This window comes from Variovorax sp. P1_G12 (assembly GCF_056405555.1).
In genome coordinates, this window is record NZ_JBFUBW010000019.1 from 55,038 (window position 1) to 138,448 (window position 83,411).

Annotated in this window: 75 protein-coding genes and 3 pseudogenes (1 of these 78 only partly in view); 49 read left to right on the forward strand and 29 right to left on the reverse strand. The window is 67.6% G+C overall.

Annotated features, from left to right (window positions below):
- Positions 1–224 carry the final stretch of a DUF4136 domain-containing protein gene (locus AC1D2O_RS21605; protein WP_478093521.1) on the forward strand. Its footprint begins 313 nt before the window's first position, so 224 of the gene's 537 nt are visible here — the last part of the coding sequence; its start codon lies beyond the left edge, outside the window; the stop codon is at positions 222–224.
- A gap of 117 nt (positions 225–341) precedes the next feature.
- On the opposite strand, the gene AC1D2O_RS21610 is transcribed toward AC1D2O_RS21605, so the two are convergent.
- The 3 genes from AC1D2O_RS21610 to AC1D2O_RS21620 are packed head-to-tail and all read right to left on the reverse strand — an operon-like array spanning position 342 to position 3,993.
- Positions 342–2,165: an IlvD/Edd family dehydratase gene (locus AC1D2O_RS21610; protein WP_478157880.1), complete on the reverse strand. Its 1,824-nt coding sequence runs from the start codon at positions 2,163–2,165 to the stop codon at positions 342–344.
- Positions 2,165–3,181: a D-erythronate dehydrogenase gene (denD, locus tag AC1D2O_RS21615; protein WP_478157881.1), complete on the reverse strand. Its 1,017-nt coding sequence runs from the start codon at positions 3,179–3,181 to the stop codon at positions 2,165–2,167. Before denD ends, AC1D2O_RS21610 begins: the two co-directional genes overlap by 1 nt.
- Positions 3,182–3,192: 11 nt before the next feature.
- Entirely contained in the window at positions 3,193–3,993 is an 801-nt protein-coding gene (locus AC1D2O_RS21620; protein ID WP_478157882.1) for a FadR/GntR family transcriptional regulator, read from the reverse strand.
- A 174-nt stretch (positions 3,994–4,167) separates the two neighbouring features.
- On the opposite strand from AC1D2O_RS21620, the gene AC1D2O_RS21625 reads away from it, so the two are divergent.
- The 6 genes from AC1D2O_RS21625 (at position 4,168) to AC1D2O_RS21650 (ending at position 10,247) form a co-directional block, all read left to right on the forward strand.
- On the forward strand, positions 4,168–5,241 hold the full coding sequence (locus tag AC1D2O_RS21625) for an ABC transporter ATP-binding protein (protein ID WP_478093706.1): 1,074 nt from the start codon (positions 4,168–4,170) through the stop codon (positions 5,239–5,241).
- A 93-nt stretch (positions 5,242–5,334) separates the two neighbouring features.
- Positions 5,335–6,663 carry an ABC transporter substrate-binding protein gene (locus AC1D2O_RS21630; RefSeq protein ID WP_478093704.1) on the forward strand — a complete coding sequence of 443 codons (1,329 nt, stop codon included), beginning with the start codon at positions 5,335–5,337 and terminating at the stop codon, positions 6,661–6,663.
- A gap of 139 nt (positions 6,664–6,802) precedes the next feature.
- A complete protein-coding gene (locus tag AC1D2O_RS21635; protein ID WP_478093702.1) occupies positions 6,803–7,696 on the forward strand; it encodes a carbohydrate ABC transporter permease in 894 nt (297 codons plus the stop codon).
- Between the two features lie 115 nt (positions 7,697–7,811).
- Positions 7,812–8,687: a carbohydrate ABC transporter permease gene (locus AC1D2O_RS21640; RefSeq protein ID WP_478157883.1), complete on the forward strand. Its 876-nt coding sequence runs from the start codon at positions 7,812–7,814 to the stop codon at positions 8,685–8,687.
- 181 nt (positions 8,688–8,868) lie between these two features.
- Positions 8,869–9,771, forward strand: coding sequence for an alpha/beta fold hydrolase (locus AC1D2O_RS21645; protein ID WP_478088985.1), 903 nt, complete (start codon positions 8,869–8,871; stop codon positions 9,769–9,771).
- A 113-nt stretch (positions 9,772–9,884) separates the two neighbouring features.
- A complete protein-coding gene (locus AC1D2O_RS21650; protein ID WP_478088984.1) occupies positions 9,885–10,247 on the forward strand; it encodes an SPW repeat protein in 363 nt (120 codons plus the stop codon).
- A 53-nt stretch (positions 10,248–10,300) separates the two neighbouring features.
- On the opposite strand, the gene AC1D2O_RS21655 is transcribed toward AC1D2O_RS21650, so the two are convergent.
- From AC1D2O_RS21655 to AC1D2O_RS21695, 9 genes are all read right to left on the reverse strand, one after another.
- On the reverse strand, positions 10,301–16,264 hold the full coding sequence (locus AC1D2O_RS21655; protein ID WP_478157884.1) for a CHAT domain-containing protein: 5,964 nt from the start codon (positions 16,262–16,264) through the stop codon (positions 10,301–10,303).
- Positions 16,265–16,273: 9 nt separating this feature from the next.
- Positions 16,274–17,116 carry a caspase family protein gene (locus AC1D2O_RS21660; protein ID WP_478088982.1) on the reverse strand — a complete coding sequence of 281 codons (843 nt, stop codon included), beginning with the start codon at positions 17,114–17,116 and terminating at the stop codon, positions 16,274–16,276.
- 94 nt (positions 17,117–17,210) lie between these two features.
- The gene (locus tag AC1D2O_RS21665) at positions 17,211–17,624 is read right to left on the reverse strand and encodes an acyl-CoA thioesterase (RefSeq protein ID WP_478088981.1); all 414 of its coding nucleotides are present in this window, start codon (positions 17,622–17,624) and stop codon (positions 17,211–17,213) included.
- Between the two features lie 144 nt (positions 17,625–17,768).
- A complete protein-coding gene (locus AC1D2O_RS21670; protein ID WP_478088980.1) occupies positions 17,769–19,070 on the reverse strand; it encodes a TRAP transporter large permease in 1,302 nt (433 codons plus the stop codon).
- Complete coding sequence (locus AC1D2O_RS21675; RefSeq protein ID WP_478157885.1) at positions 19,067–19,570, reverse strand: TRAP transporter small permease; 504 nt, start codon at positions 19,568–19,570, stop codon at positions 19,067–19,069. The genes AC1D2O_RS21670 and AC1D2O_RS21675 overlap by 4 nt, the downstream gene beginning before the upstream one ends.
- A 148-nt stretch (positions 19,571–19,718) precedes the next feature.
- Entirely contained in the window at positions 19,719–20,747 is a 1,029-nt protein-coding gene (locus AC1D2O_RS21680) for a TRAP transporter substrate-binding protein (protein ID WP_478088978.1), read from the reverse strand.
- A 174-nt stretch (positions 20,748–20,921) separates the two neighbouring features.
- Positions 20,922–21,845, reverse strand: coding sequence for a tripartite tricarboxylate transporter substrate binding protein (locus AC1D2O_RS21685; RefSeq protein ID WP_478088977.1), 924 nt, complete (start codon positions 21,843–21,845; stop codon positions 20,922–20,924).
- Positions 21,846–21,906: 61 nt separating this feature from the next.
- Positions 21,907–23,526 carry an indolepyruvate oxidoreductase subunit beta family protein gene (locus tag AC1D2O_RS21690; protein ID WP_478088976.1) on the reverse strand — a complete coding sequence of 540 codons (1,620 nt, stop codon included), beginning with the start codon at positions 23,524–23,526 and terminating at the stop codon, positions 21,907–21,909.
- 5 nt (positions 23,527–23,531) lie between these two features.
- Positions 23,532–25,685, reverse strand: a complete 2,154-nt coding sequence (locus AC1D2O_RS21695) for a thiamine pyrophosphate-dependent enzyme (RefSeq protein ID WP_478088975.1) — start codon at positions 25,683–25,685, stop codon at positions 23,532–23,534.
- Positions 25,686–25,889: 204 nt separating this feature from the next.
- Here AC1D2O_RS21695 and AC1D2O_RS21700 point away from each other — a divergent pair, with 204 nt between their 5' ends.
- Positions 25,890–26,801 (forward strand): LysR family transcriptional regulator, encoded by a 912-nt coding sequence (locus tag AC1D2O_RS21700; RefSeq protein WP_478157886.1) that lies wholly within the window; start codon positions 25,890–25,892, stop codon positions 26,799–26,801.
- A 121-nt stretch (positions 26,802–26,922) separates the two neighbouring features.
- Here the strand turns inward: AC1D2O_RS21700 and AC1D2O_RS21705 are convergent, their stop codons facing one another.
- The 5 genes and pseudogenes from AC1D2O_RS21705 to AC1D2O_RS21725 all read right to left on the reverse strand — a co-directional run.
- Positions 26,923–27,495 carry a hypothetical protein gene (locus AC1D2O_RS21705; RefSeq protein WP_477650687.1) on the reverse strand — a complete coding sequence of 191 codons (573 nt, stop codon included), beginning with the start codon at positions 27,493–27,495 and terminating at the stop codon, positions 26,923–26,925.
- A gap of 23 nt (positions 27,496–27,518) precedes the next feature.
- A complete protein-coding gene (locus tag AC1D2O_RS21710) occupies positions 27,519–28,907 on the reverse strand; it encodes a tetratricopeptide repeat protein (protein ID WP_478157887.1) in 1,389 nt (462 codons plus the stop codon).
- Between the two features lie 182 nt (positions 28,908–29,089).
- Positions 29,090–29,566, reverse strand: a complete 477-nt coding sequence (locus AC1D2O_RS21715; protein WP_477650741.1) for a GFA family protein — start codon at positions 29,564–29,566, stop codon at positions 29,090–29,092.
- 266 nt (positions 29,567–29,832) lie between these two features.
- Positions 29,833–30,339 carry a GNAT family N-acetyltransferase gene (locus tag AC1D2O_RS21720; protein ID WP_477650742.1) on the reverse strand — a complete coding sequence of 169 codons (507 nt, stop codon included), beginning with the start codon at positions 30,337–30,339 and terminating at the stop codon, positions 29,833–29,835.
- 134 nt (positions 30,340–30,473) lie between these two features.
- Positions 30,474–30,617 (reverse strand): annotated as a pseudogene (locus AC1D2O_RS21725) (VOC family protein); the annotation flags it as partial.
- 134 nt (positions 30,618–30,751) lie between these two features.
- Here AC1D2O_RS21725 and AC1D2O_RS21730 point away from each other — a divergent pair.
- Together AC1D2O_RS21730 and AC1D2O_RS21735 are read left to right on the forward strand one after the other, a co-directional pair.
- A complete protein-coding gene (locus tag AC1D2O_RS21730; protein WP_478157888.1) occupies positions 30,752–31,393 on the forward strand; it encodes a hypothetical protein in 642 nt (213 codons plus the stop codon).
- Positions 31,394–31,564: 171 nt separating this feature from the next.
- Positions 31,565–31,747 carry a DUF3606 domain-containing protein gene (locus AC1D2O_RS21735; protein ID WP_477650243.1) on the forward strand — a complete coding sequence of 61 codons (183 nt, stop codon included), beginning with the start codon at positions 31,565–31,567 and terminating at the stop codon, positions 31,745–31,747.
- 164 nt (positions 31,748–31,911) lie between these two features.
- Here the strand turns inward: AC1D2O_RS21735 and AC1D2O_RS21740 are convergent, their stop codons facing one another.
- Positions 31,912–32,361, reverse strand: a complete 450-nt coding sequence (locus tag AC1D2O_RS21740) for a hypothetical protein (RefSeq protein WP_478157889.1) — start codon at positions 32,359–32,361, stop codon at positions 31,912–31,914.
- 707 nt (positions 32,362–33,068) lie between these two features.
- On the opposite strand from AC1D2O_RS21740, the gene AC1D2O_RS21745 reads away from it, so the two are divergent.
- From AC1D2O_RS21745 to AC1D2O_RS21755, 3 genes are all read left to right on the forward strand, one after another.
- Entirely contained in the window at positions 33,069–33,323 is a 255-nt protein-coding gene (locus AC1D2O_RS21745) for a ParD-like family protein (RefSeq protein WP_477650245.1), read from the forward strand.
- Complete coding sequence (gene map, locus AC1D2O_RS21750; RefSeq protein ID WP_478157890.1) at positions 33,323–34,114, forward strand: type I methionyl aminopeptidase; 792 nt, start codon at positions 33,323–33,325, stop codon at positions 34,112–34,114. Before AC1D2O_RS21745 ends, map begins: the two co-directional genes overlap by 1 nt.
- Positions 34,115–34,281: 167 nt before the next feature.
- On the forward strand, positions 34,282–35,523 hold the full coding sequence (locus tag AC1D2O_RS21755) for a D-alanyl-D-alanine carboxypeptidase family protein (protein ID WP_477650247.1): 1,242 nt from the start codon (positions 34,282–34,284) through the stop codon (positions 35,521–35,523).
- 80 nt (positions 35,524–35,603) lie between these two features.
- On the opposite strand, the pseudogene AC1D2O_RS21760 reads toward AC1D2O_RS21755, so the two are convergent.
- Positions 35,604–35,711: pseudogene (locus AC1D2O_RS21760) on the reverse strand (hypothetical protein); the annotation flags it as partial.
- Between AC1D2O_RS21760 and AC1D2O_RS21765 the strand changes: the two are divergent.
- Positions 35,700–36,125: a gamma-glutamylcyclotransferase family protein gene (locus AC1D2O_RS21765; protein WP_478157908.1), complete on the forward strand. Its 426-nt coding sequence runs from the start codon at positions 35,700–35,702 to the stop codon at positions 36,123–36,125. The pseudogene AC1D2O_RS21760 and the gene AC1D2O_RS21765 sit on opposite strands and share 12 nt — an antisense overlap.
- A 71-nt stretch (positions 36,126–36,196) precedes the next feature.
- Here AC1D2O_RS21765 and AC1D2O_RS21770 read toward each other — a convergent pair whose 3' ends face one another.
- On the reverse strand, positions 36,197–36,451 hold the full coding sequence (locus AC1D2O_RS21770; protein ID WP_477650248.1) for a sterol desaturase family protein: 255 nt from the start codon (positions 36,449–36,451) through the stop codon (positions 36,197–36,199).
- Between the two features lie 29 nt (positions 36,452–36,480).
- Here AC1D2O_RS21770 and AC1D2O_RS21775 point away from each other — a divergent pair.
- A pseudogene (locus AC1D2O_RS21775) lies at positions 36,481–36,617 on the forward strand (LysR family transcriptional regulator); the annotation flags it as partial.
- Between the two features lie 30 nt (positions 36,618–36,647).
- Here AC1D2O_RS21775 and AC1D2O_RS21780 read toward each other — a convergent pair.
- Positions 36,648–37,016, reverse strand: coding sequence for a hypothetical protein (locus AC1D2O_RS21780; protein WP_478157891.1), 369 nt, complete (start codon positions 37,014–37,016; stop codon positions 36,648–36,650).
- A gap of 248 nt (positions 37,017–37,264) precedes the next feature.
- Here AC1D2O_RS21780 and xdhA point away from each other — a divergent pair, with 248 nt between their 5' ends.
- From xdhA to AC1D2O_RS21830, 10 genes are all read left to right on the forward strand, one after another.
- Complete coding sequence (xdhA, locus tag AC1D2O_RS21785) at positions 37,265–38,848, forward strand: xanthine dehydrogenase small subunit (protein ID WP_478093199.1); 1,584 nt, start codon at positions 37,265–37,267, stop codon at positions 38,846–38,848.
- A 1-nt stretch (position 38,849) separates the two neighbouring features.
- Complete coding sequence (gene xdhB / locus AC1D2O_RS21790) at positions 38,850–41,276, forward strand: xanthine dehydrogenase molybdopterin binding subunit (RefSeq protein WP_478093197.1); 2,427 nt, start codon at positions 38,850–38,852, stop codon at positions 41,274–41,276.
- Positions 41,277–41,341: 65 nt separating this feature from the next.
- Complete coding sequence (locus AC1D2O_RS21795; protein WP_478157892.1) at positions 41,342–42,295, forward strand: LysR family transcriptional regulator; 954 nt, start codon at positions 41,342–41,344, stop codon at positions 42,293–42,295.
- Positions 42,296–42,378: 83 nt separating this feature from the next.
- Positions 42,379–43,743: an NCS2 family permease gene (locus AC1D2O_RS21800; RefSeq protein ID WP_478092135.1), complete on the forward strand. Its 1,365-nt coding sequence runs from the start codon at positions 42,379–42,381 to the stop codon at positions 43,741–43,743.
- Positions 43,744–43,785: 42 nt separating this feature from the next.
- Entirely contained in the window at positions 43,786–45,327 is a 1,542-nt protein-coding gene (locus tag AC1D2O_RS21805) for an ABC transporter ATP-binding protein (RefSeq protein WP_478092136.1), read from the forward strand.
- Positions 45,320–46,474 carry an ABC transporter permease gene (locus AC1D2O_RS21810; RefSeq protein ID WP_478092138.1) on the forward strand — a complete coding sequence of 385 codons (1,155 nt, stop codon included), beginning with the start codon at positions 45,320–45,322 and terminating at the stop codon, positions 46,472–46,474. The genes AC1D2O_RS21805 and AC1D2O_RS21810 overlap by 8 nt, the downstream gene beginning before the upstream one ends.
- 88 nt (positions 46,475–46,562) lie before the next feature.
- Positions 46,563–47,483, forward strand: coding sequence for an ABC transporter permease (locus tag AC1D2O_RS21815; protein WP_478157893.1), 921 nt, complete (start codon positions 46,563–46,565; stop codon positions 47,481–47,483).
- Positions 47,484–47,534: 51 nt separating this feature from the next.
- Positions 47,535–48,704 (forward strand): BMP family ABC transporter substrate-binding protein, encoded by a 1,170-nt coding sequence (locus tag AC1D2O_RS21820; RefSeq protein WP_478092142.1) that lies wholly within the window; start codon positions 47,535–47,537, stop codon positions 48,702–48,704.
- Positions 48,705–48,773: 69 nt separating this feature from the next.
- The gene (locus tag AC1D2O_RS21825) at positions 48,774–49,775 is read left to right on the forward strand and encodes an aromatic ring-hydroxylating dioxygenase subunit alpha (protein WP_478157894.1); all 1,002 of its coding nucleotides are present in this window, start codon (positions 48,774–48,776) and stop codon (positions 49,773–49,775) included.
- Positions 49,775–50,827 carry an adenosine deaminase gene (locus AC1D2O_RS21830; RefSeq protein WP_478157895.1) on the forward strand — a complete coding sequence of 351 codons (1,053 nt, stop codon included), beginning with the start codon at positions 49,775–49,777 and terminating at the stop codon, positions 50,825–50,827. The genes AC1D2O_RS21825 and AC1D2O_RS21830 overlap by 1 nt, the downstream gene beginning before the upstream one ends.
- An 18-nt stretch (positions 50,828–50,845) precedes the next feature.
- Here AC1D2O_RS21830 and AC1D2O_RS21835 read toward each other — a convergent pair whose 3' ends face one another.
- Positions 50,846–52,198: a threonine/serine exporter family protein gene (locus tag AC1D2O_RS21835; protein ID WP_478093352.1), complete on the reverse strand. Its 1,353-nt coding sequence runs from the start codon at positions 52,196–52,198 to the stop codon at positions 50,846–50,848.
- 169 nt (positions 52,199–52,367) lie between these two features.
- Here AC1D2O_RS21835 and AC1D2O_RS21840 point away from each other — a divergent pair, with 169 nt between their 5' ends.
- Positions 52,368–53,462: a BMP family ABC transporter substrate-binding protein gene (locus AC1D2O_RS21840; protein ID WP_478093353.1), complete on the forward strand. Its 1,095-nt coding sequence runs from the start codon at positions 52,368–52,370 to the stop codon at positions 53,460–53,462.
- Positions 53,463–53,502: 40 nt separating this feature from the next.
- Here the strand turns inward: AC1D2O_RS21840 and AC1D2O_RS21845 are convergent, their stop codons facing one another.
- Complete coding sequence (locus AC1D2O_RS21845; RefSeq protein WP_478093355.1) at positions 53,503–54,384, reverse strand: LysR family transcriptional regulator; 882 nt, start codon at positions 54,382–54,384, stop codon at positions 53,503–53,505.
- 100 nt (positions 54,385–54,484) lie between these two features.
- Here AC1D2O_RS21845 and AC1D2O_RS21850 point away from each other — a divergent pair, with 100 nt between their 5' ends.
- Positions 54,485–55,087 carry a short chain dehydrogenase gene (locus AC1D2O_RS21850; protein ID WP_478157896.1) on the forward strand — a complete coding sequence of 201 codons (603 nt, stop codon included), beginning with the start codon at positions 54,485–54,487 and terminating at the stop codon, positions 55,085–55,087.
- A 12-nt stretch (positions 55,088–55,099) separates the two neighbouring features.
- Here the strand turns inward: AC1D2O_RS21850 and AC1D2O_RS21855 are convergent, their stop codons facing one another.
- Positions 55,100–55,762, reverse strand: coding sequence for an acyltransferase (locus AC1D2O_RS21855; protein ID WP_478157897.1), 663 nt, complete (start codon positions 55,760–55,762; stop codon positions 55,100–55,102).
- Complete coding sequence (locus AC1D2O_RS21860) at positions 55,759–56,904, reverse strand: glycosyltransferase family 4 protein (protein WP_478093058.1); 1,146 nt, start codon at positions 56,902–56,904, stop codon at positions 55,759–55,761. The genes AC1D2O_RS21855 and AC1D2O_RS21860 overlap by 4 nt, the downstream gene beginning before the upstream one ends.
- A gap of 183 nt (positions 56,905–57,087) precedes the next feature.
- Between AC1D2O_RS21860 and guaD the strand changes: the two genes are divergently transcribed.
- The 4 genes from guaD (at position 57,088) to AC1D2O_RS21880 (ending at position 61,499) form a co-directional block, all read left to right on the forward strand.
- Entirely contained in the window at positions 57,088–58,377 is a 1,290-nt protein-coding gene (gene guaD / locus AC1D2O_RS21865; protein WP_478093060.1) for a guanine deaminase, read from the forward strand.
- A 55-nt stretch (positions 58,378–58,432) separates the two neighbouring features.
- Positions 58,433–58,999, forward strand: a complete 567-nt coding sequence (gene dcd / locus AC1D2O_RS21870) for a dCTP deaminase (RefSeq protein ID WP_286371529.1) — start codon at positions 58,433–58,435, stop codon at positions 58,997–58,999.
- Between the two features lie 67 nt (positions 59,000–59,066).
- Positions 59,067–59,942 carry a KPN_02809 family neutral zinc metallopeptidase gene (ypfJ, locus tag AC1D2O_RS21875; RefSeq protein WP_478093062.1) on the forward strand — a complete coding sequence of 292 codons (876 nt, stop codon included), beginning with the start codon at positions 59,067–59,069 and terminating at the stop codon, positions 59,940–59,942.
- Between the two features lie 90 nt (positions 59,943–60,032).
- Complete coding sequence (locus AC1D2O_RS21880; RefSeq protein ID WP_478157898.1) at positions 60,033–61,499, forward strand: DEAD/DEAH box helicase; 1,467 nt, start codon at positions 60,033–60,035, stop codon at positions 61,497–61,499.
- 8 nt (positions 61,500–61,507) lie between these two features.
- On the opposite strand, the gene AC1D2O_RS21885 is transcribed toward AC1D2O_RS21880, so the two are convergent.
- Positions 61,508–62,350 carry a symmetrical bis(5'-nucleosyl)-tetraphosphatase gene (locus AC1D2O_RS21885; RefSeq protein WP_478090038.1) on the reverse strand — a complete coding sequence of 281 codons (843 nt, stop codon included), beginning with the start codon at positions 62,348–62,350 and terminating at the stop codon, positions 61,508–61,510.
- A 23-nt stretch (positions 62,351–62,373) separates the two neighbouring features.
- Here AC1D2O_RS21885 and AC1D2O_RS21890 point away from each other — a divergent pair, with 23 nt between their 5' ends.
- The 3 genes from AC1D2O_RS21890 to AC1D2O_RS21900 all read left to right on the forward strand — a co-directional run bounded on the left by AC1D2O_RS21890 (position 62,374) and on the right by AC1D2O_RS21900 (position 66,345).
- Positions 62,374–63,687 carry a hemolysin family protein gene (locus AC1D2O_RS21890; protein WP_478090037.1) on the forward strand — a complete coding sequence of 438 codons (1,314 nt, stop codon included), beginning with the start codon at positions 62,374–62,376 and terminating at the stop codon, positions 63,685–63,687.
- Between the two features lie 100 nt (positions 63,688–63,787).
- Positions 63,788–65,167, forward strand: a complete 1,380-nt coding sequence (gene yjjJ, locus AC1D2O_RS21895) for a type II toxin-antitoxin system HipA family toxin YjjJ (RefSeq protein ID WP_478090036.1) — start codon at positions 63,788–63,790, stop codon at positions 65,165–65,167.
- Between the two features lie 44 nt (positions 65,168–65,211).
- Entirely contained in the window at positions 65,212–66,345 is a 1,134-nt protein-coding gene (locus AC1D2O_RS21900; RefSeq protein ID WP_478090035.1) for a zinc-binding dehydrogenase, read from the forward strand.
- A gap of 56 nt (positions 66,346–66,401) precedes the next feature.
- Here AC1D2O_RS21900 and AC1D2O_RS21905 read toward each other — a convergent pair whose 3' ends face one another.
- The 3 genes from AC1D2O_RS21905 to flgA all read right to left on the reverse strand — a co-directional run bounded on the left by AC1D2O_RS21905 (position 66,402) and on the right by flgA (position 68,216).
- Positions 66,402–66,857: a flagella synthesis protein FlgN gene (locus AC1D2O_RS21905; RefSeq protein ID WP_478157899.1), complete on the reverse strand. Its 456-nt coding sequence runs from the start codon at positions 66,855–66,857 to the stop codon at positions 66,402–66,404.
- Positions 66,854–67,132, reverse strand: a complete 279-nt coding sequence (gene flgM, locus AC1D2O_RS21910) for a flagellar biosynthesis anti-sigma factor FlgM (protein WP_478090033.1) — start codon at positions 67,130–67,132, stop codon at positions 66,854–66,856. Before flgM ends, AC1D2O_RS21905 begins: the two co-directional genes overlap by 4 nt.
- 379 nt (positions 67,133–67,511) lie before the next feature.
- Positions 67,512–68,216 carry a flagellar basal body P-ring formation chaperone FlgA gene (flgA, locus tag AC1D2O_RS21915; RefSeq protein ID WP_478157900.1) on the reverse strand — a complete coding sequence of 235 codons (705 nt, stop codon included), beginning with the start codon at positions 68,214–68,216 and terminating at the stop codon, positions 67,512–67,514.
- 212 nt (positions 68,217–68,428) lie between these two features.
- On the opposite strand from flgA, the gene flgB reads away from it, so the two are divergent.
- From flgB to AC1D2O_RS21990, 15 genes are all read left to right on the forward strand, one after another.
- Positions 68,429–68,836: a flagellar basal body rod protein FlgB gene (gene flgB, locus AC1D2O_RS21920; RefSeq protein ID WP_478090031.1), complete on the forward strand. Its 408-nt coding sequence runs from the start codon at positions 68,429–68,431 to the stop codon at positions 68,834–68,836.
- 38 nt (positions 68,837–68,874) lie between these two features.
- Positions 68,875–69,270: a flagellar basal body rod protein FlgC gene (gene flgC, locus AC1D2O_RS21925; RefSeq protein ID WP_478090040.1), complete on the forward strand. Its 396-nt coding sequence runs from the start codon at positions 68,875–68,877 to the stop codon at positions 69,268–69,270.
- Between the two features lie 21 nt (positions 69,271–69,291).
- Positions 69,292–69,978, forward strand: a complete 687-nt coding sequence (locus AC1D2O_RS21930) for a flagellar hook assembly protein FlgD (protein ID WP_478090030.1) — start codon at positions 69,292–69,294, stop codon at positions 69,976–69,978.
- 79 nt (positions 69,979–70,057) lie between these two features.
- The gene (gene flgE / locus AC1D2O_RS21935; RefSeq protein ID WP_478090029.1) at positions 70,058–71,272 is read left to right on the forward strand and encodes a flagellar hook protein FlgE; all 1,215 of its coding nucleotides are present in this window, start codon (positions 70,058–70,060) and stop codon (positions 71,270–71,272) included.
- Positions 71,273–71,318: 46 nt separating this feature from the next.
- Positions 71,319–72,062 carry a flagellar basal body rod protein FlgF gene (locus AC1D2O_RS21940; protein ID WP_478090028.1) on the forward strand — a complete coding sequence of 248 codons (744 nt, stop codon included), beginning with the start codon at positions 71,319–71,321 and terminating at the stop codon, positions 72,060–72,062.
- Positions 72,063–72,090: 28 nt separating this feature from the next.
- On the forward strand, positions 72,091–72,873 hold the full coding sequence (gene flgG / locus AC1D2O_RS21945; RefSeq protein WP_478090027.1) for a flagellar basal-body rod protein FlgG: 783 nt from the start codon (positions 72,091–72,093) through the stop codon (positions 72,871–72,873).
- Between the two features lie 95 nt (positions 72,874–72,968).
- A complete protein-coding gene (locus AC1D2O_RS21950) occupies positions 72,969–73,640 on the forward strand; it encodes a flagellar basal body L-ring protein FlgH (protein ID WP_478090026.1) in 672 nt (223 codons plus the stop codon).
- A 2-nt stretch (positions 73,641–73,642) separates the two neighbouring features.
- Complete coding sequence (locus AC1D2O_RS21955) at positions 73,643–74,839, forward strand: flagellar basal body P-ring protein FlgI (RefSeq protein ID WP_478157901.1); 1,197 nt, start codon at positions 73,643–73,645, stop codon at positions 74,837–74,839.
- An 8-nt stretch (positions 74,840–74,847) separates the two neighbouring features.
- A complete protein-coding gene (gene flgJ / locus AC1D2O_RS21960) occupies positions 74,848–75,840 on the forward strand; it encodes a flagellar assembly peptidoglycan hydrolase FlgJ (protein ID WP_478094677.1) in 993 nt (330 codons plus the stop codon).
- A 65-nt stretch (positions 75,841–75,905) separates the two neighbouring features.
- Entirely contained in the window at positions 75,906–76,430 is a 525-nt protein-coding gene (locus AC1D2O_RS21965; protein ID WP_478157902.1) for a chemotaxis protein CheW, read from the forward strand.
- 55 nt (positions 76,431–76,485) lie between these two features.
- On the forward strand, positions 76,486–78,189 hold the full coding sequence (locus tag AC1D2O_RS21970; RefSeq protein ID WP_478157903.1) for a methyl-accepting chemotaxis protein: 1,704 nt from the start codon (positions 76,486–76,488) through the stop codon (positions 78,187–78,189).
- A gap of 55 nt (positions 78,190–78,244) precedes the next feature.
- Positions 78,245–79,843, forward strand: coding sequence for a methyl-accepting chemotaxis protein (locus AC1D2O_RS21975; protein WP_478157904.1), 1,599 nt, complete (start codon positions 78,245–78,247; stop codon positions 79,841–79,843).
- A 165-nt stretch (positions 79,844–80,008) separates the two neighbouring features.
- Positions 80,009–81,652, forward strand: coding sequence for a methyl-accepting chemotaxis protein (locus tag AC1D2O_RS21980; protein WP_478157905.1), 1,644 nt, complete (start codon positions 80,009–80,011; stop codon positions 81,650–81,652).
- A complete protein-coding gene (locus tag AC1D2O_RS21985; RefSeq protein ID WP_478157906.1) occupies positions 81,649–82,164 on the forward strand; it encodes a chemotaxis protein CheW in 516 nt (171 codons plus the stop codon). The genes AC1D2O_RS21980 and AC1D2O_RS21985 overlap by 4 nt, the downstream gene beginning before the upstream one ends.
- 32 nt (positions 82,165–82,196) lie before the next feature.
- Positions 82,197–83,411, forward strand: a 1,215-nt coding sequence (locus tag AC1D2O_RS21990; protein ID WP_478157907.1) for a methyl-accepting chemotaxis protein, incomplete at its 3' end; no start/stop codon positions are given.

Consider the following 83,411-nt stretch of genomic DNA (forward strand, 5'->3'; position numbering starts at 1 on the left):
GGGGCGGATTCGGTCCGCCGACGCCGAACAGCCCGATGCCGGCCGAGACCTTCGAGGTCGGCACGCTGGTGGTCGACATGGTCAACGCGCAGACCAAGCGCTCGGCCTGGCGCGGCACCGCGAGCGGCACGCTGCACGATGATCCCGCGAAGATGAACGCCTTGCTGCAGACCGCGCTCGACAAGATGTTCGCCGGCTTCCCCCCCGGCCCCTCCTCGAAGTAGTCGACGCGGCCCGCGTTTCCATTCCAGGAATACCGCGGAACCGGCTTTGCCGGGCCGCTGGTATTGCCCCCTCGAAGGGGGTGGGCGGCTACACGAAGTGAGCCAACCTGGGGGTGGTCAATGGTTATCTCTGGGGATGCCGAAGGTCGCGTGGATCTTCTGGTATTTCACGGCCGGCTTGAGCACCATGCCTTCCGAGAGCTCGTCGACGATGCCGCGCTGAATCTCCTGCCACGGCGTCTGGCTCGCCGGGAACTTGTAGCCGCCGGCGGCGGCCAGCGCGGCGCGTCGCTTGTCGAGCTCCTCGTCGGACACCAGCATGTTCGCGGTGCGCTTCTTGAGGTCGATGCGCACGCGGTCGCCGGTCTTCACCAGCGCCAGCCCGCCGCCGGTCGCGGCCTCGGGCGAGGCGTTGAGGATCGAGGGCGAGCCCGAGGTGCCGGACTGGCGGCCGTCGCCGACGCAGGGCAGGGCGGTGATGCCCCTCTTGAGCAGGTACGAAGGCGCGCGCATGTTGACCACTTCGGCCGCGCCGGGATAGCCGACCGGGCCGACGCCGCGCATGAACAGCACGCTGTGCGGGCCGATCTTCGTCTTCGGATCGTCGATCCGGTGGTGGTAGTCCTCGGGGCCGTCGAAGACCACGGCGGTGCCCTCGAAGGCCATCGGGTCCTTCGGGTCCTCGAGGTAGCGGGTGTGGAATTCGGGCGTGATCACGCTGGTCTTCATGATCGCGGAGTCGAACAGGTTGCCCTTGAGGTTCAGGAAGCCGGCGTTCTTCTTCATCGGCTTGGCGTAGGGCCAGATCACCTTGCGGTCGCTCGTGAACTGGCCTTCGCAGTTCTCGATCAGCGTCTTGCCGTTGGCCGTGAGGGCCGGCTTGATCTTGCCCTTGGCGATCAGCTCGGCGACCACCGCGGGCACGCCGCCGGCGCGGTAGTAGTCCTCGCCAAGGTACTCGCCGGCCGGCTGCAGGTTGACGATCAGCGGAATCTTGTAGCCGTGCTTTTCCCAGTCGTCGGGTGTGAGTTCGACGCCGATGTGGCGCGCGATCGCGATCAGGTGCACCGGTGAGTTGGTCGAACCGCCGAGCGCGGAGTTGACCACGATCGCGTTCTCGAAGGCTTCGCGCGTGAGGATGTCGGAGGGCTTCAGGTTCTCGCGCACCATCTCGACGATGCGCTTGCCCGTGAGGTAGGCCATTTCCTGGCGGTCGCGGTAGGGCGCCGGAATCGCGGCGCTGCCCGGCAGCGTCATGCCCAGCGCCTCGGCCAGCGAGTTCATCGTGGAGGCCGTGCCCATCGTGTTGCAGTGGCCGGTCGACGGCGCCGAGGAGGCGACCAGCTTCAGGAATTCCTGGTAGCCGATCTCGCCTGCGGCCATCATCTCGCGCGCGCGCCAGACGATCGTTCCCGAGCCCGTGCGTTCGCCCTTGTGCCAGCCGTTGAGCATCGGCCCCGAGTTGAGCGCGATGGCCGGGATGTCGACCGTGGCGGCCGCCATCAGCTGGGCCGGGGTGGTCTTGTCGCAGCCCGTGGTCAGCACCACGCCGTCGATCGGGTAGCCGTACAGCACCTCGACCAGCGAGAGGTATTGCAGGTTGCGGTCGAGCGCCGCGGTGGGGCGCTTGCAGGTCTCCTGGATCGGGTGGATCGGGAACTCGAAGGCGATGCCGCCGGCGTCGCGGATGCCCTCGCGCACCCGCTCGGCGAGCACCAGGTGATGGCGGTTGCACGGCGCGATGTCCGAGCCGGTCTGCGCGATGCCGATGATCGGCCGGCCCGACTGCAGCTCGTCGAAGCCGAGGCCGAAGTTCATGGTGCGCTCGAGGTAGAGCGCGGTCATGTCGGCGTTGGCCGGGTTGTCGAACCAGGCCTGCGAGCGCAGCGTGAGAGCCGGCTTGGCTGCGGTCCGGGATTTCTTCTTGGCGGCTGGTTTCATCAGGTCATTCCCTTCAAGGTCTGGTCTGCGTTGGGCAGTGCTGCGCAATCGTCGATGTATTGCCGGACGATATCGGCGAAATTCTCGTGCGGCAGCAGGCCGAGCCGTGCGGCCCGTGCCGCCGAGGCACCGCTGGGCCAGTTGGCGACGATGCCGGCGATGCGCTCGTCGCGTTCGAAGCGCACCAGGGCGCGCACCTTCGGGCCGGCCACCTCTTCGAGCGCGTCGAGCATGTCGGCCACGCGGACGTTGAGGCCCGGCAGGTTGAGCGCGGTGCGGCCGCAGAAGGCCTCGCGCGTGGCCTCGTAGACCGCGATCAGGCCGTCGACGGTGCGCGACGGCGACGACACCGGGTGCGACACCTCGGGTGAGACCGGGCAGATCGATTCGACGCCGGCCAGCGGTTCGCGGATGATTCCGCTGAAGAAGGACGACGCGGCGCCGTTGGGCCGGCCGGGACGCACGGTGACGGTCATGAGCCGGGCCGCGCGGCCGTCGACGTAGCCCTTGCGCGTGTAGTCGGCGACCAGGTGCTCGCAGATCAGCTTCTGCGTGCCGTAGGACGTCTGCGGCGCCGGCAGCGTGTCGTCGGCCACAAGCGCGGCCAGCGGCACGGCGGGGTCGGGTCCGAAGACCGCGACCGAACTCGAGAACACCAGCCGCGCGACCTTGCCGCCGCCGTTCACATGGGCCCGCAGTGCATCGAGCAACGCCCGCGTGCTGTCGAGGTTCGATCGCAGGCCGAGGTCGAAGTCGAGCTCGCATTCGCCCGACACGGCCGAGGCCAGATGGAAGATGCCGTCGAAGGCTTCTTCGCGCAGCGCTTCGGTCTGGGCCAGCAGCGGCCCGGTGCGGGCCTCGACCCGCGCATCGGCCAGCAGGTCGGCCGGTGGCGGCGCGATGTCGGTCAGCACCATGCGCTCGATGCGCTGGCCGGCCAGCGTGCCGCGAGCGAGCAGGGTGCGTGCGAGGCGCGCGCCGACGAAGCCCCCGCCGCCGGTGATCATCAGTTTCATTGCGTTCTCCTTCAGTGCTTTGCTTTTCGGGTGGGTGCGGAGGCCCCGGCGCGCGCCGCCCGGACGGCGGCCTGGCGGCGCCGGCCGTCGATGACGCCGCCCTCGACCAGCCGCTGCTCTCCGCGGATCAGGTGTTCATTGGCATGCAGCCGCGCCGCCACCGGGTCGTGGGCTGCGATGGCATCGAAGATGGCGCGGTGCTCGCCCTGTACCGCGGTCATGAAGTCGGCCCTCCGGGCTTCGTTGCCGCGCGTGATGCGCATGCCTTCGCGCAGGTACTGCTCGAGGAAGCCGAGCAGCAGGCGGAACTGCGGGTTGCCGGTCGACTCGCCGATGACGCGATGGAAGGCCAGGTCCTCGGCGACGCCGTCGCGGCCCTCGGCCACTGCGGCGTCGATGGCCTTGAGGGCGCGGCGCAGCGCCGCGATCTGGCTGCGCGTGGCGCGTTCGGCGGCCAGCGCGGCGATCTCGCCTTCGAGCACGCGCCGCACCTCGACCACGTGGACCACCGACTGCACCGAGGTCAGCACGGCCGGGTCGAAGGCCAGCGCCATGTTGACCGGCCGCGGCGCGACGAACACGCCCGAGCCCTGGCGCGACTGCACCAGGGCCCTGGACTTGAGCTGGTGAACCGCCTCCCGCACCACGGTGCGCGAGACGCCGTGCGCCGAGGCCAGCTGCTGCTCGGTCGGCAGCCGGTCGCCCACTTGCAGCGTGCCGCCCTCGATCTGCGCGCCCAGCAGCGCCGCCAACCGGTCCGACAGCCGGTCGACGACCAGCGGCTGGGGTTGGGGGGAGGAGGCGTTCCGCACGACGGAGGAGGAGAAAAAGGCAGTTATCAGGTCATCATACAAATATTGCGCGGGTTAATGCCTAACGGTTTGCCCTGATGCGCAGCCGGGTCGCGATGCCAATACTCCGCGCTTGCGGCCTGGAGAGCCCTCCATGGCCCGGCGTCGATTTGCGACCTTTCAGGACTTCAGTGCATGGCCAGTGTCACGATCCAGTCAGTCAAGAAGAACTTCGGTGAAGTCGCCATCCTGCATGGGGTGGACATCGACATCCAGGACGGCTCGTTCACGGTGCTGGTGGGGCCTTCGGGCTGCGGCAAGTCGACGCTGCTGCGCATGATCGCCGGGCTCGAGGAGATCAACGGCGGCGAGATCCGCATCGGTGACAAGCGGGTCAACGACCTGCCGCCGAAGGAGCGCGACATCGCGATGGTGTTCCAGAACTACGCGCTCTACCCGCACATGACGGTGCGCGAGAACATGGCTTTCGCACTGGCGCTGGCGAAGATGGGCAAGCCGGCCATCGAGGCCAAGGTCCAGCGCGCGGCCGAGATCCTGGCGCTGGCGCCGTTGCTCGACCGCTATCCGCGCCAGCTCTCGGGCGGCCAGCGGCAGCGGGTCGCGATGGGGCGTGCCATCGTGCGCGATCCGCAGGTGTTCCTGTTCGATGAGCCGCTGTCGAACCTCGATGCCAAGCTGCGGGTGGCGATGCGCGGCGAGATCAAGGAACTGCATCAGCGCCTGAAGACCACCTCGATCTACGTCACGCACGACCAGATCGAGGCCATGACTATGGGCGACAAGATCGTCGTCATGCGCGACGGCCGGATCGAGCAGACCGGCAGCCCGCTCGAGCTCTACGACCATCCGGCCAACCAGTTCGTGGCCGGCTTCATCGGCTCGCCGGCGATGAACTTCCTGCCCGGCACCCTGCACCGCAGCGGCGGCACGGCCCGGGTCGAGCTGGCCGACGGCACGCAGCTCGATGCGCCGCTGGCGGCCGGCGGCGCCGATGGCCAGCGGGTCGTCTACGGCACCCGGCCCGAGCACCTGACGCTGGCCGACCAGGGCGGCATTCCCGCCCGGGTGGCGGTGATGGAGCCGACCGGCATGGACACCTTCGTCGCCTGCCGCCACGAAGGGGCCGAGCTCTCCGCAGTGTTCCGCGAGCGTCACGACTTTGCGCCCGGCACCACCATCCACCTGCAACCCGATCTTCAACGCGCGCATCTCTTCGACGCCGGCACCGGCCAACGGCTGGTCTCATGAGAACTTGCGGGACAGACCAAGAAACTGCGAAGCAGTTTTTGCTCTGTCCTCAACTGACTAGAAATTTCGGCCGTTCAACCACAGGAGACATGAATGAGTGATTTCAATCGCCGCAAGATTCTGAAAAGCTCGGCCGGCATCGCAGCCGCCGCCTCGCTCGGCGTCGGCACCGCGATCTTCTCGCCGCTGGCGAACGCGCAGTCGATCACCTTCAAGCCCGAGAAGGGCGCCAAGCTGCGGGTGCTGCGCTGGAGCCGCTTCGTGCAGGGCGACATCGACGCCTACATGGCCAACGTCAAGCGGTTCAGCGAGGCCACCGGCATCGAGGTGCGGGTCGACAACGAGGGCTGGGAGGACGTGCGGCCCAAGGCGGCGGTGGCGGCCAACACCGGCGCCGGCCCGGACATCATCCTGTCGACCAACGACGACGCCAACCTGTACCCGGAAAAACTGCTCGACGTCACCGATCTGGCGGAATACCTCGGCAAGAAATACGGCGGCTGGTACCCGGCCGGCGAGACCTTCATGCGGCCCGACGGCAAGCGCTGGATCGGCCTGCCGCTGGGCGCGGCCGGCTCGCTGATGGTCTATCGCGAGAGCATGCTCAAGGCCGCCGGCTTCGCCGCCTTCCCGAAGACCACCGACGACTTCCTCAAGCTCTACAAGGCGCTGAAGGAGAAGGGCACCCCGGGCGGCATGGCCCTTGGCAACGCCACCGGCGACAGCACCTGGACCAACTGGCTGGTCTGGACCTTCGGCGGCAAGCTGGTCGACAAGAACAACAAGGTGGTCCTCGACAGCCCCGAGACGATCAAGGCGCTGGAGTACGCCAAGGAGCTGTATGCCAACTTCATCCCGGGCACGCTGTCGTGGCTCGACCCGAACAACAACAAGGCCTTCCTCGACGGCCAGATCAGCGTCACCAACAACGGCATCTCGATCTACTACGCGGCCAAGAACTCGCCCGATCCGAAGGTCAAGGAAATGGCCGCCGACATCAACCATGCGGTGTTCCCGATCGGTCCGGTCGGCGTGTCGACCGAGTCGCATCTGTTCTTCAACCAGATGATCATGAAGTACACCAAGTACCCGCAGGCCTCCAAGGAGTTCCTGCGCTTCATGATGGAGCGGCCGCAGTTCGACGACTGGCTGCAGGGTGCCGGCGGCTACGTCGCGCAGCCGCTGCGGGCCTACGAGGCGAATTCGATCTGGACCTCCGATCCCAAGAACACGCCGTACCGCGATTCGGTCAAGAACCTGCGTCCGGCCGGCTACGACGGCAAGCTGGGCTATGCGTCGGCCGGGGCGGCGGCTGACTTCATCATTCCCAACATGGTGGCCGAGGCGGCGAGCGGATCGAAGACGCCCAAGGAAGCCGCCGAGCGCGCGCAGAAACGCGCTGAGCGCTATTACAAGGTATGAATCCGGCTCACCCCCAGGTTGGCTTACTGCGTGTAGCCGCCCACCCCCTCGCCGGGGGCAACACCAGCGGCCCGGCAAAGCCGGTTCCGCGGTGTTCCTGGAAGGGAGCCATTCAGAAACCAGCAGGGCGACGCTCGCTATGACCCTTCTCGCCAGGCTGCAGAACAGCCGCAACGCCCTCGGCTTCATGTTCATGTTGCCGGCGGCGGTGCTGCTGCTGCTGTTCCTGACCTATCCGCTGGGCCTGGGCACCTGGCTCGGCTTCACCGATGCCAAGGTCGGGCGGCCGGGCGTATGGATCGGGCTCGAGAACTACATCTTCCTCTGGGGCGATGCGGTCACGCGGCTGGCCCTGTTCAATACGCTCTTCTACACGGTGGTGGCGAGCGTGTTCAAGTTCCTGCTCGGCCTGTGGCTGGCGGTGCTGCTGAACAAGAACATCCGCCTGAAGACCTTCTTCCGCGCGGTGATCCTGCTGCCCTACATCGTGCCGACGGCGCTGTCGGCGATCGCCTTCTGGTGGATCTACGACTCGCAGTTCTCGATCATCAGCTGGGGGCTCATGAAGCTGGGGCTGATCGACCACTACATCGACTTCCTCGGCGACCCGTGGAATGCCCGGTTCGCGGTGATCGCGGCCAACGTGTGGCGCGGCGTGCCCTTCGTCGCGATCACGCTGCTGGCCGGCCTGCAGACCATCTCGCCTTCGTACTACGAGGCTTCGGCGATCGACGGCGCGACCCCGTGGCAGCAGTTCCGCCACGTCACGCTGCCGCTGCTGACCCCGATCATCGCGGTCGTGATGACCTTCTCGGTGCTGTTCACCTTCACCGACTTCCAGCTGATCTACGTGATCACGCGCGGCGGGCCGCTCAATGCGACGCACCTGATGGCGACGCTGTCGTTCCAGCGCGCGATCTCGGGCGGTGCGCTCGGCGAGGGCGCGGCGATCGCGATCGCGATGGTGCCCTTCCTGCTGGGCTGCATCATGTTCAGCTACTTCGGACTGCAAAGACGGGCGTGGCAGAAATGAACTCGCCCCCAGGTTGGCTCACTTCGTGTAGCCGCCCACCCCCTTCCGGGGGCCATACCAGCGGCCCGGCAAAGCCGGTTCCGCGGTATTTCCCGCAAAGACACAAGGAGACGCCATGAGCAGGGCCGGTCAGATCGATGTCGTCGGCATGAGCTACCTCGACACCGTGCCGCGCAAGGCGGTCACGGTGTACCTGCCGCTGGTGGTGTTCCTGATCGTGCTGCTGTTTCCGTTCTACTGGATGGCGATCACGGCGGTGAAGCCCGAAGTCGAGCTGCTGTCGCGCGAGGGCAATCCGTTCTGGGTCATCGCGCCGACGCTCGGACACTTCCACAAGCTGCTGTTCGAGACCGCCTATCCGCAGTGGCTGTGGAACACGGTGCTGGTGTCGGTGGTGTCCACCTTCGGTTCGCTGGTGGTGTCGGTGCTGGCCGCCTATGCGATCGAGCGGCTGCGCTTCAAGGGCTCGCGCCAGACCGGACTGGCGATCTTCCTGGCCTACCTGGTGCCGCCGTCGATCCTCTTCATTCCGCTGGCCAACGTGGTCTTCAATCTCGGGCTCTTCGACACCCGCTGGGCCCTGGTGCTGACCTACCCGACCTTCCTGATCCCGTTCTGCACCTGGCTCTTGATGGGCTACTTCCGCTCGATCCCGGCCGAGCTCGAGGAGTGCGCGCTGATCGACGGCGCCAGCCGCTGGCAGATCCTGGTCAAGATCGTGCTGCCGCTGGCGGTGCCGGGCCTGATCTCTGCCGGCATCTTCGCCTTCACGCTGTCGTGGAACGAGTTCATCTACGCGCTGACCTTCGTCTCCTCGTCGGAGATCAAGACGCTGCCGGTCGGCGTCGTGACCGAGCTGGTGCAGGGGGACGTCTACCAGTGGGGGCCGCTGATGGCCGGCGCGCTGCTGGGGTCGCTGCCGGTGGCCTTCATCTACTCGTTCTTCGTCGAGTACTACGTCTCGGGGCTGACCGGGTCGGTCAAGGAGTGAGGCCGGCCGGCCGCGCCGCGGCTGGCGTCGGTTCTACCCGCATGCGGGGGCGATGCCTTCCACCAAACGGCGGAGCGGCGGCCGGGTCGCCGCGGGCGCGGCCGTACGAAAGGCATAGGGGCGCTGGTCATCGACGCGGCGGCGAACGATACTCGCGATCCGCCGACTTCGAATGCACGCCATGACCGCAGACAGTCTCCGCGACCCGTCCTCCGATCCAGGACCACCGGCCGCCGTGCCCGAGGTGGCCATCCCGGGCTTCGAGGCCCGTGATGCCGAGGTCAACGGCACGCGCATTCATTACCGCATCGGCGGCAAGGGACCGGCCGTCGTGCTGCTGCATGGCTATGCCGAGACCAGCCACATGTGGAATCCGCTGATGCCGCTGCTCGTCCGCGACCACACCGTGATCGTGGCGGACCTGCGCGGCGCGGGCCGGTCGTCGAAGCCCGAGGGCGGCTACGACAAGAAGAACATGGCGGTGGACATCCACGAAGTCGTGAAGTCGCTGGGCATCGAGCGAGCGAGCGTCGTGGGCCACGACATCGGCCTGATGGTGGCCTACGCCTACGCGGCGCAGTTCCCCGACCAGACCGAGCGGGTGGTGCTGATGGATGCCTTCCTGCCTGGCATCGGGAGCTGGAAAGACGTCTGGCTGCTGCGCGACCTGTGGCACTTCCATTTCCACGGCGAAACGCCGCTGGCGCTGGTCAAGGGCCGCGAGCGCATCTACTTCGAGCATTTCTGGAACGACTTCGCGGCCGATCGCGCGCGCTCCCTGTCCGAGGCCGACCGGCAGTTCTACGCCGCGGCCTATGCGCAGCCGGGCGGCATGCGCGCGGGCTTCGAGTACTTCAAGAACTTCGAGCGCGACGCCGACGACTTCGCTCGGCTGGCGGCGACGCCGCTGCCCATGCCGATGCTGGTGCTGTCGGGCGAGAAGGCCGGCGGCAGCTTCCTGATCGAGCAGGGCCGGCTGGTCGCCGGCAACGTCCAGGGCGTGGTGGTGAAGGGCGCGGGCCACTGGCTCATGGAAGAGGCGCCGGACCAGGTGATTCCGGCGCTGCTCGAATTCCTTGCCTGACGGACGAAGTGGCGCGCGGGATTCACCGGCGCGGAACATGACGCTTGTTACGTGATCCAACAACATGCCGCCTGGCGCGCTGGTGCGCGTTTTCCCGCGGCAGGAGGTGTGTCATGAAGCAACTGAAACATTGGCAGGATGTGGTCAATGCCCTGCTGGGCGTCTGGGTCGTTCTTTCGCCATGGGCTTTGGGCTTCCAGGACACGAGGACAGCCATGGTCAACGCCTGCGTCGTCGGCGTGGCGCTGGTGGCGGCCGCCCTCGGCGCGATGCTGGTGCCGCGCGCATGGGAAGAGTGGACCGAGTGCGCGCTGGGTGCCTGGCTGGTGATCTCGCCCTGGGTGCTGAGCTTCGATGCGTTGCGCAATCCGATGCTCGCCGCGGTGTTCAGCGGCCTGGTGATCGTGGTGCTGGCACTCTGGACGCTGTGGACCGACAAGGACTACAGCGCCGGGTGGCACGGCGCGGCGCATTGAGCTGCCCCCTCGGGGGCAGCGGCCCCATGAACTGAGGGAGCATCGGGGCTCTCTCAGTCCGGCAACGCCGCCTTCGGCCGGTCGCGGCGCGCGTCGCGGCCCGGCCGCAGCTGGCTGACGAGCGCCACCAGGCCATCGGCCATGCGCCGGTAGCCTTCGCCCGCGCCCATCAGGAAGCGGGCGTCGAAGAGCGTCGACAGCATCTCCAGGTGGTCGACCGTCCGGTCGAGATGGCGGACCTTCGGGCCCAGGTTCTCCAGCGCCGCCCGGTAGGCCTGGCGCACGTCGTTCAGCGCCGCCTCGCCGGCGGTGTCCGGCGCCGCGAAGCTGCCGTCGCGCAGCCGTTCGACCAGCACCGCCTCCGGGCTCATGACCACGTCCCAGGGATCGCCGCTCGCGGCACAGAGACGCGACACGGCCTGGCCGCATTGCCGGGCCAGGGCCACGCCGGCCGACATCTCATCGGCCTCGTCCCAGCCGTCGAGCGCCACTCGCAGCGCCAGGCCGTCCAGGGCGTCGCAGGGCCTGAAGCCGTCGTCGCCCGCCACCCCCTGGGCCCGCGCGTAGGCCTGCAGGCCGGCGCCGGCCGCCTCGGCCATGGCATCCCGCCACTGGGCTCGCTGGGCCGTGCTGGCGTCGAGGCGCAGCAGCCGCTGCGCGAACACCACGGCCCGGCGCTGGTGGGCGCCGGCCAGCAGGGCGCAGCGGTCGGCGTTGAGGGTCGCCGCCGGGCCGGAGTGCAAGAGGCCCGCGTTCGACACCAGCTTGTCCAGCGACAGCAGCCGTTCGATGCCGTGTTCGATCAGCGACAGGCCCTCGGGGCCGGACCGCGGGCTGCGCGCCTTGCCGCCTTGCCGATCGGCGCGGATCCGGTGGATGTCCTGCTCGGCGCGCGCCGCACCGAGCTCGATCTCGACCGCGGCCAGCTGCTCGATGTCGCGGATCGGCACCCGGCCCTGCGAGTCGACCGACTGGATCGCGGCCAGCAGCGCCTGCTGCGCCTGCTCGAGGCAGCCGAGGTCGCGCCAGGTGGCGCCGAGCGCGGACTGCAGCGCCGGCAGCCGCAGCCAGGCCGGCGGGCAGCGCTTGTCGCGCGCCTCCTCGATGGCCCTGATGCGTGCCTGCCGGTCGCTCTCGAGCGCGTGGTCGGGCCGGCGCGAGGCCTCCACCCGCGCGCGGGCCAGCTCGTCGAGCATCTCGTCGAGCGAGACGAAGGCGCTGCCGTCCTTCGACGCGCCGGCGGCGCCGTCGGCGTCGGTCTCGGCCCGCCAGAGCGGGTCGCCGTAGGCCTGGAAGGCACCCCAGGTCACGTTGTCGGGCCGGGCGGCCCAGAGCGCCTGCCGTGCCTCGAAGACGGCATCGCCGAAGGGCCGCCGGTCCTGCAGCAGGGCCTGGTAGAAGACCTCGCCGAACTGCTGCGCCAGCTGGTCGTCGACTGCCCAGCCGGCCACCACGACGCAGCGCACGCCGATGTCCATCAGCTCGCGCGCCACGCTGGCGGCCAGCTTGTTGCCGTCGCGCACCGTGGGTCCGGCCGGAGCGCCGGCGTCGATCTGCCCGAGGTGGCAGCAGTTGAGGAACACCAGCTCCGGCACCAATTCCATCGCCGCGATCTCGGCCGCGGTGATCAGCAGGCCGCCCGAAAGCACCACGCCGCTGCGGCGCAGGCCGTCGGCGTGCAGCTGGTCGAAGACGCCGTGCGCCGACACGTGCAGGATCCGGTAGGGCTTGCGGTAGAGCTTGGCCAGCACGTCGGCGGCCAGGTTGTAGTCGCCGATCGCGCGGCTGACGTCGTAGCCCATGGTGGCGAACAGGGCGGCGATCGCGCCCGCCTCGACTTCGGCACCGGCGAGCGCGTCCGGGTCCCTGTGCTCGGGATTGGCCGGGTCGGGAAAGGCGGCGCCGAAGCCCTGCACCGAGGGGTTGCCGATCACATAGGCGTTGTGCGCCAGGCTCTGGCGCACGTCGCGCCGGAAGGCGGTCGAGGAGAGTTGCCGCACCACCGGCGTGCACAGCGCCAGCGGCAGCAGCGGGCCGTCGCCCTGCGCCTCGGGCGTGAACAGCGGGTCGGTCAGCATCAGCTCCCACGGCAGGTTCGCGGTGGCGCCGTCGACCACCAGCACGATGCGCTGCAACTGGCGCGCGGCGTCCTTGAACGCCGGCGGCACGATCAGCTGGAACAGCATGCGGCCGAAGTCGGAGTTCCAGCGGGTCTGGCTGATCTGCTGGCGCACCAGGGTCTCGACCAGGTTCGGCTGGCGCTGCTGCACCACGGTCTCGGCCCGCGCCCGCTGGCCGACGTAGAGAAAGCGCAGCCGGTTGGCGAGCCGGGTCGCGCCCTCGGGCCGCGCGCCGCCGGGCGGGTCGTCGGCGTCGGTCACGATCAGCCGCGGCCAGTAGCTGGCGCCGCGGATGTCGAACAGGCGCTGGCGCAGTCCGATGCCCTGCACCAGCTCGGCGCTGCAGGCGAGCAGCGTGTCCTTGGCGGCGGCCGTGGCCGCGAGCCGCGGCGCCAGCTGCCGCAGTTCGTAGACCGCGGTGATCGCGGTGTCCAGGTAGAGCTCGACGATGTCGAGCCGCGCCACGCGCACCGACAGCCCGGTGGTCCGCTTGAACTTCTCGTTGGCATCGATGACGCCGCGCACCAGCGCCTCGACCGAGGCCGCGATCGTCAGGTTGGCCGAGGAGTTGTAGCCCAGCAGCAGCGTCGCCAGCGGGACCTCGCGGTCCTCGCGGCCCATCACGTCGACCACCTGCAGCAGATAGCGCAGCACGCCCGCGCGCACCGCGAGCATCAGCGAGTCCTGGCTCAGGCTGCCCTCGTAGCGGCCGAGGCCGGTGACCACCGCGCCGGTGAGCACGCCGCGCCGGCGGTCCAGCGCGCTCGGCGCGCGCAGCACCACGGCGGCGGTGCCCAGCGGCCCGGCGTAGAGGTCGAGTGCCTTGCGCTGGGCCAGCTGGCCGTCCATCAGCTCGGTGTCGATCAGGGCCTCGGTGCCGGCCATCGAGTCGTTCTCGTAGTGGCCGACCAGGATCGGGCAGGCCAGGAAGCGCAGGTCCATGGCCTTCAGGCGAACCTCGAGCCGCAGCCTGGCGCGCGGCGTCATGTCGCTGCCGGGCGTGCCGCCGACCACCGCCGCCGCCAAGTGGATGTCGTCGATCGCGTTCGGAGGCCCCGGGTCGTAGCTGCGAGGGCGTTCGGGGCCGGCTGCGCGCGTGGCCGGCGGATGGCGATCGAGCCGGGCCGTGGCGCCGCCGACCAGCAGCTCTCCGAGGGCCGCGAAGGTGTCGGCGGTCGACAGCAGGTCGCCATGCACCGCGGGCAGGTAGTAGAAGCTGCCGATGTTGCCGATGCGTCCCGAATCCCAGGTCACGGTGCCGTCGCCGCGCGCGGTCGACACCATGCGCAGGCGCTGGCTGCCGCCGCGGTCCTCGAGCCGCAGGCCGCAGGGCGTGTCGGGCGCGATGCCGAAGACGTAGATGGCCTTGGCCTGGTAGTCGGCGGGCAGGCTCGGCACGGCGCCGGCGCCGGCCTTGGCGTCTTCGGTCCACAGCCAGCCGGCCGAGGCCAGCGTGTCGGCATCGGGCTGGCCGCAGCGCCGGTCGCCGAACCAGAGATCGGTGTTGAGGGCCTTGAGCTTCTTCCAGGCCTCGGCGTCCCAGTACTGCTGCGCCTCGCCGCCCTCTGGCTGGCCCTGGAAGGTGTCGACGAAGCCTGGGCTCGGCAGCAGCTGCAGCGCGCCGCGGAAGCCGGCCACGATGTCCAGCACGTCCTGCATGTCGTGGCGGAAGTCGAGCCGCGCCAGCGCGCGCAGCGCATTGCCTTTGCCCAGCAGGTTCTCGACCATCGAATGCGATCCCTGGTGCGGCGTGCCGGCCATCACCAGGCGCGCGCCGTCGCGCCGCATCAGGGCGTCCATGACGTCGCGGCGGCGATAGATGCAGGCCCGTACCACCAGCCCGCCCATGCTGTGCGCGAGCAGGCGCACCGGCTGCGCGGTCTGCTTCAGCAGCAGCTCGAGGAAGGCGCCGAGCCGTTCGCCCAGCACATCGAGGGGCTGGCGCCAGTCGTAGGGAAAGGGCAGCACCCGATGGCTGTCCGCCAGGTGCTCGCAGATGTCGCCATAGGTCCTGCCGAATAGCTCGCCGGCCGTGACCCGCTCGGCGCCGAAGGCGATGCTCCGCAGCGCGCCGGCGGCCAGCGAGAGCGGATCGAGCCAGACCCGCTTGCCGTCGGCATCGAGGCAGGTGCCCATGATGCCCGGCAGCATCACCACCACCGGTCGGTCCGCGACGGCGATGCCGCGCGACTTGCCGATGCCTGCCGCATCGAGGCTGCTGAAGCCGGCCGGGATCGCCCGGAAGGCGTCGAGCGTTTCGGGCTGGTCTTCCACCAGCCAGTCGCGCAGCGCGCTGCGGGTCTCGAGGTTGCTGAAGTAGTTGAAGTGCGAGACGTCGGCGGCGCGGTCGAACAGCACCCGGGCCCGGGTTTTCGCGGCCACGCCGGCCAGCATGGCGGCGGTGTCGACCACCAGATCGTTGTCGGTGTTCTCGAACAGCAGGAAGTCGGTCAGCAGCACGCCCATGCGCATCAGCAGGTTGCCGCCCTGGATGTCGCCGGCGACCAGCGCCATGCGGATGCCCGGCTGCACCGCGGCGTCGCGCAGCAGCGCGGCCATCGGCGAGTCGGGCAGCATCGCCTCGAGGCCCGGCACCAGGTGCGGGTTGGTGCGGTTCTTCGCGATCTCGATCACCACCCGCTTGAATGCGGAGTACAGCGGGTTGCCGAAGAAGCAGGGCACGCGGCCGATCAGCGTCAGCAGGCCCGACAGGAAGACGTCGAAGTTGCCGCTCGCGAGCCGGGTGCCCTGCGCCGGGCTGGCAACGCGCACATAGCGCTCGACCACCAGCGACTTGTCGCGCAGCAGGGCGAACAGCGCGCGCAACTGGTCGCGATGCTCGGCATGCGCGCGGTCCAGCTCCTTGCGCACCGCGGTCTCGCGGCCCTGGGCGTCGCCGACGCCCGGGAAGGCGAAGCTGTAGCTGTCGATGTGCCGGTCGATGTCTTGCAGGCACAGCAGGTCGCCGACCAGGCCGCCGCGCGAATGGGTCACCAGGCTGACGCGGGCGCCGCGCGGCAGGGCGGCGGCGAGTTGCAGCGCGTTCTCGATCGGGCTCTCCGACAGCGTGCGGTGCTCGAAGCCGTAGATGCCGCCGGGGAATCGGCTCTCGAGCCGGGCCCAGAGCCCGCGATCGCTGCGCTGCAGGTCGCCGAAGCTGCCCAGCGTGCTGGACCCGGTGCCGTGGATGAAGACCAGCGCCGGTCGGGGTGTGCCGTCGGCATCGACCATCCGCGCGGTGTCGTCCGCGACACCGCCTTCGAGCGTGCCGCCGCCGTCCTCCCAGCGGTAGAGATGCCCGGCCGGGCGCGCGAGCCGCTCCTCGATCGCCCACATCAGGGCCTTGGTGCCCAGCCAGCTGACGCCGAGGCCGTCGAGGCCCGCGAGCTTGTCCTTGCCTTTGGCGGGCATGAGATCGGCCAGCCGGGCCTGCGCCGCGTCGATCAACGGGTCCCGGCCCACGGCCAGCGCGATCACCTGGCTGACCAGGCTGCCGGCGATGCCGGTGTACACGCCGCGCTCCAGCATCGCGCCCTCGGCGTTCAGGCGGTCGAAGAGGATGCGGCCTGCGGCATCGACCAGGTCCGGCCGGTTGCGCAGCAGTGCCGCCTTCAGGCCCGCGGGGCTGGTGATGAGCGTGCCGCCGTCGGCCAGCTCGATCACCAGCACCTGGCCGGCATCGGCTTCGAACTCGGCGCTGGCGCCTTCGGGCAGGCCGCGCACCCCGCCGGCGAGGTCGATGCCGGCCTTGGCTTCGAGCAGGCCCGGCGGCAGGAAGGGATCGGGTGTGCGGTCGGCGCCGACGGTGCGAATCGCGGTGGTCGATCGCAGCAGGGAGGGGACTTCGGGCTTGTCGCTCCTGCGTCCGGTGATCTGCAGCACGATCGCTTCGGCCATGGCGTTGCCTCAGCTGAAGATCGCGCGTCCCGTGGATTCGCTGCTGCCCTGGATCTGCGGCTTCTGCGGATAGCGCGTGGAGGGGAGGTCGTCCGCCAGCGCCTTGTGCCACTGGGCATAGCTGGCGCCCGCGGGCAGCGTGTGCAGCGCCTTCAATGCGTAGAAGGTGAAGGCGCCGTTCGGGCGATTCTGGAAGCTGGCGTCGTAGCTGAAGTGGCCTTCGCCTTCCTCGCAGCCGGCCAGCAGCACGTCGCCGACGTCGTCTTCCGGTTCCGTCGCGAAGGCCGAGGAGGCGCCGTGCCTGCCCTTCTTCGGCACCGCCGCGCCCTGCGGCCCCGCGGTGGCCAGGCGCGCCTCGGGCATCCAGGCGCGCATCGGCATGAAGCGCGGCATCCGGCCGGCCTCCTGGTCGCTGCTGTCCGGCGGCGCCCGGTTCACGGTGCCCGAGTGGCAGCTGTCGGAGATCAGCACCAGGCGAACGCCGTCTTGGCGGCTCTTGAAGATGGCATGGATCTCGTCGTCGGTCAGCGCGGCGCCGATAGCCCGGATGTCGTGCGGACACAGGGCCTCATCGAGGCCGTCGGCCTCTTCGCCGTCGGTGTCGTACTGGTAGGTGCCGTGGCCCGAATAGGTGATGACCACGACGTCGTCGCCGGCGGCCTGTCCGATCACGCGCCGGAATCCCGCGATCATGCCGGCCTTGGTGGCCTGCTCGTCGAGCAGCTTGCTGACGCTGAAGCCGCGTGCCGACAGTTCGGCGGCCCAGTCGTTGGCATCGTTGACGCAGCCCGCCAGTTCCATGTCGGTGCCGGGATAGTTGTTGATGCCGATGCACAGGGCGAGCTTGGTCATGCGCAATCTCCGGTCGTCTCCAGGCATTGGACACGCCGCGGCGGCGCAAATCGTCCGCCAAACGAGGTATGGCGCACGTTAGCCCCTGGCTTGTCTACTCGCAGAGCCGCCGGATCTCGGGCGGGATCGGCACCGCACGGATGCCTCCGCCCTCGCGCTTCGCCGCGAAGATGCGCACCTCCTCGCATTCGAGGATCAGGTCCTCGCCACGTGTCACCCGGTAGGCCTGCACGAAGCTCTTGTCGCGCCACTCGGGAATCGAGACCGCGATCTGCAAGGTGTCGCCGTAGCTCGCGCTCTTGACGAAGCGCGTGTGCGTGTCGACCAGGGGCGTGCCGATGACACCGAGGGTCTTGGTGGTCTCTTCCCAGCGCGGCACGCCGCGCTCGGCGAAGAAGTGGCGCGAGGCGGCGTCGATCCAGCGGAAGAAATTCGGAAACCAGACGATGCCGGCGGGGTCGCAGTCGCCGAATTCGACGCGGACGGAATAGTTGACTTCAATGTTCATATCAATGACTGTGCATGTCTGCGGCCGGCGCAGCCGGGCCCGTTGGTGAAACACCGCGGAACCGGCTGTGCCGGGCCGCTGGTGTTGCCCCCGGCAGGGGGTGGGCGGCTACACGAAGTGAGCCAACCTGGGGGCGAGCTCATCTCACCCCATTTTCGTTGGGAGCCACAGGGCGATGATCGGGAACGCGATCAGGATCACCAGGCGCAGGATGTCGGTCAGGATGAAAGGCAGCACGCCCTTGAAGATGGTCGTGAAGCTCACGTCCTTCACCACGCTCTTGATGACGAAGACGTTCATGCCCACCGGCGGATGGATCAGCCCGAGCTCGACCGTCATCACGATGATGACCCCGAACCAGATCGGGTCGAAGCCCAGGTGCACGATCACCGGAAAGATGATCGGCACCGTGAGGATGATCATCGCCATGGCGTCCATCAGGCAGCCGAGCACCAGGTACATCAGCATGATCAGCGCCAGCACGCCGTAGCGGCCGATGCCCAGGCTGGTGAGGAACTCGGTGAGCTTCTGCGGGCTCTGCGTGATGGTCAGGAAATAGCCGAACAGCAGCGCGCCGATCAGCACGGTGAAGACCGCCGCGGCGGTGCGCGTGGCCGACAGCAGCGCCTCGCGGATCTTCGGGCCGTCGAGCTTGCGCCGCAGCAGGCCGAGGATGAAGGCGCCGCTGGCGCCCACGCCGCCGGCCTCGGTGGGGGTGAAGAAGCCGCCGTAGAGGCCGCCGATGACGAAGACGAACAGCACCAGCGGCGCCCAGACGTTCTTGAGATCGGCCAGGCGCTCGTTCCAGGGCTTGAGTTCGCCGCCGGGCAGCCAGTCGGGGCGCACGCGCACGATGATCGCGATCGTCAGCACGTACATCACCATCGCGAGGATGCCGGGGATGATGCCGGCCATGAAGAGCTTGCCGATGTCCTGCTGCGTCAGGATGGCGTAGACCGCGAGCACGGTCGACGGCGGCAGGATCGCTCCCAGCGTGCCGCCGGCCGCGATCACGCCGGTCGAGAACGACTGCGGGTAGTTGAAGCGCCGCATCTCCGGATAGGCCACGGCCGAGAAGGTCGCGGCGGTGGCGACCGAAGAGCCGCAGATGGCCGCGAAGCCGCCGCAGGCCAGCACGGTGGCCACGCCCAGGCCGCCCCGCAGGTGGCCGATCATCGAGTTGGCGGCCTTGAACAGTTCGCGGCTGACGCCCGACACCGAGACCAGTGCGCCCATCAGCATGAACATCGGGATCACGCCGAAGGTGTAGTCGGTGACGGTGCGCATCGAGGTCTGGCCGACCAGCTTGAGCGCCGGGCCGGGGCCGACGATCCAGGCGTAGCCGGTGACGCCGACCAGGCCCATCGCCATGCCGACCGGCACGCGCAGGAGCATCAATGCGAAAAGAACAACAAAGCCAAGAACCGCGATCGCATCCGTGCTCATTCGTCGGCTTTCATTTCAGGCTTCGTCTCTTCGAGCAGTTCGGGATGGAAGATCAGCCGGTAGGTGCGGATCGCGATCAGCAACACCGCCGACACATCGCCCATCCAGGCCACCGCGTAGAAGGGCCAGGTCGGGATGTTCATGTCGTAGGTCAGCACGTTGTCGACGTAGGTCGCGCGCACCTTGTCGAACAGCGTGGCGGTCTGTACAGCGACCACGAACAGCAGCACCAGCGTGGCGAAGACGTCGATCCAGCGCTTCATGCGCGGGCCGGCGGCGGTCCACACCAAGTCGACCGTGATGTGGCCGCCGCGGTAGCTGGTGGCGGCAATGCCCCAGAAGATCAGGATGCCCAGCAGCATCCGGCCGAAGTCGTAGGAATCAGGAATGGAGGTGTTGAAGAACTTGCGCAGCACCACCGCGAGGAAGATGTTGAGCGCGACGATCCCCACGAACATGGCGGCCAGCCATTCGATGGAGTTGATCATCTTGTTGCTCATTGCTCCCCCCCAGGTTGGCTCACTTCGTGTAGCCGCCCACCCCCTGCCGGGGGCAACACCAGCGGCCCGGCGAAGCCGGTTCCGCGGTGTTCCACCGACATGCCGGGCTTCGCCGGCCATGGGGCAACGGTTGCCAGACGCTGAGGCATCAGAGCGCCGACTTGTTCTTCGTCAGGCTGGCCTTCAGCGAATCCATTACCGCCTTCGGGTCCTGCCCCACCTTCTTCACGCCCTCGGCCCACTGCGCCTCGCCGGGCGCCGTGGCCTTGCGCCAGGCGTCCAGCTGCTCGGGCGTGAGCTTGTAGATCTCGTGGCCGGACTGGCCGGCGATCTTGGCGCGGCCTGCGAACTCGAAGTCGGCCCACGGCGCGGCGACCTTCTCGGCCCATTCGCTGGTGCAGTGGTCGTCGATCACCTTCTTCTGCGCCGCCGACATGCTGTCGTACTTGCCCTGGTTCATGGCCCAGACGAAGGGCGTGACGTAGAGCGGCACGTCCATGTGGTAGCTCACCACCTTGTCGATGCCGAACAGGCCGATCGAGCCCCACGGGAAAGTGATCGCGTCGGCCACGCCGCGCTCCAGCATGTCGCGCGATTCGGGGGCCGAGGCCTGCACGTTGGTGCCGCCCAGCGAAGTCACCATCTGGCCGATGGTGCTGGTCGCGGGACGGATCTTCATGCCCTTGATGTCGGTGGGCAGCAGGATCTTCTTGCGCGCATGGAAGGTGCCCGGGTCGTGCACGAAGGCAAAGCAGAACTTCACGTCCTTCATTTCCCTGGCCGCGTAGGGGCGGTACCAGCCGTCGATCGCGGCCGAGCCGCCCTTGCCGTCGGCGAACAGGAAGGGCAGCGAGGCGCCCGCCATGATCGGGAAGCGGCCCGGCTGGTAGCCCGGATTGACGTAGGCGAAGTCGGCGATGCCGTCGCGCGCCATGTCGTAGTGGTCGAAGGCCTTGCCGAGCTGCTCGGAGGGGAACAGCGTCGCCGTGATGGTGCCGTTGGACGCCTTCTTGATGTCGTCCGCCCAGGCCTGCAGCGAAGGGTTCAGCGGATGCTGCGCCGGCACCCAGCTCGACATCTTGAGATTGACCGGCTTGTCCTGCGCCAGCGCCGGCAGGGACGAAAGTGCCAGCACGGCGGCGAGCACGGCGAGGGGCTGGATGCGCGAGTTCTTCATGAAGGTCTCCTGGCTTGATCGGTGGGCGTGGCGCGAAGGCAACCGGTTATGTTTTATAAGAACAGTGGGGGTGCGGCTATCCGCGTTTACCTTGGGGCGGATGCGTCAGTCCGCCTGGATATCGCGGTCCTTGATGAGCTGGCCGAAGACGACGGTCTCCTTGCGCGCGACGGCCTAGAAGGCCTCGGCCGTCATCGGCGTCGCCTCGCCGCCCACTTCTCGGAATCGATTGCGCAGGCCTTCGTTGGCGAGTGCCTTGTTGACGGCCTCGTTGAGCCGCTGGCGCACCTCCGGCGGCGTGGCGGCGGGTGCGAACAGGCCGAACCAGGTGTCGTAGTCCATGTTCTTGTAGCCGCGCTCGGCCAGCGTGGGCACCTCGGGGAAAAGCGGTGAACGCTGGCCGCTGGCGACCGCCAGCATCTTGAGCTTGCCGGCACGCACGTTGGCGAACGAGATGCCCGGATCGAAGAAGAAGTCGATCTGGCTCGCCAGCAGGTCCTGCAGCGCCGGCGCGGCGCCGCGATAGGGAACGTGTACCGCGTAGAGGCCGGCGCTCTGCTTGAACAGCTCGCCCACCAGGTGCGGCGTGCTGCCCGAGCCGGCGGAGCCGAAGGACAGCTTGCCGGGGTTGGCCTTGGCATAACGCACGAACGAATCCACATCGCTGACCGGCAGTCCCGGACGGGTCGTGAGGAACAGTTGGATGCGGCCGGTGGCGGCGACCGGCGCGAGGTCCTTCACGGGATCGAAGGGCATCTTGCGGAACAGGAACGGATTCACCGACTCGATGCCGGTGCTCGTCAGGGCCAGCGTATAGCCGTCGGCGGGCGACTTGGCGACCGCATCGGCCGCCACGTTGCCGTTGGCGCCCGCGCGGCTCTCGACGACGACCGGCTGGCCGAGCGTTTCGGACATCAGCGGTGCCACCGACCGCGCCATGATGTCGGCCACGCCGCCAGGCGGAAAGCCGACCAGGATCTTGACGGGCCGGGTCGGCCAGGCCTGCGCGAGCGCGGCCGCAGGGGCGGCGAGCGCGAGGGCAAGGAGGGCGCAGGCAGGCAGCAGGCGTCGTCGGAAGCGGGGTGTGTGGTCGTGCATGGGAAGTCTCTTCTTTCTTGATTCCTGGAAGGACGCCGCTTCATGCGGCGTCCGCGCGAGTTCAGGTGCGAGGGCTGGCGGTGGATGGCGGCGGCCGCTTCATCCAGCGGATCGGCTGTGCCTTGACGGGGCGCGGCGGCGCACCGTGGCGCACCAGCGCGGCATCGAGCGCATGGCCTCCCTCGTCGGCCAGCGCGGCCTCGCGCGCCGCGGCGATCGCCGTGGCGCGCGCTGAGGGCGAGCCATCGGGCAGCGGTGCCGTCGCCAGGTGGTCGATCACGTGCAGCAGGTTGTTCTTGCCGCGCTCGTTGGTGCTGCCGTAACCCTTGATGAGGCGGCCGCAGAGCGCGATCTCGTGGCCCAGGCGCCAGTCGGTGCGGGTGCCGGCGACCACGGCATCGAGCCAGCGGCCGATCAGCGCCTGCTCCTCGGCGAAGCGGTTGCCGCGCTTGCGCAGCCAGCGCAGCGAGGCCAGCAGGCGCAGCGCGGCCATGCCGAACACCGAATGGCTGCCGACCTTGAGCGGCATCGCCCAGGGCGTCTTGCGGCGCCGGTCCCAGGCGGTCACGCGATGGGCCAGCGAGGCCGGCAGCAGTGCCGCGAACTCGGGCGCACCGGGCTTGAAGTGGTCGTAGACCTTGACGATGTCGCCTTCCGTGGCCTTGACCTCGCCGCGCACGCGCTGCGCCCGGCTGGCGCGGCTCTTGAGCTCGGCCACGCGCACGATGTCGTCGAAGGCCATCCACAGCGCGAGCCAGCGTGCCATCTCGCGCGTGACCGCGAAGCCGTGGGCGCCCGCCGGGTCGGCCGCGCGCTCGGCGGCCAGCACCTGGGCCAGGCGCTGCACGTAGAGCGCGGCGTAGCCGGCGTCCTGGTAGTCGAGCACGCGCGCATGGCCGAGCGCGAGCAGGTCGTGCACCGGCGCGGGAAACTGCGCCGCCACGGCCGGCGGCAGCGGCTGTGGCCGCGCGTCGTCGTTGGCCGTCGTGGCCAACAGGCGCGAGACCAGGGCGGCCTGTTCGCGCGGCGTGTTCACGGTGTCGAAGGCCTTCGCGAAGCCACGCAGGCTGGCGGCGGCCATCCGGCTCGGCTCCTGCGCCGCGTCGCCGCCGCGCACCGCGCGCTCGTAGGCCGTGCGCGGAAAGGGGAACAGTGCGCTGCTCGCGATCGCGCCGAGCATCACGGCGCTGACCACCGTGCCGGCCTCGCGCGCCGTCGCGCCCATGTCGAACACGTGGTGCTCGCGGCTGAACGCCTTCACCACATCGAGCAGGCGAGCGGCGTCCGCGCGGCCGTCGCCGGGCTGCATGCGCTCGGCGGTGGTCAGGGTGCGGGCGGAGGAGGTGATGACGACGGTGCGCTCGGGCGTGCTCATGCCGTTGCCGATCTGGCGCGTGGTCTCGAGCAGCTCGGAGGACACGAGGGCGTCCAGCGCGCCCGGCACCGGGCTCAGGCTGAACACGGGTTGGCGGCCGCCGAGTTCGGCCAGCGGCACCGGGAAGACCTCGACGTAGTAGGTGGTGGCGCCGGTGCGCTGCGCGACCCCGGGGATCGAGGTGCTCTGCGCCGCATAGCCGGCGTTGCGGGCGGTGTCGACCAGCCATTCGGTCAGCACGCCGCCGCCTTCGCCGCCGAGCGCGCAGATCAGCAGGGTGATGGGGCGTTGTTGGTTCGTGTTCATCGTCGTCATGCCGGTTGCAATGCGCGCACGATGGCCCCGCGCAGGCCATGCAGCAGGCGTTCGTGCCGCTTCGGGTTCTGCACCACCTCGGCGCGGTAGAAGCTCGGGCACAGCGTGGCGGCATGCGCGTTGGCGCCGCACAGGCCGCAGCCGACGCAGCCGTCGATCACGACCGCCACCGGGTCGACCTTGAGCGGATCGGGGTTGTCCTTGATCGTCAGCGTCGGGCAGCCCGACAGCCGGATGCAGGCATGGTCGCCGTTGCAGACATCCTCGTCGACGCCGTACTTCACGCGCACCACGCGCTCGCCCCGCTTCAGCAGGCCGGCGATCCAGGGCTTGATGCGGCGTTGCCGCTCGAGCTGGCATTCGCCCTCGGCGATGATCACCTTGAGTCCGTTGAAGTCGCTCGTGAAGGCGTCGTTGAGCGTCTTGCGCATCTTGTCGACGTCGTAGGTGTGGACCGTGCGCAGCCATTGCACGCCCAGGCCCTTCAGCGTGGCTTCGATGGTCTGGTTCTTGTCGACCAGGCTCTGCTGCTTGTCGACCGCACGCTCCTTCATGTCCTCGTCGGGCGTCGAGATGATGTCCTGCGTGCCGGTGGCCGAGGTGTAGCCGTTCTTGAAGATCAGCAGCACCGCGTCGTCGCCGTTGAAGAGCGCGCTCTGCACACCGGTGAGCAAGCCGTTGTGCCAGAAGCCGCCGTCGCCCATGATCGACAACGCGCGCCGCTGCATCATCGGCGACACGCCGGCGCGGCTGGCCAGGCTCATGCCGTAGCCGAGGATCGAGTGCCCCATCGAGAAGGGCTCGAAGGTGCCGAAGGCATGGCAGCCGATGTCGGCCGCGATGTGCACCGGGCCGCTGTCCTGCTGCGCCAGCTTGAGCGCCGCGAACACCGGCCGCTCGGGGCAGCCGATGCAGAAGCTCGGCGGGCGGCTGGGCAGCGGGGCGTCGAGCTTCGTCGCCACGGCGGCGCGGCGGTCGTTGTTGCCGGCCAGCCATGACCTGGCCGAGTCGTGCGCATGGTCGGGCAGGTAGCGCTGCGCGAACTGGGCGAGGCCGCTGGCCAGCACCTCGACGCCGTATTCGCCCGCGGCCGGCAGCATGTCGCAGCCGTGCAGCGGCGTCTGGATGTCGCGCCGGCGCAGCAGGGTCGCGATCTCCTGTTCGATGTACTCGGGTTGCCCTTCTTCCACCACCAGCACCGCGCGTTTGCCGATGCAGAAATCCGCGACCTCGTCGGGCACCAGCGGATAGGCGACGTTGAGCACCAGCAGCGGGATGTCGGTGGCACCGAAGGCGTCGGCCAGGCCGAGCTGCTGCAGGCTGCGCACGAGGGCGTTGTAGAGGCCGCCCTGCACCACGATGCCGAGGTCGGCGTGGGTGCCAGGGATCAGCTCGTTGAGCTTGTGTTCCGCGATGTAGCGGCGGGCGGCCGGTAGCCGCTCCTCGCCCTTGAGCTTCTCGTGCCGGAAGGTGACCGGCGGGTGCGCGAGCCGCATGTAGTCGAAGCCGGCCGGCTCCTCGATCAGCGCCCGGGTCGAGACCGGCGGCGGCAGGTTGTCCTTGCATTCGAAGCTGCCGCGCACGTGGCAGGTGCGGATGCGCAGCTCCATCATGCAGGGCATGTTGGAGGTCTCCGAGAGCCGGAAGCCGTGCTCGACCATGTTCACCATCACCCCGAGGTCGGGCCGCGGGTCGAGCAGGCACATGCTGGACTTGAGCGCGTAGGCGTGCGTGCGCTCCTGGATCACCGAGGCGCCTTCGCCGTAGTCCTCGCCGACCACGATCAGCACGCCGCCCTTGACGCCCGGCGACGACAGGTTGGACAGCGCGTCGGCCGCCACGTTGGTGCCGACGATCGACTTCCAGGTCACGGCGCCGCGCAGCGGATAGTGGATCGAGGCGCCGAGCATCGCCGCCGCCGATGCCTCGTTGGAGCAGGCCTCGACGTGCACGCCGAGCTCGTCCATGTAGGGCTTGGCCTGCACCATGACGTCGAGCAGGTGCGAGACCGGCGCGCCCTGGTAGCCGCCGACGTAGGCCACGCCGGACTGCAGCAGCCCCTTGGTGATCGCGAGGATGCCCTCGCCGTGAAAGGTGTCGCCGGCGCCGAGGCGCAGCGCCTCGATTTCCTTGCTGAATGAGACTTCCAAGAGACGGGTTCCTATTTGCCGGGGGGCGGGGTGATGGCGCCGGGAAAGCGCGCGATGTAGTAGGCGAGGGTGTCGAGGTCGGCGACGGGAATGCCGCTCAGCGCGGCGCCCATGGCTTGCGTCCTTCTTGTGGGGTGGCCCGGGGCCGCCCGAAGTGTGCGGGCGCGTAGCTCCGGCTTCAATAAAATAATCGAACTAAGTAACATGAATGCCATGCATATCGATGCCATCGACCTGAACCTGCTGCGGCTGTTCGACGCGGTCTACCGGGCGCGCAGCGTGAGCCGGGCGGCCGAGTCGCTGGGCCTCACGCAGCCTGCCGCCAGCCACGGCCTGGGCCGGCTGCGCCTGCTGCTGAAAGACGCGCTGTTCACGCGGGCGCCGGGGGGCGTTGCGCCGACGCCGCGCGCCGACCGGCTGGCGGCCGCGGTGCAGTCGGCACTCGGCACGCTGGAGGAAGCGCTCAACGAGCCCGATCGCTTCGAGCCGGCCGCCTCGCGCAAGGTTTTCCGCATCCACATGAGCGACATCGGGGAGGGGCGCTTCCTGCCGCCGCTGATGGCGCGGCTGGGCGACATCGCGCCTGGCGTTCGGCTCGAGACGCAGCCGCTGCAGCCGGCGGACATTGCGCCTGCGCTCGACAACGGCCGCATCGACTTCGCCTTCGGATTCCTGCCGAAGGTCGGCGACACCCAGCGCGCGGCGCTGCTGAAGGATCGGTACATCGTGTTGCTGCGCAAGGGCCATCCGTTCACGCGCGGGCGGCGCAACAGCCAGGCGCTGCTGGAGGCGCTGCAGACCCTCGAGTACGTTGCCGTGCGCACGCATGCCGAGACGCTGCGCATCCTGCAGTTGATGAATCTCGAAGACCGCGTGCGCCTCACGGCGGAGCATTTCATGGTGCTGCCGGCCATCGTGCGGGCGACCGACCTCGCGGTCGTGATGCCGCGCAACATCGCGCGCGGCTTCGCGCAAGAGGGGGGCTACACGCTCGTCGAGCCGGCCTTTCCGCTGCGCGACTTCACCGTGTCGCTGCACTGGAGCAAGCGTTTCGAGGCGGACCCGGCGAACCGGTGGCTGCGGCAGGTGATCCGGGAGTTGTTCGAGGAGCGGTGAGGGGGCCGGGCGGTCACAGCTTCGGTTCGGCCGGCTTGGCGAAAAAGGGGGTGGATTGCCCCAGCCGTGGCTGTCGCATGCGGCGACTTATCGAATTTCGGTGCCGGTTGTGATTCGATGGTCACTGTCGATTGCTATCCGTTGGCACCACCTCGAATTCAAACGCCAGTGGCTGCCAGTCTTCTACCCACACGATCATCGAGTGAGGACCCATCGGATCGCCCGGCGCAGTGACCATTGCTCCATAGATGAAGCCGTCGAGCACGTTGAGCGTCAGGTCGTAGGAAAGAGAGCGGCCGTCTCCTGAACTACCCGCACGGTCCCGAAGAAAAATTTTCCTGGAGGCCTCGGGCCCGGTGATGCGTGCGAGCACTCGTACTTTTCCGCTTTCCTTGTTCATGCGAATAGCGAAACCATAGAGCAGATTGCTCGCCAAAGGCACGACATGAGTCTGTTCGAAACGCAATGGAATGCCCTCGCTGTCCTTGGGCAACTTGCGAAAAACCCCAAATGTTGCCTCTGTCGGGCACGTGCTGTCCTGCACCGGGGCCAAGGCACAAGCCTGCAGCACCGGCGCATTCGCCGCGTCGACTGCCGAGGCGGAAGCAGGCACTTGTGAGACTTGCGCCAACGACGCAGTCGCGGCAATGCAGGACCCGACGCACAACGCAATAGCAGTTCGAAAGTTCTTCATTGCTCGCAGTAAGTTGTAAATTGCTAGTCTTTGGCATTCTGACGAGCCAGAGTATCAATAATCTTCACCATTGATTCGAAGGTTGCCTCTTGCGCGGCTCGAGCAGCTTCAAATCGTTTCGGGTCTGGCACCCAGCCGCCTTCGGAGATCGGCCCAGCCCTCTTTTGCACTTTTGCATATGCGCCGCCTATTGGGAAAAAGAACTCCAGCTGGTAAAACAGCCAGCCTCGGTCTTCTGGGTATTTCTGCGCGAAATGGGCCATCTGTTGTTGCCCTGCAATATTTGCCGCCAATTCGCCTTCGTCATCGCTTTTATTTCTGTAGAATCTCGCGATGGTGCGATGAGCCTCTACCAGGCGCATCTGCCATTGGATATTTGTCGGATCCAATTCGGTCAGTCTGGTTCTTATTTTAAGTGCGTCACGGTAATAACCCAATTCGCGGCCCTCGTCCTCCATATGGGCCGCATCCATGTATGCCGTCGCCAAATCGCTCTGCCACTGGGCGTTCGATGGGTCTAGTTTCGCTAGATCCTCATGGAGCCCTCGACCATCGGTGTAGGCGGCGCGTGCGGCATTGATTTTACCCAAAGGAATAAGCTGTGCCCCAATCTCATCGAACGTCATAGCCAACTCGCGCGTCCATAGCGTGTTCGTCTCGTCTTCTTCAAATAGCCTTTTGCGTATTGCCAGTTCTTCGTGATACTCCGTTGGAAGTCTGCCGTCCATGGACTGCACTGCAGCGCCAATTTTTCCATATATCGTGGCAAGATCGCGCTGCCAATCAATGTTGGTCGGATCTCGTTTTGCAAGGCGTCGATGTATGTCAAGTGCGGGTTGATAGTACGCCCTGATTTTTTCCTTCCCGACGTGACCAGGCTTGGTTTTGCTTAAATTGAGCGCCAGCGCTCGTTGCCACTCATCGTTGTCGGGATCAGATTCCACGAGACGCCGATGCATAATCCGCGCGGCTTCGTAGTAGCGCCTTGCGGCATCACGAAACTTCCAGAGATGTGACTCACTATCTCTCATGGACGTTTTTTCGAAGGCATCGACAGCTGCCATCAAGCGGCTGGTATGAGGATGCGCCTTTGAATTATTCCGAGCCAGCTCGCGAGCATCTTGATAACCCGCGTCGTAAGGATAGTTTTGGCGGGACTGCAGGATGTTCAAGTCTCCCATCTTGTCAAGTGCCACTGCCAGCGCATGCAGCGCTTGGTTGCTGCGAGGAAGCTGCCCCGCGGCCGCTTCAGCCATTGTTAATTCAGCGCCTGTGCTCGCGAACGCTTCTTTGACCTGGAGGGCTTGAATATCTCCGAGATTGCTGGTTTGAGCACCTGCCACCTTTCCTGCGCAGAGAAAGCCAATTTGCATTAAGACGATGAAGAAGCGCTTTAATTTAATTTTTCTCATTTTTATTTGGCGGGCACGCAGATGAAAAGGGCAGTTAGGTCACAAATGGCTTTGACCGGCTGAAGCCGGTTCGCCATCGTATTAGACAAGAGCGCTGGAAGCCATCAGAAAGGGGCAAAGATGCGCCGAACGAAGCCTGCGGGCGGCGCAGCCAGTCGCAAGTCGTCCTGTCGCCGGAAGGGTCAGGTTTCGCCACGCGGAGGTGAAGTGACTCGAGCCTCACGCCACAAGCGAACAAGCTCGGCGGGATCGGGTGAGGTTTCATAGCGTGCGACACCTTCTGGGAAAACAAACCAGGGGAGAGCGCTGCGTACGAACTGGTGGGCAATGGGTGTGAAGTCTTTGGCCAGCTGTAGCGTGCCTGGCCGGAGAATCGCTAGCTTTGGCCGATTGACAGGCTCAGACCACAGGCGAACTTCACAAGCCGGACACACCTTGTTCTTTCGTTCTCGCCCGTCACCGGCGACTGATGAAACCAATAGAGGCGTGCCTTCCAGCAATTCAAGTGATTCGCGATAGACCCACATGGAAAGAAGCAGTGCACCTCCTGAGCGGCGCTGGCAGTCCGTGCAATGGCAAGCATAGAACGTGAGTGGCTCGGCGGTCAGTTGGAACTTGATCTGGCCGCACAGACAGCTGCCTAGGTAAGGTGGCGACATGGCGACCCGGTCTATGTGTGAAACCAAGTCGTTCTATGCGGCGCGCCGACGCCGCGTATCACGCCTCTCGCCTGGGGAACAGGCTCGCATGCGGCTGGACCAAGCCCTTGATGCATCTGCGTTTTCCCTCCATGGGCATTCAGCCGATGACGCCAGTGGCAGTGACGCGAAAACCGGCGCTCCTTGGGCGTGCGGCACCGCTTGGCCATGAGGCGCGACTCTGTCACAAGCCGCGTTCCGGGTCGGCCATGGCCGACTGTAGCCGGTCACGGCCCGGAAGGCTTCAAGGAAAACGGAGGGCCCTTTGACCCACTTGCCGGTCGGACCGCATTCTTGCGCATGAAAACACTGTACTTGTCTTCCACGTATTGGCCGAACGGGCCACACCGTTCGTAACCGCAGCTAGCGTAAAGCGCTATTGCCTCAGGTTGGAGATTGCCGGTTTCGAGCACAAACTCCGGACAGCCGTAGCCTCTTGCCTGCTCTTCTAGAAAGCCGAGAAGAGCCCTTGCGATACCATTGCCTCGCCGGTGTGGGCTCGTGTAAAAGCGCTTCAACTCACCATAGGCAGTTTCGAGAACGATGGCACCGCAAGCAACAGCTTGACCGTCATCATCTCGTGCAACAGCAAAAACCACGTTCGATTTTTCGAGCATGGCGATATCGATTCCATGATGGCTGTCGGCAGGATAGAGGGGCTTTTGGAAGGCATCCAAATTCTCGATGAGTTGCAGCACTTCGGGTTGCCTCGGAGGCTCGAGAGAAATTTTCATGAGTCTTGCTCATGCACCCCAGGGGGCGCCAGGCTTTTTCGATGCCGAAACCACGTATCTGTCCAAATGGGGCGATAGATGGAGGTCTGCCGCTCTTGGCTGGATTCTGTGGTCCAAGCGAGGCTGCGACGACCTCATGCACCGTCGACCATCGGGGCATGACAGGCGACGCACAGTTTGTTCCCGTCCGGGTCGCGAAAGTACGCGCCGTAGTAGTTGTCATGGTATTGGGGGCGCAGGCTTGGCGGGCCCTCACAGGTGCCGCCATTCTCCAACGCAATTTGGTATGACGATCGGACGGCCTCCCTGGAGGCCGCGGCGCGCTTCATGTTAAAACCAAAACCGACCTCCCTGTGTTCGCATGCGGCAAGGGACAGTGGTCATGACGTAGTAGAAGTTGTCCCCAGCCAGAATGAGTGCCGCAGATTTCCTCCTCGCTCCAGAAGTCCAGAAGTTGCTGAAGGTCGTTTTCGCAGCGCCGAMCCGTAGGTTTTCCGTCGCAGAGCTCGCCAAGAAGGCCAAGTTGGATGCAGACGATGTTGAGCGGACACAGGAGCATCTCATCAAGAGCGGCATCCTGACCAGGCACAAGTCGGAGGCCGACGAACCTGGGACGGTCGAGGCGAACATGTCGTTCGTTTTCTACAACGAGCTTCGGTCTATCGCTCTCAAGTCGTTCGCTGCCGCGGAACCCCTCCGTACGATGCTGCGTTCAAAGTTCAAGGATTCTGTTCTGCGTGCCTACATCCTCGGAGAAGGCAAGGAGGCCACGATTGAACTGCTTGTGGTGCACGGCCAGCAGGTCCCTGATGAAGTGGCAATGTCTGCGGCTTGCCGGAAGGTCTCGGCAGCTATTGGCCGGCACCTCCAGGTCCACGTCATTTCCAGCAAGCGTCACGCCGCCCTCGCCATGGGCGACGACCTTGGCCGGAAGCTGGCTGCTCCCACTGCGTTCGAAATCATTGCAGAAGGTGAAACCAAGGCGAGGCGTGGCGTTGAGCGCGGAGGCTTCCTGCAGAGTGCCAAAGAGAAGCTGGTGGCCCTGGCCAGGTAGCAACGGTCTCACGGGGCGGCGTTCGCGCCAGCGACCCGAACGGGCCCGGAGTGGAAGTTCGTGACGTCTGAAAGCCGGCGCTCAGGCGGGTGGATCTCGCGCTCTGCGCCGCCTTGCAGATCGGTTCGCTCAAGCCTATAAAGGTCCGTCAACATTGCCTGAGGAGGCTGTATGCCTGATGACCTGAGCAATTTCCAGCCACTGGATCCAGGTCGGATCCTTGAGGAAGATTCCCTAGAGTTGCAGTACTGGTGCAAGGAGCTTCGATGCACTGAGGCGAAGCTGCGGGATACCATTTCCAAGGTCGGCAATCACGTGGCCGCGGTGCGCGAACATCTCGCGTCGCGCGATTGATGTTGCCGACGGAACCAGCCGGGCTGGCACGCCATAGGAGGGTGGCGCTGTTGACTTGTGCCGACGTTCAGCGCCATGAGGACCTGATGAGAGGATTCCGACTCGCCGGATGAGATGCAGCCCTCCCGTCAAGCATGAGGAGTGCATTCCTTTGGGCGCGTCAATCAGAATCGGCGGTTGTAGGAAAACATCAGGCCGGCCGTGCCCAGCAACGAGACCTGCAGCGCGTCCTTGGGCGTCAATCGGTATCCGAGGGCCGGCACGACGATAGGCGAGTACCCATTGTGATTGAACGGAACCTTGTCTTCGTAGGGTTCCACATAGCCGTACATGAGGCCGCCCACCAGCTTGGCATAGAGTCTCGGCACATCGAACAGGTTGTTCCACACATAGCCGACATAGACGGTGCCCGACTTCTGCCCAAAGGAATTGCTGAAATAGGCGCCGCCCCACAACCAGCCGTCGGCGCGCTGGTGCTCCAGTCCGATCAGCCATACAGGCTTGTGCTTCGGGTCGCTGCTGAAGTGGTACGCATAGGGCGAAAGAGTGAGTTCCCATGCGGAATCGGTCGGGGTCGGGTTCGCTTCTTCTGCGCGGATGGCCTGCGAGTCCAACAGGCCTAGGAGGCAAATTGCAAGGCTCGCTGCGCGAGCGGTCGGTGAACATGTCATCAGAATCTTTTCGTTGAGTGTTGTTCTCGGGACACGATGGCAGCCGGTCAAGTACGAAGAGGTATACCTGCACGCCTAGGACTCGGTGGGCCACGTACGTCCGGCGTCCTCACTCGTCGCTGGACGAGCGCACACCCGAGGAGTTCTACTTCGCCGCGCTGCCGGCGATCCGACAGGCCGCATGAGCGGTGAATCCGAGTCGCCCACCGCGTCGGTCGTGCGTTCATCGCAAAGTGCCGCCCGCCCGCCGCCGTGGACAACTCTCGCGCCGATGTCAAACCCGCAGGGCTCCACTTATCGAAGCCGGTTCGGGGTTCAGACAACCGGGGCCATCTCTCTACGGATTGTTGACGCATCTGAAGTTGGCGTGCACGCGCTTCGGTGTGGTTCAGGTGGCGTTGTTGCGAGGGCGCCGCGAACGGCTCGCGATGACACGTCGAAATTGCTTCCAAGATGAGCTCCGGTAAGAGGATGGAGACCCAGTCTGCGCCGGCGACGGGCATGACGGGTCGCACTGGCCTCCCTTCTTCGGGTAGGGGCCAAAGCGGACTTCAGGGCCTCGTCGTGCCCATCCCATCGGACAACGCCAGGACATACGAAACATATACATTTCATATATACTTCGTTTACGTTTTGTATAGAGGTCACTGATGGGTATCGTAAAGATTTCGGACCTGATGCACGAGAACTTGCGAGTGGCGGGGAACGCCCTTAGCAGGTCTATCAATGCACAGGCAGAGCATTGGATGCGAGTCGGCATGATGACCGAGATGCACCCGGAGCTGGACCACCGAGAAATTTGCCAACTGTTGATACGGGCTGAACTCGCGGGGGGCCTGGACATCGCCGGGGCTGTCACAGCCCAACGTGGCAAGCCGCGCGCATCTTCCACTGGAAAACACTAGTGGCTCGCGGCACTTCCATCAAGTCCGCCGAGGACATCAGGATGGCGCGGCGGGCCGGCGGGCTTGCCGCAGAGGTTCTCAGCATGGTCGAGCCCTACGTGGTGCCGGGGGTGAGCACGGAGACGCTCGACCGAATCTGCCACGACCACATCGTGAATATCCAGGGCGCCATTCCAGCCAACGTGGGGTATCTCGGGTATCCGAAGACCATCCTCACCTCCGTCAACCAGGTGGTTTGTCACGGCATCCCCTCGTCCGACAAGATTCTGAAGAAGGGCGACATCATCAACATCGATGTCGCCGTCATCAAGGATGGCTGGTTCGGCGACACCAGCCGCATGTACTTCGTCGGAACCCCCAGTGTGGTGGCTCGGCGCCTGGTGGAGACGACGTACGAAGCCATGCGGGCTGGAATCCGGCAGGTCAAGCCTGGAGCGACTCTCGGCGATATTGGCCACGCCATTCAGTCGGTCGCTCACCGGGAACACTTCAGCGTGGTGCGCGAATACTGCGGGCACGGGATTGGTCAGGTCTACCACGAAGAACTGCAGGTGCTGCACTACGGGCGGCGCGGGGAAGGGCTCAAGTTGGAACCAGGGATGGTTTTCACCATCGAGCCGATGCTCAACGCAGGCAAACGCGAAACCAGGCAACTGGCCGACGGGTGGACAGTCGTGACAAAGGACAGGTCTCTGTCCGCCCAGTGGGAACACATGGTTGCTGTGACACCCGAGGGATATGAAGTGCTGACGGCTTGGCCAGGAGGAACAGGTGCCTACTCGCCGATTTGACGCCCGGCTCGAGCGAGGCTTGGCCTTGGACAACTGCATCGATGCGGACGGGTAGCTGATGGTTTCAGGCCTTGGATTGAACTTGCACTGCGATCTTCGATCCTCTATGCACGAAACGAAAATCGACGCTTGATCCGCCACAATCTCCGTTCTTCCCCTGAGCACCCATGAAACCCAAGACTTTCTCCATCCTCCCGGTCGTCCTCGCAATCGCTGCAGGCGCCCTGGTTCCCAGTTCGATGTCCTTCGCAGCCTCCCACGCCGCCAAGCGTGCAACCCATGCGAAGCCCGCGGCCGCGGCGCCTGCCCCGGCGCCAGTCGCTGGACAGACCGCTGTCGCCGGCGGCGCGCCAGCCATCCCCGCCAAGGCATGGCTGCTGATGGACTTCGACTCCGGCGAGGTGCTCGCCTCGGCCAACCCCGACGAACCGCTGCCGCCAGCCTCGCTGACCAAGATGATGACCAGTTTCCTGGTCGAACAGGCCCTCCGCTCAGGCAAGCTCAAGAAAGACGACCTTGTGACGGTCAGTCAGAACGCCTGGTGCCGTGGCTCGAGCACCGAGTCATGCATGTACCTGCCGCTGAACAGCCAGGCCACGGTGATCGACATCCTGCGCGGCATCATCATCCAGTCGGGCAACGACGCGTCCAAGGCGATCGCCGAGCATATGGCCGGCTCCGAAGAGGGCTTCGCCAAGCTCATGAATGCCGAAGCCCAGCGCCTCGGGATGACGCACACGCATTTCATGAACGCGACGGGCCTGCCCGACCCGGAGCACAAGGCATCCGCGCGCGACCTCGCGATCCTGGCGCGTGCGATCATCCGCGACAGCGCCGACTACTACCCGATCTACGCGGAACGCGAGTTCAAGTACAACAATATCAAGCAGGGAAATCGCAATGCCCTGCTCTACACCGATCCCACGGTTGACGGACTGAAGACCGGGCACACCCAGGACGCGGGCTACTGCCTCGTCACTTCGTCCAAGCGCAACGGGATGCGCCTCATCACGGTGATCCTCAACACCAACAGCGCGCAGGCGCGTGCCGACGAGACGCGCACGCTGCTCGGGTGGGGCTTCAGCAACTTCGAGAAGGCCACCCCCATTCAGCCGAACACGGTCGTGACGAAGGCCAAGGTCAGCTTTGGCAAGGTCGACACGGTCGACGCGGCTCTGGGCTCGCCATGGACGGTGACGGTGCCGCGCGGCCAGCAAGTGAGCACCAATGTGCAGATCAAGCCGGACCTGCAGGCGCCGGTGGCCAAGGGTGCGGTGATCGGCAAGGTGATCGCGGAATCCAACGGCAAGCCGGTGGGAGAAACGCCGCTGATCGCGCAGGCCGATGTGGAACGCGCGGGGTTCATGCTGCGCACATGGCAGCACGCGGCCAAGTTGTTTGGCAAATGAACGACGGCAACTGGATGCTTTGACCTGAGCATCGTTGCTGGACCATTTGGCCAAGCAATGCTGTGTCCCGCGCCCGCGTACGCCAGGTGCTCCACGCGGTGGCGGAAGCCCTGCTGCTTGAAGCGCTCTACAGCGAACTCCGTCAGTTCGGTCGATGGCCAAAGTTCGGAGCCTGTTTGAGTTGCCACCTCGTATTCGTCTTCGGTACCCTCAAGGCTGGATTCCCCAACAGCGATGTGAATTCAGGTGTCCGCGTCCCTGGCACCTTCGTCACCGAGGACCGCTACCCCTTTTATCTCGTCGGTGAGCGCCATTCCCCTTGGGTTCTCAATCACCCGGGACAAGGGCTTCAGGTGGCAGGTCAGCTATTCGAAGTGACCGACGCGGGTCTTGAAAAGATGGATGCTCTGGAGCGTGTCGGCGAACCCGCTGGCTACGAGCGTGTTCGCATCAGGGTGCGGGAGGCCGGCTTGACCTCGACCCGCACTGTCGAGGCGTTCGTGTACTTGAAGGATCCGACGCTGTTTTGCCTTAGTGAAGCTCGCGTCGGGCCTCTCGGCGAATACACGACGGCCCATGCTGCCCTCTACCTGAAAAGGTGAAGAGGACGCGGATGTTTGCTGTTGATCGCGTTCAATGTTGACGCATGCATCCTGCGTAGGCAAGCCGTTGCCTAAAGGCCAATGGTCAGCTTCGCGATGGGCACCTTTTCACCGATGCCAAACCTCAGCGTGTCGGGAGGCATGTCTTTCGGGCTGGTGAAAGTTCGGAACATCCTGTCCCATATCGAGAGCAACACGCCGAAGTTGCTTCCATGGTGCGATGGGTTGTCGCTGTGGTGGATGTGATGGCTTTGCGGTGTGACCAGAATCCAGTCGACGCCGCGATCCGGTCTCTGGGCAAGGCCGTCAAGGCTCTCAAGGTGCAAGACGCCCGTTGAAGGAGTCTCACGATGGAGGCGGGGCGGCTCACGTCGAGCCGGCCCTTCCTCTGCGCGACTTCACCGTGTCGCTGCACTGGAGCAAGCGTTTCGAGGCGACCCGGCGAACCGGCTGCTGCGGCAGGCGATCAAGGATCTGTTCACCGAGCGCTGAAAAAGCGGCACGCGTCCGCGTGCGACCGGCCTACTGCGAGACCTGCAGCCACCCGGTCGGGCAGGCCTGGACATCGGGGAAGAACCCCTCCGGGTTCTGGCAGTACAGGTAGACGGGCCACGTGCCCGCGTAGCCGACCGCGTTCACCGTCACGGGAAATGGCACGCCGACGAACACGAAACCGCGCCTGGCAACGAACGCGTGCCGCGCGGGAAATGCGCCGAATCCACCGAATCCATGGAACGGGTGGAGTCCAGGATTGCCGTGGAAGCCTCCACCGTGATGCTGAAAACCTCCGCCATGGCCGTTGCCACCCTGCATTCCGTTGAAGGCGAGGCTGGGGGTGGGGGCGCCGGACACGGCGGCGATCAGGAAGGCCAAAGCCAGCAGTTTCTTCATGAAGAACTCCAGCAGTGAGGGGTGGCCTGGTTGGACCCTGGGTTCACGGGCGGAGTTCGCTGTTCGCCGGGCCTTCGCAGCGCCACAATGAGGCCCGGCCCCAAGGGTTTTCCCGGGCGTCACATACCGGCGCCCACATAAGAGATATGGCGGCGACCGTATGCATGCAGCGCCGCAAAGCACTAACTTCCAGTTGGCCCGATTCTTGATCGTTCCAGAGCGTTGACTAAGACACCCACGAGACCCGCATGACCCCGAGCACCCAACCCATCCGCTTCTTCCACCGCGGCCGGATCGTCGACGTCGGCGGCGTGCATCCGACCCGCTCGGTGCTCGACTGGCTGCGCGAGGATGCCCGCTGCACCGGCACCAAGGAAGGCTGCAACGAGGGCGATTGCGGTGCCTGCACCGTGGTCATCGGCGAGCTGGCCCAGCCCGGCGACAAAGAGGCGGTGGGCGGCCTGCGGCTGCAGACGGTCAACGCCTGCATCCAGTTCCTGCCGACGCTGCACGGCAAGGCGCTGTTCACGGTCGAGGACCTGAAGGCGCAGTGCAGCCACGGCAGGGATCCGGCCCAGCACGACAAGCATCCGGTGCAGCGCCTGCACCCCGTGCAACAGGCGATGGTCGACTGCCATGGCTCGCAGTGCGGCTTCTGCACCCCCGGCTTCGTGATGTCGCTGTGGTCGACCTACGAGCATCACCAGGAAGGCGGCAGCCGGCCGACCCGCCAGCAACTGGCCGACGAGCTGTCGGGCAACCTGTGCCGCTGCACCGGCTACCGGCCGATCCTCGATGCCGGCCAGCGCATGTTCGACCTGCCCGGCGTGCGGCTCGACACCGCGCCCGTGGTCGAGGCCCTGTCCACCCTGAAGCGCGACAGCACCTTCGACTACGCCGCGCCCCTGGGCCAGCGGCTGGACCATTTCCACGCACCGACCACGCTGGCCGAACTCGCCGCCCTGCGCGAAGCCAAGCCGGGCGCGCAGTTGCTCGCCGGTTCGACCGACGTCGGCCTGTGGGTCAACAAGCAGTTCCGCGATCTCGGCGACATCATCTCGGTGGGCGACGTGGCCGAACTGAAGGTGGTCGAGGAGCGCGCAGACGCCCTCTACATCGGTGCCGGCGCCTCGCTCGAGAGCGCCTTCCGCGCGCTGGCGCAGCGCGCGCCGAGCCTGACCGACGTCTGGCTTCGCTTCGCCTCGCCCCCCATCCGCAATGCGGGAACCATGGGCGGCAACGTCGCCAACGGCTCGCCGATCGGCGATTCGCCGCCGGTGCTGATGGCGCTGGATGCCGAAATCGAGCTGCGCCGCGGCGAGCATGTGCGCCGCATGCCGCTGACGGATTTCTACGTCGACTACATGAAGAACCGGCTCGAGCCCGGCGAGTTCGTGCAGGGGATGTCGGTGCCTCTCGCGGCGCTCCGGCGGCAGGTCAGGGCCTACAAGATCAGCAAGCGCTTCGACTGCGACATCTCGGCCTTGTGCGGCGGCTTCTCGATCGCGCTCGATGGCGATGTGGTCAAGGAAGTGCGCCTCGCCTTCGGCGGCATGGCCGCCACGGTCAAGCGCGCCGCGCGGGCCGAGGCCGCGCTGACGGGCAAGCCCTGGACCCAGGCCAGCGTCAACGCCGCGAAGCTCGCGCTGGCGCAGGACTTCAAGCCGCTGACCGACATGCGGGCCAGCGCCGACTACCGCCTGCAGGTGGCGCAGAACCTGCTGCAGCGCCTGTGGCTGGAAACGCGCACCACCGACCCGCTGCCGGTGGAAGCCACCAGCGTCTGGAGCGTGATGCCCCATGCCGCCCTCGACGCCGTGCAAGGAGCCTGACATGAACAAACCCCTCGACCCCAGCCTGCTCCAGCCCGCGGAAGCCTTCGCGGACTACCTCACGAACGCGGCCGCCCGCATCGACGAGCGCGCCGAGGCCAAGGCGCACGGCGACGGTGCGCGCGTGGGCATCAGCCGTCCGCACGAGTCGGCGCAGCTGCACGTGGCCGGCGAGGCGACCTACATCGACGACATCCCGGAACTCGCGGGCACGCTGCACTGCGCGCTGGGCCTCTCGCCCGCAGCCCACGGCCGCCTGAAGGACATGAAGCTCGACGCCATCCGTGCGATGCCGGGCGTGGTGGCGGTGCTCACGGCGGCCGACATTCCGGGCAGCAACGACTGCGGCTCGATCGTCCATGACGACCCGATCCTCTGCAGCGGCGACATCCGCTACCTGGGCCAGCCGGTGTTCGCGGTGATCGCCGAGACGCGCGACGCCGCACGCCGCGCCGCGGCCCGCGCCGGCGACGCGCTCGAGATCGACGCCGAGCCGCCGGTGCTGACGCCGCAGGACGCGCACGCCAGGGGCCAGTACGTGGTGCCGCCGATGCACCTGGTGCGCAGCACGAACGAGGGCGGCGCGCAGGCCGCGATCGCGAAGGCGCCGCACCGGCTCAAGGCCGAGCTCGACGTCGGCGGCCAGGAGCAGTTCTACCTCGAAGGCCAGATCAGCTACGCGATCCCGAAGGAGGGCGGCACGATGCACGTGTACTGCTCGACCCAGCATCCGAGCGAGATGCAGCACCTGGTCGCGCACGCGCTGCACCTGCACGCCAACGAGGTTCAGGTCGAGTGCCGGCGCATGGGCGGCGGCTTCGGCGGCAAGGAGTCGCAGTCGGCGCTGTTCGCCTGCGTGGCGGCGGTGGCGGCCAACAAGCTCAGGCGTCCGGTCAAGCTGCGGCTGGACCGCGACGACGACTTCATGATCACCGGCCGGCGCCACTGCTTCTGGTACGAGTACGAGGTCGGCTACGACGACGAGGGCCGCATCCTCGGCGCCGAGATCACGATGGTGTCGCGCGCCGGCCACTCGGCCGACCTGTCGGGCCCGGTGATGACCCGCGCGCTGTGCCACTTCGACAACGCCTACTGGCTGCCCGACGTCGCGATGCACGGCTACTCGGGCAAGACCAACACCCAGAGCAACACCGCCTTTCGCGGCTTCGGCGGCCCGCAGGGCGCGATCGCGATCGAGAACATCCTCGACAGCGTGGCGCGCGAACTGGGCCGCGACCCGCTCGACGTGCGGCGCATCAATTTCTACGGCAAGGGCGAGCGCGACGTCACGCCCTACGGCCAGCGGGTCAGCGACAACATCATTCACGAGCTTGTGGCCGATCTCGAAGCCACCAGCGGCTACCGCGCACGGCGCGAGGAGATCGCGGCCTTCAATGCGAAGAGCCCGGTGCTCAAGCGCGGCATCGCGCTGGCGCCGCTCAAGTTCGGCATCTCGTTCAACGTCAAGCACTTCAACCAGGCCGGCGCGCTGGTCCATGTCTACACCGACGGCTCGATCCTCGTGAACCACGGCGGCACCGAGATGGGTCAGGGCCTCAACACCAAGGTGGCACAGGTGGTCGCGCACGAACTCGGCGTCAGCTTCGAGAGCGTGCGGGTCACGGCGACCGACACGCAGAAGGTCGCCAACACCTCGGCGACCGCCGCGTCGACCGGCGCCGACCTCAACGGCAAGGCCGCGCAGGACGCGGCACGCCAGATCCGCGAGCGGCTGGCCGCCTGCGCCGCGGCGCGCCACGGCGGCGAGGCCGGCGCGGTGCGTTTCGCCAACGACAAGGTCGAAGTCAACGGCCGCACGCTGCCCTTCGCCACGGTGATCGGCGAGGCCTACCTCGACCGCGTGCAGCTCTGGTCCGACGGCTTCTATGCGACGCCGGGCCTCTCCTGGGACAAGGACCGGATGTTCGGCCGCCCGTTCTACTACTTCGCCTACGGCGCGGCGGTGAGCGAGGTGATCGTCGACACGCTGACCGGCGAATGGAAGCTGCTGCGCGCCGACATCCTGCACGACGCCGGCAAGTCGCTGAATCCGGCCGTCGACATCGGCCAGGTCGAGGGCGCCTTCATCCAGGGCATGGGCTGGCTCACGACCGAGGAACTGGTCTGGCACCCGAAGACCGGCCTCCTGACCACCCATGCGCCCAGCACCTACAAGATCCCGACCGCCAACGACTGCCCGCCGGTGTTCAACGTGCGGCTGTTCGAAGGCCAGAACTTCGAGGACTCGATCCACCGCAGCAAGGCGGTCGGCGAGCCGCCGCTCCTGCTGCCGTTCTCGGTCTTCTTCGCGATCCGCGACGCGGTGTCGGCGGTGGGCGGCCACCGGGCCGATCCGCCGCTGCGCGCGCCGGCCACCAGCGAGGCGATCCTGAAGGCGATCACCGCGGTGCAGCAGGCCGCCGCCTGAGGGCCTTTCCATGTGAATGCAGCGCTGTATAACTGCCCGCACATTCCAGACCACGGCGGGCAGACATGAGAGACCAAGCGCTTCTCGACAAGATCGATCTTCATCTCATCCGGGTTCTACACACCGTGCTGACCGACCGCAGCGTCTCGCGTGCCGCCATCCGATTGGGGATGTACCAGCCCGCCGTCTCCGCCGCCCTCAAACGGCTGCGCGAGCTCTCGGGCGACCCGCTGCTGGTGCGCTCGGGCTCGGGCATGGTGCCGACCGATGCCGGACTGCGCATGATCGAGCCCGCTGCGGCGATCCTGCGCTCGGCCGAGGTGCTGTTCAGCGACGCCCGCGGCTTCGATCCGCAGACCGCGGCCACCACCTTCCGCATCGCCGCCAGCGACTACATGGACCCGCTGTTCCTGCCGATGCTGGTGGCGCAGATCAAGAGCCAGGCGCCGCTGTGCCACATCGAGATCCATCCGCTGTCGTCCGACTCGGACTATCACTCGCACCTGTCGCTCGGGCAGGTCGACCTGGTGATCGGCAACTGGCTCAAGCCGCCGGAGGACCTGCACATGGCGCGCCTGTTCGGCGACGACATCGTTTCGATGGTCAACAAGGACCATCCGGCGGTGCGCCGCGGCTGGGACCTGGAGAGCTGGCTCGCGGCCGAGCACATCGCGCCGACGCCCACGCACCCGGGGGCGCGCGGGATCATCGACCAGATGCTCGACGAGATGGGGCGGCAGCGCAACATCATGGCGCGCTGCGCCCATTTCGGGCTGATTCCGGACATGGTGGCCTCGAGCCTGCTGGTGCTCACCACCGGGCGCCAGTACTGCGAGCGTTTCCTCGACCGGCTGCCGGTCGCGATCCTCGACTGCCCGGTGCCGCTGCCGCGCCTCATGTACTACCAACTGTGGCACGAGCGCACCCATTCGTCGAGCTCGGCGCGCTGGCTGCGCGAGCGCACCAAGGCGGTGGCGGCCTCGCTGCGCCCGCCGCCCGCCGCGACCGGACCCGAATAGACCGATTCGTTTGTCGCGCCGGCGTCGCGACCCCTGCAGAAAAAACGCCACGGACCCCAAGAAATGAGACGGAGACACAAGCGATGAACCGGACAGAACAAGCGCTCGACCTCGAGCAGCACGCCAGCGCGCCGCAGCCTTCCGCGGCCGGCTGGGCCGAGCGGATATTCAAGCTCAGGGAGCACAACACCACGGTGCGAACCGAACTGGTGGCGGGCCTCACGACCTTCCTGACGATGGCCTACATCATCTTCGTCAACCCGTCGATCCTCGGCGACGCCGGGATGCCGAAGGATGCGGTGTTCGTCGCCACCTGCCTGATCGCCGCCCTGGGCACGGGCATCATGGCGCTGTACGCCAACTACCCGATCGCGCTGGCGCCGGGCATGGGGCTCAATGCCTATTTCGCCTATGTGGTGGTGCTGCAGATGGGCTTCACCTGGCAGGCGGCGCTGGGGGCGGTGTTCGTCTCGGGCTGCCTGTTCCTGCTGGTCACGGTGTTCAAGCTGCGCGAGCTGATCATCCGCGGCATCCCGCATTCGATCCGGGTGGCCATCACCGTCGGCATCGGCCTCTTCCTGGCGATCATCGCGCTCAAGAGCGCGGGCATCGTGGCGCCGTCCAAGGCGACCTACGTCACGCTCGGCGACCTGCACACGCCCGAGGTGGTGCTGGCGACCCTGGGCTTCTTCCTGATCGTGGTGCTCGACCGGCTCAAGGTGCCGGGGGCGATCCTGATCGGTATCATCGCCGTCACCGTGGCCTCGTTCTTCTTCGCCGGCAACGTCTTCCACGGCATCTTCGCGGCGCCACCCTCGATCGCGCCGACCTTCCTGCAGCTCGACATCAAGGCGGCGCTGTCGGGCGGCATCCTCAACGTGATCCTGGTGTTCTTCCTGGTCGAACTGTTCGACGCCACCGGCACGCTGATGGGCGTGGCGCGGCGCGCCGGCCTGCTGGTGCCGGCCAAGATGGACCGCCTCAACAAGGCGCTGCTGGCCGACAGCGGCGCGATCTTCGCGGGTTCGCTGCTCGGCACCTCCAGCACCACCGCCTATGTGGAGAGCGCGGCCGGCGTGCAGGCCGGCGGCCGCACCGGCCTCACGGCGCTGACGGTGGCGGTGCTGTTCCTGGCCGCGCTGGTGATTTCGCCCCTGGCCGGCGCGGTGCCGGCCTATGCGACGGCGCCGGCGCTGTTCTTCGTGGCCTGTTTGATGCTTAGGGAATTGACCGAACTCGACTGGGACGACACGACCGAGGTGGTTCCGGCGGCCGTCACGGCGCTGACCATGCCCTTCACCTATTCCATCGCCAATGGCCTGGCGTTCGGCTTCATCACCTATGCGGTGCTCAAGCTGTTCACCGGCCAGGCCACGAAAGTCCACTGGATGGTCTGGCTGATCGGCGGCGTGTTCCTGTTCAAGTTCATCTATATCGGCGGACACTGACGACAATGCGTCGCTAAAACCCAAAAAAAGCCAGGCACAGGCATGACAATCCACAGACTCCAGCTCGCGCACATCACGAAGCGCTATCCCGCGGTGGTCGCCAACAGCGACGTCTCGCTGACGGTGGCGCCCGGCGAAACCCACGCGGTCCTCGGCGAGAACGGCGCCGGCAAGTCCACGCTCATGAAGATCATCTACGGCTCGGTGAAGCCCGATGAAGGCAGCGTGATGTTCAACGGCCAGCCGGTCAACGTGCGCAACCCACAGGAGGCGAGGGCGCTGGGCATCAGCATGGTGTTCCAGCATTTCAGCCTGTTCGACACCCTGACCGTGGCCGAGAACGTCTGGCTCGGCCTGGACAAGAGCCTGGCGCTGGCCGAGGTGGCGCGCCGCGTCCAGGGCAAGGCCGCCGAGTACGGCCTGGACATCGACCCCTCGCGGCCGGTCCATACGTTGTCGGTCGGCGAAATGCAGCGGGTCGAGATCATCCGCGCGCTGCTGACGAACCCCAAGCTCCTGATCCTCGACGAGCCGACCTCGGTGCTGACGCCCCAGGCGGTGCAGAAGCTGTTCGTGGTGCTCAAGAAGCTGGCTTCCGAGGGCTGCAGCATCCTCTACATCAGCCACAAGCTGCACGAGATCCGCGAGCTGTGCACCGCCTGCACGGTGCTGCGCGGCGGCAAGGTCACGGGCGTGTGCAACCCGCAGAACGAATCGAACGAGTCGCTGTCGCGGCTGATGATCGGCGCCGAGCCGCCGCCCCTGCAGCACCGGCCGGTGCATGCGGGCGCGGTGGCGCTGCAAGTCAAGGCCCTGAGCCTGGCGCGCGAGGACCAGTTCGGCGTCGATCTCGACGGCATCTCGCTCGACGTCCGGGCCGGCGAGGTGGTGGGCATCGCGGGCGTCTCGGGCAACGGCCAGAAGGAGCTGCTCTATGCGCTCTCGGGCGAGGACACGCGGGCCGAGGCCCGCATGATCGAGGTCTTCGGCCAGCCGGCGGCGCACTTCCGGCCGCGCCGCCGGCGGGCGCTGGGCCTGCATTTCGTGCCCGAGGAAAGGCTGGGCCGCGGCGCCGTGCCGACCCTGGCCCTGGCGCAGAACATGCTGCTGACGCGCAGCAACGCGGTGGGCCGCGGCGGCTGGATCCGCACCCGCGCGCTGCAGCAGCACGCCAGCGACATCATCAAGCGCTTCAACGTCAAGGCCGGCGGGCCGGGCGCGGCGGCGCGCTCGCTGTCGGGCGGCAACCTGCAGAAGTTCATCGTCGGCCGAGAGATCGATGCCAATCCGAAGATCTTCATCGTCTCGCAGCCGACCTGGGGCGTGGACGTTGGCGCCGCGGCGCTGATCCGCGGCGAGATCCTGGCGCTGCGCGACGCCGGTTGCGCGGTGCTGGTGGTCAGCGAGGAGCTCGACGAACTGTTCGAGATCAGCGACCGGCTCTACGTGATCGCCAAGGGGCGGCTTTCGCCCTCGATCGACCGCGCCGCCGCCACGGTGCCGCAGATCGGCGAGTGGATGAGCGGTCTCTGGGACAAGTCGCAGCACGCCGCCTCGGCGGCGACGGAGGTGGCCCATGCTTAAGCTCGAACCCCGCCCGCAGCTGTCGCGCTTCTGGAGCTACGGCTCGCCGATCCTGGCGCTGCTGATCACGGTGCTGATCGGCATGGTGCTGTTCGCCCTGCTCGGCAAGGACCCGGTCAAGGGTCTCGCCGTGTTCTTCTGGGAGCCGATCAAGAGCGGCTATGCGCTGGGCGAGCTGATGGTCAAGGCGACGCCGCTCTTGATCATCGCGCTCGGCCTCGCGGTCTGCTTCCGCTCCAACGTCTGGAACATCGGCGCCGAAGGGCAGTTCGTGTTCGGCGCTCTCGCGGCCGGCGGGGTCGCCTTGCTGGCCGACAAATCCACCGGCGGCTGGATCGTGGGCCCGATCCTGGTCGCGGGCATCCTGGGCGGCATGTTCTGGGCCGCCATCGTGGCCTTCCTGCGCGACAAGTTCAATGCCAACGAGATCCTCGTGAGCCTGATGCTGGTCTACGTCGCGGTGCTGCTGCTGGGCTACATGGTCTACGGGCCGTGGAAGGACCCGCAGGGCTACAACTTCCCGCAGACCAAGACCTTCGAGGCGGTGACGCAGATCCCGCGGCTCATGAAGGGCTCGCGCGTGAGCATCGGACTCTTGATCGCGCTGGCCGGCTCGGCGGCGCTGTGGGTCTTCCTGTTCCGCACCCGTGCCGGCTTCGCGCAGCAGGTCGGCGGGCTGGCGCCGGCGGCCGCGCGCTATGCGGGCTTCTCGGCCCGGCGCGCGGTCTGGATCGCGCTGCTGACCTCGGGCGGCGCGGCCGGCCTCGCGGGTGCGCTCGAAGTGGCGGGCCCGATCGGCCAGCTCACGCCCTACGTGCCGGCGGGCTACGGCTTCGCCGCCATCATCGTGGCCTTCGTTGGCCGGTTGCACCCGGTCGGCATGATCTTCTCGGCGATCCTCATGAGCATGTTCTACATCGGCGGCGAACTCGCCCAGTCTCGGCTCGGGCTGCCGAAATCGCTCACCGGCGTGTTCCAGGGCCTCTTGCTGTTCACGCTGCTGGCCTGCGACACGCTGATCGCGTACCGCATCAGCCGCAAGTCGGCGCCCAAGGCCATCGCCGCGACGGCGGGCGGCACCGGGTCGCTGCAGGCCAGCACGCCCCTGACCGCACCTGTTGCCCGCCCCACGGAAGGAGCCGCATGACCATGAACCCCCACGCTCATCACTTCGTGTATTCGCTGCCCCCCGAGGGGGCGCATGCCTCCCTAGGGGCGGCCCGTCGGGAGGCATGATGGACAGCTACGCACTCTTGCTGGGCTCCACGCTCAGCGCCGGCACCGTGCTCGCGATCGCCGCGCTGGGCCTGCTGATCAACGAAAAGGCCGGCATCGTGAACCTCGGCGCCGAGGGCATCATGCTGTGCGCCGCGATCGCCGGCTTCGCCACCGTGGTGGTCACGCGCAGCACCTGGCTCGGCTTCCTGGCCGGCATGGCGGCCGGGGCGCTGCTGTCGGCCTTCTTCGGCGTGCTGGTGATCTGGCTCAACACCAACCAGTACGCCACCGGGCTGGCGCTGAGCCTGTTCGGCGTCGGCTTCTCGGCCTTCGCGGGCATCAATTTCGTGCAGGCCAAGCTGCCCGAGAGCGTGTCGTACGCGCTGCCGGTGCTGGGCGACATCCCGCTGGTCGGGCCGGCCCTGTTCCGCCATCACCCGCTCGTGTACTTCGCGGTGCTGCTGACGATCGGGCTGATCTGGTTCCTCTATCGCACCCGCGCCGGCCTGGTGCTGCGCTCGGTCGGCGAGTCGCCGGAATCCTCGCATGCGCTGGGCTACCCGGTGCGCCGCATCCGCTTCCTGGCGGTGATCGCCGGCGGTGCGCTGTGCGGGCTGGCGGGCGCCTACCTGTCGACGGTCTACACGCCGCTCTGGGTCGAGGGCATGGTCGCCGGCCGGGGCTGGATCGCGCTGGCGCTGACCACCTTCGCGACCTGGCGGCCGGTGCGGGTGCTGCTCGGCGCCTACCTGTTCGGCGGTGTCTCGATGCTGGGCTTCCACCTGCAGAGCACGGGCGTCAACATTCCGAGCCAGTTCCTCAGCATGCTGACCTACATCGCGCCGATCGTGGTGCTGGCGCTGATCTCGCGCAACCCGGGCTTCATCCGCGTCAACATGCCGGCCTCCATAGGAAAACCGTTCTACCCCGGCTCATAATCACGTTTCGTTTTGTTTCTCCGTCAACCTGTCCTTCGAGGATGTCAAACAATGAATGATCTGAACAAGCGTTCCCTGCTCAAGCTGGCCGCCGTCACGGCGGTCGCTTCGGCCGCCCTCATCGGCTGCGGCAAGAAGGAAGAAGCAGCCGCGCCGGCCGCCGCACCCGCGGCCCCGGCGCCGAGCGCTGCGGCACCCGCGCCGGCGGCACCGCTGAACATCGCTTTCGCCTACGTCGGCCCGGTCGGCGACGGCGGCTGGTCGTTCGCGCACGACAACGCGCGCAAGGCGGTCGAGAAGGAATTCGGCGACAAGATCAAGACCACCTTCGTCGAGAGCGTGCCCGAGAGCGCCGACGCCGAACGCGTGTTCCGCGACATGGTCAGCCAGGGCAACAAGCTGATCTTCGGCACCACCTTCGGCTACATGGAGCCGATGCTGAAGGTCGCGGCGGACAACAAGGAAGTCAAGTTCGAGCATGCCACCGGCTACAAGACGGCCGAGAACATGCGCACCTACGACAGCCGCACCTACGAGGGCGCCTACATGGCCGGCGTCATCGCGGGCTCGATGACCAAGAGCAACACGCTGGGCGTGGTCGGCTCGGTGCCGATCCCCGAGGTGCTGCGCAACATCAACAGCTTCACGCTGGGCGCGCAGTCGGTCAACCCGAAGGTCACGACCAAGGTGGTGTGGGTCAACGAATGGTTCAGCCCGCCGAAGGAAACCGAAGCCGCCACCGCGCTGATCAACGGCGGCGCCGACGTACTGTTCCAGAACACCGATTCGCCGGCCGTGCTCAAGACCGCGCAGGAAAAGGGCAAGCGCGCCTTCGGCTGGGATTCCGACATGACCGCCTACGGCCCCAAGGCCCACCTGGGCTCGGCCGTGATCAACTGGGCACCGTACTACACCAAGGCGGTGCAGGAGATGCTCGACGGCAAGTGGGTCACCGGCCAGACCTGGTGGGGCGTGAAGGAAGGCGCGATCGACCTGGTGTCGATCGCCGAGGACGTGCCGGCCGAGACCAAGGCCAAGATCGAGGAAGTCAAGAAGGGCCTGAAGGACGGCAGCTTCTCGATCTGGAAGGGCCCGATCGTCGACCAGGACGGCAAGGAAGTGGTGGCCGCCGGTGCGGTGGCCGACGACAAGTTCCTGAGTGGCGTCAACTTCTACGTCAAGGGCGTCGAAGGCAAGGTGCCGGGCGGCGAAAAGAAGTAATCGAAGGCCCCGGATTCCGGTGCGAAGGGTTGTCCTTGGGGCAACCCTTTTTTCGTTTGAGGTTCCACGATGATTGAAAGACGACTCTGGCATCCGGTGGTGCTGGCGGACCAGGTACGGGACGCGCCGCTGGCCGTGCGACTGCTCGGCGAAGACCTGGTGCTGTGGCGCGACGAGGCGTCGGCCGTTCACGCCTGGGCGGACCGCTGTCCGCACCGCGGCGCGCAGCTCTCGCTGGGCCGCGTGGTGGCCTGCGAAGGCGGTGGCGCGCGCCTGGAATGCCCGTACCACGGCTGGCGCTTCGAGGCCGGCGGCCGCTGCACCCGGGTGCCGGCGCTGCCGGACTTCGTGCCGCCGGCCACGCACCGCGTCACCGCCCATGCGGCGCGCGAAGCGCAAGGGCTGGTGTGGGTCCGGCTCGAGGCGGCGGAGGCGGGCGATGAAGCGCCGCCCGCTTTCGCCGCGGAGGACGACCCGCGCCTGCGCAAGCTCAACTGCGGCCCCTACGAGGTCGAGACCAGCGCGCCCCGGCTGGTGGAGAATTTCCTCGACATGGCGCACTTCGGATTCGTCCACGAGGGCTGGCTCGGCGCCCGCGGGATGACGGCGATCGACGACTACCGGGTCGAGCCGACGCCGCGGGGCCTGCTCGCGACCGGCTGCAAGGCCTGGCAGCCGCAGTCGACCGTCCATTCGACCGCGCCGGCGCAGGTCGAGTACAGCTACGAGGTCATGGCCCCCTATGCCGCGGTGCTGACCAAGGTGCCCGAGGCCGCGAGCGTCGGCATCGACGACTACCGCGAATCGATCGCGCTCTACATCTGCCCGGTCGACCCCGAGCGCAGCCGGGTCTGGTTCCGGTTCGCGACCGCCGACTTCGAGCGCGACGACGCGGCGCTGCGGGCCTTCCAGGACACGATCTTCCTGCAGGACAAGCCGGTGCTCGAATCGCAGCGGCCGCGCCGCCTGCCGCTGGACCTGCGGGCCGAACTTCACACGGTGGCCGACAAGGCCTCTTCCCTCTACCGCCGCCACCTGAAGACGCGCGGCATCACCTTCGGAGTCTGCTGATGAACCCGCCCCGCCGCACCGTTCCCGACATCGCCGCCGACCGCCTGCCCGCGCTGCTGCGCGCCATGCCCAAGGCCGAACTGCACATCCACATCGAGGGTTCGCTCGAGCCCGAGCTGATCTTCGCGCTGGCGCAGCGCAACGGCGTCGCCATCCCCTATGCGAGCGTGGAGGCGCTGCGCGCCGCCTATGCCTTCACCAACCTGCAGACCTTTCTCGACATCTACTACGCCGGCGCCAGCGTGCTCCTGAAGGAGCAGGATTTCTACGACATGGCCTGGGCCTACCTGGAGCGCGCGGCGGCCGACAACGTGCTGCGCACCGAGATGTTCTTCGACCCGCAGACCCACACCGAGCGCGGCGTCGCGATGCAGACCGTGATCGACGGCCTGCACCGCGCCTGTGTCGACGCCAAGGCGAAGCTCGGCGTCGATGCCGCGCTGATCCTGTGCTTCCTGCGCCATCTGAGCGAGGAGGATGCCTTCGCCACGCTCGAACAAGCGTTGCCTTTGCGCGACCGCTTCATCGGCGTCGGCCTCGATTCGAGCGAGCTCGGCCATCCGCCCGAGAAGTTCGCGCGCGTGTTCGCGCGCTGCCGCGAACTCGGCTTCCACCTGGTCGCCCATGCAGGCGAGGAGGGACCGCCGGCCTATGTATGGAGCGCGCTCGACGTGCTCAAGGTCGAGCGCATCGATCACGGCGTGCAGAGCACCAAGGACGCCGCGCTCATGAAGCGGCTGGCCCAGGACCGCATTCCGCTGACCGTGTGTCCGCTCTCCAACCTCAAGCTCTGCGTCTTCCCCGACCTGGCGCAGCACAACTTGCGCGCCTTGCTCGACGCCGGGCTGGTGGCGACCGTCAACTCGGACGACCCGGCCTACTTCGGCGGCTACCTGAACCAGAACTTCACCGAGACCTTCGCCGCCACCGGCCTCACCGCGCAGCACGCCTGGCAGCTCGCGGCCAACAGCTTCGAGGGCAGCTTCGTCGACGCCGCCGCGAAGCGGGCCTATGCCGACCGGCTCGACGCGGTGTTCGAATCTTTCGCCTGAGCCCCACGCTCCGGACGTTCAGCGGCGCAGGCGCAGGTAGCGCAGCATGACGTCCGCCATCGTGCCGGCGCGCTGCAGCACCGGCTCGAACAGCGCGTTGTAGACGCCGGTGCCGATCACCGAGCCGAGCGCGATCGCCACGATCGAGAACAGCGTCGCGATGAAGTTCTCGAGCCCCGCGAGCCGGTCGTTGCCGACCAGTTCCGCCATGCCGATCAGGCCCAGCGAGCCGGGGACCAGCAGCCACAGCGCGGGCGTGAAGGTCACCATGGACGGCGGGCCGCCCAGCCGGTACTGGACCATGTAGGAGGCCGGCGTGATCAGCAGCGCGGCGACGAAGCCGCTCATGTAGCCGCCGAAGACCGCGTTGCCGACCAGCTGGCCGGCCTGTGCGACGCACAGCAGCGCCAGCAGCCAGGGCAGGGTGCTCAGGCGGGCCGAATAGTGCAGCGTGTGGCCGATGCCGAACAGGAACACCCCGAGCCACGGCGCCCAGGCGCGGACGGCGGCGTCGGCCACCGGCACCAGCAGCGTGTCCGGCGGCAGGCCGATGATCGAAGCGGCCGCCAGCATGCCGAGCACCAGGAACACCAGCTGCAGCAGGCCGGAAACGAGGCGGGTGCCGCCCGAGACCACGTCCCCATAGGCCAGCTCGATGGTGGCGATGGCGAGCGTGCCGCCGGGCAGGAAGGTGACCAGCGACGCCACCAGCACGTAGATCGGGCTGGCCGCGAAGCCGTGGCGGGCGGCCAGCAGCGACACCAGCGTCACCACGAAGGCCGCCACCGTGGGCAGCAGCGTGGTGATGACGCCGCGGTTGCGCGCCAGCACCTTGAGCACGCCGACCACCAGGCCGAAAAAGGCCGCCGCACCCACCACGTCGGCCGAGGGCCGCAGCACCAGCGCGATGCCCACGGTCACCAGCACATGGCCCAGCACCCCCCACGCCAGGCCGAGCGGCGGCTGCATCGCGAGGATGGCGTTGATGCGCTTGAGCCCTTCGGCGGGATCGATCGGCGCCCGCTCGGCATCGCGCGCCAGCTCGTAGGCGGCCTCGATCTGGTCGAATCGCAGCACCAGGCCCTGCTCGGCGGTGAATTCGATCTGCTGCACCTCTTCGTCGGCGAAGTTCACGAACACCACGGTGGGCAGCGCCAGCACGTTGAAATGGTCGACCTTGTAGGTCTGCGCCAAGCGCCGCAGGCTGGTCTCGACCACGCCCGCCGCGGCCCCGGTGGCCAGCAGCAGGTGGCCCAGGCGCAACAGGAAGCGCAACAGGCGCCGGCGCTCGCGCAGCTGGCGCTCGGCGTCGGCCGGCGAGACGGTGGCGACAACTTCGGCGGTGCCCGGCATCGTGGCGTCTATCGCCATGCGACGTGGGTCCGGGATCGATGGCATCGGTGTGATCGCTGCATGAGTGCCCATCCTTGGTGCCCGCATTCTGCCGCGCCAGGGCGCGGCCGAGGCTGCGGGTAAAATCGCTTCCGGCGCTGCTGCCCCGCAGCGTCTCTTTCATTCTGGGGCCATGTAGAGGAACACCATGTACAAAAACCTCGCAGCCGCGCTTGCGGCCGCCTGTTTTTTATCGCCTTCTTTTTCCCAACCCGCGCCGGCGGCCGATCCGTTGAAGATCGGCTTCGTCTACGTCGCGCCGGTGACCGACGCCGGCTGGGTCCGCCAGCACGAGGACGGCCGCAAGGCGGTCGAAGCCGCGCTCGGCGCCAAGGTGAAAACCACCTATGTCGAGAACGTCGCCGAGGGCGCCGACGCCGAGCGCGTGATCCGCGACCTGGCGCGCCAGGGCAACAAGCTCATCTTCACGTCCAGCTTCGGCTACATGGAGCCGACGCTCAAGGTGGCGCGCGACTTCCCCGACGTGAAGTTCGAGTCGATCACCGGCTACAAGACCGCGCCCAACGTGGCGATCGCCAACGCGCGCTACTACGAGGGCCGCTACCTGGCCGGCGTCGCCGCCGGGCGCCTGACGAAGACCCACGTCGCGGGCTACGTCGCCGGCTTCCCGATCCCCGAAGTGCTGCAGGGCATCAACGCCTTCACGCTCGGCATGCGCTCGGTCGATCCGAAGGCGCAGGTCAAGGTCGTGTGGCTCGATGCCTGGGTCGATCCGCCGAAGGAGCGCGACGCCGCGATGACCCTGTTCAACCAGGACGTCGACGTGATCGCCTTCCACACCGGCTCGACCGCGGTCATGGCCGCGGCGCAGGAGCGCGGCATGATGGCGGTGGCCTACCACTCCGACATGCGCAAGGTCGCCCCCGACGCGCAGATCGTCGCCGTCACCCACCAGTGGGGCAACTACTACACCGAGCGCGCCCGCGCGGCCCTCGACGGCAGCTGGAAGAGCGGCAGCGTCTGGGGCGGCGTCAAGGAGGGAATGATCCGGGTCGGCGACTTCGGCCCCAAGGTGCCGAAGGCGGTGCAGGACGAGGTGCTGGCGCGCCAGACGGACATCGCGGCCGGCCGGCTGCAGCCTTTCCGCGCCGCGGCCGACGTGCGCGACAACGAGGGCCGGGTGGTGATCGCGAAGGGCCAGGCCCTCGACGACGAGCAGATCCTCAAGATGAACTGGCTGGTCGAAGGCGTGCAAGGCAAGGTCGCGCGCCGGACGCCCTGAGCGGCCTCCGGCCGGGGCCGGGCCGGCCCTGGGGCGACGGTCAACCCAGCCGATCCACCACGAAGTCCACGAAGCTGCGCAGTTTGGCGCTCGGCCGCGCCTCAGGCAGCCGGACGATGTACACGTCGCTGGCCGGCAGCTCCCAGTCCGGCAGCAGTTGCACGACCTGGCCCGCTGCCAGCGCCGGGGCGAGCAGCGGTTCGGCCTGGACGATCACGCCGACGCCCTGGATGGCCGCGGTGAGCAGCGCCTGTCCGTTGTTGCTCACCAGCGGGCCGTTGACCCGCACGTGCACGGTCTCGCCCTCGCGCGTGAAGCGCCATGAATGCGCCGGGCCCCAGGCCGCGAAGGACAGCAGCGGCAAGGTCTCCAGCGCCGAGGGATGACGCGGCGCCCCGTGGCGGGCGACGAAGCCCGGGCTCGCGACCGCGAACAGGCGCGAGCGCGCCAGCGGGCGCGCCACCCACCGGTCGTCCACCGGAGCGCCCGAGCGCACGCCGCAATCGAAGCCTTCCTCCGCCAGGTCGATCACCCGGTCGTTGAGATGGAGCTCCACCCGCACCTGTGGATGGGCCGCCATGTAGTCGCCGATGACCGGCATCAGCCGCTGCGCGCCGTAGGCCACAGGCGCCGTGACCCGCAGCGTGCCCTGCGGCACCGCGCGCAGCGATTCGGCCACTCCGTCGGCGGTGTGCACGCTGGCGAGCACGTCGCGGCAGCGCTCCAGGTAGGCCGCGCCGATCTCGGTCAGCCGGTGGCGGCGCGTGCTGCGCTCGAGCAGGCGCGCGCCGAGCTGGGTTTCGAGGGCCTGGATATGCTTGCCGACCATCACCGCCGAGAGGTCCAGGGTCCGTGCGGCGCCCGCGAAGCTGCCGGCATCGATGGCGGCAACGAAGACTTCCATGGCGCGCAGTTTGTCCATATTCCGAACTATAAGTTTCGAATGAGCGAAGCCAAAGACCGTTTATCGAATCAAGCATTCGTAAAACAATGGCTTTTGTCTCATTGATCTGGAGTTCCCCATGAAGATTCTTCTTGTCGGCGCGAGCGGCGCCGTCGGCAGCGCGGTCGCGTCGGCCCTGGCGTCCCGGCACGAGGTCGTCGGTGTCGGCCGGCGGCATGGCGCCCACCCGGTCGACATCACGAGCGATGCCAGCGTGACCGCGCTGTTCGATGCGGTCGGTCCGGTCGACGCGATCGTCTCGGCCGCAGGCGGCGTGTTCTTCGGCCCGCTGGAGGCGATGCGCCCGGTCGATTTCAACCTCGGCCTGCAGGACAAGCTGCTCGGCCAGGTGCGGCTGGCGCTGCTCGGCCAGCACGCGCTGCGCGACGGCGGTTCGATCACGCTGACCACCGGCATCGTGGCCGACGAGCCGATCCGCCAGGGCGCCAACGCGACCGCGGTCAACGCGGCGGTCGAGGGCTTCGTGCGCGCGGCCGCCATCGAGCTGCCACGCGGCCTGCGCATCAATGCGGTCAGCCCGACGGTGCTGACCGAATCGCTGGCGGACTACGGCGACTTCTTTCCCGGCTTCGAATCGGTGCCCGCCGCGCGCGCGGCGCTGGCCTACGTCCGCAGCGTCGAGGGGGCGCAGACCGGGCGCGTCTACCGGGTCTGGCCATGAGGTGCGGGCGGGTCAGTCGACGAAGCCGCTGGCGCGATGGAAGTAGGCGGCGTCGGTGGGAAGGCCCTTGACCCGCACCGCCGGCTGGCCCGCATAGACCGCGAATTCCTCGGTGTGGGCCTTGTTGAGGACGGAGCCCGCGCCGAGCACCGATCGGTCGGGCAGCGCCGCGCCGCCGAGCACCGTGACCCGCGTTCCGACCAGGCAATAGGCACCGATGCGGATCGGCTTGCAGTCCTGCCGGCCGTCGACCACGTGGATGCCGTGCGTGATGAGCTGCGAGTGGTAGCCCGCGATGGTGGTGAAGGCGCCGATCTCGATCCTGTCGGTGCAGTCGATGATGTGCGACTTCGTGATCGCGGCGTGCTCGCCGAGCACGAGCACCGGATCGCGCTGCGTTCGGTGCCTGAAGTGCCCGCCCGCGAGCGCATGCCCGGTGATCCAGTTGGAGCGCTCGATGATGGAGTGCGCGCCGCACTCCAGCCGTTCCAGATGGATGGCGACGTTCAGGTGGCCGATGTAGGCGCCTTCCCCCATGACCAGCCGGCCCGGAAAGATGTAGGACAGGCCGATGCGCGCGCCGTCCGCGATCTGGTAGCCCCAGAAGCGGCGCAGCACCCAGCGCTTCAGCACCCAGGGAAGGAACACCACCCCGAGAGACAGCGCCTTTCTCACGGCTGCTGCCCGCGTTGTTCGATCGCGCGCCGGTAGGCGGCCACGTTGCCGGCGGCCATCTGCGCCGGGGCGTAGAGCCCGGCGTTGGCGAGACCCTGGCGGCGCATCTCTTCCAGGCGGGGCGCCGCGCGCTCGATCGCGGCGGCCATGGCGGCGGGATCCTTGGGGTCCATGTAGACGGCGCCGTTCCCGCCGATCTCGTTCATCGGCGCGAGATCGGAGGTGAACACCGGGCAGCCGCACGCCTGCGCCTCGATCACCGGCCACCCGAAGCCTTCCTGAAGCGAAGGAAAGAGCAAGGCCGTCGCGCTGGCGTAGACCGCGCGCAGCGCCTGGTGAGAGAGGCCTTGCACCGCCGTGATGCGGTCAGCGACGCCATGCTGGCGCGCCAGCTCGACCAGATCGGGCCCGGGCTCGGGCCCGACGAAGACCAGCCGCTCGACCATGGCGGGCCTGCCCTCGGCGGCCGCGCGCTGCCGCAGCGCGATGAAGGTCTCGAGCACCCTGCGGCGGTTCTTGCGGGGCAGCTCCAGGCCGACGTGGAGCAGGTAGGGTTCCCCGGCAGGGATCCCCAGGCGTGCGACCAGCGGCTGCGCCTCTTCGGGCGGTACCGGAGAAAAATCGTCGTTCAGTCCGTGGCGTGCGGTCGTCACCCTCGACGCCCGGACCACGTCCAGGGCGATCAGTTCGCGCCGGGTCAGGTCCGAAGCGCAGGCCACCACGTCGGCGCGCGCCAGTCCCTTGACGATCAGGCGCTGGAACAGCCGGCCGCTCCAGCCGACGTTCCAGCCCTCGACCATCCCCTGGGCGGCCTGCACCGCGATCACGTCGTGGCAACTGATGACATTGGGCCTGCTGTCGACCCATGGGATGTACATCGCGTTGGAATGGTCGGTCACGTGGACGACATCGGCCCAGCGCGCATGGCGCGCCAGCGAGGGGATGAAGAGAATGAACTTGTCGATGTAGCCGAACCACTTGCGCCAGCGCCCCGAGCCGGCGAAGCGCTGCACGCGCGGGGGCGGGGCGACCACGCGCACCTCGCAGCCGAGGCGCGGAAGCTCGCGTTCGAGCACACGCCGGAAGGCGAGCATGCTGGTCTGGGCGTCGGGTTCGTAGTTCGCGACGAGAAGCACTTTCATCGTTCGGGGGGGTCGCTGGCGTCGCGAGCTGTCATCCTGTAAGAAAAAGGGTTGCGGGATTATGTTCGACCGTTGACCGCATCGGCGCCGACAGTCACGCGGGCAATCGGACTCTTTGTGACATATAGCCCCCATACTGGCAAGCACATTGCAGACGGGCGTTCCCGCCTTACCCTCGGGGCCATGCAAGCCTACCGTGCCTCCCTTTTGCGATTCGACGCCGCCGGCCAGCCGGTTTTCGACTCCGACGGCCTATTGGTCGTCGGCCCCGACGCCCAGGGTCGCCAGCGGGTGCTGGACGCCGGCGCCTTCGCCGACGTCGCGGCCCGCCACCCCGCCGTGCCCGTCACCCACTGGCCGGGACGGATCCTGGCACCGGGTTTCGTCGACATGCACATCCATTTTCCGCAGACCGACATCATCGGCGCGCCCGCCGACGGACTGCTGCCCTGGCTCGAGAACTACACCTTCCCGGCCGAGAGCCGGTTCGCCGATCCGGTCCATTCGGCCGAGGTGGCGGAGGTGTTCTTCGACGAACTGCTGCGCAACGGCGTCACCACCTCGCTGACCTTCGCGACCTCGCACCCGCAGTCGGTCCAGGCCTTCTTCGAGGCGGCCCGGCGGCGCCAGCTGCGCATGATCACCGGCAAGGTGCTGCAGGATCGCCATTCGCCGGACGGCGTGCGCGACGAGACCGAACAAAGCCTGATCGACACCGAGGCGCTGATCCGCCAATGGCACCACCAGGACCGCCTGGGCTACGCCATCACCCCGCGCTTCGCCCCCACCAGCAGCGATGCGCAACTGCGCGGTGCGGGCGAGCTGGCGGCGAAATATCCCGACACCTGGATTCATTCGCACGTGGCCGAGAACAAGGACGAGATCAAGTGGGCGCGCGAGCTGTTTCCGAAGGCCCGTTCGTACCTCGACGTCTACGCGGGCTTCGGCCTGATGCGCGAGCGTGCCGTCTACGCCCACTGCATCCATTTCGACGACGACGACCGGCGCCTGATGCGCGAGACCGGCACCGCCTCGGCCGTCAGCCCGACCAGCAACCTGTTCCTCGGCAGCGGCTTCTTCGACTTCGAGGGCGCCGACCGCATCGGCTACCCCTACGGCCTGGCCAGCGACGTCGGCGGCGGCACCAGCTTCAGTCCGTTCGCGACCATGCTGGCCGCCTACTACGTCGGCCGCGAGGGCCAGACCAAGCCCGGCGTCAGCATCGCGCCGTCGCAGCTCTGGTGGCGCCACACGGGCGGCGCGGCGCGTGCGCTGGGCCTCGACGGCGTCATCGGCAACCTGCAGCCGGGCTGCGAGGCCGACTTCCTGGTGATCGACCCGAAGGCGACGCCGCTGCTGGCACGCAAGACGGCGCTGGCGAACAGCCTCGAGGAACTGCTGTTCTCGCTGATCGTGCTGGGCGACGACCGGCTGATCGAGCGCACGGTGATTTCCCAAGCCTTGCCGGGCTGAGCGGACCCAGGGGGCGCCGCTGCCTAGAATAGCGGCCCCTAGGAAGGACCCCGACATGAGCATCAAGAGCGACAAGTGGATCCGGCGCATGGCCGAGAAGAACGGCATGATCGAGCCCTTCGAGCCGGGCCAGATCCGCGAGCAGGACGGCCACAAGATCATCAGCTACGGCACCTCGAGCTACGGCTACGACATCCGCTGCGCGCCCGAGTTCAAGGTCTTCACCAACATCCACAGCACCGTGGTCGACCCGAAGAACTTCGACGAGAAGAGCTTCGTCGACTTCCACGGCGACAGCTGCATCATCCCGCCCAACAGCTTCGCGCTGGCGCGCACGGTCGAGTACTTCCGCATCCCGCGCAACGTGCTGACCATCTGCCTGGGCAAGAGCACCTATGCGCGCTGCGGCATCATCGTCAACGTCACGCCCTTCGAGCCCGAGTGGGAAGGCTATGTCACGCTGGAATTCAGCAACACCACGCCGCTGCCGGCCAAGATCTACGCGGGCGAGGGTTGCGCCCAGGTGCTGTTCTTCGAGAGCGACGAGGTCTGCGAGGTGAGCTACAAGGACCGCGGCGGCAAGTACCAGGGCCAGCGCGGCGTCACCCTTCCGAAAGCCTGAGCACGAGGGTCTTGGCGAGCGCGTACCATTCCGCGATGGCCGGCTGGCAGGCCGCAAGGAGCGCGACATGAGATGGGAAGGCAACGAACAATCCGACAACGTCGAAGACCGCCGTGAAGGCGGTGGCGGGGGCGGCCTGCCGATCGGCGGGCGCGGAATCGGCATCGGTACCATCGCGGTGGCCTTGATCGCCGGCTGGGTCTTCGGCATCAATCCGCTGACCGTGCTGGGCCTGCTGAGCGGCGGCGAACCGGCACCGCAGGTGCAGCAGCAGGGGCCGGCCCACAAGCCGCCGCCCGAGGATCGCGAGGCCGCCTTCGTCTCGACCGTGCTGAAGAACACCGAGGTGGTCTGGAGCGAGCTCTTTCGCCAGAACGGCGGCAGCTATGCGCCCGCGCGGCTGGTGCTGTTCCGCGGCGCCACGCCGACCGCCTGCGGCACCGGGCAGTCGGCCATGGGGCCCTTCTACTGCCCCGGCGACCAGAAGGTCTACATCGACCTGGGCTTTTTCGACACGCTCAAGAACCAGCTCGGTGCGCCCGGCGTGTTTGCGCAGGCCTACGTCATTGCCCACGAAATCGGCCACCACGTGCAGGACGAACTCGGCATCACCGGCAAGGTCGACCAGATGCGCGGTCGCCTGAGCCCGGCCCAGAACAATGCCATGAGCGTGCGCGTCGAACTGCAGGCCGACTGCCTGGCCGGCGTCTGGGCCCACCACTCGCAGCAGTCCAAGCAGTGGCTGGATCCCGGAGACATCGAAGCGGCCATGAATGCCGCCCAGAAGATCGGTGACGATGCCCTGCAGCGCTCCGCCGGCCGTGCCGTGGTGCCCGACAGCTTCACCCACGGCACCAGCGCCCAGCGCCAGCGCTGGTTCGGTGCCGGCTACAAGTCCGGCAACATGCAGGATTGCGACACTTTCGCCTCCAAGGCTCTCTAGGGCTGTTCACACTGTTTTCGGGGCGGCAAAAGCGGCAGTTACCGTGCTGTCACAGGCGTTTTTCGCCAAAGTGCGACAATCGAGGGCTTCATGACAAGCTCCTTCTCCAATCTTTCCCTGGCCGAACCCCTCGCGCGCGCCGTCGCCGAGATGGGCTACGAGACAATGACGCCGATCCAGGAACAGGCCATTCCGGTGGTTCTGTCGGGCCAGGACGTGATGGGTGCGGCGCAGACCGGCACCGGCAAGACGGCGGCGTTCTCGCTGCCGCTGCTGCAGCGGATGCTCAAGCATGAGAACACCTCCACGTCGCCCGCGCGCCATCCGGTGCGCGCGCTGGTGCTGCTGCCCACGCGCGAACTGGCCGACCAGGTCGCCCAGCAGGTCAAGCTCTACGCCAAATACACGAACCTGCGCAGCACGGTGGTGTTCGGCGGCATCGACATGAAGCCCCAGACCCTCGAGCTCAAGAAGGGCGTCGAGGTGCTGGTCGCCACGCCGGGCCGGCTGCTCGACCACATCGAGGCCAAGAACGCGGTGCTCAACCAGGTCGAGTACGTGGTGCTCGACGAGGCCGACCGCATGCTCGACATCGGCTTCCTGCCCGACCTCCAGCGCATCCTGTCCTACCTGCCCAAGCAGCGCACCACGCTGCTGTTCTCGGCCACCTTCTCGCCCGAGATCAAGCGCCTGGCGAGCAGCTACCTGCAGAACCCGGTCACGATCGAAGTGGCGCGGCCGAACGAGACGGCCTCCACGGTCGAGCAGCATTTCTACAGCGTCAGCGATGACGACAAGCGCCGCGCGCTCAAGCAGATCGTGCGTCAGCGCGGCATCACGCAGGCCTTCGTCTTCGTCAACAGCAAGCTGGGCTGCGCCCGGCTGGCACGCTCGCTCGAGCGCGAAGGCCTCAAGACCACGGCGCTGCACGGCGACAAGAGCCAGGACGAGCGCCTGAAGGCCCTGGCGGCCTTCAAGGCCGGCGAGGTCGACCTGCTGGTCGCCACCGACGTCGCCGCCCGCGGCCTGGACATCAAGGACGTGCCGGCGGTGTTCAACTTCGACATCCCGTTCAACGCCGAGGACTACGTGCACCGCATCGGCCGCACCGGCCGCGCCGGTGCTTCGGGCCTGGCGGTGAGCTTCGCCAGCGGCGGCAACGACGTCCGCCTGGTGGCCGACATCGAGAAGCTGATCAAGAAGAAGATCGAGCTCGAGCCGGTCGAGTTCGAGGAAGACCGTCCGCGCGGCCGCATCAACGACGGGCGCCGCCATTGGCGCGAAGAGGGCGAGGCCGGCGACGCGCGCGACGTGCTCGACACCCTCGAGCGTCCGCGCGAGCGCGCCGATTCGCGCCCGGTGCGCAGCACCCGCCCGCACCGCGCGCCCGCCGGGCCGCGCGACCCCTTCTTCGAGCAGCCCTACGAGGCGCCCGTGCGCGAGGCCGAGCCGGCCTGGGAGGCCGCCGCCAAGGCCGCCCCCGCGCGCGGCATCTCGGCCAACATCAAGACCAAGCGCAAGGTGGCCGCGCTGTTCAAGGCCACCGAAACCAGCTGATCCGTTGATCAGCCCGGCTGCCGGGCTTGCGGGCAGCCGACTTGGATCAGCTCCCGGTCCCGCAGCGTCGCACCGATGCGCACCGCGCTGAGGCAGCCGCCCCAGACGCAGCCGGTGTCGGTCGACAGCAGGTCGGGCCGTGACAGCCAGCCGAGCGTCGACCAGTGTCCGCAGGCCACGGTGGCCGAGGCCGTCCTGCGGCCGGGCACGTCGAACCAGGGCATGAAGCCCTCGGGCGCGGCCGCCGCGCCGTCCTTGCTTTCAAACTCCATCTCGCCCTCGGCCGTGCAGAAGCGCAGCCGGGTGAGGGCATTGACGATCACGCGCAGCCGCTCGCTGCCCGAGAGGGCATCGCTCCATTGCGCGGGTTCGTTGCCGTACATGGTCCGCAGGAAGTCGACCAGCGACGGGCCGCGCAGCACCGCCTCGAGTTCGGCCGCGCAGGCCATCGTGTCCTCGACGCTCCATTGCGGCAGCACGCCCGCATGCACCATCAGCAGGTCGCCGCCGCCCACGCGCTGGTGCAGCGCCATCGGCTGCTGGCGCAGCCAGTCGAGCAGCGCCGCGCGGTCGGGCGCATCGAGCACGCCGGCCAAGGTGTCCCTGCGGCCGTGCTTTTGCGCACCGTGGGCGACCCCGAGCAGGTGCAGGTCGTGGTTGCCCAGCACGCTCCGCGCTGCCGCGCCGTAGCCCTGCACGCGCCGCAGCACCTCGAGCGAGGACGGCCCGCGGTTGACCAGGTCGCCCAGCAGCACCAGGGTGTCGCGGCTGGGGGAAAAAGCGATGTCGTCGAGAAGGCGCCGCAGGGGCTCGTCGCAGCCCTGCACGTCACCGATCAAGTAAAGTGCCATGATCCCCATTCTCTCCCGCCTTCATGGACGTTTTTCTCCTGGCTTTGCTGACCACGCTCAACGCGTTGTTCGCAATGTCCGAAATGGCCCTGTCCACCAGCCGCCGCGCACGCCTCGCGGCGCTGGCCGAGACCGGGGACGCTGGCGCCGTCGCGGCGCTCAAGCTGATGGAGGATCCGACGCAGTTCCTGTCCAGCGTGCAGATCGGCATCACGTCGATCGGCATGCTCAGCGGCATCGTCGGCGAGGCGGCCTTCGCGGAGCCGCTCGCCGAGTGGATGCGCAAGATGGGCATGGGCTTCGGCACTGCGAGCGTCGCGTCGACCGCGGTGGTGGTGAGCTGCATCACCTTCTTCACGATCGTCTTCGGCGAGCTGGTGCCCAAGCGCATCGGCCAGCTCTACCCCGAGCCGGTGGCGCGCTTCGTGGCCCGGCCGATGCGCGGCCTCGCCACCGGGGCCAAGCCCTTCGTGCTGCTGCTGTCGAGCGTCACGGCCGCCATTCTGAAGCTGCTGCGCATCGACTCGAACGCGGCGCGGGTGGTGACCGAGGAAGAGATTTCCGCCAGCCTGGAAGAGGGCGTCGACGCCGGCGTGATCGAGATGCACGAGCACCAGATGGTGCGCAACGTGTTCCACCTGGACGACCGGCGCCTGTCGTCGCTGATGGTGCCGCGGGCCGACATCGAATGGCTCGAGGCCTCGTCCACGGTGGCCGAGAGCCTGCAGACGGTGTCGGCGGCCGGCGCGCTCAACCTGGTGCATTCCTGGTACCCGGTGTGCCGCAACTCGCTGGACGACGTGGTGGGCGTGATCAGCGTGGCCCACCTGTTGCGTCTGGGTCCCGCGCACGAGGGCCCGGTGGAGCAGGCGGCCCAGCCGGCCGTGTTCGTGCCCGAGACGCTGACCGGCATGGAACTGCTCGAGCAGTTCCGCTCGCGCGCCGGCAGGCTGGTCTTCGTGGTGGACGAGTACGGCGTGGTGCAGGGCCTGATGACGCCGCGCGACCTGCTGGAGGCGATCACCGGCGAGCTGCAGGTGGCGACGCATGCCGAAGCCTGGGCCCGCGAGCGTCCCGACGGGGTCTGGGAACTCGACGGGCTGATGCCGGTCTCGGAACTGCGCGCGCGGCTGGGCATCCGCGAGCTGCCGGACGAGGATCGCGGACGCTACAACACCGTGGCGGGGCTGCTGATGTTCGTCTCGGGCCAGCTGCCGGAGGTTGGCGAGCGGATCGACTGCGCGGGCTGGTGCTTCGAGGTGGCGGCGCTGGAGGGCAGGCGGATCGACCGGGTGCTGGCATTCCCGGACGCGGGGGCGGCCGATCTGGCGCCTTGAGCTTCGAATCGCTCGAGAATCTTCTCAAAAAACAGGGTCATGACGCTGAATTCTCCTGTGGGAGAATGAAAAGAATCTTCTCAAGAATCTTCTCATAGTCATGGAATCCCGCCATCGCGCCGTCCCCGACCGATTGGGCGCCGCGCTGGCGCGACGCCCGAGGGCCAGTGCGGCTGAACTGGCTGGTGAGATGGGCGTCAGCGTGCCAACCTTGCATCGCCTGCTGCAGGCGCTCGGCGACCGTGTCGTGAGCGGCGGCAAGGCGCGCCGCGCACGCTATGCCTTGAGGCGTCCGCTGCGCGGCGACCCCTCCGATCTGCCCTTGTACGCCATCGATGGCGACGGCCGGGCCACGCTCGTCGCGCGCCTGGCACCCTTGGCGCCGCAGGGCGCGCTGATGCCGATCGAGGCCGCCGGCTGGCCGGTGGTCGACGAGGCGCGGGACGGCTGGTGGGACGGGCTTCCCTATCCGCTGTACGACATGCGGCCCCAGGGCTACATGGGACGTCAGTTCGCGCGCGCGGAACATCAGCGGCTGGAGGTGTCGGCGGACCCGGGCGAATGGTCGGACGATGACATCCTGTTCGTCCTGAGTCGCAGCGGCTCGGACGTGAGCGGCAACCTGATCCTGGGCGACCTGGCCTGCGAGCGCTGGCTGCAGGCCAAGGGTTCGGAGCCCGAGCCGATTCCGGGCGCCAAGGTCGGCGCCGCCTACGCGCGGCTGGCCGAACAAGCCATCGCCCAGGGCGTGCCGGGATCGAGCGCTGCGGGTGAGTTTCCCAAGTTCTCGGCGCTGCGAGACCTGGACGGACAGGCGACGCCCCATGTGCTGGTGAAGTTCTCCGGGGCCGACGGCTCGCCCGCGGTGCGGCGCTGGGCCGACCTGCTGGTGGCCGAGCACCTGGCGCTGGAATGCGCCGCGACGATGCCCGGCGTCGAGAGCGCGCGCAGCCGCGTGGTCGCCCAGGCGGGCCGCACCTTCCTCGAGGTGGAGCGCTTCGATCGCCTCGGCAGGTTCGGCCGCAGCCGCCTCGTGAGTCTCGACACGGTCAATGCCGCGTTGATCGGGGAAAGTGCGGTCGACTGGACCCGCCTGGCGGCCCGGCTGGCCGGCCTCGGATGGCTCTCGGCGCAGGATGAATTGCGCATTCAGCATCTCTGGTGGTTCGGACGGCTGATCGCCAACAGCGACATGCATCTGGGCAACCTCAGTTTCCGGCCGCAAGGCGCCCTGGCGCTGGCGCCGGTCTACGACATGCTGCCGATGCTCTATGCGCCGCTGGCCGGCGGGGAGTTGCCGGGCCGGGAGTTCCAGCCGCCGCTGCCCTTGCCCGCCCAACGCGCTTCATGGACCGCCGCTTGCGAGGCGGCACTGATGTTCTGGAGGCGGGTATCCGCCGACAGGCGCATCAGCGAAGCCTTCCGCAAGCTCAGCGCGAACAACGCCGTGCTGCTGCGGCAGCGCGCCGAGCAAGCCTGATCCACCGCTCCTATACTGGCCCGCCCAGCCCGGAGACACCCCCCATGACCCTGCCCGCCACCACCCTCCAGCTTCGCTCCCTCGTCAGCCGCAACGGCGAACTGACGCTGTCCCTGAACGAGGAGGCGATCCCCCAGCCCGCCGCCCACGAAGTGATCGTACGGGTCGAGGCCGCACCCATGAATCCGTCGGACCTTGGCCTGCTGTTCGGCGCCGCGGACCTGCGCACGGCCAAGGCGTCGGGCACGGCGTCGAGGCCGGTCGTCACCGCCAGCATTCCGGAGGCCGCGAGGAAGAGCGTGGCCGGACGCCTGGACCAGTCGATGCAGATCGGCAACGAGGGTGCCGGCGTGGTCGTGGCCGCCGGTGCCTCGCCGGAGGCCCAGGCGCTGCTCGGCAAGACCGTGGCGGTGCTCGGCGGCGCGATGTACACGCAGTACCGCTGCATCGCCGCCGCCCAGTGCATGCCGCTGGCCGAAGGCACGACCCCGGCCGAGGGCGCGTCCGCCTTCGTCAACCCGCTCACCGCGCTCGGCATGGTCGAGACCATGCGGCGCGAGGGCCACAAGGCGCTGGTGCACACGGCCGCGGCCTCCAATCTCGGCCAGATGCTGAACCGGATCTGCCTGAAGGACGGCATCGCCCTGGTGAACATCGTGCGCAAGAAGGAGCAGGAAGACATCCTGCGCGCGCTCGGTGCCAAGTACGTGTGCAATGCCGCCTCGCCGACCTTCATGCAGGAGCTGACCGATGCGCTGGTCGCCACCGGCGCCACCCTGGCCTTCGACGCCATCGGCGGCGGCACGCTGGCGGGCCAGATCCTGACCTGCATGGAAGCGGCGCTGAACAAGACCGCGGTCGAGTACAGCCGCTATGGTTCTCCCATCCACAAGCAGGTCTACATCTACGGGGGCCTCGACCGCGGGCCGACCGAGTTCACGCGCGGCTTCGGCATGGCGTGGGGCATGGGCGGCTGGCTGCTGTTCCCGTTCCTGCAGAAGATCGGGGCCGACGGGGCGGCGAAGCTCAAGGCGCGCGTGGCGGCCGAGCTCAAGACCACGTTTGCGAGCCGCTACACCGCGGAGCTCTCGCTGGTCGAGGCGCTGAGCCTGGACCGGATCGCGGTCTATTCCCGCCACGCGACCGGCGAGAAGGCCCTGCTGAATCCCAATAAATAGCGATATTGCCCTCCGCTCCCTCACTGCGTGGGGGCGCTGCCCCCAAGACCAGGACGCTACCCCAGGGCGAGGCGGTTGCCGCCGCCGCTCGCCGTCTTGCGAGCACCGTCCGGGCCATAGAACAGCTGGACGCTCGATTGCAGGAAGTGCAGGGCGCGCTGCGTGAAATCGAGGTGTGAGTGCACCATCGAGCCGTTGCGCAGATTGCGTGCCTTGGCCTCATCGGCCAGCGCCAGCAGGCAGACCCAGGCTTGGCGCGTGGGCTCGCCGGCGGCCGCCGCGGCCGCATCGGCGCCGTCCGGTCCGGGTTCGAATCCCAGCGCCACCTGTGCGGTTTCGCGCTGGCGGTCCAGCGTGGCCATGCGGTCCAGCAGCGCGACTTTCTGTTCGGTGAGCGCGGGCAGTTCGCCAAAGCGGGCATTCGCCATGGCTTGCTCTTCCTGGTCGAGGACGCCCAGGAACTCCTCGACGCAGGATTTTTCTGCGTGCAGGTAGAGCAGCATGGTGTTCATGGCTTCAGGCCAGGGTCGAGCAGGTCGCGCACGCTGGCCAGCAGGCCGCTGGCGATCCGCTCGGGGTGGACCTCGTAGCGACCGGCGCGGATGTCCTCGCGGATCGCCGCGACGCGGGCAGCGTCGAAGTCACTGCCACCGGGCGCGCTGGGCATGGCGTGAACCTGTCCCGTGACCGGCGCCGCGGCGCTGGCGACACCGCTCTTGGAGGCGGCAGCCGCCTTGGCCGGGCGGTTGAAAGGCGTGGCCGAGGGGCCGGGGGGATCGATTTTCAAGATGATTCCTCAATGGGCTGACCCGTATATCGGCGGACGCAGCAAGAACTTTAGGCTGAAGTTTGCACAAATTTCGATCGGCAGCCCATATGGAAAACCAGGCGGGCCCCCAGGCCGGGGCCAGGCCGGCGCCGGGCCGCCCCAAGGCGGCCTGCGGCCCCCTCGGGGGCAGCGACCCACACGAAGTGGGGGAGCGTGGGGGCCATCCAGGCCGGCGCCGGGCCGCCCCAAGGCGGCCTGCGGCCCCCTCGGGGGCAGCGACCCACACGAAGTGGGGGAGCGTGGGGGCCATCCAGGCCGGCGCCGGGCCGCCCCAAGGCGGCCTGCGGCCCCCTCGGGGGGCAGCGACCCACACGCAGTGGGGGAGCGTGGGGGCCATCTACTGGGCCAGCCGGATCTGCCCGTCCTCGGCTGCCACGCCGGTGAGCAGGCGGCCGTCGCGGGTCTTGGCCTGTACGGTCGCGCCGACCTCGGCCCGGGTCATGGCCTTGCCTTCGGTGCTGACCGTGAAACCCTGGCCTTGCGCCACCAGCTGCACCGTCTGGCCCTGCTGGATCACGACCACGCCGCGCATCAGCTCCCTGCGCAGCGGCGCGCCGGCGGCGATGCGGTTGGCGGCCACCACGCCCTGCAGCGCCGAGGCGTCGGTGATCACCGAGCGCGGCAGGTCGCCGAGATCGCCGCTGCGCTCGACCACGTCGGCGGCGCCCAGGGCCTCGCCCGCCTCGATCGCGCGCGCGGCGGCGTAGTAGCGGCCCTCGACGGCGACCTGGGCCGGCACGAACCGGGTCCAGGCGCTGTCGCCGCGGCAGCGCAGGCCGATGGAGATTCGTCCCCGGGGCGTCGTGCCGTTGGGCAGGAAGGCCTCGAAGTCCTCGCAGGCCGGCAGCGCGCCCGCGAGCTTCACGCTGAACGTGACCTTGCCGGGCAGGCCGGTGGTCTGCTTGTGCAGCAGCTGGTCGATCGCGGACCGCGCGCCCTCGGGCAGCGCGGGCGCTGCCGCTGCGGGCGAAGCGCCCGCGAGTGCCATCAGGCCGGGCAGCACGATGCGCGAAAGGCGTTTCCAGGATGGGCGTTGTGGCATGGGCGGTCTCTCGCAGACGCGCAGGTGCTTGAAGAGAGGGAAGCGCACCGGCGCCAGGTGATTCTAGGAATCGATCCCTCGAGGCGATGGCGCGAAGTACCGGCGAAATGCCCCTTTGTTCAGCCCATTGCAAACGCGATGCGTGCATAGACTCGCTTTCCATCTGTCGCCATGCCGTCTTGTGCGGACGCGATGCCAACCGATGGAACCACATGATCGACAAGCTCGATGCGGCACTCAGCTTCAACCGCGAGGCTCTCAATCTGCGGGCCCAGCGCCAGGAGGTGCTGGCCGCCAATATCGCCCACGCCGACACGCCGAACTACAAGGCGCGCGATTTCGATTTCGCGAGCCGGCTGACGCAGGCCGTGGAGCAGGGACGGCAGTCGCAGTCCTTTGCGCTCGTGACCACCTCGTCGCGCCACATGGCCGGCGAGGCGAAGGCGATGCCCGACCAGGATCTGCTCTACCGCGTGCCGAGCCAGTCGAGCATCGACGGCAACAGCGTCGAGATGGATGCCGAGCGCATCAACTTCGCCGACAACGCGCTGCGCTACGAGTCCAACCTGACGGTGATCGGCGCCAAGATCAAGACGCTGCTGGCCGCTGTGCAGCAGTAGGAAGAGGAAAGAACGCCATGCCGTTTCCCAGCACTTCCATGAACATCTTCAACGTGGCGGGTTCCGCCATGGCCGCGCAATCGCAGCGCATGAACGTGACCGCGAGCAACCTCGCCAATGCCGAGAGCGCGGCCAGCCCCGACGGCCAGCCCTACCGCGCCAAGCAGGTGGTGTTCGAGGTCGCGGCCTCGGGCCGGCAGGACATCGGCGGCGTCAAGGTCGCCGGCGTGATCGAGGACTCGGCGCCCGCGAAGCTGGTCTTCGACCCCCGGAGCCCGCACGCCAATGCCGACGGCTACGTCGCGATGCCCAACGTCAACGTGGTCGAGGAGATGACCAACATGATCTCGGCCTCGCGCAGCTACCAGGCCAATGTCGAGGTCCTCAACACCGCCAAGACGCTGATGCTCAAGACGCTGACCGTCGGCCAGTAAACAACATCCCAGAAAGCTCCCATGGCCATCTCCGATACCTCTTCCATTTCCGGCGCCAATGCAGCCAGCGCAGCGGCTGGCACCGCCGGCGCCTCCAATGCCGACAGCGAGCAGCGCTTTCTCAAGCTGCTGGTCACGCAGCTCAACAACCAGGACCCGCTCAGCCCGATGCAGAACGCCGAGCTGACTTCGCAGCTGGCGCAGATGAGCACGGTGAGCGGCATCGAGAAGCTCAACAGCACGCTGTCGGGCCTGGTGAGCCAGACCGGCTCCAACCAGGTGCTGCAGGCCGCCTCGCTGATCGGCTACAGCGTGCTGTCGCCCGGCAACACCCTCGCCACCAAGGCGCCCGAGGAGGGCAAGGATCCGGCGGTGCAGGCCTTCGCGGTCCAGCTGCCCGGCTCGGCCGGCGATGTGCAGATCAAGATCGTCGACGCCACCGGCAAGACCGTGCGCACGATCGAGGCCGGCTCGATGACCGAAGGCGTCAACGCCGCCACCTGGGACGGCAAGGACGACGCCGGCAACGTGGTGCCGGCGGGCAGCTACAAGTTTGCCGTGGCCGCCAGCAACGGCGGCACCGCCGTCCAGGCCACGGCGCTGACCTTTGCGCAGGTGGCAGCGGTCAAGCAGGGCGCCGGCGGCGTCACTCTCGAACTGGCATCGGGCCAGAGCATCGGGCTGTCCGACGTGCGGATGTTCCTCTGAGGACCGTCGCGCGCTTTCCTCCGCCGGCGGCTTTCCGGCCGCGGGCCTTCTCTTCAATGCTTCGAACCAAGGATTCATCATGAGCTTTTCCCAAGGCGTCAGCGGGCTCGGCGTGGCCGCCGCGAACCTCGATGTGATCGGCAACAACATCGCCAACTCGGGCACCATCGGCTTCAAGTCGGCGGCCGCGACCTTCCAGGACATCTATGCGGGTTCCCGGATCGGGCTCGGTGCCTCGGTGTCCGGCGTGGTGCAGAACTTCACGCAGGGCGTGACGCAGACCAGCAGCCGACCCTTGGACGTCGCGATCCTCAGCGGCGACGGCTTCTTCCGAATGACCAGCACCAGCGGCGAAGTCATGTACTCGCGCAACGGCCAGTTCACCAAGGACAAGGACGGCTACATCGTCAACGCTGGCGGCCTGCGCCTGACCGGCTACGGCGTCAACGCCAGCGGCGGCATCAACGGCGGCACGCCGTCGGCGATCCAGATCCCGACTCAGGCCATGACGCCGAATGCGACCACCGGCGTCGACGCCGAGTTCAATCTCGATGCGCGCAACACGGTGCCGATCAAGACGCCGTTCAACGCCACCGATTCGGCGACCTTCAACTATTCCAACGCCGCCGGCCCGATCTACGACTCGCTGGGCAATGCGCATGACCTGTCGGTCTATTTCGTGAAGACCGGTGCCAATGCTTGGAGCGTCTACGGAACGGCCGACGGCGCGCCGATCAACGGCGGTGCCGCGTTGTCCAATATGACCTTCGACACCAACGGCAACCTCACGGCACCCGTGGGCGGCGCGATCACGCTGCCGGCGCTGAATTTCGCCAACGGCTCGTCGCCGGTCAACATCAAAGTCGACCTCAGCGGCACGACGCAGTTCGGCACCGCCAACGGCATGAGCAAGCTGAGCCAGGACGGCTACACCTCGGGCGTGCTGACCTCGTTCTCGATCAATCCGGACGGCACCATCACCGGCAAGTATTCCAACGAGCAGTCCAAGCTGATGGGCCAGGTCGTGCTGTCGTCCTTCGCAAACCCGAACGGGCTCGAGCCGAAGGGCGACAACATGTACGCCGAGACGCAGGCCTCGGGCTCGGCCCTCACCAGCACTCCGGGTGAAGGCACCAAGCAGGGCTCGCTGGCCGCGGGCGCGCTCGAGTCCTCCAACGTCGACCTGACGTCCGAACTGGTCAACCTGATCGTCGCGCAGCGCAACTACCAGGCCAATGCGCAGACCGTGAAGACGCAGGACCAGGTCATGCAGACGCTGATGAACATCCGCTGACGCGCGGCCCTGAACAGACGCAGTCCCTCACTACCAGGAGCACACAGTGGATCGAATGTTGTATGTCGCCATGAGCGGCGCCAAGCAGGCCATGGAGCAGCAGGCCTCGGTCGCCAACAACATGGCGAACGTCTCGACCCCGGGTTTCCGGGCGCAGATCAACAACTTCCGCGCCGTGCCGGTGGTCGGCGAGGAAGCGCCGACGCGCGCCTTCGTGGCCGCGACCACCCCGGGCGCCGACTTCACGCATGGCCCGCTGACCGAAACCGGCCGCGAGCTCGACGTCGCGGTGCGCGGCGAAGGCTGGCTGGTGGTGCAGACGCCGGGTGGCGGCGAGGCCTACACCCGCGTCGGCAACCTGCAGGTCGGTGCCGACGGGCAGGTGATGACCATGGGCGCGCGGCCGGTGGTGGGCGACGGCGGTCCGCTGGTGATCCCGCCCGGCTCGACCGTGACTATCGCCGCCGACGGCTCGATCGCGGCGCGCGGCGCCGGCGATCCGGCGGTGGGCGTGGCACAGGTCGGGCGCCTGAAGCTGGTCAACCCGCCCGTCGCCAGCCTGGTGCGCGGCGATGACGGCTTGTTCCGCATGCGCGACGGGCTGCCGCCGGCCGAGGCCGATGCCAACGTCGTGGTCGCCGCCGGCATGGTCGAGGGCAGCAACGTCAATCCGGTCGAGGCCATGGTGGCCATGATCGCCAACGGCCGCAGCTTCGAGATGCAGATGAAGTCGATCCAGACCGCCGACACCAACGCGCAGTCGGCCAACAAGCTGCTGGCCTACGGCTGAGCCGCAACACCCCCGCAGGAGTAATTCAATGATTCGTTCCCTTTATGTGGCCAAGACCGGCCTCGAAGCCCAGCAGACGCAGCTCGACGTCGTGTCCAACAACCTGGCCAACGTCGGCACCACCGGCTTCAAGCGCAGCCGCGCGGTGTTCGAGGATCTGATGTACCAGAACCTGCGCCAGGTCGGCGGCCAGACCTCCGACCAGACGCGCCTGCCCTCGGGCCTGCAGGTCGGCACCGGCGTGCACGTGGTCGCCACCGAGCGCATCCACGCGCAGGGCAACATGACCAAGACCGACAACCCGAAGGATGTGGCGATCAATGGCGCGGGCTTCTTCCAGGTGCTGATGCCGGACGGCACCACCTCCTACTCGCGCGACGGTTCCTTCCAGACCGACCGCGACGGCCAGCTCGTGACCGCCAGCGGCTTCACGATCCAGCCGGCGATCACGATCCCGCAGAACGCGACCAGCCTGACGGTCGGCCGCGACGGCATCGTCTCGGTCACCCAGGCCGGCAGCACCGCCACGGTGCAGGTGGGCCAGTTGCAGCTCGCCACTTTCCTGAACCCCGCCGGCCTGCAGAGCGTGGGCGAGAACCTCTACCACGAGACCGATTCGTCGGGCGCGCCCAACCTCGTGAACCCGGGCCTCGACGGCGCCGGCATCCTGAGCCAGGGCTATGTCGAGGCCTCGAACGTCAACGTGGTCGAGGAACTGGTCAACATGATCGCGACGCAGCGCGCCTACGAGATCAACAGCAAGGCGATCCAGAGCTCCGACCAGATGCTGCAACGGCTGGCGCAGCTGTGATCACCCCCAGGCTTGCCCACTTCGTGTGGCCGCCCACCCCCTCGCCGGGGGCAACGCCAGCGGCCCGGCAAAGCCGGTTCCGCGGAGTTCCTGGAATGGGACCGCTGCTTGCGATGGGTGCGGTGCTGCTGGCCACGGGCTGCGCCCAGATCCCGCGCGATCCGCTGGTGCACCAGCCGATGACGGCGCGTGCGGAACCGCAGGCGATCTCGCCGGCGCGCGAAGCCAGTGGCTCGATCTTCCAGGAAACGAATCGCAGCGTCGCGCTGTTCGAGGACCGCCGGCCACGCAACGTCGGCGACATCCTGACCATCGTCATCAGCGAGAAGCTCAACGCCAGCAAGAACTCCGGCGCCAACGCGAGCCGCGACGGCAGCGTGGGCGCGGCCTTCGCCTCCATTCCCAAGGTGCTCGGCGGCCTGCTCGATGGCCAGGACGCCAAGCTCTCGGGCAAGAACGCGCTCACCGCCAAGGGCGGTGCCAACGCGGCCAACACCTTCACCGGCGTGATCACGGTCACGGTCGTGGACGTGCTGGGCAACGGCAACCTGCTGGTCAGCGGCGAGAAGCAGATGGGTATCAACCAAGGCACCGAGTTCATCCGCTTCTCGGGCGTGGTGAACCCGCGCACGGTGACCGGCAACAACACCGTGCTGTCGACACAGGTGGCCGACGCGCGCATCGAATACACGGCCAAGGGCTACATCGACGAGGCGCAGCACATGGGCTGGATGCAGAGAATTTTCCTGAACGTGATGCCCTTCTGACCATGACACATTCCCTGTCCAGTCCACCTCGCGTGGCCACCCATTCCCAGGACGGCGCATCGGCGCTGCGGCGCGCCCGGATCCCGGCCTTCGTCAAGGCGGCAGCTGGCATCGGCTTCGCGGTGCTGTTCGCGCTGTGCCTGCCTCCGCCCGCGAAGGCCGAGCGCCTGAAGGAGCTCGCCAGCATCCAGGGCGTGCGCGACAACGCCCTGATCGGCTACGGCCTGATGGTGGGCCTCGACGGCACCGGCGACCAGACCATGCAGACGCCGTTCACGACCCAGAGCCTGAACAACATGCTGCAGCAGCTCGGCATCACGATCCCGCAGGGCGTGAACATGCAGCTCAAGAACGTCGCCGCGGTGATGGTCACGGCCACGCTGCCGTCGTTTGCGCGGCCGGGACAGACCATCGACGTCACCGTGTCCTCGATGGGCAACGCCAAGAGCCTGCGCGGCGGCACCTTGCTGATGACACCGCTCAAGGGCGTGGACGGCGCGGTGTACGCGATCGCCCAGGGCAACATGGTGGTCGGCGGCGCCGGCGCCTCGGCCAACGGCAGCAAGGTCCAGATCAACCAGCTCAGTTCCGGACGCATTCCCGCCGGCGGGACCGTCGAGCGCGTGGTCGAAGCCGCGGTCGGCGGCGACGGCGGTCTCACGCTCGAACTGATGCGCTCCGACTTCGGCACCGCGCAGCGCGCGGTGGAGGCGATCGACCGCCAGTTCGGCAGCGGCACCGCCGAGGCGGTCGATGCCCGCGTGATCCGCGTGCGGGTGCCTGCCTCCGCGCAGGCGCGGGTCGGATTCCTGGCCCGCCTCGAAGGCCTGGAGGTCACGCCGACGCAGGCGGTGGCCCGGGTCGTGATCAACGCGCGCACCGGCTCGGTGGTGATGAACCAGGCGGTGCGGGTGAACGACTGCGCGATCGCGCACGGCAGCCTGTCGGTGGTCATCAACACCGAGCCGGTGGTGAGCCAGCCGGGGCCGTTCTCGAATGGCCGCACGGTCACCTCGCAGACCTCGGAGATCTCGATCAACCAGCCCGGCGGCGCGCTGCAGATGGTGCGCGGCGGCGCCTCGCTGGCCGACGTGATCAAGGGGCTCAACTCCCTGGGCGCGAATCCGATGGATCTGGTGTCGATCCTGCAAGCCATGAAGACGGCCGGCGCCCTGCGCGCCGAGCTCGAGATCATCTGAGGCCGGACATGGCGATCACCGCAGCCAATTCAGGGTCAGGCAGCGACGCGGCCAGCCGCGCCGGCGCGCTGGACCAGCGCTTCGCGCTCGATGTCCAGGGTGTCGATGCGCTGCGGCGCACCGTGCGCAGCTCGCCCGAGGAGGGCCTCAAGCAGGTCTCGCGGCAGTTCGAGGCCATGTTCATGAACATGGTGCTCAAGAGCATGCGCGAGGCGACGCCGTCGGGCGGCCTGCTCGATGGACAGAACGAGAAGATCTACACGTCGATGCTGGACCAGCAGCTGTCGCAGAACCTTTCGGGCCGCGGCCTGGGGCTGGCCGAGGCGATGCTGGCGCAGCTGCAGCGGGCGGCCTCCGCCGGCGCGGGCGATGGCGATCCGAATCCGGCCGGCCTGTCGCTGGCGCCGCGCGGCGGCCTGCCGCTGTCGCCGCAGGCCGGCATCCCGCTCGGCTCGTTGCCTTCGACGCCGACCGGCCGCGTCGACCTGAGCGCCTACCAGGTCAACAACGACCGCTCGGGCGGTGCGGCCGGGGCGGTCGCGTCGTTGCAGGGCCACGTCGACAGCTTCGTCAACCGCATGGGCGCCTCGGCGCAGGCCGCGAGTGCCGCCAGCGGCGTGCCGGCGCCGCTGATCCTGGCGCAGGCCGCGCTCGAATCCGGCTGGGGCAAGCGCGAGATCCGCGCCGACGACGGCACGCAGAGCTTCAACCTGTTCGGCATCAAGGCCGACCGCAGCTGGCAGGGGCCGGTGGTCGAGACCACCACCACCGAATACGTGGATGGCGAGCCGCAGCGCATCCGCGCGAAGTTCAGGGCCTACGGCTCCTACGAGGAAGCCTTCACCGACTACGCGCGCTTCATGACCCGCAATCCGCGCTACGCCAACGTGCTGGCGACCAACGATCCGACCGAAGCCGCGCACGGCCTGCAGCGCGCGGGCTACGCGACCGATCCGCAGTACGGCCAGAAACTGGTTCGCATCATGCAGAAGTTCGTCTGAGCGCCGGCGCGAGCAAGGCGATCCTCGTTCGAACAACACTTCACAGCCCACCCCAAAGGAATCCCATGGCAGAGATCACGAGCCTTCAGACACATGCGGGCGGCGCTGCCTCCGCGCCCCTCTCGAACGCGAACGCGAACCGGCTGGAGGTGGTCACCTTCACGCTGGGCGAGGAGGAGTACGGCATCGACATCCAGAAGGTGCAGGAGCTGCGCGGCTACGACGCGGTGACGCGGATCGCGAACGCGCCGGAGTACATCAAGGGGGTGGTGAACCTGCGCGGAATCATCGTTCCGATCATCGACATGCGGATCAAGTTCGCGCTGGGGACGCCGAGCTATGACCAGTTCACGGTGGTGATCGTGCTGAACATCGGGGGGCGGGTGGTGGGGATGGTGGTGGACAGCGTGTCGGACGTGATCACGCTGTCGCCGGAACAGATCAAGCCGGCGCCGGCGATGGGCTCGGTGCTGGACACGGACTACCTGATCGGGCTGGGGACGCTGGACGAGCGGATGCTGATCCTGGTGGACATCGACCGGCTCATGTCGAGCGACGACATGGGCCTGATCGAGAAGCTGGCCGCCTGAGGCCGGCAGCGGCCAGAAGCATCAGAGACAACCAACGAATCGATCGGAGCATGGAATGAAAGAATGGAAGATCGGCACCCGCCTGGGTGCCGGGTTCGCCTTGATCCTGGCCCTGGTGGCCGCGATCGCGTGCATCGGCGTGCTGCGCCTGCAGGCGGTGGGCGATGCCACCCACGACATGGCGAAGCGCTCGCTGGCGAAGGAGCGGCTGGCCGCGAGCTGGCTGCTCGGCACCAGCACCAACAGCGTGCGCACCTATTCGCTTCTGAAGTCCGGCGACCCCGAGGTCCAGGAGTACCTGCAGAAGGGCATGGCCAAGACCAGCAGCACGATCTCCGAGACCCAGAAGAAGCTCGAAGAGCTGCTGAGCTCGCCGGAGGAATTGGCGCTGTCGGCAGACATCAAGAAGAAGCGCGCCGAATACATCGAGCTGCGGAACATGCTCCTGAAGCTCAAGGCCGACGGCAAGCAGGAGGAGGCGATGGGCATCGCCAGGGACAAGCTGGTGCCCACGCTCGACGGCTACGACGCCAGCATCCGCAGCATCCTGGCCCATGAAGAAGAGCAGATCGACAAGTCGGCGGCCGAGATCGATGCGCTCTATCGCGCAGGCCGCATCAACCTGATCGCGCTCGCCGCGGCCGCGCTGGCGCTGGGTTCGCTGCTGGCGTGGCTGCTGACGCGCAGCATCGTGCAGCCGATCGACGAGGCGCTGCTGATCGCCGACACCGTGGCCTCCGGCGACCTGAGCAAGGAATTCGAGACCGATCGCGGCGGTGATTTCGGCCGGCTGTTGCGCGGCATGGGCGAGATGGAAGACACCTTGACCGACCTGGTGGGGCGCATCAAGACCTCGACCGACTCGATCGTGGTCGCCTCCCAGGAGATCGCGGCGGGCAACCAGGACCTGTCGTCGCGCACCGAAGAGCAGGCCAGTTCGCTGGAACAGACCGCGGCGTCGATGGAAGAGCTGACCTCGACCGTGAAGCAGAACGCCGACAACGCGCGCCAGGCCAACCAGCTGGCGGCCTCGGCCTCCGAAGTGGCGGTCAAGGGCGGCGAAGTGGTGAGCCAGGTGGTGGACACCATGGCGTCCATCAATGCCTCTTCCAAGAAGATCGTCGACATCATCGGTGTCATCGACGGCATCGCCTTCCAGACCAACATCCTGGCGTTGAACGCGGCGGTGGAAGCCGCCCGGGCGGGCGAGCAGGGCAAGGGCTTTGCGGTCGTGGCCGCCGAAGTCCGCAACCTCGCGCAGCGCTCGGCGGCCGCGGCCAAGGAGATCAAGGGCCTGATCGACGACTCGGTGGGCAAGGTCGGCGCGGGCAGCGCGCTGGTGGCCGAAGCGGGCAAGACCATGGAAGAGATCGTCGGCAGCGTGAAGCGCGTGACGGACATCATGGGCGAGATCACGGCGGCGAGCCAGGAGCAGACCTCCGGGATCGAGCAGATCAACCAGGCGGTCACGCAGATGGACCAGGTGACGCAGCAGAACGCGGCGCTGGTCGAGGAGGCCTCGGCCGCGGCGCAATCGCTGCAGGCGCAGGCCGGCAATCTGTCGCAGATCGTCGGCACCTTCAAGCTGGGCGACGACGCCGGGGCCGAACCGAGCCGCGCCCCCGTGCGCGCTACGCCGCTCGCCGTCAGCGCGCCCGGGGCACGCGCCAAGGCATCCGCCCCGGCCCTGCGTCCCAAGGCGGCCGCGCCCGCACCCCGGCCCGCCACGGCCGGCGCGGGCGACTGGACCGAGTTCTAGACCCGGGCGCGATGCCGTCCCGACCCATCCGTTCGATCATTGAAAGAAGAGTGTCATGAGTGTGAGAGATCTGAAAATAGGCACGCGCCTGGGCGTCGGCTTCGCCGCCATGCTGGTGCTGATCGTCCTTATATCCGCGACCGGCATGCTGCGCCTCGCCAATGTCGGCAACGCCACGCATCAGATGGTCGAAGGCCCGCTGGTCAAGGAGCGCATGGTCGGCGAATGGGCCAAGCTGCTCGCGGCCAGCATCGTGCGCACCTTCGCCATCGTCAAGGCGACCGACAGCGCCACCGAAGCCTATTTCAAGAAGGAGCTGACCGCGGGCCAGGCGCTCATCAACCCGCTCCAGAAACAGCTGGAGACACTGCTGACCTCGCCCGAGGAAAAGAAGCTCTACGCCGAAGTGGCCGATGCGCGGCGGACCGTGCTCGAGATGCTGGGTACCCTGAACAAGCTCAAGGCCGCCAATGACATGGAAGGCGCCAACAAGCTGGCCGACAACCAGTTCGCGGCCGGACTCTCGACCTACGAAAAGGCAGTCGGCGCCCTTGCCGCCCACGAGCACGCCCAGATCGACGCCACGGCGAAGAGCATCGAGGAAGAGCACGACGCCGGCCGCACTTCGATGGCCGTGCTGGCCGCTGTCGCGCTGGTCGTGGGCGCCTTTCTGGCCTGGCGCCTGACGGTCGGCATCGTTCGCCCGCTGGGCCAGGCCGTGAAGGTGGCCGAGACGGTGGCGGCCGGTGACTTGAGCGCGCGCATCCAGGTGGAAAGCCGCGACGAGACCGGCCAGCTGATGCAGGCCCTGCAACACATGAACGACAGCCTGTCGAGGGTGGTAGGCGAAGTGCGCACGGGCACCGACACCATTGCGACCGCCTCGGGCCAGATCGCCACGGGCAACCAGGACCTGTCGTCGCGCACCGAGGAGCAGGCGAGCTCGCTGGAAGAGACCGCGGCCTCGATGGAAGAGCTCACGAGCACGGTGAAGCAGAACGCCGACAACGCGCGGCAGGCGAACCAGCTGGCCGTCTCGGCCTCCGAGGTGGCGGTGCGCGGCGGCAGCGTGGTGGGCCAGGTGGTCGACACCATGGGCTCGATCAATGCCTCCTCGCGCAAGATCGTGGACATCATCGGCGTCATCGACGGCATCGCCTTCCAGACCAACATCCTGGCGCTGAACGCGGCGGTGGAAGCCGCGCGGGCCGGCGAGCAGGGCCGGGGCTTCGCGGTGGTGGCGTCGGAAGTGCGCAGCCTGGCGCAGCGCTCGGCGGCTGCGGCCAAGGAGATCAAGACGCTGATCGGAGACTCGGTGGACAAGGTCGAGGAAGGCAGCAAGCAGGTGGCGCAAGCGGGCCGGACGATGGAAGAGATCGTGGACAGCGTGAAGCGCGTGACGGACATCATGGGCGAGATCACGGCGGCGAGCCAGGAGCAGACCTCGGGGATCGAGCAGATCAACCAGGCGATCACGCAGATGGACCAGGTGACGCAGCAGAACGCGGCGCTGGTGGAAGAGGCCGCGGCGGCCGCCGGCTCGCTGCAGGAACAGGCGTCGAGCCTGGTGCAGGCGGTGAGCGTCTTCAAGGTGGGAGCCGGCAGCGGCGGACGCAGCGAGCCTGCATTCGGAGGGCCTCGCGCGGACGGCTGAACCGAATTTTCAAAGCCAGCCCTTCAGGACTGGCGACCCGCTGCCGATAACCCGGAGAGAGTCATTTCCCAACCACGCAGGTCGTGAGCATGTGCAGGCTCGAATTCGAATCCGGACGCGGTGCATCCGCACGCGCGTCGAACCCATTGGAAAGCGCTGAAGCGAATGCGTGTCAATCTACCCGTCAACGACCAGGAATATCGGCTGCCGAAGGGCGCAGCCCTGGTGTCCCGCACCGATCTCAAGGGGCGCATCACCTACGTCAACCCGACCTTCGTGGAGGTCAGCGGCTACGCCCTCGATGAGCTCATGGGCAAGGCCCACAACATCGTGCGCCATCCCGACATGCCGCCGGAGGCCTTCTCCGACATGTGGGACACGCTGGCTCGCGGCCTGCCCTGGACCGGCCTGGTCAAGAACCGCCGCAAGAACGGCGATTTCTACTGGGTCCAGGCGAACGTGACGCCGATCCACCGCAACGGCGTGACCGAGGGCTACATGTCGGTGCGCCGAGAACCCGATCGTGCCGAAGTCGACCAAGCCGGGCGGATCTATCGCCGCATTCTCGACGGCCAGGCATCGGGCCTGCGGATCTTCCAGGGGGAGGTGGTCTCCCGCGGCATCTCGGACCCGATCGGCAGCCTGCGCCGCATTCCGATCCGGCGCCGGATTTCCGGGGTCGCCGCCGGTGCCGCGATGCTCTCGCTGGGCATCGGCGCCGTGGCCTGGTCGGCGGTCGCACCGCTCGCCGCGGCATCGAGCGCGCCCGGCTGGTTGCCGACGCTGATCGCGGGAGCGTCGCTGGGCTCCGCGCTGGCCTGGATCGGTCTGGGTCATTTCCTCGCACGCACGGTCTTCCAACCGCTGGATCAGGCCGTGTGCGTTGCGCAGGCCATCGCGGGCGGCGCGTTGACCGAGTTCCAGATCCGTCCCGGCGACGAGACCAAGGGCTTGCTGCGGGCGCTGAACCAGATGAGCGCGAACCTGTTCGCGATCGTTGCGGATGTCGGGGCCAGCGTCGCCGGCGTGATGACCGCCTCGGGCCAGATCGCCGCGGGCAACCAGGACCTGTCGTCGCGCACCGAGGAGCAGGCGAGTGCGCTGGAACAGACCGCGGCCTCGATGGAAGAGCTCACGAGCACCGTGAAGCAGAACGCCGACAACGCGCGCCAGGCCGACGAGCTCGCAGCCTCTGCATCGGAGGTGGCTGTGAAGGGCGGGGAGGTGGTGAGCCAGGTGGTCGACACCATGGCCTCGATCAACGCGTCCTCGCGCCGGATCGTCGACATCATTGGCGTCATCGACGGCATCGCCTTCCAGACCAACATCCTGGCGCTGAACGCCGCGGTGGAAGCCGCGCGGGCCGGCGAACAGGGCCGGGGCTTCGCGGTGGTGGCGGCCGAGGTGCGCAACCTCGCGCAGCGCTCCGCCGGCGCGGCCAAGGAGATCAAGGGCCTGATCGACGACTCGGTGGGCAAGGTCGGCGCGGGCAGCGCGCTGGTGGCCGAGGCGGGCAAGACCATGGAAGAGATCGTCGGCAGCGTGAAGCGCGTGACCGACATCATGGGCGAGATCACGACGGCGAGCCGGGAGCAGACCTCGGGGATCGAGCAGATCAACCAGGCCATCACGCAGATGGACCAGGTGACGCAGCAGAACGCGGCACTGGTGGAAGAGGCCGCGGCCGCCGCGCAGTCGCTGCAGGCGCAGGCCGGGGGCCTGGTGGACGCAGTCAGCGTCTTCAGGATGGATGCCGGGGGCAGCACCCGCGGCAAGAGCAAGTTTCAAGTCATGGAGTCAACGAAATGAACGCAGATCAAGGCAAGCAGTCCCTCCAGGAAGCAGCCGCTCCGGCGGCGCGCGCGGCCAGGCCGCTCGAGTTTCTTTCCTTCACGCTGGGCGAGGAGGAATACGGCATCGACATCCAGAAGGTACAGGAACTGCGCGGCTACGACGCGGTGACGCGGATCGCGAACGCGCCGGAGTACATCAAGGGGGTGGTGAACCTGCGCGGGATCATCGTTCCGATCATCGACATGCGGATCAAGTTCGCGCTGGGGACGCCGAGCTACGACCAGTTCACGGTGGTGATCGTGCTGAACATCAGAGGCCGGGTGGTGGGGATGGTGGTGGACAGCGTGTCGGACGTGATCACGCTGTCGCCGGAGCAGATCAAGCCGGCGCCGGCAATGGGCTCGGTGCTGGACACGGACTACCTGATCGGGCTGGGGACGCTGGACGAGCGGATGCTGATCCTGGTGGACATCGACCGGCTCATGTCGAGCGAGGAAATGGGCCTGATCGAGGCCGCCGCGGTCTGAAATAAAGCGAACTTCCAACTCCGAGCCCCCTCATGAATCTCCTGTCCAACGTTCGCATCGGAACCCGCCTCGCCATCGGCTTCGCCATCGTCCTGGGCCTGACGATGGTCTCGACCACGATTGCGCTGGTCAGTGCGCGAAACAACGCGGAAGCCACCCGCCACATGATGCAGATGCCGCTGGCCAAGGAGCGGCTCATCGCGGACTGGTACGTGCTGACCTATTCGGCCATCGCGCGCACCTCGATGATCGCCAAGACCACCGACGAGACGCTGCCCGTCACCTTCGCCGAGGTGATTTCCGACAGCGTCAAGAAGGGCAGCGAGACCATGGCGAAGGTCGAGGCGCTGCTGGCGACCGACTCCGAGAAGGCGACCTTCAAGTCGATCGTCGAGCTGCGCGCGAAGTACCAGGCCGCCAAGGAGCTGGTGGGCAAGGCGAAGGCGAGCGGTAACGCGGAGGAGACGGAGCGCGTCTTCAAGGCGTCGTTCCTGCCGGCGGCGAAGGCCTACGAAAGCCGCGTGCTCGAATTGCTGTCGATGGAACGGCAGGCGATCGACGACATGGGCCGCGCGATCGATGCGGCCAACGAGCGCGGCGTCGTCCTGCGGCTTCTGCTGAGCATCCTGACGGTGGTCCTCGGCAGCCTGTTCGCGTGGTTCATTTCGCGCAGCATCACGAGGCCGCTCGACAAGGCGGTCAAGGTGGCGGAGTCGGTGGCGGCGGGCGACTTGAGCACGCGCATCCAGGTGGAAAGCCGCGACGAGACCGGCCAGCTGATGCAGGCGCTGAAGCACATGAACGACAGCCTCGCGAAGGTGGTGGGCGAAGTGCGCAGCGGCACCGACACGATCGCGACGGCGTCGAACCAGATCGCCACCGGCAACCAGGACCTGTCGTCGCGCACCGAAGAGCAGGCCAGCTCGCTGGAACAGACCGCGGCCTCGATGGAGGAACTCACCAGCACGGTGAAGCAGAACGCCGACAACGCGCGGCAGGCGAACCAGCTGGCGGTCTCGGCCTCCGAGGTGGCGGTGCGAGGCGGCAGCGTGGTGGGCCAGGTGGTGGGCACCATGGGCTCGATCAACGCCTCCTCGCGCAAGATCGTGGACATCATCGGCGTCATCGACGGCATCGCCTTCCAGACCAACATCCTGGCGCTGAACGCGGCCGTGGAAGCCGCGCGCGCCGGCGAGCAGGGCCGGGGCTTCGCGGTGGTGGCGTCGGAAGTGCGCAGCCTGGCGCAG

Excerpts from the sequence above, each read along its gene's own strand:
- AC1D2O_RS21735 (WP_477650243.1), top strand. The coding sequence starts at position 31,565 with ATGCCTGATGACCTGAGCAATTTCCAGCCACTGGATCCAGGTCGGATC.
- AC1D2O_RS21880 (WP_478157898.1), top strand. The coding sequence starts at position 60,033 with ATGACAAGCTCCTTCTCCAATCTTTCCCTGGCCGAACCCCTCGCGCGC.
- AC1D2O_RS21815 (WP_478157893.1), top strand. The coding sequence starts at position 46,563 with ATGGACAGCTACGCACTCTTGCTGGGCTCCACGCTCAGCGCCGGCACC.
- AC1D2O_RS21970 (WP_478157903.1), top strand. The coding sequence starts at position 76,486 with ATGAAAGAATGGAAGATCGGCACCCGCCTGGGTGCCGGGTTCGCCTTG.
- AC1D2O_RS21665 (WP_478088981.1), bottom strand. The coding sequence starts at position 17,624 with ATGAACATTGAAGTCAACTATTCCGTCCGCGTCGAATTCGGCGACTGC.
- denD (WP_478157881.1), bottom strand. The coding sequence starts at position 3,181 with ATGAAACTGATGATCACCGGCGGCGGGGGCTTCGTCGGCGCGCGCCTC.
- AC1D2O_RS21650 (WP_478088984.1), top strand. The coding sequence starts at position 9,885 with ATGAAGCAACTGAAACATTGGCAGGATGTGGTCAATGCCCTGCTGGGC.
- AC1D2O_RS21890 (WP_478090037.1), top strand. The coding sequence starts at position 62,374 with ATGGACGTTTTTCTCCTGGCTTTGCTGACCACGCTCAACGCGTTGTTC.
- flgA (WP_478157900.1), bottom strand. The coding sequence starts at position 68,216 with ATGCCACAACGCCCATCCTGGAAACGCCTTTCGCGCATCGTGCTGCCC.
- AC1D2O_RS21975 (WP_478157904.1), top strand. The coding sequence starts at position 78,245 with ATGAGTGTGAGAGATCTGAAAATAGGCACGCGCCTGGGCGTCGGCTTC.
- AC1D2O_RS21805 (WP_478092136.1), top strand. The coding sequence starts at position 43,786 with ATGACAATCCACAGACTCCAGCTCGCGCACATCACGAAGCGCTATCCC.
- AC1D2O_RS21715 (WP_477650741.1), bottom strand. The coding sequence starts at position 29,566 with ATGTCGCCACCTTACCTAGGCAGCTGTCTGTGCGGCCAGATCAAGTTC.
- AC1D2O_RS21700 (WP_478157886.1), top strand. The coding sequence starts at position 25,890 with ATGAATGCCATGCATATCGATGCCATCGACCTGAACCTGCTGCGGCTG.
- AC1D2O_RS21705 (WP_477650687.1), bottom strand. The coding sequence starts at position 27,495 with ATGAAGAACTTTCGAACTGCTATTGCGTTGTGCGTCGGGTCCTGCATT.
- AC1D2O_RS21905 (WP_478157899.1), bottom strand. The coding sequence starts at position 66,857 with ATGAACACCATGCTGCTCTACCTGCACGCAGAAAAATCCTGCGTCGAG.
- AC1D2O_RS21830 (WP_478157895.1), top strand. The coding sequence starts at position 49,775 with ATGAACCCGCCCCGCCGCACCGTTCCCGACATCGCCGCCGACCGCCTG.
- AC1D2O_RS21795 (WP_478157892.1), top strand. The coding sequence starts at position 41,342 with ATGAGAGACCAAGCGCTTCTCGACAAGATCGATCTTCATCTCATCCGG.
- AC1D2O_RS21900 (WP_478090035.1), top strand. The coding sequence starts at position 65,212 with ATGACCCTGCCCGCCACCACCCTCCAGCTTCGCTCCCTCGTCAGCCGC.
- AC1D2O_RS21625 (WP_478093706.1), top strand. The coding sequence starts at position 4,168 with ATGGCCAGTGTCACGATCCAGTCAGTCAAGAAGAACTTCGGTGAAGTC.
- AC1D2O_RS21655 (WP_478157884.1), bottom strand. The coding sequence starts at position 16,264 with ATGGCCGAAGCGATCGTGCTGCAGATCACCGGACGCAGGAGCGACAAG.
- flgC (WP_478090040.1), top strand. The coding sequence starts at position 68,875 with ATGAACATCTTCAACGTGGCGGGTTCCGCCATGGCCGCGCAATCGCAG.
- AC1D2O_RS21930 (WP_478090030.1), top strand. The coding sequence starts at position 69,292 with ATGGCCATCTCCGATACCTCTTCCATTTCCGGCGCCAATGCAGCCAGC.
- AC1D2O_RS21985 (WP_478157906.1), top strand. The coding sequence starts at position 81,649 with ATGAACGCAGATCAAGGCAAGCAGTCCCTCCAGGAAGCAGCCGCTCCG.
- AC1D2O_RS21645 (WP_478088985.1), top strand. The coding sequence starts at position 8,869 with ATGACCGCAGACAGTCTCCGCGACCCGTCCTCCGATCCAGGACCACCG.
- AC1D2O_RS21675 (WP_478157885.1), bottom strand. The coding sequence starts at position 19,570 with ATGAGCAACAAGATGATCAACTCCATCGAATGGCTGGCCGCCATGTTC.
- AC1D2O_RS21670 (WP_478088980.1), bottom strand. The coding sequence starts at position 19,070 with ATGAGCACGGATGCGATCGCGGTTCTTGGCTTTGTTGTTCTTTTCGCA.
- AC1D2O_RS21755 (WP_477650247.1), top strand. The coding sequence starts at position 34,282 with ATGAAACCCAAGACTTTCTCCATCCTCCCGGTCGTCCTCGCAATCGCT.
- AC1D2O_RS21835 (WP_478093352.1), bottom strand. The coding sequence starts at position 52,198 with ATGGCGATAGACGCCACGATGCCGGGCACCGCCGAAGTTGTCGCCACC.
- AC1D2O_RS21690 (WP_478088976.1), bottom strand. The coding sequence starts at position 23,526 with ATGAACACGAACCAACAACGCCCCATCACCCTGCTGATCTGCGCGCTC.
- AC1D2O_RS21745 (WP_477650245.1), top strand. The coding sequence starts at position 33,069 with ATGGGTATCGTAAAGATTTCGGACCTGATGCACGAGAACTTGCGAGTG.
- AC1D2O_RS21660 (WP_478088982.1), bottom strand. The coding sequence starts at position 17,116 with ATGACCAAGCTCGCCCTGTGCATCGGCATCAACAACTATCCCGGCACC.
- dcd (WP_286371529.1), top strand. The coding sequence starts at position 58,433 with ATGAGCATCAAGAGCGACAAGTGGATCCGGCGCATGGCCGAGAAGAAC.
- AC1D2O_RS21955 (WP_478157901.1), top strand. The coding sequence starts at position 73,643 with ATGACACATTCCCTGTCCAGTCCACCTCGCGTGGCCACCCATTCCCAG.
- AC1D2O_RS21635 (WP_478093702.1), top strand. The coding sequence starts at position 6,803 with ATGACCCTTCTCGCCAGGCTGCAGAACAGCCGCAACGCCCTCGGCTTC.
- AC1D2O_RS21965 (WP_478157902.1), top strand. The coding sequence starts at position 75,906 with ATGGCAGAGATCACGAGCCTTCAGACACATGCGGGCGGCGCTGCCTCC.
- ypfJ (WP_478093062.1), top strand. The coding sequence starts at position 59,067 with ATGAGATGGGAAGGCAACGAACAATCCGACAACGTCGAAGACCGCCGT.
- AC1D2O_RS21810 (WP_478092138.1), top strand. The coding sequence starts at position 45,320 with ATGCTTAAGCTCGAACCCCGCCCGCAGCTGTCGCGCTTCTGGAGCTAC.
- AC1D2O_RS21680 (WP_478088978.1), bottom strand. The coding sequence starts at position 20,747 with ATGAAGAACTCGCGCATCCAGCCCCTCGCCGTGCTCGCCGCCGTGCTG.
- AC1D2O_RS21850 (WP_478157896.1), top strand. The coding sequence starts at position 54,485 with ATGAAGATTCTTCTTGTCGGCGCGAGCGGCGCCGTCGGCAGCGCGGTC.
- flgG (WP_478090027.1), top strand. The coding sequence starts at position 72,091 with ATGATTCGTTCCCTTTATGTGGCCAAGACCGGCCTCGAAGCCCAGCAG.
- xdhB (WP_478093197.1), top strand. The coding sequence starts at position 38,850 with ATGAACAAACCCCTCGACCCCAGCCTGCTCCAGCCCGCGGAAGCCTTC.
- AC1D2O_RS21840 (WP_478093353.1), top strand. The coding sequence starts at position 52,368 with ATGTACAAAAACCTCGCAGCCGCGCTTGCGGCCGCCTGTTTTTTATCG.
- AC1D2O_RS21710 (WP_478157887.1), bottom strand. The coding sequence starts at position 28,907 with ATGAGAAAAATTAAATTAAAGCGCTTCTTCATCGTCTTAATGCAAATT.
- AC1D2O_RS21885 (WP_478090038.1), bottom strand. The coding sequence starts at position 62,350 with ATGGCACTTTACTTGATCGGTGACGTGCAGGGCTGCGACGAGCCCCTG.
- AC1D2O_RS21845 (WP_478093355.1), bottom strand. The coding sequence starts at position 54,384 with ATGGACAAACTGCGCGCCATGGAAGTCTTCGTTGCCGCCATCGATGCC.
- AC1D2O_RS21820 (WP_478092142.1), top strand. The coding sequence starts at position 47,535 with ATGAATGATCTGAACAAGCGTTCCCTGCTCAAGCTGGCCGCCGTCACG.
- AC1D2O_RS21610 (WP_478157880.1), bottom strand. The coding sequence starts at position 2,165 with ATGAAACCAGCCGCCAAGAAGAAATCCCGGACCGCAGCCAAGCCGGCT.
- flgE (WP_478090029.1), top strand. The coding sequence starts at position 70,058 with ATGAGCTTTTCCCAAGGCGTCAGCGGGCTCGGCGTGGCCGCCGCGAAC.
- AC1D2O_RS21980 (WP_478157905.1), top strand. The coding sequence starts at position 80,009 with ATGCGTGTCAATCTACCCGTCAACGACCAGGAATATCGGCTGCCGAAG.
- flgJ (WP_478094677.1), top strand. The coding sequence starts at position 74,848 with ATGGCGATCACCGCAGCCAATTCAGGGTCAGGCAGCGACGCGGCCAGC.
- AC1D2O_RS21825 (WP_478157894.1), top strand. The coding sequence starts at position 48,774 with ATGATTGAAAGACGACTCTGGCATCCGGTGGTGCTGGCGGACCAGGTA.
- AC1D2O_RS21780 (WP_478157891.1), bottom strand. The coding sequence starts at position 37,016 with ATGAAGAAACTGCTGGCTTTGGCCTTCCTGATCGCCGCCGTGTCCGGC.
- yjjJ (WP_478090036.1), top strand. The coding sequence starts at position 63,788 with ATGGAATCCCGCCATCGCGCCGTCCCCGACCGATTGGGCGCCGCGCTG.
- xdhA (WP_478093199.1), top strand. The coding sequence starts at position 37,265 with ATGACCCCGAGCACCCAACCCATCCGCTTCTTCCACCGCGGCCGGATC.
- AC1D2O_RS21950 (WP_478090026.1), top strand. The coding sequence starts at position 72,969 with ATGGGACCGCTGCTTGCGATGGGTGCGGTGCTGCTGGCCACGGGCTGC.
- AC1D2O_RS21640 (WP_478157883.1), top strand. The coding sequence starts at position 7,812 with ATGAGCAGGGCCGGTCAGATCGATGTCGTCGGCATGAGCTACCTCGAC.
- AC1D2O_RS21685 (WP_478088977.1), bottom strand. The coding sequence starts at position 21,845 with ATGCACGACCACACACCCCGCTTCCGACGACGCCTGCTGCCTGCCTGC.
- AC1D2O_RS21860 (WP_478093058.1), bottom strand. The coding sequence starts at position 56,904 with ATGAAAGTGCTTCTCGTCGCGAACTACGAACCCGACGCCCAGACCAGC.
- AC1D2O_RS21800 (WP_478092135.1), top strand. The coding sequence starts at position 42,379 with ATGAACCGGACAGAACAAGCGCTCGACCTCGAGCAGCACGCCAGCGCG.
- flgB (WP_478090031.1), top strand. The coding sequence starts at position 68,429 with ATGATCGACAAGCTCGATGCGGCACTCAGCTTCAACCGCGAGGCTCTC.
- AC1D2O_RS21630 (WP_478093704.1), top strand. The coding sequence starts at position 5,335 with ATGAGTGATTTCAATCGCCGCAAGATTCTGAAAAGCTCGGCCGGCATC.
- guaD (WP_478093060.1), top strand. The coding sequence starts at position 57,088 with ATGCAAGCCTACCGTGCCTCCCTTTTGCGATTCGACGCCGCCGGCCAG.
- AC1D2O_RS21720 (WP_477650742.1), bottom strand. The coding sequence starts at position 30,339 with ATGAAAATTTCTCTCGAGCCTCCGAGGCAACCCGAAGTGCTGCAACTC.